The 85,599-nt window shown below is 69.5% G+C and carries 67 protein-coding genes (1 of these 67 running past the window's edge); 22 read left to right on the plus strand and 45 right to left on the minus strand.

Annotation, left to right across the window (positions count from 1 at the left end):
* The 11 genes from JC881_RS24215 to phnD (JC881_RS24265) form a co-directional block, all read right to left on the minus strand.
* Positions 1 to 1,187, minus strand: the 5' portion of a protein-coding gene (locus JC881_RS24215) for a caspase family protein (RefSeq protein ID WP_233102005.1). 820 nt of this gene lie to the left of the window's left edge; 1,187 of the gene's 2,007 nt are visible here — the first part of the coding sequence; it begins with the start codon at positions 1,185 to 1,187; its stop codon lies beyond the left edge, outside the window.
* The gene (locus tag JC881_RS24220; RefSeq protein ID WP_198788269.1) at positions 1,184 to 2,344 is read right to left on the minus strand and encodes a hypothetical protein; all 1,161 of its coding nucleotides are present in this window, start codon (positions 2,342 to 2,344) and stop codon (positions 1,184 to 1,186) included. Before JC881_RS24220 ends, JC881_RS24215 begins: the two co-directional genes overlap by 4 nt.
* A gap of 28 nt (positions 2,345 to 2,372) precedes the next feature.
* On the minus strand, positions 2,373 to 3,122 hold the full coding sequence (locus JC881_RS24225; RefSeq protein ID WP_198788270.1) for a hypothetical protein: 750 nt from the start codon (positions 3,120 to 3,122) through the stop codon (positions 2,373 to 2,375).
* Positions 3,123 to 3,151: 29 nt separating this feature from the next.
* On the minus strand, positions 3,152 to 4,738 hold the full coding sequence (mltA, locus tag JC881_RS24230) for a murein transglycosylase A (RefSeq protein ID WP_198788271.1): 1,587 nt from the start codon (positions 4,736 to 4,738) through the stop codon (positions 3,152 to 3,154).
* A 57-nt stretch (positions 4,739 to 4,795) separates the two neighbouring features.
* Positions 4,796 to 6,733, minus strand: coding sequence for a protein kinase domain-containing protein (locus tag JC881_RS24235; protein WP_198788272.1), 1,938 nt, complete (start codon positions 6,731 to 6,733; stop codon positions 4,796 to 4,798).
* An 81-nt stretch (positions 6,734 to 6,814) separates the two neighbouring features.
* Positions 6,815 to 7,450 carry a type VI secretion system-associated protein TagF gene (gene tagF / locus JC881_RS24240; protein ID WP_198788273.1) on the minus strand — a complete coding sequence of 212 codons (636 nt, stop codon included), beginning with the start codon at positions 7,448 to 7,450 and terminating at the stop codon, positions 6,815 to 6,817.
* Positions 7,447 to 11,046, minus strand: coding sequence for a type VI secretion system membrane subunit TssM (gene tssM / locus JC881_RS24245; protein ID WP_198788274.1), 3,600 nt, complete (start codon positions 11,044 to 11,046; stop codon positions 7,447 to 7,449). The genes tagF and tssM overlap by 4 nt, the downstream gene beginning before the upstream one ends.
* A complete protein-coding gene (locus JC881_RS24250; RefSeq protein ID WP_198788275.1) occupies positions 11,043 to 12,407 on the minus strand; it encodes a DotU family type VI secretion system protein in 1,365 nt (454 codons plus the stop codon). Before JC881_RS24250 ends, tssM begins: the two co-directional genes overlap by 4 nt.
* 142 nt (positions 12,408 to 12,549) lie before the next feature.
* Positions 12,550 to 13,881, minus strand: coding sequence for a type VI secretion system baseplate subunit TssK (gene tssK / locus JC881_RS24255; protein WP_198788276.1), 1,332 nt, complete (start codon positions 13,879 to 13,881; stop codon positions 12,550 to 12,552).
* A gap of 177 nt (positions 13,882 to 14,058) precedes the next feature.
* Positions 14,059 to 15,096: a phosphate/phosphite/phosphonate ABC transporter substrate-binding protein gene (phnD, locus tag JC881_RS24260; protein WP_198788277.1), complete on the minus strand. Its 1,038-nt coding sequence runs from the start codon at positions 15,094 to 15,096 to the stop codon at positions 14,059 to 14,061.
* Between the two features lie 133 nt (positions 15,097 to 15,229).
* Positions 15,230 to 16,288, minus strand: a complete 1,059-nt coding sequence (gene phnD, locus JC881_RS24265; protein WP_198788278.1) for a phosphate/phosphite/phosphonate ABC transporter substrate-binding protein — start codon at positions 16,286 to 16,288, stop codon at positions 15,230 to 15,232.
* 163 nt (positions 16,289 to 16,451) lie between these two features.
* Here phnD (JC881_RS24265) and JC881_RS24270 point away from each other — a divergent pair, with 163 nt between their 5' ends.
* From JC881_RS24270 to JC881_RS24280, 3 genes are all read left to right on the plus strand, one after another.
* On the plus strand, positions 16,452 to 18,344 hold the full coding sequence (locus JC881_RS24270; protein WP_198788279.1) for an ATP-binding response regulator: 1,893 nt from the start codon (positions 16,452 to 16,454) through the stop codon (positions 18,342 to 18,344).
* Positions 18,345 to 18,495: 151 nt separating this feature from the next.
* Entirely contained in the window at positions 18,496 to 19,581 is a 1,086-nt protein-coding gene (locus JC881_RS24275) for an ABC transporter substrate binding protein (protein WP_198788280.1), read from the plus strand.
* Entirely contained in the window at positions 19,578 to 21,533 is a 1,956-nt protein-coding gene (locus JC881_RS24280; protein ID WP_198788281.1) for a hybrid sensor histidine kinase/response regulator, read from the plus strand. Before JC881_RS24275 ends, JC881_RS24280 begins: the two co-directional genes overlap by 4 nt.
* 111 nt (positions 21,534 to 21,644) lie before the next feature.
* Here the strand turns inward: JC881_RS24280 and JC881_RS24285 are convergent, their stop codons facing one another.
* Entirely contained in the window at positions 21,645 to 22,634 is a 990-nt protein-coding gene (locus JC881_RS24285) for a GlxA family transcriptional regulator (protein ID WP_198788282.1), read from the minus strand.
* Positions 22,635 to 22,729: 95 nt separating this feature from the next.
* Here JC881_RS24285 and JC881_RS24290 point away from each other — a divergent pair, with 95 nt between their 5' ends.
* Positions 22,730 to 23,362 carry a cysteine hydrolase family protein gene (locus JC881_RS24290; protein ID WP_198788283.1) on the plus strand — a complete coding sequence of 211 codons (633 nt, stop codon included), beginning with the start codon at positions 22,730 to 22,732 and terminating at the stop codon, positions 23,360 to 23,362.
* 280 nt (positions 23,363 to 23,642) lie between these two features.
* On the opposite strand, the gene JC881_RS24295 is transcribed toward JC881_RS24290, so the two are convergent.
* From JC881_RS24295 to JC881_RS24320, 6 genes are all read right to left on the minus strand, one after another.
* Positions 23,643 to 29,051, minus strand: a complete 5,409-nt coding sequence (locus JC881_RS24295; RefSeq protein ID WP_198788284.1) for a two-partner secretion domain-containing protein — start codon at positions 29,049 to 29,051, stop codon at positions 23,643 to 23,645.
* Between the two features lie 2 nt (positions 29,052 to 29,053).
* Entirely contained in the window at positions 29,054 to 30,829 is a 1,776-nt protein-coding gene (locus JC881_RS24300; protein WP_233102006.1) for a ShlB/FhaC/HecB family hemolysin secretion/activation protein, read from the minus strand.
* 15 nt (positions 30,830 to 30,844) lie between these two features.
* Positions 30,845 to 32,884 carry a CHAT domain-containing protein gene (locus JC881_RS24305; protein ID WP_332875282.1) on the minus strand — a complete coding sequence of 680 codons (2,040 nt, stop codon included), beginning with the start codon at positions 32,882 to 32,884 and terminating at the stop codon, positions 30,845 to 30,847.
* Between the two features lie 312 nt (positions 32,885 to 33,196).
* Positions 33,197 to 36,070, minus strand: coding sequence for an ExeM/NucH family extracellular endonuclease (locus JC881_RS24310; RefSeq protein ID WP_198788287.1), 2,874 nt, complete (start codon positions 36,068 to 36,070; stop codon positions 33,197 to 33,199).
* Between the two features lie 199 nt (positions 36,071 to 36,269).
* The gene (katE, locus tag JC881_RS24315; RefSeq protein WP_198788288.1) at positions 36,270 to 38,456 is read right to left on the minus strand and encodes a catalase HPII; all 2,187 of its coding nucleotides are present in this window, start codon (positions 38,454 to 38,456) and stop codon (positions 36,270 to 36,272) included.
* A gap of 63 nt (positions 38,457 to 38,519) precedes the next feature.
* The gene (locus JC881_RS24320; RefSeq protein ID WP_198788289.1) at positions 38,520 to 38,669 is read right to left on the minus strand and encodes a hypothetical protein; all 150 of its coding nucleotides are present in this window, start codon (positions 38,667 to 38,669) and stop codon (positions 38,520 to 38,522) included.
* Positions 38,670 to 38,961: 292 nt separating this feature from the next.
* Between JC881_RS24320 and JC881_RS24325 the strand changes: the two genes are divergently transcribed.
* The gene (locus JC881_RS24325; protein ID WP_198788290.1) at positions 38,962 to 39,780 is read left to right on the plus strand and encodes a transglutaminase-like domain-containing protein; all 819 of its coding nucleotides are present in this window, start codon (positions 38,962 to 38,964) and stop codon (positions 39,778 to 39,780) included.
* A gap of 27 nt (positions 39,781 to 39,807) precedes the next feature.
* Here JC881_RS24325 and ligD read toward each other — a convergent pair whose 3' ends face one another.
* The 3 genes from ligD to JC881_RS24340 all read right to left on the minus strand — a co-directional run bounded on the left by ligD (position 39,808) and on the right by JC881_RS24340 (position 43,472).
* Positions 39,808 to 41,403, minus strand: coding sequence for a non-homologous end-joining DNA ligase (ligD, locus tag JC881_RS24330; protein WP_198788291.1), 1,596 nt, complete (start codon positions 41,401 to 41,403; stop codon positions 39,808 to 39,810).
* 12 nt (positions 41,404 to 41,415) lie between these two features.
* The gene (gene ku / locus JC881_RS24335) at positions 41,416 to 42,399 is read right to left on the minus strand and encodes a non-homologous end joining protein Ku (protein WP_198788292.1); all 984 of its coding nucleotides are present in this window, start codon (positions 42,397 to 42,399) and stop codon (positions 41,416 to 41,418) included.
* A gap of 65 nt (positions 42,400 to 42,464) precedes the next feature.
* Entirely contained in the window at positions 42,465 to 43,472 is a 1,008-nt protein-coding gene (locus tag JC881_RS24340) for a succinylglutamate desuccinylase/aspartoacylase family protein (RefSeq protein ID WP_198788293.1), read from the minus strand.
* Between the two features lie 154 nt (positions 43,473 to 43,626).
* Here JC881_RS24340 and JC881_RS24345 point away from each other — a divergent pair, with 154 nt between their 5' ends.
* Positions 43,627 to 43,899, plus strand: coding sequence for a hypothetical protein (locus JC881_RS24345; protein WP_198788294.1), 273 nt, complete (start codon positions 43,627 to 43,629; stop codon positions 43,897 to 43,899).
* Here the strand turns inward: JC881_RS24345 and rpe are convergent.
* Entirely contained in the window at positions 43,889 to 44,581 is a 693-nt protein-coding gene (rpe, locus tag JC881_RS24350) for a ribulose-phosphate 3-epimerase (RefSeq protein ID WP_198788295.1), read from the minus strand. The two genes, JC881_RS24345 and rpe, sit on opposite strands and share 11 nt — an antisense overlap.
* 109 nt (positions 44,582 to 44,690) lie before the next feature.
* Here rpe and JC881_RS24355 point away from each other — a divergent pair, with 109 nt between their 5' ends.
* The 5 genes from JC881_RS24355 to JC881_RS24375 are packed head-to-tail and all read left to right on the plus strand — an operon-like array spanning position 44,691 to position 50,119.
* The gene (locus JC881_RS24355; protein ID WP_198788296.1) at positions 44,691 to 45,185 is read left to right on the plus strand and encodes a surface-adhesin E family protein; all 495 of its coding nucleotides are present in this window, start codon (positions 44,691 to 44,693) and stop codon (positions 45,183 to 45,185) included.
* Between the two features lie 46 nt (positions 45,186 to 45,231).
* Positions 45,232 to 45,627: a Co2+/Mg2+ efflux protein ApaG gene (apaG, locus tag JC881_RS24360; RefSeq protein WP_101490148.1), complete on the plus strand. Its 396-nt coding sequence runs from the start codon at positions 45,232 to 45,234 to the stop codon at positions 45,625 to 45,627.
* A gap of 30 nt (positions 45,628 to 45,657) precedes the next feature.
* Complete coding sequence (locus tag JC881_RS24365; protein ID WP_198788297.1) at positions 45,658 to 47,640, plus strand: site-specific recombinase; 1,983 nt, start codon at positions 45,658 to 45,660, stop codon at positions 47,638 to 47,640.
* Positions 47,637 to 48,908 carry a cation:proton antiporter gene (locus JC881_RS24370; protein ID WP_198788298.1) on the plus strand — a complete coding sequence of 424 codons (1,272 nt, stop codon included), beginning with the start codon at positions 47,637 to 47,639 and terminating at the stop codon, positions 48,906 to 48,908. Before JC881_RS24365 ends, JC881_RS24370 begins: the two co-directional genes overlap by 4 nt.
* The gene (locus JC881_RS24375; protein ID WP_198788299.1) at positions 48,905 to 50,119 is read left to right on the plus strand and encodes a YbdK family carboxylate-amine ligase; all 1,215 of its coding nucleotides are present in this window, start codon (positions 48,905 to 48,907) and stop codon (positions 50,117 to 50,119) included. The genes JC881_RS24370 and JC881_RS24375 overlap by 4 nt, the downstream gene beginning before the upstream one ends.
* A 38-nt stretch (positions 50,120 to 50,157) precedes the next feature.
* Here the strand turns inward: JC881_RS24375 and JC881_RS24380 are convergent, their stop codons facing one another.
* Complete coding sequence (locus tag JC881_RS24380) at positions 50,158 to 50,394, minus strand: hypothetical protein (RefSeq protein ID WP_198788300.1); 237 nt, start codon at positions 50,392 to 50,394, stop codon at positions 50,158 to 50,160.
* A 125-nt stretch (positions 50,395 to 50,519) separates the two neighbouring features.
* Here JC881_RS24380 and thiL point away from each other — a divergent pair, with 125 nt between their 5' ends.
* Complete coding sequence (gene thiL / locus JC881_RS24385) at positions 50,520 to 51,479, plus strand: thiamine-phosphate kinase (protein ID WP_198788301.1); 960 nt, start codon at positions 50,520 to 50,522, stop codon at positions 51,477 to 51,479.
* Here the strand turns inward: thiL and JC881_RS24390 are convergent, their stop codons facing one another.
* Both JC881_RS24390 and JC881_RS24395 read right to left on the minus strand, forming a co-directional pair.
* Positions 51,480 to 52,190, minus strand: a complete 711-nt coding sequence (locus JC881_RS24390; RefSeq protein ID WP_198788302.1) for a DUF3053 domain-containing protein — start codon at positions 52,188 to 52,190, stop codon at positions 51,480 to 51,482.
* A 37-nt stretch (positions 52,191 to 52,227) separates the two neighbouring features.
* A complete protein-coding gene (locus JC881_RS24395; protein WP_198788303.1) occupies positions 52,228 to 53,136 on the minus strand; it encodes a LysR family transcriptional regulator in 909 nt (302 codons plus the stop codon).
* 102 nt (positions 53,137 to 53,238) lie between these two features.
* On the opposite strand from JC881_RS24395, the gene JC881_RS24400 reads away from it, so the two are divergent.
* Positions 53,239 to 54,246 (plus strand): Bug family tripartite tricarboxylate transporter substrate binding protein, encoded by a 1,008-nt coding sequence (locus JC881_RS24400; protein WP_198788304.1) that lies wholly within the window; start codon positions 53,239 to 53,241, stop codon positions 54,244 to 54,246.
* 37 nt (positions 54,247 to 54,283) lie between these two features.
* A complete protein-coding gene (locus JC881_RS24405; RefSeq protein ID WP_198788305.1) occupies positions 54,284 to 55,990 on the plus strand; it encodes an FAD-dependent oxidoreductase in 1,707 nt (568 codons plus the stop codon).
* Between the two features lie 7 nt (positions 55,991 to 55,997).
* On the opposite strand, the gene JC881_RS24410 is transcribed toward JC881_RS24405, so the two are convergent.
* Entirely contained in the window at positions 55,998 to 57,419 is a 1,422-nt protein-coding gene (locus tag JC881_RS24410; RefSeq protein WP_198788330.1) for an MFS transporter, read from the minus strand.
* A gap of 277 nt (positions 57,420 to 57,696) precedes the next feature.
* Between JC881_RS24410 and JC881_RS24415 the strand changes: the two genes are divergently transcribed.
* Together JC881_RS24415 and JC881_RS24420 are read left to right on the plus strand one after the other, a co-directional pair.
* Positions 57,697 to 58,224 (plus strand): phosphatidylglycerophosphatase A family protein, encoded by a 528-nt coding sequence (locus JC881_RS24415; protein ID WP_198788306.1) that lies wholly within the window; start codon positions 57,697 to 57,699, stop codon positions 58,222 to 58,224.
* A gap of 7 nt (positions 58,225 to 58,231) precedes the next feature.
* A complete protein-coding gene (locus JC881_RS24420; RefSeq protein ID WP_198788307.1) occupies positions 58,232 to 58,750 on the plus strand; it encodes a CinA family protein in 519 nt (172 codons plus the stop codon).
* Between the two features lie 15 nt (positions 58,751 to 58,765).
* Here the strand turns inward: JC881_RS24420 and JC881_RS24425 are convergent, their stop codons facing one another.
* Positions 58,766 to 59,950: an Acg family FMN-binding oxidoreductase gene (locus tag JC881_RS24425; RefSeq protein ID WP_233102008.1), complete on the minus strand. Its 1,185-nt coding sequence runs from the start codon at positions 59,948 to 59,950 to the stop codon at positions 58,766 to 58,768.
* Positions 59,951 to 59,985: 35 nt separating this feature from the next.
* On the opposite strand from JC881_RS24425, the gene JC881_RS24430 reads away from it, so the two are divergent.
* Genes JC881_RS24430 through JC881_RS24440 form a run of 3 tightly spaced genes read left to right on the plus strand, consistent with a single transcriptional unit; the run spans position 59,986 to position 60,939 of the window.
* Positions 59,986 to 60,108: a hypothetical protein gene (locus JC881_RS24430; RefSeq protein WP_332875283.1), complete on the plus strand. Its 123-nt coding sequence runs from the start codon at positions 59,986 to 59,988 to the stop codon at positions 60,106 to 60,108.
* 25 nt (positions 60,109 to 60,133) lie between these two features.
* Positions 60,134 to 60,631, plus strand: a complete 498-nt coding sequence (locus tag JC881_RS24435; protein WP_198788309.1) for a nuclear transport factor 2 family protein — start codon at positions 60,134 to 60,136, stop codon at positions 60,629 to 60,631.
* Entirely contained in the window at positions 60,628 to 60,939 is a 312-nt protein-coding gene (locus JC881_RS24440; RefSeq protein WP_198788310.1) for a GNAT family N-acetyltransferase, read from the plus strand. Before JC881_RS24435 ends, JC881_RS24440 begins: the two co-directional genes overlap by 4 nt.
* Here JC881_RS24440 and JC881_RS24445 read toward each other — a convergent pair.
* Together JC881_RS24445 and JC881_RS24450 are read right to left on the minus strand one after the other, a co-directional pair.
* Complete coding sequence (locus JC881_RS24445; RefSeq protein WP_443083372.1) at positions 60,929 to 62,119, minus strand: MFS transporter; 1,191 nt, start codon at positions 62,117 to 62,119, stop codon at positions 60,929 to 60,931. The two genes, JC881_RS24440 and JC881_RS24445, sit on opposite strands and share 11 nt — an antisense overlap.
* 327 nt (positions 62,120 to 62,446) lie before the next feature.
* Positions 62,447 to 63,229 (minus strand): UPF0149 family protein, encoded by a 783-nt coding sequence (locus JC881_RS24450; RefSeq protein WP_198788312.1) that lies wholly within the window; start codon positions 63,227 to 63,229, stop codon positions 62,447 to 62,449.
* Positions 63,230 to 63,285: 56 nt separating this feature from the next.
* Here JC881_RS24450 and JC881_RS24455 point away from each other — a divergent pair, with 56 nt between their 5' ends.
* The gene (locus tag JC881_RS24455; RefSeq protein WP_198788313.1) at positions 63,286 to 64,983 is read left to right on the plus strand and encodes an FMN-binding glutamate synthase family protein; all 1,698 of its coding nucleotides are present in this window, start codon (positions 63,286 to 63,288) and stop codon (positions 64,981 to 64,983) included.
* A complete protein-coding gene (locus tag JC881_RS24460; RefSeq protein WP_198788314.1) occupies positions 64,980 to 65,879 on the plus strand; it encodes a hypothetical protein in 900 nt (299 codons plus the stop codon). Before JC881_RS24455 ends, JC881_RS24460 begins: the two co-directional genes overlap by 4 nt.
* A gap of 7 nt (positions 65,880 to 65,886) precedes the next feature.
* Here JC881_RS24460 and JC881_RS24465 read toward each other — a convergent pair whose 3' ends face one another.
* The 15 genes from JC881_RS24465 to JC881_RS24535 all read right to left on the minus strand — a co-directional run bounded on the left by JC881_RS24465 (position 65,887) and on the right by JC881_RS24535 (position 81,973).
* Positions 65,887 to 68,172, minus strand: a complete 2,286-nt coding sequence (locus tag JC881_RS24465) for a spermidine synthase (protein ID WP_198788315.1) — start codon at positions 68,170 to 68,172, stop codon at positions 65,887 to 65,889.
* A 20-nt stretch (positions 68,173 to 68,192) separates the two neighbouring features.
* A complete protein-coding gene (locus tag JC881_RS24470) occupies positions 68,193 to 69,401 on the minus strand; it encodes a TadE/TadG family type IV pilus assembly protein (protein ID WP_198788316.1) in 1,209 nt (402 codons plus the stop codon).
* A 22-nt stretch (positions 69,402 to 69,423) separates the two neighbouring features.
* Positions 69,424 to 69,765 (minus strand): DUF192 domain-containing protein, encoded by a 342-nt coding sequence (locus tag JC881_RS24475; protein ID WP_198788317.1) that lies wholly within the window; start codon positions 69,763 to 69,765, stop codon positions 69,424 to 69,426.
* 34 nt (positions 69,766 to 69,799) lie between these two features.
* Positions 69,800 to 70,690, minus strand: a complete 891-nt coding sequence (locus tag JC881_RS24480) for a type II secretion system F family protein (protein ID WP_198788318.1) — start codon at positions 70,688 to 70,690, stop codon at positions 69,800 to 69,802.
* Between the two features lie 15 nt (positions 70,691 to 70,705).
* Positions 70,706 to 71,563, minus strand: coding sequence for a type II secretion system F family protein (locus JC881_RS24485; RefSeq protein ID WP_093436872.1), 858 nt, complete (start codon positions 71,561 to 71,563; stop codon positions 70,706 to 70,708).
* Positions 71,560 to 73,203 carry an ATPase, T2SS/T4P/T4SS family gene (locus tag JC881_RS24490; protein ID WP_198788319.1) on the minus strand — a complete coding sequence of 548 codons (1,644 nt, stop codon included), beginning with the start codon at positions 73,201 to 73,203 and terminating at the stop codon, positions 71,560 to 71,562. The genes JC881_RS24485 and JC881_RS24490 overlap by 4 nt, the downstream gene beginning before the upstream one ends.
* 30 nt (positions 73,204 to 73,233) lie before the next feature.
* On the minus strand, positions 73,234 to 74,856 hold the full coding sequence (locus JC881_RS24495; protein ID WP_198788320.1) for a type II and III secretion system protein family protein: 1,623 nt from the start codon (positions 74,854 to 74,856) through the stop codon (positions 73,234 to 73,236).
* A 65-nt stretch (positions 74,857 to 74,921) separates the two neighbouring features.
* Positions 74,922 to 75,881 carry a Flp pilus assembly protein CpaB gene (cpaB, locus tag JC881_RS24500; RefSeq protein WP_198788321.1) on the minus strand — a complete coding sequence of 320 codons (960 nt, stop codon included), beginning with the start codon at positions 75,879 to 75,881 and terminating at the stop codon, positions 74,922 to 74,924.
* A gap of 6 nt (positions 75,882 to 75,887) precedes the next feature.
* Positions 75,888 to 76,115 (minus strand): hypothetical protein, encoded by a 228-nt coding sequence (locus JC881_RS24505; RefSeq protein WP_233102010.1) that lies wholly within the window; start codon positions 76,113 to 76,115, stop codon positions 75,888 to 75,890.
* Positions 76,112 to 76,834, minus strand: a complete 723-nt coding sequence (locus JC881_RS24510) for a hypothetical protein (protein WP_198788322.1) — start codon at positions 76,832 to 76,834, stop codon at positions 76,112 to 76,114. The genes JC881_RS24505 and JC881_RS24510 overlap by 4 nt, the downstream gene beginning before the upstream one ends.
* A complete protein-coding gene (locus JC881_RS24515; RefSeq protein ID WP_198788323.1) occupies positions 76,834 to 77,829 on the minus strand; it encodes a hypothetical protein in 996 nt (331 codons plus the stop codon). Before JC881_RS24515 ends, JC881_RS24510 begins: the two co-directional genes overlap by 1 nt.
* Positions 77,830 to 77,845: 16 nt before the next feature.
* Entirely contained in the window at positions 77,846 to 79,753 is a 1,908-nt protein-coding gene (locus JC881_RS24520; protein WP_198788324.1) for a Tad domain-containing protein, read from the minus strand.
* A gap of 57 nt (positions 79,754 to 79,810) precedes the next feature.
* Positions 79,811 to 80,116 carry a pilus assembly protein gene (locus JC881_RS24525; RefSeq protein WP_198788325.1) on the minus strand — a complete coding sequence of 102 codons (306 nt, stop codon included), beginning with the start codon at positions 80,114 to 80,116 and terminating at the stop codon, positions 79,811 to 79,813.
* Positions 80,117 to 80,249: 133 nt separating this feature from the next.
* Positions 80,250 to 81,188: an AraC family transcriptional regulator gene (locus JC881_RS24530; protein WP_198788326.1), complete on the minus strand. Its 939-nt coding sequence runs from the start codon at positions 81,186 to 81,188 to the stop codon at positions 80,250 to 80,252.
* Between the two features lie 353 nt (positions 81,189 to 81,541).
* A complete protein-coding gene (locus JC881_RS24535) occupies positions 81,542 to 81,973 on the minus strand; it encodes a putative toxin-antitoxin system toxin component, PIN family (protein ID WP_198788327.1) in 432 nt (143 codons plus the stop codon).
* A 114-nt stretch (positions 81,974 to 82,087) separates the two neighbouring features.
* Here JC881_RS24535 and JC881_RS24540 point away from each other — a divergent pair, with 114 nt between their 5' ends.
* Entirely contained in the window at positions 82,088 to 82,513 is a 426-nt protein-coding gene (locus tag JC881_RS24540; protein WP_198788328.1) for a surface-adhesin E family protein, read from the plus strand.
* On the opposite strand, the gene JC881_RS24545 is transcribed toward JC881_RS24540, so the two are convergent.
* Positions 82,514 to 85,282 (minus strand): C1 family peptidase, encoded by a 2,769-nt coding sequence (locus JC881_RS24545; RefSeq protein WP_233102011.1) that lies wholly within the window; start codon positions 85,280 to 85,282, stop codon positions 82,514 to 82,516.
* Positions 85,283 to 85,599 lie beyond the last annotated feature (317 nt).

Below are 85,599 nucleotides of genomic sequence, written 5' to 3' on the forward strand. Positions count from 1 at the left end.
AACGCGGGCGGCACGGCCATGCGCGCCTTGTCGGCGAAGGCCTGCGTGAGCGTGCCTTCGGCGCTGCGCACGGTGCCGTCGTCCATCGTGGCCAGCACGCGCAGCGGCTGCTGTGCCACCAGGCCGTCGAGCTGGCCGGCCTGCAGCGTGAGCGTGTCGCCCGAGCGTTGCGCGCGCCACACGGGCCGCGTCGACACGGCCTGCGCGCGGTTCGCGAAGATCGGCGCGTCGAGGTTGCCCTCCGCTACCGGCGAGGGCAGTTCGCGCGTGGGAAAGCGCTGTGCCAGTTCGTCGATCACCGGCGGATAGACGGCCAGCACGCCGTCGAACAAATCGCGCCACGTGGCCGGCTTGCGCGAAAGCGCCTCGACCACAGCCCAGGTCAGGAGGCCCTGCGGGCGCGCGTTGCGGTTCTTGCGCGGCAGGCGCAGCTCGGGGGTGATCTGGTGGCTTTCCGAGGCGAAGAGCGCGACGTAGCGGGCGCGCGGCACGGGGTCGGTCACGGTGGGACGCGTCATGACCGCGCGCGCCGCGGGGCCGGGCGCGCCGGTCAGCTGCGCGGTGCGCAGACCCCGCCAGCGCACCTGGTCGTCGGGCGGTCCTTCGGCGATGGCCGGTGCATCGGTCGTGCTGCGCGTCATCGAGTTCGCCGAGCAGGTGTCGAAGACCGAGGCGACGAACACGTTGCGCGCGAGGAAGGCTTGAATCCAGGCGTCGAAATCGGCATCGCGCAGGTCGCCGGTCAACGCGTTGTCGGCGCCGAGCGTGCCGCGCACGTCGCGCGCGAGGAAGTTCTCGGAGAGGCCGTCGGGCTCCTGGTAGCGCTTGTTGCTGTCGCGCAGGCGCGTGCCGTGGCCGGAGAAATAAAGCAGCACGAAATCGCCGCTCTTCGATTGCGCGAGCAGCCGGCCGAGTGCTTCGTGGATGGCCTGCGATTCGGGCAGCACGGAGCCGCTCACGCCATCGGCGAGCACGGTGATGTCGGCGGGCGCGAAGCCCTGCTTGAGCAGCGCGTCGCGCATCAGCATCACGTCGTTGCGCGGCGCTTGGAGCCAGAGGGCCTGCGGCTGGTTGACGAGTTCGGAGACGCCGACGAGCAGCGCGCGTTGGACTGCGAAGGCGGTGCCGCCGGATGCAAGAAGCATCAGCGCCAGCAGCACCCGCAGGCAACGCGCGGCGCGGGTCATGGCCGCTCCGAGGCCGGCCCGGCCGATTCGACCAGCGGCGAGGCCGCGAGCAGCGACAGCCCGCCGACCGGATCTTCCACATGCAACCGCCACACGCCGTTCGTGCCCGGCCCGCCGACCACTTCGGCCGACATGCTGCGCAGCAGGCGGTCGGCCTCGTCGATGCGCACGCCGTCCTTCCAGCGCACGACCAGGTTGGCACGCGCTGCCGCGCTCGCATCGGGCGCCGTGGGCACGTTGCGAAAGCGCACGTCGTCCTCTTGCGATCCGCGCCCACCGAGCAGGCCGACGTTCTGCACGACGACGCACAGGGCGAGCACCGCGAACGCGGGCCGCATCCATCCATCGGCGCCGAACCAGCGGCGGATGCTGCCCCACCAGCCGCCTTCGGGCCGCGCCTGCGGCCGGGCGCGCGGGGACGCGGGCGAAGTGGGCGCCGCCTTGGCCGACTGCGTCGGCGCCGAGCCCAGCTGCAGGCCGACGGTGCGGTACAGCGCCTGGTAATCGGCGCGCGGGTCCTGCGCGCCGAGCGGCGTTCCGGAAAGCACCGAGAACACGCCGCCCACGGTGCGCAGCGCGATGCGGCCGGGCTCGGGCGCGATGGCCAGCGCCTTCTGCGCGGCCCACTCGTCGTGCACCGCGCGGATCGCCGCGAGCCGCGTGGCCGAGACCTCGCCGAGCACGCGCGCGCACAGCTGCGGGCTGGGCTCGAGCGTCAGCACGTTCCAGGCCTGGACGAGCCCGAAGGCCGGCTCGAAAGGTTCGTCGTCGGGCTCGAGCAGCACGTCGAAGGCACCGGCCCAGTCGGCCTCGCCCGCGGCCATCCAGCCCTGCCAGACGTCGCCCTGGATGCAGCGGTCCAGCAGCACGCCGAGCAATCGCCCGTCGTGCAGCACGCTGACGAGGCGGCCCGGCGCCCAGCGTGCGGTGAAGGCGCGCTGGGCGACAGCCTCGCGGCGCCGGGCCAATTCGGTGAGAGGGAGCAGCAGGTCGTGCAGCGCGGGCGTCGCCACCGGTGCAGCGTGCGGCGTGGTGGGGGGCGCGGCCCCCGGCATGGCCACCGTGGCCACGCCCGCGGACACGTCGGGCACGGCGACGGCGCCGGTTTCGAACGCGTTGCGGATCACGCTGAGCGGGGGCCAGAGTTCGGTGTTCATGGCGGTCTGTTCCTGAATGGCTATGTCTTCAGGCATAAGACGCTTCAGCACCGAGGATTTTGAAAACCTGCAGGATCGCTGCCATGTTTTCCGCCTCGATGGCGATGCCCAGGGTCTGCTGGAGCCAGCCGCCCAGCCGGGTCTTGGCGTAGTCGGCGGTGAGGCCCTCGCGCTTGTGCACCAGGCCCAGGCGCCCCGCGCGGTAGTGGTACGAGGCGATGGCATGGCGCGAGGCGATGCCCGAGAGCCCGCCCTCGGCTTCCTTGCCGAAGCCCTCGCACAGGAGGATGCGCTCGGGCTCGGGCAGTTCGGCGATGAAGGCGCGCGCGGCCAGCTGCACGGCTTGCGCGCTCAGGCCGTGTTCGGCCAGGCACCCGTCCAGGTCGTCGCCGGCGCCGATCTCGTCCTCGAGCTGCGCCTCGGTGATCTGGTCGCCGATGGAGAGCTTGCGGCGGAACGAGCTCGCACGCGTGCAGTCGATCAGGTAGCGCCGGAAATACGCGCACAAGGCGAAGGCGGTCGAGGGCGCGCTGTGGCTCGCGCGTTCGTCCGCTTCATCGGGATCGGCATCGAGCCGCAGCACCTTCACATAGATGAACTGCGCGACGAGCTCCTTGCGCCCCTCGCCCAGCACCTGCAGTTCGGGCGGATTGCAGGCCACGAGCGCATCGCCCACGATGCGGTACATGGTGCCCATGTCGTTCGAGGACAGCGTCTGCCTGCGCCGCCAGAGGCGGACGAGTTCAGTGCTTTCCGCGGACGACAGTGTTTCCTGCATGAAGGGACAAGCGTTAGGCCAAGGCCGGATCAGTCATCCACGCAGACACCTTCGCTCGGCACCAGGCACTGCGCCAGGCCCGCGCCCACCGGCCCGCCGCGCGTGCGGATCGCCGACGACACCGCGGCCTGCGCGACGGCGAGGCCGCGCGGTAGAAGAATCCACAGCTGGCCGCGCTCCTTCATGCGGCGCGCGTTGGTCGCGGCCGCCTGGCCGTTGCCGAAGAAATAGTCGGCGCGCACCGCACCGCGGATCGCGCCGCCGGTGTCCTGCGCGATGGTCAGGCGCTGCATCGGTGCGCCGCTGCCGGGCGTGCGGGTCGAGACGAACACCGGGTAGCCCAGCGGCGTGCTGCGCGGATCGACCGCGATCGAGCGCCCCGCCGACAGCGGCACGCCGAAGGCGCCGACCGGCCCGCCCACGGGCGAGGTCGATTCCTTGAAGAACACATAGCTCGGGTCCTTGATGCCCGAGCCGGTCACCGCGCCGGCCGTGCGGCGCCCCGGCACCACGACCGCGCCGCTGGCGGTGGGCCGCGCGAGCGTGAAGCCGCGCGTGCGGATGACGCTGCTGTCCACGCTGCCGACATCGTCGTCGTCGCCATCGTCCAGCTGCAGCTCGATCGACGAGCCGCGCACCTTCACCGCGCTGCGCGGCTTGCCGTTGGCGGCCTGCGCGATCGTCGGGCGGAACGGCTGGCCGTTCTGCTCGGCGTAGGCCACGCGAATGGTGTCGCCGTTGGCCAGCTTGATGCGGCCCGAGCCCTGGATCTGCATCTCGTAGAGCGCGGTGGCGCTGCTCACGAAGGCCAGCACCTTGGCGTTGGGCGCGCCCTTGGTCTCGATCTCTTCGCGGGTGTAGTACGGCAGCAGCTGCTTGCCCTCGATGCGCATGCGCACCTTGCGGTCCAGCGTGTCGCGGGTGATCGCCGAGAGGTCCAGCGCATAGAGGCCGGGCGCGCCCATGTCGCGCGTGCTCAGGCCCGTTTGCACCACCACGTTGCGGCCCTCGACCTTCGCGGCCACCGTGCCGCTGCCGGCCGGGAGTTTGCGCGCGTCGGCGAACAGCATGTCTTCGGGCTGGCCGTACACGGGGTAGATGAACGGCGCGCCGTAGGTGCGGCTGCCCGCGATCTCGGGCTCGAAGTAGCCGGTGACCACGCCGTCGGGCTTGCGGTCGTCGTCGCGGATCTGGTAGGCCGAGAACTCGCTCTCGAAGAAGCTGCGGATGGCGTTGCGGTTCTTGCCATCGACCTTGGCGGCGCGGTCGCACACCTCTTTCCACTCGGCGCCGCGGCCGGTGAGCACCTTGCAGCTACCGAGGAACGCGGGCCAGGTCTCGGAGAAATCGTCGCGCGACCAGCCCGGCATCGCATCGAAGCTCACCGAGGTGTAGGTGGCCAGCTGGGTCGAGAAGGTGCGCGCCTGACCGGCCACGCTCGCGCCGGTGGAGGCCGGGCGCGAACTGGTGCCGGCCGCGGTCGTGTCGGTGGCGGCCGTGGTGGCGGAGGTCGCGGCCGGTGGCGTGTTGGCGCAGCCTGCCAGCGATGCGACGGCCGCGAAGGCGGCCCAGCGAAGCAGCGTGGTGGTCAAGCGTGGCGACTGTGAGGTATGCATGAAAGTCTCCTTGTCCGGAAAAAGCGGCCCATCGCAGGGCCAACGCTCTACAGACGATTACTTCTCGACGATTTTGAAATTCGCGACGCCATAGACGTCGTTGCATGGAGCGCCTGGCGCGCAGGTCGGCTTGCCCAGCAGCGGCGACGCACCGGTGCCGCGCGTGGCTTCGAGCGCCGAGAGCACCGGCAGCGGGAACTGCGGAAACACGCCGTCGTTCTGCACGCCGGAAGCACTGAAGTCGCGCTCGTGCTCGCTCACGAGCACCGCGAACTGGTTGGTGCCGGCGGGGCCGCCCGCGTCCATCGGCCACGAGGCGCGCGGCAGCGCGAGCGCGCTGTTGGCGGTGATCTTGTTGTACTTGTCCAGCAGGTTCGGGAACAGGAGGAACATCTCGCCGCCGCTGGACAGAAGGAACACGTAGACGAAGCCGTCGCGCTTGCTGCGGACCTCGAAGGCGAGCTTGTCCTTGCCGATGTTGACCTCGGGCTTCTTCGCGGTGGCCGTGACCTCGAAGCCGGGCGCGGCGCCCGCCGCGAGCGACTGCAGCGATTCGAGCGGCGTGCGCGGCGCCGGAGGGGGCGGTGGCGGTGGAGGCGGTGGCGGTGGTGCGGTCGTCACCTTGATGTCCTGCTGCGGCGGTGGCGGCGCGGTCGTGATGTCGGTCGCCTTGCCCTTGCCGCCGGCCACGTCGTCGCCCGTGGCCGCGGTGCGGCCCTGGTACCACCACCAGCCGCCGCCGGCGATGGCCGCGACGACGGCGATCGAGGCAATGGCCGCAACCGCTTTGCCCTTGCCCGCGCCGCTGTTGCCGCTGCCGGGTGCGGGCGCTGGCGGAGGTGCCTTCTTGCCGCCGATGACCGTGGCCGCATTCGCATTCGAGTTGCTGTTGTTGCCGCCCGTGCGCGCGCCCGAAGGCGGCTGCGTGCGCGGTGTCGGCGCGATGCTGTGGCCGACTTCCAGGTCGAGTGCCGCGCGCAGCTCGGCCATCGACTGCGGCCGCTGCTCGGGCCGCACGCCCAGGCCCGCGTCGATCGCCTGCAGCAGCTTCAGGCTGTAGCGCTGGCGCAGGATGTCGTTGCCCGCGAGCGGCACGTAGCTGTCGGACAAAAGGCGCGCCACCGACGGCGGCGGCGCGCGGCCGCACACGGCCACGTGCATCACGGCCGCGAGCGCGTAGACGTCGGTCCAGGCGCCCTGCGACATGTCGGGCATCTCGGCGTATTGCTCGATGGGCGCATAGCCGGGTTTGAGGATGACGGTGATCGCCTGCGTCTTGTCGGTGATCACGCGGCGCGCGGCGCCGAAGTCGAGCACCACCGGTCGGCCCGAGCCTTCGAGCAGGATGATGTTGTCGGGCGCGATGTCGCGGTGGTAGCAGTTGGCGTTGTGCATCACGCCCAATGCCTGGGTCACGCCGTCCATGATGCGGATGAGCCATGACTCGTCGACGCCCGCGGGGATGGCGACCAACGCTTCCCTGAGCGTGTCGCCCCGGTAGAAGGGCATCACCATGTACGTGGTGCCGCGCTCCTGCCAGAACCTGTAGACCTTCAGGAGCGAGGGGTGGTCGAACTGGGCGAGGAGGCGCGCTTCGTTGATGAAGCTGCGCATGCCCAGGTCGAAGGTTTCGCGGTGGCGCTCCGAGAGGGGGACGACGGTGCCGTCGTTCTGCCTTGTCGAGAGAGACGTTGGCAGGTACTCCTTGACGGCCACGACGCGTTCCAGGTCGTGGTCCCAGGCTTCGTAGACGACGCCGAAGCCGCCCTGGCCGATGACGCGGGTGATCTCGAATTCTGCGAGGCGGCTGCCTACGGGGAGGAGGCCGGCTTCGTGCGTGCTCGATGCCGGGTTGGTGACGGGGACGTTCGACAGGCTTGTCACGCCGGCGCTGATGACGGTTGCGGCGGTGTCGCCGCCAGTCACCGGCTGCGGAGCCTGGCGGGAGACGACTCTTGTGCGGTCGTCTTCCGGTGGGGGGGCGTTGTCAGTCATCGACCTGCTCCTGCGAGGTGAACGACTTTTTGAATTTGCTTTCCGAGGCCGGGTCTCGGGAAAGAAAAGAAAGCAAGGCCTTCATTCCCCACCCCCAAGAAACAAAGCCTCGAACTGCGCATCCCGAGGCAACCCGGTAGCCAACATCCGAACCCCGCCCTCAACAGCCGGATCACCCAGCCACAACGAAGCCCCCGCCGCAGGCATCTCCAGCGACTCGACACCAACGACACCCTCACCGGCAGCGGCCACGAACAGCCGCCCCAGAACCGCATCGAACCTGAGCGCATCCAGATCCCCATCCAGCCCTTCAAGCGCAGCCTGAATCCCCAATGCCCACCAGTGCAGCGCCGCACCCAGCGCCTCCCCCTGGAGCACATCCGAAACATCCCCCAGCTCGACAGCAAGAGTGAACGGAAAGTACCGCCCCACGCCATCGACGGAAGGCATCAACACCCCGATCCATGCGCGCTCGCCGGCCACCTGCGGCCCGAGCGCAAAGCACCAGATCGGCGCCTCGAGGTAGTAGGTGGTCCAGTCCGCATGCCGATCCCGCAGCCGCGCAAGTCCGCGCTGCAGCCACTGGTCCCACACCGCGCGAAACGACTCCGGCAACCGCCGATGCGCAAAGTCCCCCATCCCCGGCAACTTGCCGAACCATCCCGGCAACTCGGCCGAAGCGAAGAGAGAAGAAGGAGAAGAGGCAGCCAGGCTCACAACCCCTCCGGACAGGAAAACTCCCGCAGCTCGCGCAAGCGGATCGGATGCTGCACGCTGTTGGTCGTCACCTCGAAGCGCGTCTTGCGCGCGCCGATCTGGAAGGTGATGAAGAACTTCTCCGGCGCATCGCCCGCTTCGAGCTGCCCGTCGTCGAGCGCACGGAACAGTGCCCACGGCCCGTCGACCGCCGAGCCGGAGCTGCCCGTGGTCGAGGGCGGGCTCACCTGGATGCGCACCTGGTTGCTGCCCTTGGGGCCGGGCCACTGCACGGCCATCGGTACCACGGGGCCGTGCGCGTACTTCACGAGCTGGCCATCGACGTCCAGGATGAACTGGGTGATGCCCGCGTCCATCTCCACCGGCTTGAAATCGAGCCGCATCGAGGGGCCGCGGCCGCCGGCGCGGAAGAAGATGTCCTTGATGCGCGCGGCGCGCTCGAACTGCGCGAGCGCCTGCGTGGTGATCGCGCCGCGCTCGGCCACGGGCTTGTAGCGCCACGGGCGCGTGCTGGTATCGACCAATGCAGCCAGGCGCTTCTGGAAGAACTCGTCCATCAGGCCGCCGGCGCCGAACATCTGGCCGAAATCCTCGGGCAGCACGTCGCGCTTGCTGGTGGGCGAGAAGGGGTAGCGGCCCGCAATCGCGCGCGTGCAGAACTCGGTGACCGGGCGCAGGTCCTGGCTCAGGTTGCCGCGCTCGGCCACCTGCGCCTGCGCGGCGCCCGACTGGCTCAGGTTCTCGACCATCGAGCGCACCGGCTCGGGCAGTCGGCCCGCGTCGGCCTTGAGCTTGCCGGCCACGTCGCCGGGCGGCGGCGAGGTGCGGCCCTTCACGGCCGTATCGACGGCGTTGAGGTACACGTACACCTCGTTGAAGAGCTTCAATGCATCGTCGATCGGCGCGGGCTGGCCGGGTGCCGCGGCGCTGACGAGGCGGCGCAGCGGCTCGAAGCGGTCGTCCACGATGCTCTCGATGCGCTTGCCGCTCGCGACCGGCTTGTTGGGGTCGCCGCCGAAGAGGTCTTCCAGGCCCTTGCGGGTGCTGGCGACGGTGGCGGTGGCCTTGCTCACTACGTCCTTGGGCTGGTCGGCAGGAATCAGGGTGGTTTCCTTCACCACGGCGCGCAGGAAGTTCGCGAGCGGCGAGCTCACGCCCGAGAGGATGCGCGCGGCCTCGATGTTCTTCTCCAGGCCCGTCGCGCGGATGAGGCGCACGTCGCCGAGCAGCGCCTCCCACTGCTTCACGTATTCGGCGAGGTAGAGGCGTCGCACGCGGTCGGTCAGCGCGCCGAGCGCGGCCACGTCGCGCAGGCGGTCGGCGGCGCCCTTGTCCTGGCCGAGCACCCACGGGTCTTCGGCGGCGAGCAGGCCGGTGAGCACCGTCACTTCGTTCTGGAAGCGCTTGTGATAACCGTCGTAGGTGAACATGCCCGGCACGCCTTCGGTCAGCGGCTTGCCGCTGATGCGCTCGAACACGAGCGGCGCGGAAGGGCCGGCGGCTGTCGCCACGCTGAAGCCCGGAATGTCCTTGGTCGCGCGCTGGCGCTTGAGGCGGCTGAACACGCGCTGCTCCAGCGGGTAGCTCGCGAGCACGGCGCGCACGCTGCGCACGAGGTTCTCGTCCATCTTGAGCGGCGAGCGCGGCGGGCCCTGCGCGATGAGCACATCGAGCTGGTCTTCGAGTGCCATGCGCTGGTCTTCGGGGATGCCGCGGTCGAGGTTCCGCGCCCAGTCGAGCGTGATCCAGGCCTTGAGCGCATCGGGGTCGAAGTGCTCGGGCTGGTAGAGCATCAGATAGCTCTTGAGCGCCTCGTACGTGTATTCGAGGTTGTCCTTCTGCGCGGTGCGCAGCTGGTCCTCGATGCGCTTGGCGATCTGCGGCAGGAACACGTCGTTGAGCGCGCGCTGGTGCGCCAGGCGCGCGGCGGCGTCGAGCTTGTCGCCCTGGTAGAGACCCAGCGTCATGCTCAACGGCTCGTCGCCCTGGCGGTTTTCGGGGGTCTTCCAGATGTCGCGCACGCCCTGCATCACGGGCGCCACCTCGACCAGGTTCTGCAGTTGCACCGGCAGGTTGGCCAAGGTCTTCTGCGCGGGCTCGGCGCGGGCCTCCACCGACTTGAGGTAATTCATGTTCTGCCAGGTGCTGTAGCCCCAGCCCGCGATGAGGCCGACGGTGACCAGCGTCATCGCGGCCACGCCCGTCATGCGCAGCAGGTGGCGGCGGCGCTCCAGCTTCACGTCGGCGCCGGCCAGGCGCTGCTCGGGAAACACCACGTCGCGCAGGAGCGAGGTGAGGAAGTAGCTGCGCCCGCTCGATTTCTGCGGCGCGAGCATCGCGCGCTCGATGCCGAAGCTGCGCGAGAGGCTGCCCATCACGCGATCGATGGGACTCCCCTCCTGCGTGCCGCTGGTGAAGTACACGCCCCGCACCCACGGCGGCTGCGCGAAGCGCGAGCCCGTGAACACCTGGTCCAGCAGGTCCGACAGCAGCGAGCCGATGGAGCCGAACTGCGCGGGAAAGCCGAAGATCGCCGCGCGGCGCGTGCCGTCGGTCTCGCGCTGCATGCGCGGAATGAGGCCGTCGTTCACGCGGTTGTGCAGCAGCGCGAACTCGCGGTGGAAGGCGGTGGAGAGGCCCTTCTCCTCGGTCTGCACGTTCTCGTCGGCCGGCAGCGTGAAGCCGAAGACCTGCGCGCGCTGCTCCTTGCCCAGGTCGTCGAAGTAGTCGGTGAAGCCGTAGAGCAAATCGCTCTTGGTGACGAGCACGTACACCGGAAGGCGCGTGGTGAGTTTCGAATCGAGCTCGAGCAGGCGCGCGCGGATCGATGCGGCCAGTTGCGTGCGCTGCTCGGGGCCCTGGCTCAACAGATCGGCCACGCTCACCGTGAGGAACACGCCGTTGAGCGGCCGGCGCGGGCGCGCTTTCTTCAACAGGCCGAGGAAGCCTTCCCACGCGCTCTTGTCTTCGGATTGGTGGCTGTCCTGCGTGGTGTAGCGGCCGGCGGTGTCGATGAGCACGGCCTCGTCGGTGAACCACCAGTCGCAGTTGCGCGTGCCGCCCACGCCGCGGATCGCGCCGGGGCCGAACTTCTCGGCGAGCGGGAACGAAAGGCCCGAGTTCACGAGCGCCGTCGTCTTGCCCGCACCGGGCGCGCCGATGAACACGTACCAAGGCAGGTCATACAGGTAGCTGCCGCCCGAGATCGACATCCAGTCGCGCCAGCCGGGCTTCTTGCCGGCGGCGTGCAGGCGCATCTGCTTCAACGTGGCGACGGCTTCGCTGAAGCGCGTGTCCAGGATCTTCTGTTCGCCGTTGACCGGTGCATCGGTCTTGGCGGCCGGCGCCTTCATGAGGCCGTCGGTCAGGTGCTGGCTCGCACGGCGCGCGCGCCAGCGCCGCCACAGCATGCGCAGCACCACGATGAGCACGATGGCGCCGATGAGAATCCAGCGCGCCGTTTCGCTCTCCAGCGGCGCGAGCGAGCCGATCTTCACCAGCGGGCCGATCCACCAGATCAGGAGGCCGATGATGAGCAGCGCGAGCAGCGTCAGCAGCAGCGGGCTGAACAGGAAGCCGAAGATTTTCTTGATCATTTCGTCGCTCCTGGAACGGGAGCAGCCGCAGCCGGTGCCGCCGGTGCGGCGGAGGCGACGCGCTCGGGCTCGGTCAGCAGCACGATGTCCACGCGGCGGTTGCGCGCGCGGTTGGAGGGCGTGTCGTTGGCGGCCACGGGCTCGGCGTCGGCCTTGCCATCGGAGCGCATGCGCGCAGGATCGACCAGCGTGGTGAGCGCGCCCTTGACCGCATCGGCGCGCGCAGCCGAGAGGTGCCAGTTCGACGGATAGCGCAGCGAGCGGATCGGCTGGTTGTCGGAGTGGCCGGTGATGAGCACGTCGCCCTTCACCTCGGCCAGCGCCTGCCCGATGCGGCGCAGCACCGGCAGCGACGCGGCCATCGGCTCGGCGCTGCCGGAGCTGAAGAACGAATCGCCGCGCAGCCGCACCACGCTGCGGTCGGCCTCGTCGGTCACGGTGACCAGGCCCTGCTTGACCTCGGGCTCGAGGAAGCGCGCGAGCCGCGGCGTCTTGGCCGGCGGCGCGGGCGGCGCGATCTGGATGTTGGGCACGCGAAGGCCCGACACGGCCGCGTAGGTGGTGTCGGAGCGCTTGTTCAACAGGATCTGCATGCCCACCCACGCGAGCGCGAGCAGGAAAGCGAAACCTGCCGCGAACACCCACAGCGGCAGCGATTCGCGCAGGCGCACCGTGCCCGCGCCCTGGCCGCGCCAGTGCGGCGAGAGTTCGGGTTCGAGCTGCGGGCGGTCCTTGGCGATCAGGTCGGCCAGGCGCTGGCGCACCGAGTCGAGTTGCGCGCGGCCGTTGTCGACCACGCGGTAGCGGCCCTCGAAGCCGAGCGCGAGCACGCTGTAGATGAGCTCCAGCAGCTGGCGGTGCGTGGGCACGTCCTGCGCGAGCTTGGCCAGCAGCTGGAACACCTTCTCGCCGCCCCAGGTCTCGTTGTGAAATTGCACCAGCAGGCTCTGCTTGTTCCAGCCGGCCTGCACGCCCCAGGGCGTGTTGGCCACGGCCTCGTCCAGCGCGGTGCACAGCACATAGCGCGCGGCGAGCACCGATTCGTTGCTCACGCCCGCGCGGCGCGCGCTCGCGTCGAACTGGTTCACCGCGTCGGCGGTGGAGGCGCGCAGCGCCGGCACGTTGGGCGGCTGCGCGAGGTTGCGCAGCTTGCCGATCAGCACCAGCAGCTTGCCCGCCGCCGACACCAGCGGATTGAGCAGGCCGATGTCGCCGACCTCGGCCGCGGGCGTCGGATCGGCGCCGCCGAAGAACGGCGCGGGCGCCGCGGCCTGCGGCGTGCCGGCCGGCGTGCGCGGCTTGGGCTTGATGACCGTGCGCTCCGACTCGAAGGCGGCGAAGGGGTCGGGAGGTGTGCTCATGGGGTTACCTCGGGCCGTCCATGCGGCAACGGCCACTTGGGCAGCAACAGAGCCGTTCGGGCTGAGCTTGTCGAAGCCTTGCACGCCGCGCCCAGCCCTTCGACAAGCTCAGGGCGAACGGAGTAGGAGGTGGCTTGCGGCTTCATGAACGAATGGCCCAGAACGCGAGATCGAGGCCGGGGAAGTCGCCGGCAATGTGCATCGCGATGCCGCCGGATTGCTCGAGCTGGCGCCACAGGTCGCTGTTGCGCGTTTCGAGTTCGAAGTAGTTGGCGCCCGTGTGGAACGGAATCTGGCGCGGCGCGACCGGCATCGGCGTGAGCGTGACGCCCGGCAATGCGAGGTTCACGAGATCGCGGATGCGCTCGACCGGGCCGATCTTCACCTGCGTGGGGAAGCGCGCGCGCAGCGCCTCGCTGGGCATGTTGGCGTTCACTGCCAGCACGAAAGTCGCCTTGCGCTGCAACTCCACGTCCGTGACCATCGCCACGCGCACGCCGTGCTTGCGGTCGTGCAGCTCGATGCGGATGGCCGACTGCTCGAACACCATCGAGAGGCTGCGGCGCAGGTCGTCCATCACCGGACGGAAGCTCAGCGCGAGGTCGTCGTGCACATAGGGGCCGAAGCGCGCCACGCGGCGCGAATCGCGAAAGCTGGAGAGGTCGCCGGCCAGGCCGAGCGCATGTTCGAAGAAGTGCTGCGGATGCAGCATCGCGCTCTTGGCGAGGTGCGCAAAGATGGCCTCGTTGCGGTTCACCGCCTGCAGCAGCATGAAGTCGGCGATCTCGGCCACACCGCCGGTGCCGCCCTGCGTCATGCGGCCCGCGAGCGCCTCGCCGCGCTGGCGCAGGAGCCCCAGCAGCTCGTCGAGCCAGGCGCGGATGACCGCGTGGCCGGCCACGTCGAGCAGCGGCGGCAGCATGCCGCGGTCCAGCTGCACCTGGTTGTCGGTGCGGCGCTCGACCACGCGGGCGACGCCCATGGTGGTCCAGGCGTCGGTGGCTTCGCCGGCGCGCATGAGGCGCGTGTGCAGCTGGCCCAGCTGCAGCATGGCGGTGCGCTCGCCGGCGGTGTTGGAGTCGGGCACCTCGGACTCGAGCACGCGGTGGCGCACCAGCTCTTCATAGTCTTCGGCATCGGCCTCGCGGGCTCCCGCGCGGCGCAGCGGCAGCGCGAGCACCACGGCCTCGTCGCGCATGGAAGAAGGAATGTCGATCGGTTCGGGCAGCGGATCGACCGCCGGCATGTCGAACACCGTGCCGTCGCCGAAGATGCCGACCGCGCGCACCAGCGCCAGCTTGCCCAGCGTGAGCGCCGCCTGGTCGATCTCCAGTTCGGCAAAGCCCCAGGCGTAGGGCGCGGTCGAACGCAAGAGCACATGCCTCGCATGATCGGCATGACGCTCGCTCTGCTGCAGGTGCTGAGGCTGCAACAGCATCCCCTCGCTCCAGACCACTTTTGTTCGCCAACTCATCCGCACTCCGTCAACGGCAAGGGTTGCCAGAAAGAAACACGAAGTTTCCGGCGCGGCGGGCGGCGGGCAAATCCGCCTAATGGCCTAGACGAAGGGGTTTGGAGCTACGGCGAAGGGACTAGGCGCTGAGGCGCCGTCGTGCGGCCGGCGCGCCGGCGCCTTGGTGCGGCCGGTGCCTCAGCGGCCGCCGGCGCGCAGCGTCTCGACCTGCTCGGCGTAGGCCTTTTCGATGCGTTGCAGCCGCTGCGCGCGCGCCGCCTCGTTCACCCACGCGGCGGCCATGGCGCGTTGCTTGCCCAGCTGGTATTCGAGCCGCGCCTCGGACAGCAGCGCGCTGTCGTCCACCGCGACGTAGCCGTAGGTGGCGCGCAGGTTCTTGAGCACTTCGCGCTCGGCGTCGGCGCGCGGCCCCTTGCCTTGCCCGTAGGTGACCAGGAAGTTCTGCAGCTTCGCCTGGAACTCGGGCGGGTAGTTGCGCCGCACCACCATCGGCGCGCCAGGCGGCGGCTCGGACGCCCAGATGACCTGCAGCCGCTCGGCCTCGATCGGGAACTGCTGGCGAAAGCGTTCGAAGTCGGTGGTGTTGTTGGTGGCCACGTCGGCATCGCCGTTGGCCACGGCCAGCGCGGTGGCCTGGTGGGTGCCGATGAATTCGCTGCGAAAGCGCGTCTCCATCTCGATGTTGTTGGGCAGGAAGAGCTGGCTCTGCGGCACGACGAAGCCGGTGACCGAGCGGCTGTCGCCGCGCGCGAGGCGCCAGCCCTCGGGCTGCGCGAGCATGCCTTCCAGGGTGTTGAGCGGACCGCTCTTGCGGGCCAGCAGCACCGCGCGGTGCTCTGGCATGCCGGGGCGCCGCGCGATCTGCGCCACCACCTTCATGCGCCGCTGCATCACCGCATCGAGCGCCATCCTGGCCGAGAGGAAGGCCATGTCGATCTCGTCGCGGCCGATGGCGCGGTCCAGTTCTTCGTACGACGGCACCGAATAGGCATTGACCGGGATGCCGAGCGAGCGGCTCATGTCGGCCATGAACGGCGTCCACAGGGCCCGCGATTCGACGGTGCCGCCCAGCGGCAGCACGCCGAAGCGGATGGCCTGCAGCGACGGGGCGGATTTCTCGTGCGTGACCTGCGCCATGGCCGGCGATGGCAAGAGCAGCACGGCGGCTGCGGCGAGCGTTGCGGTCAGCAGCAGATGCTTGAGTACGGGGAACATGTCGCGACTTGGGGCTATGGGGGACGCTGCGGTTCGATCAACGCTCACCGCACACCACGATCGCGCTCCGAACAAGGCGCATCACACAACACGACGCACGGAAAAGCAAGGCACCTCGCAGCGGCACCTCACCTCAAGGTGTCACATCCTTGAGCACGCTGACCTGCTCCGCATAGCCGCTCTCGATGCGCTGCAGCCGGGCCTGCCGCGCGGCGTCGTTCACCCACTGCGCCGTCACGGCGTTCTGCCTGGCCAATTGATAGGCCAGCTTGGCGGCAGGCTGCAGCGAGCTGTTGTCGGCGGCCACGAAGCCGGCCAGGTCGTGCAGCGACTTGAGCACCACGCGCTCGGCGTCGCCGCGCGCGCCCTTGCCGCGGCCGTAGGCGGTGAGAAAGGCCTGCACGCGGGTGCGCAGCTCGGCCGGGTACTCGCGCCGCACCACGATCTGCGCGTGCGGAATGAGCTCCGACTCCCACAACACCTGCAGCCGCTGCGCTTCAGCCGGAAAGCGCAGCCTGAAGCGCTCGAAGTCGGCCGAGTTGTTGGTGGCCACGTCGGCCTCGCTGTTGGCCACGGCCAGCGCGTTGGTCTGGTGGGTGCCCACGACCTCGCTCAGGAAGCGCGTCTCCATCGCGATGTGGTTCGGCAGGAAGAGCTGCAGCTGCGGCACGATGAAGCCCGACACCGACTGCTTCTCGCCGCGCGCGATCCGCCAGCGGTCGGGCTGGTCCAAAAGGCTCTTCAGCGTATTGAGGGGCGGCGTCTTGCGCGCGAGCAGCAGCGCGCGGTAGCCGGGCAGGCCGTCGTGCCGCACGACCTGCGCCACCACCTTCATGCGGCGCTGGGTCACGGCGTCCAGCGCCATCTTTCCGGAGAGAAAGGCCATGTCGACCTCGTCGCGCTGGATGGCCTGCTCCAGCGCCTCGTACGAATTGACCGAGAGCACGCTCACCGGGCGGGCGATGGCGCGGCTCAGTTCGGCCAGCAGCGGGTCCCAGTCGCTGCGCGACTCGAAGGCGCCGCCCAGCGGCAGGATGCCGAAGCGCACGGGGGCGGCGTCAGACGGCGCGGACGGGGCGGCCTGGGCGGCGGCCGTCAGAGGCAGGCCGACAAAAAACGCCAGGGCCGCGGCCCGGAACGCAGCAGGAAAAACGGCGGCAAAAACGGCGGGAAAGCGCAGGGAAACCAGCATTTTGGGAGCCGAAAGGCGTAGGGCCGCTGCGGACCAGCGGGTCTAACATGGGCGAATCGGACGCCATTAAATAGCAAATACAAGTTAATTTCGTGATGTTTTTCCTGTCTTCCATGTTCGCCGCCGCGCCCATAAGCTCGCGCCCCATGGGTTCAATGCATCGATGAACTGGAACTTCCGCGTCCTGCGCAAGCTTGCGCGCCTCACCTTCGCCCAGCAGCTGATCCTCCTGGCGCTGGTGCCGGCGACCGCGGCCACGCTGACGGCGATCGCCGTGCTCACGCGCCAGCACCTGGGCAACCTCACCGAGCTGATGCGCGCCAATGCGCAGACGGTGGCGCTGCAGGTGGCCACGGTGGCGCAGGCGCCGCTCTCTCGCATGGACAAGCGCGCGCTGCAGCGCACGGCCCAGTCGGGCACCTACCAGCCGCACGTGCAGCAGGTGCAGATCTGGACCGAGGACGGCGAGATCGTCGCCAACTCCGAAACCGTCGACCGCGCGCGTGGCGAGGGCCTGCAGGTGGTGGTGCCGATCGTGGCCGACGACGGGCGGCACAACGGCAAGGTGATGGTCGAGATCGGCCTGTCGGCGGTGCAGAACGCCCGGCGCTCGGTGTGGCTCAACGTGGCGGTGGTGCTCGGGTTCAGCCTGGTGGGCGTGGGGCTGGCCGGCTGGTGGGCGGCGCGGCGCATCAGCGAGCCGATCCGCGCGCTGGGCAAGGCGGTCGACCGCCTGGGCGCGGGCGAGGACGCGAGCGTGGCCATCGAGGGCACGCTGGAGGTGCAGCACCTGCAGCTGGGCTTCAACCAGGCGGCGCGCGCGCTGGCCGAAAGCCGCCGGCTGCTGCAAAGCCGCGTCAACGAGGCCACCTCCGAACTCGCGCGCAAGAACGCGCTGCTCGAGGTGGCCAGCCAGGCCAAGACGCGCCTCCTGGCCGCCGCCAGCCACGACCTGCGCCAGCCGCTGCATGCGCTCACGCTCTTCTCCGACGGGCTGGCCAACGGCGAGACCGATCCGGTCAAGCTGCAGCGCATCGGCCACATCCGCGAATGCGTGGAGTCGCTCGACCGGCTCTTCTCGGAACTGCTCAATCTCTCGCAGCTCGATGCGGGCGTGCTGCAGCCGCAGTGGGCCGACTTTCCGCTGGACCGGCTGTTCGACGAGATCAGCCGCAACTTCCGATCGGTGGCCGAGCAGCAGGGCCTCCGGCTCGTGGCGCGCAAGACCGAGCTGTGGGTGCGCTGCGACTACGTGATGCTCTCGCGCATCCTCAACAACCTGGTGTCGAACTCGCTGCGCCACACCATCGAAGGCGGCGTTTTGATTGGCGCGCGGCGCCGCGGCAAGGGCGTGCGCATCGACGTGGTGGACACCGGCGTGGGCATCGCCGCGCACCACCAGACGCGGGTGTTCGAGGAGTTCTACCAGGTGGAGCCCACCGGCCGCCAGTCGGCCCGCGGCGCGCGCGGCATGGGCCTCGGGCTGGCCACCGTGCAGCGGCTGGCCGAGCTGCTGAACACGCGCGTGGAGCTCAGCTCCCGGTTGCACAAGGGCACCTGCGTGCGGGTGCTGGTGCGCTCGGCGCCGGCCGCGCTGCCGGCGCCCGTGCCCTCGCCCGTAGTGGCCGGCATCGAGGACGAGGAGGCGAGCCTGGCGAACCTGCGCATCCTGGTGATCGACGACGAGCGCACCATTCTCGAAGGGCTGATCGTGGTGCTGGCCAACTGGGGCGCGGAGGTGATGGCCGCGCAGACCCGCGCCGAGGCGCTCGCGCTGGCCGACACCTGGGAGCAGCCGCCCGACGTGGTGGTGAGCGACCTGCTGCTGCAGGGCGGCGACAACGGGCTGGACGTGATCGCGGCGCTGGAGCGCCACCCGCGCGGCATCGGCGCCGGCACGGCGCGCCTTCTGGTGACCGGCGAGACCAAGCCCGATCGCCTGCGCGAAGTGGCGAGCGCCGGCATCACCGTGCTCTACAAGCCGGTCTCGCCGCGCGTGCTGCGCCAGGCGATCCAGGCCCAGCGCGCCGCCGCATTGCTCCACACCGACGCATAGACCATCGGACATAGACCGTGCGGCCGCCGCGCCGTGCAGTTCGTCACGCTGGCACGGGGTCGCGGCGGCTGACATAGCCCCTCCGCCTTATCGCGCGAAGCGGGCCCCGTCCTTACATTGGGTCATGCACCCTCGCTGCAGAAGCAGTCACATGTCCGTCGCCGCGCCACATCCCTCCACCCCCTTCCGCGGAAGGCTGAACGGCGCTGCGCGCGCGGTGCTGGCCTTCGGGCTGACCGTGGGCGTGGCGATCGGTCTCATGGGCCTGTCCACGGGCAGCCGCGCCGCGGCGGCCGCCAGCCTCACGGTGCTCATGAGCGACGACAACGCGGCGCATTCGGAATTCGTGCAGCAGCTGCGCGCGAGCCAGGAGCCCGGCAGCCGCTTCGAGCTGGTGCGCCTGTCGCCGACCGGGGAGATGCCCCAGACCATCGAGACGGCAGGCGCCGACACCGAACCGCGCGCCAATGCGGGCGTGCGCACGCGCAGCATGCGCCCCACGGCCGCCGACGCGAACGTCACCATGGCCGTGGGGGTCGCGGCCGCGCGCGCCGCCGTCGAGCGGCCGGGCCAGGAGCCGCTGGTGCTCGCGATGCTGAGCCGCCTCGACTACGAGACCTTGAAGGCCGCCAGCCCCGCCTTCAGGCGCAGCGACCGCCGCGTGGGCGTGCTGCTGCGGGACCCTGCCATGGCCGACCAGCTCGCGCTCATCGGCGCGGTGCTGCCGCAGAAGCACCGCATCGGCGTGGTCGCCACGCCCGAGTCGGAGCCGCTGGTGCGCGAACTGCAGCGCGCCGCGCAGGGCGCCAATCCGGCGTGGGACGTGCGCGTCGAATACGCGCCCGATGCCAAGTCGCTCGCCGCAGCGCTGCGCACCGTGGTGCCGATGAGCGACGCGCTGATGGTGCTGCCCGACCTCATCGGCGACAACCAGGCGGCCACGCTCTCGGTGCTGCGCGCGGGCGCGGGCGCGGGCCTGCCGGTGTTCGGTGCGAGCGAGGGCCTCGTGCGCTCGGGCGGTCTCGCGGCCGCGGTCTCGACGCCCTCGCAACTCGCGCAGCAGGCGCGCCTGCTCGGCCAGAAGGTGGCCAGCGCAGGCAACGCCAGCAACAACAGCCCGCTGGTGGAGGCGGCCACGCCCGCCACCGTGCGCGTCAACGCCACCGTGGCACGCGGACTCGGCCTGCGTCTGCCGGAGGAACGGGAACTGACCGACCGGCTCGCGGCCCCGCGATGAGCGCCGCGGACTCCCCGCAAGCACCGGCGCCGCCCGGCGATGGCGCGGCGCCGCCGCGCGCCGCGACCGCGCTGGTGGTGCGCGGCAACCTGCAGCGCGACCTGTTCCGCCTGGGCGTGGTGCCCTGCGCGGCGGTGGCGCTCGCCCTCACCGGCTGGTTCACCCACAACCGGCTGCAGACGCTGGAGGCCCAGTTCGACGCCGAAGGCCAGGCCGTGGCGCGCCAGGTGGCGGCCATGAGCGACCTGAGCCTCTATGCGGGCGACGTGCCGGCGCTGCAGAACGTGGCCAACGCGGCGCTGCGGGGCGGCCAGGTGATGCGCGTGGAGATCAGCAACAGCGCGGGCGTGTACGTCACGGCCGGGCCCAAGACCGAATCGCTCGCGCAGCTGCGCATGTTCACCTCGCCGGTCACGCTGCGCGAAGCCTCGCGCGCCAGCGCCTTCGCGCCCGCCGGCTCCACCGCCGCGGGCGAGACGCCCATCGGCCTGGTGCAGACCTTTCGCGACACCACCGCCTATGCGCGCGAGCGCAGCCGCTCGCTCATCGCGGGCATCGGCATCGCGCTGGTGGCGCTGCTGGCGGCGTGGGCCTCGGTGCGCCACATGGCGCGCACGGTGGCGCGGCCGCTCCGGCGCGTCTCGCGCACCGTCGCCGCGCTGGAGGCGGGCCACTTCGACATGCGCTGCGAGGTGGTCGAAGGCGGCACCAGCGGCACCCACGAGCTGGCCGTTCTTGCGCACGACATCGACCGCCTCGCCGAACGCCTGCAGCACAACCGCCAGGTGAGCGAGGAGCGCGTGCGCGAAGCCACCGCCGTCGCGCTGCAGCGCATGGCCGAGGCCGAGCAGGCCGCGCTCTCGCGCGCGCGCTTTCTCGCGGCCGCGAGCCACGACCTGCGCCAGCCGTTGCATGCGATGGGCCTCTTCATCGACGGCCTGCTGCCCACCGCCACCGCCGCGCAGCGCCCCGCCGTGCTGCGGCTGCAGGAGAGCACCGAGTTCATGGGCGTGCTGCTGGACGACCTCCTGGAGATCTCGCGGCTCGACGCGCAGGTGCTCACGCCGGCCATCACCCGCATCTCGTTGGCCGCCCTCTTCGACCAGCTCGATGCGCAACATGCCGCCGCCGCCATCGAGGCGCGCGTGCGGCTGCGCTGGAGCGACCGGGGCCTGGCGGTGCGCACCGACGCGGCGATGCTGCAGCGCATCGTCAACAACCTGGTGGCCAACGCGCTGCGCCATGCGCCCGAAGGCGGCACCGTGCTGGTGGCCGCGCGGCGCAGCGCGGCCGGTGTGCGCATCGAGGTGCGCGACAACGGGGTGGGCATCGCACCGATCCACCAGGGCCGGATCTTCGAGGAGTTCTACCAGGTGGCGAACACCGAGCGCGACCGGCGCCGGGGCTTCGGCCTGGGTCTTGCGATCTGCGCGCGCATCGCTACGCTGCTGGGCACGCGCATCACCGTGCGCTCGGCGCTGCAGGCCGGCAGCACCTTCGCCTTCACGCTGCCCGCGGCGCGCGCCGCCGACGTCGTGCTGCCCGAGCCCGCGCCCGTGGTGCTCGCGCCGCTCGCGGGCCTGCGCTGCCTGGTGGTGGACGACGACCCCGCCATCCTCGACGGCAGCCGCGCGCTGCTGGCGCAATGGGGCTGCGAGGTCGAATGCGTCACCACCGGCGCCGAGGCCATCGCGCGACTGGGCACCGGCGACATCCACTTCGACGCGGTGCTGTGCGACCTGCAGCTGGCCGGCGAAGGCGACGGCGTGGACGTGATCGAAGCCGCCAAGCGCCTGCAGCCCGACGCGCTCGCGGTACTGGTCTCGGGCGCCACCGGGCCCGAGGTGCTGCAGCGGCTGCGGCATGGTGGGGTGATGCTGTTGACCAAGCCGGTGCCGCCGGCGAAGTTGCGGGCGTTGCTCACGACGCGGCGCCACGCGCCGGTAGCCTGAAGTTCAGGCCGCGCTCGCGAAGGCAATCCCCCACAGGTCCGTTCACGCTGAGCTTGTCGAAGCGCCGCGCGAGGCTTCGACAAGCTCAGCCCGAACGGTGGTGGTGGTGCCTCAAGCCGCTTCTTCTGCGCGCGAGAACTGCCTGCGATACACCGTCGGCGACACCTTGAACGCCGAGGTGAAGTGCTTGCGCAGCGACACCGCCGAGCCGAAGCCCGCGCCGGTTGCGATGCGCTCGACCGGATGGTTCGTGGTCTCCAGGAGGCGCTGGGCCAGTGCGAGGCGCTGGTTCTGGATCCACTGCCCTACCGTCGTGCCCGTCGATTCGCGAAAGCGCCGCGTGAAGGTGCGGCGGCTCATCAACGCGCGGCGCGCGAGCGTGTCCAGCTCGTGCGGCACATCGAGATGTTTGCCCAGCCATTCGAGCAGCGGCGCGAGCCGGTCGCGCTCGGCCGTCGCGGGCATGGGCTGCTGGATGTACTGCGCCTGCCCGCCCTGCCGGTGCGGCGCCACCACCATGCGCCGCGCGGCGCGGTTCGCCGTCTCGGCGCCGTAGCGCACGCGCAGGAGGTGCAGGCAGCAATCGATGCCCGCGGCCGTGCCGGCGGAGGTGAGCACGTCGCCATCGTCGACATACAGCACCTCGGGCTGCAGCTTCACCTTCGGGTACTGCCTGGCGAACGCGGCGGCGAGGTTCCAGTGCGTGGTGGCCGGCCGGCCATCGAGCAGCCCCGCCTCGGCCAGCACGAAGGCGCCGAGACACAGGCCCACGATGGTCGCGCCGCGCCGGTGCGCGGCCTGCAGCGCGCGGATCAACGCGGGCGGCGCGGGCCGGCCGTCGTCGCGCCACGAAGGCACCACCACGATCTGCGCGCGGCGGAGCACCTGAAGCCCGTGCGGCACCACGAGCGCGAAGCCCGCGTTGGTCTGCAGCGCGCCCGGCTCCGGCGCGCACACGCGCATGCGAAAACGGGGCGCGCCGGTGTCGGTGCGGTCTTCACCGAACACCATGCAGGGCACGGACAGGTGAAAGGGGCTGATGCCGTCGAAGGCCACAATGGCAATGGTCTCGGCGATGGTTTCCGCTGCTGGATGGCGCATGGCCCGATCTTATCGATGAATGGCTATCGGGCCACTTTCGGCAAGCCGCCGGAAGGCGAACAATCGAGCCCATACCCACCGAGAAGGAGCCAGACATGAGCAACACCCCCACCCCGCGCCGCGCCCTCGTTGTGATCGACGTGCAGAACGAATACTTCGAAGGCGGGGGCCTCCCGATCGAGTACCCGCCCATCCTGGACACGCTGCCCAACGTGACCAAGGCCATGGACGCCGCCCATGCCGCCGGCGTGCCGGTCGTCGTGGTCCGCCACCACGCCCCCAAGGGCGCGCCGGTGTTCCAGGCCGACACCCACAACGGCCAACTGCACCCCGAGGTCGCGAACCGCCCGCGCGACCACCTGGTCACCAAGACCTTCCCGAGCGTGTTCACCGGCACCGACTTCGCCGACTGGCTCGCCCGCCACGAGATCGACACGCTGAGCGTGGCCGGCTACATGACGCAGAACTGCGATGCATCGACGGTGTTCGAGGCGATGCACCGCGGCCTGAACGTGGAGTTCCTCGTGGACGCGAGCGGCGCGCTGCCGTACGAAAACGCCGCAGGCAAGGTGACCGCGGAAGAAATCCACCGCGTCTTCAGCGTCGTGTTCCACAGCAACTTTGCGGCCGTGACGACGACCGCCGCGTGGATCACCGCGATGCAGGAAGGCCAGGTCATCGCGAAGGACAACGTGGTCATGTCCAACCGCCGCGCGCGAGGGGTCTGAGCGGTCGGGGCGGCGCTCGCGCCGACGGTGGGCCCTGTTTCGCGAATGTCCCCCGGCTTCGCCTCCTCCTTGATTTCGCGAAACAGGGCCCACCGCCAGCGCGAGCGCTTACAGAGTGGTCGTTGATCGGCCGTTCACGAAGAGCGTGCCCAAGTGCGCAGGGCATCGGGTGCTCCCCGCAGCGAAATCAAGGAGGAGGCCGCAGGCCGGGGGACATTCGCGGAGGGGAGCACCCGGTGGCCTGCGCACGCGCCCTGAAAACCAGAGCGCTCGAACAAGCTCAGAAGTCCGCACACCCGTTGCGCTTCTCCGTATCCACACAGCTCGAAAGATTCGGCCGCGACCGAACGCGCGACCATTCGCGCGCCAGGATGTCGCCGCCCTGCGATGCGCGATCCCCTTCGAGCGCCCCGGTCGCGAAGCACATCGGCGGCGGCCCCATGTTGCGGTCGTACAGCCAGGTGGACGGCAGCTCGCGCAGCACGTCCGGCCGCGGCAAGTTCGGAATCGTGGACACCTGCAGCGTGCCCGGCACCACGTTCACCGCATACCCTTCGGCCGACGTGAAGCTGCCGTTGATCGGATAGCTCCCCGGCAGGCTCGCCGCGTTGGCCGTCGTGCCGGCGGCGCCGTTGAAGCCCGCGCCCGTGTCGCCCAGGATCAGCCCGCCGATGAAGTAGCTGAAGAACGGATTCGCCGCGCCGAACGGCCGGCTCGCATTGTTGATGAACACCGTGGCCACCGGCTGCTGCGCATAGATGAAGTGGTTGTCGCCCGGCGACACGCTCACCGCGCAGAGCCCCGAGTACGCGCAGTGGTACAGGTTGGGCAAGAGGCCCGAGCCGCGCAGCCCGCCGCGGTTCTCGCCGATCCAGGTGTCGGCCCACACGCGCCACGGCGCGCCGCCGATCGTGTAGCCGCCCAGGTTCTGGAAGCGCGAGGCCGCCACGAGATCGGCGCCGCTGCCGCTGCTCACATTCGCGCCCAGCAGCAAGTCGCCCGAGAGCGTGCGCACGAACACCGTGTCGGCCGCCATCGAGGTGGCCGACGCGACCTGCGGCGCATTGCCCGCGGCGTCGTAGCCGGTGACCGAGACCGAACCGAGTTGCACCGTATCGACATCGACATACCGGAACGCACCTGCCGCGCCACCGCCGACGGTGTCCGCACTCACGTTGTTCGCCGCCGTGTCGAGCAGCACGCTGCCGCCGGTGGAGCGCGCCATCAACGTGCCGGCCGTGATCGGCGCCGCGGCCGTCTGCGTGATGTTGCCGCGCGAGAGCAGGCCGATCTTCGAGGCCGTGAGCGCGCCACCCAGGTTGATGTTTCCGCCCCCTTCGTTCTGCAGCGTCAGCGCCGAAGGCAATGCGAGCGGCCCGACGACGTTGATGTCCGCCGCATGCGCGTTGCTGCCCGCCACGATGGTGGGCGCATCGAGCCGCGTGAACTCGGCCGCCGACACCGCGAAGCCGTTGGCCGCCGTGCCGCCCAGCGTGATCGCGTTGCCCGTGCGGTCGAGCGCGTTGCCCGCCGCGTCCACGCCGCCGGGGCGCAGGTTCAGCACATTGCCCGCGCGCACCGTGCCGTCGATCGCGAGCGCATCGACCGAGCCATCGTTGCTCGCGCGCAGCACCACGTTGTTGTTGCCGTCCACGCGCGCGCCGGTGGCGATGGCCACGCCCGTGCCGTTGGCGCCCGATTCGCCCGCGATGTCGATGCTGCCCACGCCCAGCGTGGTGACCAGCGTGTTGGCCGCCAGCAGCACGCCGCCCGAAGTGGCGCTCGCGGGGCCCGCGGTCACCAGGCCGCGCACGGCGATGTTCCCGTCCACGCTGCGCACCTGCGTGTTGGCCAGGTTGACGGCCTGCACCGAGATCGGTCCCGTGCTCGGGTCGGTCACGCCGCGGGCGGTGCCCACGATCGAGATGTCGCCGCTGGTGGTGAGGATCTGGTTGGCCGGCCCGGTCGCGCTCATGCGCACGCCCGCGCCGCCGGGCGTGATGCCGGTGATCGACACGTCGCCCGTGCTGCTCTGGATGGTGATGTTGCTCAGGTCGATGGTCGCGTTGAAGCCCGAGAACGTCGGCGCTGCGCGCTTGCCGGTGATCTGCACGAAGCCGCCGGCGCCGGCATCGCCCAGCGCGGTGGTGCGCGTGTCGATGGTCGTGTTGGTCAGCTGGATGGCCGTGGTGCCCGAGGTGGGACCGGTGTCGGCATTCATCGTGACGTTGCCGCCGTTGGTGAGGATCTGCCCGGTGAAGAAGATGCCGGTGGAAAAGCCCCCGCCCTGGCCATTGGCGTTGAAGACGACGTCCATCGGTCCGGTGGTGGAGCGGATGATGGTCGGCACATAGGTGCACGGAAAGCTCGGGCAGCTCTGGCCGATGGCGTTCGCCGCATCCAGCTGAAAGGTGAGCGCCGTCGCGCCGACGGTGCGCTCGATGACCACGCCGCTGTCGAAGGTGATGTTGCCCGGGTCCGTGCCGCCGGTGCCGGTGGTGATCGTCACGCTGGAGCCCTTGTCCAGCGCCGCGTTGATGTCGCCGTCCTGGATGGTGGACGTCGCCATCGGATCGAACGGATTGCCGGTGAGGCTGCCCGCGGCCGTGCCGTGCGCGATGGTCACGTTGAACGGATCGATCAGCCAGGAGCCCGCGCTGCCCACGGGCGCCGAGGCATCGACGCGAACGCCGGTCAGGTCGAAGTGCGAGCCCGAGGTCTCGATGAAGCCGCCGTTGCCGCCCGCTGCGCCGCCGCGCGCCGAGAGGGTGCCGAACGCGCGCAGCGCGCCGCCCGCGACCACCTTCACGCTGCCGCCGTTGCCGCTCTGCGCAGCGTCGGCCTGCAGGCGGGTGGCACTGCCCACGGCGATGGCGCCGGTGGCCGCGATGTCGATGCTGCCGCCGCCGGTGGCGCCGCTGGCATCGAGCCGCGCGAGCACGACATCGCCGTCTCCGAAGTCGACGCCGTCGACCACCACATTGCGCCCGCGCACCGAGATGCTGCCGCCCTTGCCGGTGCTGCTCGCCACCGAGATCAGCGCGTCGGTCGGCGGCGCGGCGTTGGCCGGTGGCGCCGCATCGAGCGCGCTGAAGTCCGAGAACGAGTTCACGCGCAGCGAGACGTCGGTGCCCTGCGCGTCGATGGCCACGGTGCCGCCGTCGGCGCGCAGCGCATTGGGCTGCCCGGTGTCGGTGCTCACCTGCACGCCCCAGGCCGAACTGCCGTCCGGCGTGATGACGATGGCGCCGCCGGTGTCCAGGTTGGCGGTGAAGCCTTCGCCGCCCGCCTTGCCGGTGATGTCGATGCGCCGGCCGTTGCCGGCCGTGACGTTGCCGCCGATGAACACGCCGCTCGAACTGCCCGCGAAACGGTTGGCGCCGGCGAAGGCCGTGCTCTGGCGCATCGCGTCGAGGTTGCCGCCCGTGCCCGTGATGCGCACGTCGCCGCCTGCAAGGACGCTGGCGTTGCTGCTGATGTCCACCCCGGTCTGGCTGAAGATGCTGCCCACCGGCATGTCGGTGGTCCAGTCGGTGCCGCGCCCGGTCAGCGTCACGTCGCCGCCGGTCGCGGCGACGGTGCTGCCGTAGCCCACGTTCACGCCGTTCCCGCCGACGCCGCCCACGCCATCGACGCTCACCGTGCCGGTGCCGTCGGCCTTCACCGTGCTGTACCAGAGCGCGACGCCCTCGCTCGACGAGAAGCGCGGGTTGCCGCCGTCGTCCGTCGCCACCCACGAGCGCCCCTGCCCGCGCAGGCTGACGATGCCGCCGGCGTTGGTGGCCAGCGTGCTTTCGCTCAGGTAAACGCCGGCGATCCATTGCTCGTCGGAATGCGACGAGGAGCCGCCCACCGCGCGGCCGTTGATCGCATCGCCCTGGCCGAAGAAGCGGATGTTGCCGCCGTTGGCGTCGATGGTCGCGCCCGTGAGGCGGATCGCGCCCGCGTAGTCGGCGCCGAAGTTCGGATCGCCGCCGCTCACGGAAATTTGCGCGGGGTCCGCCGCGCGGGCCGCGATGGCGCCGGTCGAGTCGGCGTTGAAGTCCACGTGGAGCGCGCCCTGCTTGGACACGATCGAGGAGCCGTTGTCCATGCGGATGTTGCCGGCGGAATCCACCCGCAGCGTGGCGGTGCCGCCTTCCTGCTTGACCACCTGCACGCCCTCGCCGAACAGCACGCCGCGCTGGTCGCCGATCGCGCCGCTCGCCAGCGTCACGTCGGTGCCGCGGCCGAGCGCGTTGCCAACGCTGCCCGCATGCACGCGCGCGCCGGGCTCCAGGTCCGGAAAGGCCGGGTCGAACGCGGCGATGTCGGCCGCGTTGGCCACCTCGAGGCTGCCCGTCGGGGTGTCGATGCGCCAGCTGCCGTTGCCGCCACCATTGGCGCCGCCGCCCGCATCGACGCGCGCATCGCCGATCCGAAGGCCATCGGCCTTCGTGGTGATCGCGCCGCCCTTGCCGCTGCCCGCGCCGCGCGCACTCAGTTCGCCGAACACCTGCGCGTGCGATTCGCGCGCCGGGGCGGCCAGGCCGTCCGCGAGGACCTGGCCCGTTGCCGTGCCCACGTCGATGGTGCCGCCCGCGCCTTCGCCGGTCGCGCTGGCGCGCAGTGCCGAGCCGGACGAGAGCGCCACGTCGTAGCCGCGCACCGTGACCGTGCCGCCGCCTGCCTGCCCGCTCGCATCGAGCAGCGCCGGCGGGCCTTCGGTCGTGGCCTCCAGCTTGACCTGCCCCGCCGCGATGCGGATGGTGCCGCCGCGCTCGCCGGCCGCGGCGCCGGTGGCGTCGAGCGTGCCGCCGGTCATCGCGACCTGGTTGTCCCGTCCGCCGCCGAGGAATATCTCGCCGTTGCGCGTGCCGATGCTGCGCGCGCGCACCGTGCCGGTCTGGTTGACCACCAGCTCGCCCACGGTGACGGAACTGCCCACGAGCGCCACGCGCCCGCCGTCGGCCTGGATCGTGCCGCTGTTGCCCACGGCCGCGCTGGTGGCCATGGCGTCGGGCGCGATCACGAGGTTGGTGAGGCCGTCGCCCACGAGGTCCAGCGTGATCTTGCGGCCCGAGGCCAGCGCGACCGTGCCGTTGTCGGCGGTGATGGTGCCGGTGCTGCCGTTGCCCACCGCCGCGCCCATCAGCACCACCTCGCCACCGCCTGTCGCGGTGATGTTGCCGAGGTTGCGCACCGCGGCCGAGTTGGCATCGGCGCGCTCGAAGGTGAGCTTGGTGGCGCCGTCCATGAAGCTCTTGTCGCTGGTCGTGAGCGCCAGCGTGGAGGCGATGAGGCCGCCCACGTTCACCGTCGCGCCTTGGCTGAACATCACGCCGTTGGGGTTGACCAAGATGACGCGCCCGTTGGCGTTGAGCTGGCCCGCGATGGTCGAGAGTTCGTTGCCGGTCACGCGGTTCAGCAGCACGCTGCTCGCGTTGGGCTGCGCGATGTTGACGACGCCGCCCGCGCCGATGGAGAAGGTCTGCCAGTTGGCGATGCCGCGCGCGAGCGGCTGGTTGATGTTCATCACGGCGCCGCTCTGCGTCATCGTGACGCCGCCGGCGATGGGGAGAAAGCCCGTGGGCAGCACTTGCGCGATGGCCGGCGAGAGGCCCGCGCACAGGAGCGAGATCGCCAGCGGCCGCAGCTTGAGGCCGCGATGCTGGGCAGACCGTTGGCGGGAGAGGTTGCGTTGCTTCATGGTCAGAACGCCTTGATGAGCTGCACGTAGAGGCGCGGATTGCGCCCACCGCCGTCGGTCTGCGCCGGCGGCGTGCCGGCGCGCCAGGCGAGCGTGGCGTTGATCGAGAAATTGCCCGGCCGCGACCAGCTCACCCCCACGCCGTAGCCGCGCAGGCTGTGGCTGTTGGCGCCGTCCAGGACCGTGGGGTTGCGCACGATCTTTCCGTGGGCCGCGTCGTAGAAGAGGAACGGCGTGAGCTCTTCGTTGAGCGACCAGCGCCACTCGACCGTGCCGATCACGCCCTGGTCCACCAGCAGTTCGCCCGAGGGGTATGCGCGCACCGCGCGCGCGCCGCCGAGCGCGAGCTTCTCGGAGCCATCGAGGTTCTTGCTGGCCCACTGGCCGCCCACCGACAGGTACAGCGAATGGCGCGGCATGATGGCCTGCAGCCGCGAGAGCTGGAAGCTCAGCTTGGTGAAGCCGCCTTCGGTGTCGTGGCCGCCCAGGCTCTGGTCGGCCAGGCGGCTTTCCGGATCGCGGATCGAAAGATTGCCGTGGTAGAGCGTTCCGGAACTGGCCCAGTAGCCGCCGCCGAACACCTCGTCGCGGCGCTCCCAGGTCCAGCCCACGCTCAGGCCGTTCACGCGCTTGCGCGAATTGGTGTTCGCGATGCCGACCTCGTCGGTCAGGTCCTTGATGTCGGCGCCCAGGCGCAAGAAAAGGTTCTGCTGGCGCTGGCGGATCAGCGGGTAGTTGAGCGAGAAATCGAGCACGTTGGCACGGCCGCGCGCCTCGTAATCGGCGAACTGGCCGCCCAGCTCGTAGTTCACGCGCGCCAGGCCCACGCCCGCGCGCAGGCCGCTGGTGCCGATGGGCGCCTCGTAGGCGATGCGTCCGAACTGCAGGTCGTTGCTGTCGGACACCATCAGGCGCATGTCCAGGTTGTCGCCGATGCCGAACGGGCTCAGCCAGCGCGCGGTGCCGCCCACGCGATAGCGCCCCGATTCCTTGGTGCCGTGGTTGTCGGCCTCGGCCGTGAAGGCCCAGCGCGGCGCGGCGGCCACTTCGACCGAGAGGTCGGTGGTGCCGGGCGACGTGCCTTCCTGCAGGCCCGACGACACCTTGACGCCGGGCTGGTCCGACAGGAGCAGCATCGAGCGCTCGTAGCTCTGCGCGCTCACGGCTTCGCCCGGCTGCAGTGGCGCGAGAAAGCCGCGCACGCGCGCTTCGCTGAGCGGCGCATCGGGCGCGACGACCACGTCGACCTTGCCCAGGCGCCCTTCGATCACGCTGATCTCCACGATGCCGTCGCGCACCGTCTGCACCGGCACGATGGCCTGCGCGAGAAAGTAGCCGCGCTCCTTGTAGCGCGCGGTGATCGCCTGCGCGAGCCCTTCGAGATCGCCGAGCGTGACGTCGCGGCCGATGTAGGGCGCGGTGATCGACTGCAGCTCTTCGTTGCTCAGCGCCTTCACGCCGTTGAGGCGCAGGTCGTTGAGCCTGAACGTCGTGCCGGCGGGGCGCGGCGGTGCCGGCAGGCTTTGCGGCGCGACGGCGCCGGTCGCTTGCGCGAGCGGGCGGTCGCAGGTGCCACACGGGTCCTTGGTGGGGAGCAGTTCGGTGGCGTCGCCCGCATCGTTGGCCGTGGTGGCTTGCGGTTCGGCCTGCGCCTGTTCTTCGGCATGCGTGCGATCGGCCGCCATGAAAAGCATGGCCGACACCAGCGCGCCGGTGGCCCAGGCGACGGGACGCAGCGCGTTGCGCGGCGCAAGGGCGATGGAGCGTGTTCGGTTCATGGCGTTGCGCATGCTTCAGCTCCCTACAGTCAGGCGCCAGTTGCCGATCAGGTTGAACGGCGCCCAGAAGAAGGGATGCGACATCTTGGGGTCCTTCAGCACGGCCAGTTGCCCGGCCTGCATGGCTTTCTGCAGGTCACGGCCCTTGGAGAGTTCGCCGTAGAGCGTGCTCATGAGCACCGCGGTCGCGTCGTCCGACACGGGCCAGAGCGAGGCGATCAGGCTGGAGCTGCCCGCCGAGAGGAACGAGCGCGTGAAGCCCAGCACCTCGTCGCCCTGCGCGATGCGCCCGAGCCCCGATTCGCAGGCCGAGAGCGTGACCAGCGCGGTGCCGTCCATCGGCATGCCCAGGATCTCGTGCGCCTCGAGGAAGTTCTGCTTGCCGCCTTCGTTGGCCAGCAGGATGCGCGAGTACAGCGGATCGACCGCATCGGCCTCGGCGTGCGCGGCCACGTGCATCAGCGGCGAGCGCGCGGCCACCTCGCGGAACTGCGTCTTGGTGGCGGCCGCGCCCATGTACACGGTGTTGCGCGGGAAGAGTTGCGCGAGCTGCTTCACTTCGGTTTCGGCGCCGGGCAGGTCGTACTTGTCCTCGATGCGCGGATTGCCGAAGGCCACCAGCGAGGCGTTCACGCGCGGCGTGCGTTGCGCCAGCTGCACCGCGATGCTCATCGACGGCGCGACGGACACCGGGTGCGTCTCGATCACGTAGCGGCCATCCAGGCGCAGCGCCTGGAACGGCAGGTAGTGCAGCGGACCGTGCGGCACGATGATCAGGCGCTGTCCCGGCGCGAGGCCGAGCGGCCCGAGCAGCGCGGCGCCGAGCTTGTCGGCGTTGGTGATGGCGGTGCGGCGTCCGCGCACGATGGAGTTGCGGAAGGTCTCGACCAGCTCGTTGAGCTCCTCGCGCTTGACGGCGACGGTCTTTTCCTGGATCGCGCTCGGGCTCACGACCCACACCACCAGCCGGTCGGGCAGCGAATGGAACTGCACCACGCGCTCGTCGGCCGCCAGCGTGCGCTGCAGCGTGGCGAGATCGACGGTGCTGGTGGCCTGCTCGCTGATCTTGGCGCGCCCGCGCACCGCATCGAGCAGCGCGCGCGAGCGGCTGTGCTCGCTCACCTCGAACGCGGCGCGCGCGTCGCCCGCATCGCTGTAGACCGAGACGCCGCGCTCGAACACCGATTGCAGGTCCGAGAACAGGCCCATCTTGAATTCTTCGCTGCGGAACTTGGCGCGCACCTTGTCCACGCCGCCCAGCGCCTGGCCCACGGCCTCGGCCGCGGCCTGCTTCTGGCCGAGCGCGATCTCGCTGCGCGCCACGCCGTCCCAGGCCCAGAGGCGGTAGTACTCGGTGTCGGCGCCGACCTGGCGCGCGGTGAGCGCGCGGTACATGTCGCGCGCCTCGGCCGGCTTGTTCTCGGCCAGCAGCAGGCGGGCGCGGGTGCGATCGAGCTGCGCGGTGAGCGGTGCGTCCTTGGGCGGCGCCATGGTGCCGAGCACTTCGCGCGCCCGCGCGGCCTCGCCCGCTTCGATGAGCGCGTTGACCAGCGAGGCCTGCACCAGCGGCGCGTAGCGCGGCGAGCTGTTGGCCAGTGCCTCGTCGTAGCTGATGACGGCGCCCGAGAAATCGCCGCGGCGCGTGCGCACGTCGCCGATCACCTTCTGCACGGGGCCCACGACCAGCTTGGGGTCGCGCGCCGGGTGCTTGAGCGCCTCGCGGGCGAACTCCTCGGCCTTCTCGAGCTGGCCGGAGTAGCTGTAGACGATGGCCAGGTCGCGGTTGGCCATGGCCATGAGGTTCGGATCGCGCGTGGCGTTGGCCAGGTGCAGCGCCTTGCTCGCGGCGCGGATGCTCTGGCGGAACTCGCCGGCCTCGGCCAGCGCGACGGCCTGGCTGCAGTACTGGTAGCCCGAGAGCTTGACCGCGTCCTGCCCGTAGAGCACGGAACCCTCGCTGGTCAGCGCCAGCAAGGTGTCGGTGTCCGCCAGCCTTGCCTGCTCGGCCTTGCTGGCCGCGGCCTCGGCGTCAGGCGCCTGTGGCTGCGCCGACACAGAAGGGCCGTACGCCAGCAGAAGCAGGCCGGCCAGACCGAGTGCGCTTGCGAAACCCGCACGCGCACGTGCAGGGCGCTCCCATCCCCAACTTGAAAACCACGCCATTGGACCCCCGCACGCGGCCGGTGCACCTGCCCTGTTGCTGCAGATGCTCGACGCCGCGGAAGTGCGCGCCGTTCAGGCCTCGTGGGGAAAGTCTAGGAGGGGGTACCTCGCGCGCCTATTCGCAATACGGTCTAGCGCAAAAGGACTAAGTCATGAAAACGAAACCGGCCCTCGGGCCGGTTTCGCAGGTTCTTCACCGTGGGCTCAATTCACCGTGTGTGCGCCGAGGCCTGCCGATGTGTCGATGGGAAAGCTGTCCCACTCCACCGACGGATCGAAGGCCAGGCCCGGGTTGCGGTCGCCGGCCTTGATGGCGGGCTTGCGGCGCAGCGTCTGGTTCAGCGTGCTGACGCCGCCGACGCCGGTCCATTCGGTGCCGGGGTCGGTGCCGACCTGGCCGATGCGGTCGATGACCACGCCCGACTTCTCCAGCGTCAGCGCGTCGTCGCCGTTGAAGTTGACGACGCTGCTGTTGATGACCGTGCCCGGTGGCTTGAAGGCGGCCGTGGCGGCATTGTTCGCGAGCACCAGCACGCCGCCGGCCGCGAGGGAGCCGGTCAACGGCGCGCTGCTGCCCGGCGCGGCCGCGCCGTTGGAATACAGGTTCAGCGTGTACAGGCTCAGGTCCACGGCGGCCGCGGTCGGGTTGTAGATCTCCAGCGCCTTGTTGGTCGCCGAGCCTTCCACGTACTCGCTGAAGAAGAGGTCCGGCGCGCCCGGCGGCGTGACCACCACCACGGTGCTCACATTCACGCTGCCCGTTTGCGTGGCGGTCTGGCCCGCGGAGTTGGTGAGCGTGACCACGACGCTGAAGGTGCCTGCGGCCGCATAGGTGTGCGTGACCGTGCCGGTGCCCGGCGCCGTGGTGGCGGGGGTGCCGTCGCCCCAGTCGACGCTCAGCGACGTGAGGGTGGTCGCGCCACCGGGCGAGGCCTGCGAGATGTTCACGCTGTAGGTCTCGCCGACCTTCACGGCCGCCGGGATCGACGCGGTGACGATGGGTTGCACCGCGGCCGCATCGGCCGCGAGCGTGAGGCCGACCAGCACCGGGTCATGGTCCGACGCGCGGAACGGCGTGGGCGCGAAGCGGTCGTCGGTGGTGAAGTCGGTGTTGTAGTCCAGCGCGGTGGGCTCGTCGGAGTTGATGTGCCAGACGCTCACGCCCGTGACCTGCGTCTTGAGCGAGGCCGAGGCGTAAGAATGGTCCAGCGCGCCGGTCTCGCCGCCGAAGACGTAGGTGTAGCGGTCGTTGGCGGGCATGCGCTTGAGCAGGCTCTCGTTGCCGGCGGCTTCCAATTGCTGGGTCGGGTCTTCCAGCAGGTAGCTGTTGAAGTCGCCCATCATCAGCACGTCGTTCTCCACCTGCGGCGCGCCCATGAGCTTGAGCTTGGCGACGAAGCTGTTGAGCGCCTTCGCCTGCTCGATGCGCGCCAGGTTGAAGCAGCCCTGGCCCAGGTCGATGTCGCCCGTGGCGGGGCAGCTGCCCTTGCTCTTGAAGTGGTTCACCACGAACCAGAAGCCGCCGTTGTTGCCCACGGTGCTGAAGCGCTGGGCCAGCGGCGGCCGGCCGCTCGCGGCGGTGTAGTTGGCCAGGTCCGCGCCCGTCGGCAGCACCACGTTGCCCACGCGCTGCACCTTCGCGGGCTTGTAGAGGATGTCCACCTTGATGGCATCGGTGCCGAACACGCCGCTGTGCACCGCGGCATAGGTGTTCGCGCCGACCTTGGCGTTGAGCGCGGCCAGGAGGTCGTCGGTCGCCACGTCGGTGTTCTGGATCTCCATGAGCCCGACCACGTCGGCATCGAGCCCCGCGATGGCGGCCACGATCTTGGCCTGCTGGCGCTGGAACTCATTGAGGTTGTTGGCGCCGCGGCAGTTGCCCGCGGCGGCGGGGCCGTTGCCGAACGAGCAGCCCTGGCCGGTCTGGCCCGAGGCGGTTTCGCCGTTGAGGAACGTGGTGAAGTAGTTCAGCACGTTGAAGCTCGCCACCTTGAGCGTGCCGCTCACCACCGGTGCGGTGGGCTGGCGCGCATTGGCCTCCACGAACACCGGCGCCACCGTCGGCTGGATGCGGTAGGCGCCGAAGTTGTGGCTCAGGATGCCGGTGACCTTCTGCGTCGTGTCGCCCATGCGGCGCGTGCCGTCGGTGCCGGGCGCGCTCAGGTAGGGAATGGGGTTCGGGTTCTGCGGCGAGGCGCCGTCGTCCAGCACGATGCGCGAGAGCAGGTTCTGCGCATGCGTGGCCGATGCGTTGCCGTTGGTGGCGTTGAACTGGCGCCCGTTGAGCGACAGCACCATCTGGCCATAGCGGCCGAGCTCGAAGAGCTCGGTCACGGCCAGCGGCTGCGCGATCTCCACCAGCATGCCTTCGTAGCGCTCCAGCGTGGACTCATCGGCCACCGGCAGCGTGATCTTCGTGGGCGCGATGACGACGCCGCTGCCGCAGACGCTGATGGCCAGCGGATCGCCGCCGGTGCCCGCGATCTGCGTGATGGCGTCGGGCTTGGCGCCGGCGCCGGCGGTCTGTCCGAACTCGGTCACCGCGCCCGAGACCTGGACGTAGTCGCCCACGGCCACGCGGGTGGCGGCGCCCGGCGCGTAGATGAAGATGCCTTCGGAGGTCGCCGGGTCGGCGTCGGGCACCAGCTGCTGCACGAAGAAGCCGTTGAGCTTCACGACGGTGGTGCCGGTGTTCTGGAAATCGCCGACGACCACGCCGCGCACGGTCACGGCCTGCGACGCCAGGGGGCTCAGGTCGCCCGTGCCCTGGATGGCCGAGATGGCCGTGAGCGGCGCGCTGGCCGGCACGGCGGCCGAGCAGGTGGGCGGGGTGACCGGCGGCGTCACGGGCGGTGTGACGGGCGGTTCTTCCGGCGGGGTTCCGGGTGGCGTTTCCGGCGGTGTCGTGGGAGGCGTTGTCGGGGGCGTCGTCGGCGGCGCATTGCCCGAGGACGGAGGGATCAGCGGAAAGGAGGCACCGCCCCCGCTGCCGCCGCCGCCGCAGGCGGTCAGCACGAGCGCCAGGGTCAGCGCCAGGAATTTGAGTTGCCGGATGGGCCTCGATGCCGGATGCGTCATGTGGGAACTTCTTGAAGGAGATAAGAAACAGCGGGCGCGCAGCGGCTGTTTCTATGTTCCTTGTGTGTCACCCCCGAGTAACCCCGATTTCACTTGGGTGACTGCGCGCACGCGGCGCTGCGCCGCCGGCACATGACGGCGCAGCGGCGTGGACGAAAACGGTATGAGCTGAAGGTGCGCGAGACGCGCTCGGGGGCCCTTAAGCGGGCACGGCGTCGACGTTCGCGCGGTCCCAGTGGCGATGCTTGGCGATCGCCGCGATGAAATCATGCGCGATCTGCGTGGCCGCGGTGCTGTCGCCCAGGTTGGTGACCGGCGTGGCCGCCACGACCACGCCCGCGGGCGCATCGCTGTCCGCGCCGATGCCCAGCGAAGCGAGCAGCTTCACGCCCTCGCCCACCGTGCAGATGGCCTTGCTGTGCTTGTAGGCCTCCAGCACGAAGTGCACCGCGTCGCCCATGCCGGCCATCGCGGCCGCGCTGTCGGCGCCGGCCGGAACCAGCACCGCATCGAACATCACCGAGGGCGTGTTCGTGAACGTCATGTCCACATCGATCTGGCGCTTCGATGCACTGGCCACGGTGCCCAGGCGCGGGCCGACGATCTTGCATTGCGCGCCGGCTTGCTCCAGCGCATCGCGGATCGGCTTGAGCGACGCGGAATCGACACCGTCGGCCACCAGGATCGCGACCTTGCGCGTGCGGATCGAGCCGTCGCCGGTGTCGGCCATGCTGAGCGCTGGCGACTCGTCGATGGGCAGCGCGATGCGGTGATCGCGAAAGCCCGCGCGGCCCGCCGCCGCCTTGGCATCGGGCTCGCCGATGCCCAGCGGCTCGGCCACGCGGCGCGCGAGCTTCTCGTCCACGTGCGCGAGGTTGTCCACCATGCGCTGGCGGATCGCCGGCACCTCCAGCTTGGAAAGCTCGAAGCGGAAGGCCGCGATGATGTGCTCCTTCTCGGCCGCGCTCTGGCTGTTGAAGAACAGGCGCGCCTGCGTGAAGTGGTCGTCGAACGAGGGGCTGCGCCGGCGCACCTTGGGCGCGTCGATCTCCTCGGGGAACGACTGGAAGCCATTGCTGCCGCCATCGACGCGAAACTCCGTGCCGCTGCCCAGCGTGTTGGGCTCGTAGGCCACCTGGCCGCGCGCGATGGTCTGGCGGTGCATGCCGTCGCGCTGGAAGTTGTGGAACGGGCACACGGCCTTGTTGATCGGCAGCTCGTGGAAGTTGGCGCCGCCCAGCCGCGAGATCTGCGTGTCGGTGTACGAGAAGAGGCGCCCCTGCAGGAGCGGGTCGTTGCTGAAGTCGATGCCTGGCACCACGTGGCCCGGGTGGAAGGCCACCTGCTCGGTCTCGGCGAAGAAGTTGTCGGGGTTGCGGTTGAGCACCAGCTTGCCGATCTTCTGCACGGGCACCATTTCCTCGGGGATGAGCTTGGTGGGGTCCAGCAGGTCGAAGCCCAGCGAATGCTCCTTGTCGGCCGGCACGATCTGCACGCCCAGCTCCCATTCGGGGAAGTCGCCGTTCTCGATGGCTTCCCAGAGGTCGCGGCGGTGGAAGTCCGCGTCCTTGCCGGCGATCTTCTGCGCCTCGTCCCACACCAGGCCGTGAATGCCCAGCTTGGGCTTCCAGTGGAACTTCACGAAGTGGCTCTCGCCGCGCGCATTGACGAAGCGGAAGGTGTGCACGCCGAAGCCTTCCATCATCCGGTAGCTGCGCGGAATGGCACGGTCGCTCATCGCCCACATCAGCATGTGCGTGCTCTCGGGCATGAGCGAGGCGAAGTCCCAGAAGGTGTCGTGCGCGCTCGCGGCCTGCGGCATCGCGTGGTGCGGCTCGGGCTTGACCGCGTGGATGAGGTCGGGGAACTTCATCGCGTCCTGGATGAAGAACACCGGGATGTTGTTGCCCACCAGGTCGTAGTTGCCTTCGCGGGTGTAGAACTTGACGGCGAAGCCGCGCACGTCGCGCACCGTATCGGCCGATCCGCGTTCGCCGGCCACGGTCGAGAAGCGCACGAAAACGGGCGTCTTCACGTCCGGGTCCTGCAAGAAGTCGGCCGAGGTGAACTGCGACATCGACTTGTAGACCTGGAAATAGCCATGCGCCGCCGAGCCGCGCGCATGCACGGCGCGCTCGGGAATGCGCTCGTGGTCGAAGTGCGTGATCTTCTCGCGGAGGATGAAGTCTTCCAGGAGCGTGGGTCCGCGCACGCCCGCCTTCAGCGAGTTGTGGTTGTCCGGGATCTGCAGGCCTTGGTTGGTCGTCAGGTGCGCGGGATGCTCGGTGGTGAAGCCGTCCAACTGCAGCTGCTTGGCGTTGCGGCCGTCACCGGACTTGGCGGTAGGGGCGCGGCGACCTGCGGCGGCTTTGTTCTGTGGCGTCATCGGGGACCTGGGATCTTTCATGGACAGGAGAGAAGGAGAGAGCGAGAGAGAGGGGCGCGGGCGTCAGCCCATTTCGTTGTTGTCGAGAAACATGTCCAGCACGTTCACCACGGCGACCAGGCAGATGCAGCCCGCGACCGCGGCAACGGCCCACACGAGGATTTCGTCGCCCAGCGAACCGCCGAGCGAGCTGAACAGCGATGAAAGCTCCATGATTTCCCTCCAAGGAATATCCGAATGACAGAGACCTGCAAGGTTAGGTTTTGAACCGACTGTTACCCGTAGTGGCCCCCCTCCCTCGGATGTGGGAGATCGTGCGCCCCGGCGGTAGGAGCGCGACTACAGCGCATCGCGGCGGACTACGACGCTTCGCGGGTTGTGGCCGCGCGGGGTTTTGCACGCCGTCGCATAGCATGGGGCGAAGACGGCACCGATCGTGCTTGTCGTCTTCTTTGTGCCTCGCGCACCGGCGCATTCACCGGCTCACCAGGGAAGAAACAATCCAATGCAGATCCGGATCGGCTACGACATCGAAATCGGCGTCACCGCGCCCACGGCATTGATCTACATGCTGCAGGTGCACCCCTCGCGCGCCGGCGACATCCAGGGCAGCGAGAACATCACGATCAGCCCGCCGCTGGTCACCGACCACTACCGCGACAGCTTCGACAACCAGTGCGCGCGCGTGCACGTGCCGCTGGGTGTGAGCAGTGTGCGGCTGCGCAACCAGGCCACCGTGTTCGACACCGGCGCGCCCGACCCGGTCGATCTGGGCGCCATCGAGCACGCCGCCGCCGACCTGCCGGTGGCCACCCTGCCCTTCGTGCTGCCCAGCCGCTACTGCGAGGTCGACAGCGAGCTGCTGGCATTCGCCTGGGCCAATTTCCTGGCGGTGCCGCCGGGCTGGGGCCGCGTGCAGGCGATCTGCGACTTCGTGCACGGGCACCTGCGCTTCGACTACCAGAACGCGCGCGCCACGCGCACCGCGCTCGAAGGCTATCGCGAACGCACGGGCGTGTGCCGCGACTTCGCGCACCTGGCGATCACCCTGTGCCGCTGCATGAACATTCCGGCGCGCTACGTGACCGGCTACCTCGGCGACATCGGCATTCCGCCGGTGCGCTACCCGATGGACTTCAGCGCGTGGTTCGAGGTGTACCTGGGCGACCGCTGGCACACCTTCGACGCGCGCCACAACACGCCGCGCATCGGCCGCATCGTGATGGCGCGCGGCCGCGACGCGGCCGACGTGCCGATCACGATGGTGTTCGGGGCGAACACGCTGCAGCGCTTCGAGGTGACGACCGAGGAAGTGCTGCAGTAGGCCGAGGGCTTCTCCGGGCGGCTACAGCTACATGTAGCCCAGCATCTTCATCGCGGCCGCGAGGCCCGTGCGGCTGCGCTCCATCGCCTCCCACGGCGTGTTGCCGACGGCGATGCGCTCGGCGATGTTCGCGACCGTCCATTGCGCGGCGCCCGTGAGCTCGGGCAGTTCGTCCCAGTCCACGGGCACCGAGACGCCCAGCCCCGGGCGCGACCGCGCGGACCATGCACTCACCGTGGTCGCGCCGAAGCCGTTGCGCAGGTAGTCGGCAAAAATCTTGCCCACCCGGTTGCGCGGCCCGCTCTTGGCCACGAAGCGCTCGGGGAGGATGCGCGACAGGTGCTGCACGATCGCCTGCGAGAAGCCCTTGACCTCGTCCCAGCCGTGCCGGCGCCTGAGCGGCACCACCACGTGCAGGCCCTTGCCGCCGCTGGTCTTGAGGAAACTGGGCAGGCCGAGCTCGTCGAGCAGGGTCTTCACCAGCAGCGCGGCCTCCTGCATCTGCGCCCATTCGACGCCCTCGCCCGGGTCCAGGTCGAAGGTCATGCGGTCGGGCCGGTCGAGCGCGCGCGAGGTGCCGTTCCAGGTGTGCAGCTCGATCACGTTCATCTGCGCAGCGCCCAGGAGGCCGGCGGCGGTGTCGATCTGCAGCAGCGGATCGTGCCCCGGGTCCAGCGCCGGATCGAGCAGGCGCACGCCGGGGATCTCGCGGTTCTGCACATGCTTCTGGAAAAAGAGCTCGCCGCCCACGCCGTCGGGCGCGCGCACCAGCGCCACCGGCCGCCCGCGCAGGTGCGGCAGCATCTGCGTGGCGACCGCGGCGTAATAGGCGGCCAGTTGGCCCTTGGTGATGCCGCTGTGCGCATCGATGACGCGTTCGGCGTGGGTGATCTTCTGCTTCTGGGCCATGGGCAGTGCCGTTTCCTTCTTCGTGGATGCGGATTCCGGAGTCGTGGCTTTCTTTCGCGCGAGTTTCTTCGCGGGTGCCCTGGCCGCCGTTGTTTCTGCTTTCTTGGGCGGGCTGCCGATCTCGTCCACGCCGCGGCCGGTCAGCACGCTCGCGGGCTGTTTCTCGAGCACGTCGTAGTCGGCCAGATCGCGCGCCTGGTCGTCGCGCTCCTTGATGAGCAGCCAGGGCTCATGCTTCTCGTCGCCCTTGCCGCGCATGCGCACCAGCGTCCAGTGGCCCTTGAGCTTTTCGCCGCGCAGCTCGAACTTGAGCTTGCCGGCCGCGAGCGCCTTGCGCGCGTCGCCATCGCCGTTCCCCTCGGGCAGCCAGTCGCCGCGGTCCCAGACGATGACGGTGCCCGCGCCGTACTGCCTGGGCGGAATGGTGCCCTCGAAATCCGCATACGAAATCGGATGGTCTTCCACGTGCACCGCCATGCGCTTGACCGCCGGGTCGAGGCAGGGGCCCTTGGGCACGGCCCAGCTCTTCAACGTGCCGTCGAGTTCGAGGCGGAAGTCGTAGTGCAGGTGGCTCGCGTGGTGCTTCTGGATGACGAAGGACAGCACGCCCTTGCCCGCGCGCCCGCCCTCCCTGGGCTCCGGCGTGCGAGAGAAATCGCGCTTGCCGTGATAGCGCGAGAGCGCTTTGCGCGCGGTCGATGCGGTGGTGCCCATGGCCGGTGCGCCTCAGGCCGCACGGCGGGCGCGGGGCTTCGCCTTCGCGGTGGTCTTCGAGGCGGCTTTCGCGGCGGGCTTGCGTTTCTTCGCGGGAGGCCGGGCGCGGAGTGCGGGTTCTTCGTCCTCGTCGTCGTCATCCTGAACGGGCGCGGCCTTCCTGGCGCCGCCCTTGCCGCGCAGGCTGCGCTGCAGCAGCTCGGTCAGGTCGATGATCTTGGCGCCACGGCCTTCGGAGGCGCCTTCCTCGGGCTCGGGCTGCGTCACCGTCTCGGTCTGGCCCGCCTTCACCTTGCGTTCGACCAGGCGCAGGATCTCGTCCTTGAACTCGTCCTTGAATTCGTCGGGCGCCCATTCGGCGCTCATGTCCTCGACCAGCTCCTGGGCCATCTTCAATTCGCGCTCGGTCAGGCCCGCCTTCTTCGCGTCTTCCTCGGGCAGCGGCAGGTCGTCCCAGGGGCGGATGTCGGCGCCCCAGCGCAGCAGGTTCAGCACCAGGCCCGGACCCACGGGCACCAGAGCCGCCAGGTGCTGCTTGGTCTGGATCACGACGCGGGCCACGCCCACGCGGCCGCTGCGCTGCAGGGTCTCGCGCAGCAGCGCATAGACCTTCGCGCCGCGGTTGATCGGCGCCACGTAGTAGGGCCGTTCCAGATAAACGAACGGAATGCCGTTGGCCGGAACGAAGGCCTCGATCTCGATGGTCTGCGTGGTCTTGGGATAGGCCGCCGCGATCTCCTTGTCGCTGAGCACCACGTACTCGCCGGCTTCGTACTCGATGCCCTTGACGATGTTCTCGCGCGCGATTTCCTTGCCGGTCTTCTTGTTGATGCGCTTGTAGCCGACCGGGTCCATCGAGCGCTTGTCGAGCCAGTCGAAGTCGATGCCGTGGTTCGTGGTGGCCGAGTAGAGCGCCACCGGGATGTGGACCAGGCCGAAGCTGATCGCGCCCTTCCACAGGACGCGCGGCGCGGGGGCTTTTGTCGAGACGGGCATGGGCACACTCCTTCAGGCTGGAAATGTGTGCCGCGGCCGCGGCCGGGCGGTGTAGGAACGCGGCGTCAGGCCGTGCCGGCCACCGGCCCGAGCACGCGCTCGCTCGGGCGCGCGAAGTAGAACCACTCGGCGCCCGGCAGCGCCAGGGCGTTGGGGAACACGATGAAGCCGTCGTCGGGCGCGCTCAGCAGCGTGCCGTCGTGGCGCATGCCGATCGGCTCGCCGCGCCGCACCTCGTCGAAGGTGGCCCAGTCGCGCACGAAGCTGTCTTCTTCATGCAGGCGGTCGGTGACGCTGGCCAGGCGCAGCAGCCTGGGCTGCGCCGACGCGGCGGGCAGGCCCGCCGGCAGCGGCGCCATGCCCAGCAGCGCGAGCGTGCGGCGGATGGCGCGCCAGGCCACCTCGGGCGCCTCGGGGTCCTGGTGCTGGCCGCATTCGAGCGTGACGCCGTAGCCGCCGCAACTGCGGATGTATTCGTTGGTGCCGCGGCCGAAGTCGAGCGCGGCCTCGTCGACCGGCGCACCGCCCGCACCGCCCGCGCGCTGGGCGAGGCCCGCGGCGTAGATGTCGAGCCAGCCTTCCACCACGATGGGCGTGCCGATGTGCAGCGCGAGCTGGCCCTCTTCGTACGAGCGCGCAAAGGGTTCCAGCGTGCCGGCGTTGTCGCGCGGGCCGATCATCGCGAAGGCCTCGCCCTCGCTCTGGAAGGAGTGCAGGTCCAGCAGCACGTCATGGCGCGCGATGACGGGCGCCAGGCGGTTGGTGATGCGGGCTTCGTAGTCGGCGGGCGCCTCGGTCGGGCGGAACAGGCGGTTGAGGTTGCGCTCGCCCTCGCGCTGCAGGCGCCGGCGAGCGAGCGGATTGGCCACGGGCACCAGCGTGAGCTCGCCGCGCTGCAGCTGCAGCGTGCCGGCATCGAACTCGGCCAGGATGCGCGCGATGCCCGCGGTGCCGCAGGTCTCGTCGCCGTGCACGCCGCCGACCACGAGCAGGCGCGGACCGGGGTGCAGCGAAGCGAAGGTGTGGATGCGCAGGCTGTCGGTCGCCACGCCGGCAAAAGGATCGGAAGACATGCGGGGATTATTGCGGAGGCCCTTCACCGGAGGCAAAGCCGCTATGGCTTTCATAGCGCCGAGCGGCCACCTACAGGGCCTGCCTTGCATGTCCTACCGCGTGGGCCGCCCCATCGGCGCAGGCTGGGCCTCAACGCCACGAAGGAGCCATCGCATGACCCAAGCCAAGTCCACCAAGACCCCGCCCACCGACCCGAAGGACGCGACGAAGGACGCGGGCGGCGGCAAGACCAAGGTCGAGCAGGGCGGCGAAGCGGCGCCGCGCCTGCCGCACGAGCGCGACCAGTCGTCCGACAGCCAGCAGACCCCGGACGGCCAGCCCACCAAGGTGGGCCGCCAGGCCCACGAAGACGTGGAGCGCGGCGTGGTCGACACCGACCGCGGCCCGGTGACCGACCGCGTCTACAACGACAAGGTCAAGCGCTGATGCCGGCCAGCTGCTGGCGCATGTCGCCGATCACCGCGCCGTAGTCCTTGGCGTTGAAGATCGCGCTGCCGGCCACGAAGGTGTCGGCACCGGCCGAGGCTACGCGCGCGATGTTGTCCACCTTGATCCCGCCGTCCACTTCGAGGCGGATGTCGCGCCCGCTTTGCTCGATGCGCTTGCGCGCGAGTTCGATCTTGCGCAGGGCCGAATCGATGAAGCTCTGGCCGCCGAAGCCGGGGTTCACGCTCATGATGAGGATGAGGTCGATGTCGTCGATCGCCCAGTCCAGGGCTTCGAGCCCCAGCCCCGGGTTGAACACCAGTCCGGCCTTGCAGCCCGCGGCCTTGATGGCCTGGATGCTGCGGTGCACGTGGGGCGATGCGTCGGGGTGGAAGCTGATGTAGTCGGCGCCCGCTTGCGCGAAAGAGGCCGCCAGGGCGTCGACCGGGTGGATCATGAGGTGCACGTCGATCGGCACCGGCGTGCCATCGGCCGTCTTGGCGTAGGGCTTGAGCGCCTGGCAGATCATCGGGCCGAAGGTCAGGTTCGGCACGTAATGGTTGTCCATCACGTCGAAGTGGATCCAGTCGGCGCCGGCGGCGATCACGTCGGTCAGCTCCTGGCCGAGGTGGGCGAAGTCTGCGGAGAGGATGGAGGGGGCGATGCGGAACGGGGTGCTCATGCCTGCAATTGTCGCTCCGGTGCCGCGCTTCCAGCCTTTGGGGGTTTCCTGCCTGCCGATACATTCGGGCATCGCGCGCCACCCGGCGCCGGCTTTCACATGGCATCGAATGACCACCCTTGCGACTTCACAACGGCGCGCCGCCGGCCTCTCTGTTCTCGCCCGTCTCGCCCTTTTCGCTCTCCTCGGGATGGCCTGCGCGGTTGTCGCCACGCCCGCCGCGGCCCAGGAATGGAAGACGGCTGGGAACCCCAAGGCCGGGACGTTCTTCGAGCCGGCCAGCGTGGCCGCCAAGGAGGGCGCGGTCTACGCGAAGATCATGTTCGACGACACCCGGGCCAAGCGCTTCGAAGGCAAGCCCTACCTCTCGGATGTGCGCTACACCCGCTTCGACTGCGAGCGCCGGACGGTGGCGGACCAGAAGATCACCAAGTACGAAAGCGCGCAGGGCCGCGGCGCCGTGGTGGGTGAAATGGTCCGCACGCATGCGGAAGCCGCCGCTGCCATGAAGCCCATCGAGCCGGGGACGCAGGGCGATGCGCTGGCGCAGGCGATCTGCGGGCAACTGGCCCAGGCCCGGTCCCCGGCCCAGCCCGGCAAGTAAGCACCATCTCCCGGCGGCCCGAAGCCCGCCAGTTACCATCCGCCCCATGTCACACAGCCCCTTCAGCGTCCAGGTCGAGCCGCGCTACCTGGCCGACCAGTCCTCCCCGAAGGACAACGTCTACACCTTCTCCTACACGATCACCATCACCAACGTGGGCACGGTGGGGGCGCAGCTGATCGCGCGCCACTGGCTCATCAACGACGCGTCGGGCCATCCGCAGGAAGTCAAGGGCCTGGGCGTGATCGGCCAGCAGCCGCTGCTGGCGCCCGGCGAATCGTTCCGCTACACGAGCGGCTGCCGGCTGCAGGCCGCGAGCGGCACGATGCATGGCAGCTTCTTCGTGGTGACCGAGGAAGGGGAGCGCTTCGACGTGCCGGTTCCCATGTTCGTGCTCGAAGCCGACATCGGGGGCGCCCCGGTCTCTCGCGTGCTGCACTAGGCACGCCCCTTTCCTCTCCCCCCGCTCCCCATGGCTGCCGCATCGCGCGACTTGCAGGGGCTGCTTGCCGGCCTCGACCCCACGGCCGATGTGGCGCAGCGCCACATCTGGCTCATCAACCTCTTCGACTGGCTGCGCGGCGACCGCGCCTCGCCCCAGGCGGCGATCGGCCGCGTCTCTTTGCTGCTGGACGCCGTCGAGGCGCGCCCCGAGCTGCGCGAGCGCATGCGCGCCTGGTGGCGCGTGTTCACGCAGTCGGTCGACCTCACCACGCTGCTGGCCGACTACGGCTTCGCGCCGCGCACCGCGTTCGTGAGCGAACTGAGCGAGCGCCTGCGCCGCAAGATCCTGCCCGGCACGCCCGAGACCACCGATGCGTCGGACCTGTTCCGCATGGTGCTGCCCGGCGTGTTCGATGCGGGCTGGATCGCGCTGCTCGACGAAGCGCAGCTCGCTCGCATCGGCGCGCTGCTGGCCGATGCGACGGTGGACGCAGACGGCTCGCCGCGCTGGCGCCACACCGTGATGGACGCGGTCACTTATTGCGGCAGCCAGGTGGTGGCGGCCGGTTTCTCGCCCGAGCTGCGCCTGCGCATCAGCGCCGAGCACCACGAGGCGCGTCCTTTCCACGCGCTGATGGCCGACCTGGACGAGCTGCGCGAGCAGATGTTCGAGCAGCCTGCGGGCGCCGAGAGCGACGAGGCCCTGCAGGCGGCCTTCGTGGCCTTTCGCGACCGGCTCGATGCCTGCCGCGCCAGCGCCTCGTCGGTCTACACGCACCTGGAGGACAACGGCATCTCGGTGGGCCTGGTGTTCCGGCTGCGCCAGTTGCGCGAGCGCGTGCTGCGCATCCGCGAACTGCTCGACTGCCTGATGTCGCCGGTGTCCGCGCCCAGCGTGGCGCGGCTCATCGGCAAGCTGGTGCTCGCGGGCGGCGAGCGCAACAGCATCCGCGCGCTCGTGGCCTCGAACTCCTCGATGCTCGCGGCCAAGGTGACCGAGCGCAGCGCCGAGACCGGCGAGCACTACATCACCCGCGACCGCGCGAGCTACCTGCAGATGGTGAAGAAGGCCGCGGGCGGCGGCGCGTTCACGGCGCTGACGGTGCTCCTGAAGTTCGGCATCTACGCGCTGGCGCTGTCGGCCTTCTGGGCGGGCCTGGCCTCGGGCCTGATGTATGCGGCGAGCTTCGTCGCGATCCAGCTCCTGCACCTGACGCTGGCCACCAAGCAGCCCGCGATGACGGCGCCGGCGCTCGCGGCGCGGCTGCGCGACATCAAGGCGGACGGGGCGGTGGACGATTTCGTCGACGAGGTGGCCAATCTCGTGCGCTCGCAGGTGGCCGCGGTGCTGGGCAACGTGCTGTTGGTGGTGCCAGCGACGGTCGCCCTCGCGCTCCTCGTGCAATACGCGCTCGGGCAGCCGCTGCTGGATGCCGCGCATGCGGCTGCCACGCTGAATTCGCTCTCGCTGGCGGGGCCGACCGCGCTTTTCGCGGCAATCACCGGCATCCTGCTGTTTTCGGCCAGCATCGTCGCCGGTTGGACAGAAAACGCCTTTGTCCTGCATCGCCTGGACTCCGCCATGCGTTACAACCCACGCATCGGCGCCTTTCTGGGTGCCGCCCGGGCTCGCCGCTGGGCCACCTTCATGCGCACACACATCTCAGGCTTCGCCTCCAACATCTCGCTGGGACTCATGCTGGGCCTCCTGCCCGCGTTCGCGGGTTTCTTCGGGCTCGGGCTGGATGTGCGCCACGTGACACTCTCGGCCGGGCAGATCGCCGCGGCCGCGGCGTCCACGGGCCTGTCGGTGCTGCAGCAGCCCGCCCTCTGGTGGGCGGTGGCGGCGATTCCGGTGATCGGCGCGCTCAATGTGAGCGTGAGTTTCTATTTCGCTTTCCGTCTCGCGCTGCGTGCGCACAGCGTGAGCCTCGGTGACCGCGCCCGCATCCGCAGCGCCACCTGGGCGCGCTGGCGCAGCCGGCCTGTGAGCTTCTTTTTACCTGCATGAATTTGACGAGCTTCATCAACGATCTGCTGGGCTTCTGGTCCGAATGGGTGCGCCCCTCGGCCGGCCTGCCCACCGTGCTGTGGTCGCTGCTGCTGGCAGCAGCCGCCGCCTCCGGCCACCTGGTGCGACGCTACCTGGGGCTGCCCAAGGTGATCGGCTATTCGCTGGTCGGCGCGGTCGTCGGCTTTGCCGGCTTCGAGGGCGCGATCTGGCCGCTGCGCGGCATCAGCCTCTTCCTCCTGGAGTTGGGCGTGGCCGTGGTGCTGTTCGAGGCGGGCGGCCGGCTGCCGCTGCGCTGGTTCCGCCACAACCCGATGGTGCTGGTGCAGAGCCTGCTGGAAGCCACGCTGACCTACTTCGGCGTGTATTGGGTGCTCACGCTGCTGGGCCTGCCCGAGCCGGTGGCCAACCCGATCGCGCTGATGGCCATCGTCGCCTCGCCGGCGGTGCTCAGCCGCGTGATCATCGACACCCGCGCCGCGGGCCCCGTCACCGAGCGCGCGATGACACTGGCCACGCTCAACACCTTCTATGCGCTCGCGCTCGGCTATGCGCAGGCCGGCCTCATCGAACGCGCGCCGCAGACCATGCTGCAAAAGCTCTACCCGGTCGCGGTGGTGCTGGGCCTGTCGTTCGTGGTCGGCGCGATCATGGCGCTGGCCCTTCGCACCGCGCTGCGCGTGATGAGCCCGACGAGCGAGAACACCTCGATCCTGCTCTTGGCGATCATCGCGGCCGGCGCGGCGCTCACCGCGCACATCGGCGGCTCGGCGCCGCTCGCGGCGCTGATCGGCGGCGTGCTGCTCAAAACGCTCAACCCCAAGCCCTGGGCCTGGCAGCGGCAGCTGGGTACGGCGGCTTCGCTGCTCACCATGCTGATGTTCGTGCTGGTGTCCATCGTGGCGGCGCAGGCCGACTGGACCTTGCCGGTGGCCAGCGTGGTGCTGGCCGTGATCGGCGTGCGCATGGTCGCCAAGATTTCGGGCGTGGCCATTGCCAACCCCGGCAGCGGCGCGAGCTGGAAGCAGGCCTTCTGGGTCGGGTGCGCGATGTCGCCGCTGTCATCGATCGCCCTCCTGATCGCATCGAATTTCGCCACCGCCTCGCCGCTGCTGGGCACCATGATCACGCAGGTGGCCCTGCCCTCGATCCTCTTGATGGAGGTGGTGGGCGCCGTGCTCGCCACCGTGGCCATCCATGCGGTGGGCGAGAGTTCGGTGCCCTGGGCGCCCCAGGCCTTCAGCACCACCGAGGACACGCAGCGATGAGCACCGCTCTCCCCAACTCCACCGCCATCGATCCCGACAGCGACGACGTGCGCTCGGCCCCGCTGCCCAGCGACCCCGAGAGCCGCGCGGTCAAGCTCGAACCGTTCAACAAGTCCGAGGCGCTCTCACTGGGTGTGGAGCTCGAGCTGCAGCTCGTGAACACGCACGACTACGACCTGGCGCCCTACGCCGAGGACATGCTGCGCCTGATGGCGCAGACGCCGCTGCCGGGCAGCGTGGTGCCCGAGATGACCTCGAGCATGATCGAGATCTCCACCGACATCTGCCACTCGGCGGCCGACGTGATCAAGCAGCTCTCGCCGATCCGCGAGGCGCTCATCAGGAACGCCGACAAGCTCAACATCGCGGTGGTCGGCGGCGGCACGCATGCCTTCCAGCAATGGCACGAGCGGCGCATCTACGACAAGCCGCGCTTTCGCGAGCTCTCGGAGCTGTACGGCTACCTCTCCAAGCAGTTCACCATCTTCGGCCAGCATGTGCACATCGGCTGCCCCGATGCGGACGCGGCCTTGCTGATGCTGCACCGCATGTCGCGCTACATCCCGCACTTCATCGCGCTGTCGGCTTCGTCGCCGTTCGTGCAGGGGCAGGACACGCAGTTCGACTCGGCGCGCCTGAACTCGGTGTTCGCGTTCCCGCTCTCGGGCCGCGCGCCGTTCACGCTGAGCTGGAAGGAATTCGAGGCGTATTTCGAGCGCATGACCCGCACCGGCGTCGTGCGCAGCATGAAGGACTTCTATTGGGACATCCGCCCCAAGCCCGAGTTCGGCACCATCGAGATCCGCGTGTTCGACACGCCCCTCACGGTGGAGCGCGCCGCCGCGCTCGCGGGCTACGTGCAGTCGCTCGCCGCCTGGTTCCTGCAGGAGCAGCCCTTCGAGCCGACGGAGGACGACTACCTCGTCTACACCTACAACCGCTTCCAGGCCTGCCGCTTCGGGCTGGATGCGGTGTACGTCGACCCGGCCAGCGGCCAGCACATGCCGCTGCGCGAGCACATCCTCATGACGATGACCCAGCTCGAATGGCACAGCGAGGCGCTCAACGCCACGCAGGCGCTGGGCGAACTGCGCACCAGCGTGGAGGCCAACCGCAACGACGCGCGATGGTTGCGGGAGAAGCAGGGGAAGGAACGGTTGCTGGCGGAGGTGGTGCGGCAGGCGGCGTTGAGGTTCCGCGGCGCGGCCTGAGCGGCCGCCATTCGCTGGCTGCCGCAGCCCACCTCACCTCACGAAGCGAGCGTGGCGCCGACAATGAACAGGGCAATGCCCAGATACCAGCCGCGCATCAGCCAGACCCCGACCTTGTGCCGCCTCGCATAGACGTACACGTAGAGCGGCACGAAAAGGCAAAGAAGACCTTTGCCCGGATTCCCCGTGAAAGCATGCAGAGCGATGCCGGCCTGCGCTGCAAACGCGACGGCAAGACCCGAAAGCAGCAAGACTGAGCCAAGCGTTGGCGCCATTGGATTTCCCCCTCTTTTCGCCCGACTCTAGCCGCAGCGCGCGAGATCCGGCGAACCTGCGAGGCGGTTCGTGGCGAAATCGATGCGTCCATCACTGGCCCACGCACCCCTTATGCTCCACCCCCATGGGTGAATTCGACCTGATCACACGCTATTTCAAACGCCCCGCCAAGCGCTCCCCGCTGGGCGTGGGCGACGACTGCGCATTGCTTGCGCCCGCGCCGGGCATGCAGCTGGCGGTGTCCTCCGACATGCTGGTCGAGGGGCGGCACTTTCTCTCGACCGTCGAACCCGCACGGCTGGGCCACAAGGCGCTGGCGGTGAACCTCAGCGACCTCGCGGCCTGCGGCGCGAAGCCGCTGGCCTTCACGCTCGCGCTCGCGTTGCCGGGCATCGACGAGCACTGGCTCGAAGGCTTCTCGCGCGGCCTCTTCGCGCTCGCGGACGAACACGGCTGCGAACTCGTGGGCGGCGACACCACGCGCGGCCCGCTCAACATCTGCATCACGGTCTTCGGCGAAGTGCCCGCCGGCGCGGCGCTGCTGCGCTCGGGCGCGCGGGCCGGCGACGACATCTGGGTCAGCGGCACGCTGGGCGATGCGCGGCTGGCGCTCGAGGTGTTCCGCGGCACGATCGCGTTGCCTGCTGACGCGTTCGCACAGGCCCGCATGCGCATGGAGCAACCCACGCCGCGCGTGGCGCTGGGGCAGGCATTGCGCGGCATCGCCTCGTCGGCGGTGGATGTGAGCGATGGGCTGGTGGGCGACCTGGGCCACATCCTCGGATCGAGCCAGGTCGGTGCCACGCTCGATGTGGATGCGGCCGTCGGGACGGTTGCGGCCGCCGGCACGACGGGCCTGAGCACCGAGACGCTGCGCACCTGCGCGCTCTCAGGCGGCGACGATTACGAGCTCGTGTTCACCGCGCCGCCCTCGGCGCGCGCGGCGGTCGAGCAGGCCGGCAAGGACAGCGCCACGCGCGTGACGCGCATCGGCCGCATCGAGGCCGAAGCGGGCCTGCGCATCGTGGACGCGGGCGGCGCGCCGGTGGCGCAGCGCTTCGGCTCGTTCGACCACTTCGTCTGATCAGCTCCCGCGCACCATCGCCTGCATCTTGCGCTGGGCCGCATTGATCGCTGCCGACTGGCCATTGAGGTTCTGCAGCATCTTGTTGAGCTCGGCCTGCACGGCCGGATCGGTCACGGTGACCGACGCGCCGGAGATCTGGATCTTCGACTTGTTCTGCTGCAGGAAATCGCCCACGGCCAGTGCGCCGTCGAACGTGGTGTCCAGTGCGGGGAACACCTCCTTGAAGGTGGCGGCCGGCGCCGAGACGGTCTTCTCGTAGGCCTTGTCGTAGACCTGCTTCAGGTCATCGGGTTGCTTCAGTTGCGCGCGTGCGGCATCGGCCTTGGCCAGCTGCTGGTCGAGCGCGGTGCGCAGGCCCGCCAGGCCCTCCTTGGCGGCCTTCAGGTCGTCGCGGCGCGTGGCCAGGTCGCCGATGGAGCGCAGCGCGCCCTTGGCCATGACGTCGCCCATCGGCTGGCTCACCGACTTGTTCATGCCTTCGTTGAAATCGGTGATCACCGCGTAGTGCTTGGCGTAGTCGCCGAACGATGTCTTCTGCTCTTCGCTGGGCGAGGGCACGCGAAGGCCGGGCTTGTCGAGCACGCGGGTCTGCAGGAATTCGATGAAGGCGGTGCGCTGCTCGGCCTCCTTGTTGCCGCAGGCCGCGAGCGCGAGACTGAAGGCCAGGACGAGCGACAGGGCGCCCATGCGTTGAATGAAAGCTCTCATGGGACGGGCCCTCCCCGATTTTGTGTGGATCTAAAAATTATAGAGAGCGCTTGATGGCATCGATCAGCGCGCGCGCCGCGACCGACAGCGAATGGCCGCGCTTGGTGACCACCGAGATGTCGCGCGAGACGCGCGGCGCGCTGAGCACCTTGATCACCAGCGGCGGATCGTTCGCATCGCGCGCGAAGGCCGAGGGCATGATCGATGCGCCCATGCCGCTGGCCGTCATCCAGAGCGCCGTGGAGAGAAAGGACACCTCGTTCACCACGTCCAGCGCCACGCCCGCGTCCGCCGCGGTGCCGTCGATCAGCGGGCGCACGCCGTAGCCGGGGCGCACGGTGATGACGGGGTGGCCGCCCAGGTCGGTCCAGCGCACCACGCGCGCCTTGGCCAGCGGATGGTCGTTCCGGCACACGAGCGCCAGGTGGTCGCGCATGAGCCGCTGCACCTCGACCTCGGCGCCGGGCCGCTCGGGGGTGCCGATGCCGAAGTCCACGTGCTCGCCCAGGATGCGCGAGATGAACTGGTCGGGCGCGCAGTCGTTGACCATCACGCGAACTTTCGGGTGCTCTTCGCTGAAGCTGCGGATCGCCGCGGGCAAGAGAAAGGTGGCGAGCGTGGGCGTGATGGCCAGCGAGACGCGCCCCCGCTCGAGCGTGGTCAGCTCGCGAAAGCCGATGGAGAGCGAATCGACGTCGCGCAGGATGCGCTCCGCGGTGGCGAGCATTTCGTCGGCCGCCGCGGTCGGCTTGAGCGAACGCGTGGTGCGGTCGAACAGGCGCGTGCCCAGCCCTTCCTCGAGCTGGCGGATCAGCATGCTCACCGCCGACTGGGTGACGAACAGCCTTTGCGCGGCCGCGCTGAGCTTGCGCAGCTGGTGCACCGCGAGGAACGCGCGCAGCTGGCGAATCGTCGGGCTGAACGTAGGACTGAAGTTTTCATTCATAAGGAGAACTGATATTTGATACGAAATTTCTCGATTTACGAATGAATTTCCGCAGCGTTCAATCGCTCGAAACCAAGTAAAAGAAACAATCAAGGAGTCCGAATGACAGCACCGATCGCCCGCCAGGCGCCCAAGCTTCGCAGGCAATTGTTGCTGGCCACGGCCTGCACCCTCCTGGGCACCGCCGCCCTGGCGCAAGCGCCCAACGCCGATTTCCCCACCCACCCGATCCGCATGGTGGTGACCTTTCCGCCCGGCGGCAGCGCGGACGCCGTGGTGCGCATGCTGGTGCCCCGGCTGAACGAGAAGCTGGGCCAGCAGATGGTGGTGGACAACCGCCCCGGCGCCGGCGGCAACGTGGGCCTCTCGCTGGTGGCCAAGGCGCCGGCCGACGGCTACACGCTCGGCCTGGGCGCGGCCGGCGCGCTCACCGCCAACGTGAGCCTCTATGCGCAGATGCCCTTCGACCCGGTGAAGGACTTCAAGCCGGTCGGCATGGTGGCCGCCACGCCGTTCGTGATCGTCGGGCATCCCTCGGTGCCCGCGCGCACGCTGCCCGAACTGATTGCGCTGGCCAAAGCCAAGCCGGGCACGCTCTCGATCGGCCACGGCGGCAACGGCACGGCGATGCACCTGTCGACCGCGCTCTTCGCGCAGATGGCCGACGTGAAACTCATCGAAGTGCCCTACCGCGGCTCGGGCCCGGCGGCGCTCGATGCGCTCGCGGGGCAGGTGCAGCTGGCCCTGGTGGACCTGCCCGCGTCGCTGCAGCAGATCAAGGCCGGCAAGCTGATCGCCTTCGCGGTGACCAGCGCGCAGCGCGTGCCGATGCTGCCCGACGTGCCCACCGTGGCCGAGGCGGGCCTGCCGGGCTACGACTCGACCGGCTGGTTCGGCGTGGTGGCGCCGGCCGGCACGCCCGCACCCATCGTGGCGCGGCTCAACGCGGAGATCAACGCCGCGCTCGGCGACGAACAGATCAAGGCCGCGATGCGCAACCTCGGCGCGGAGCCCGCACCGAGCTCGACCGAGGCCTTCGAGGCCTACATCCGCAGCGAAACGAAGAAGTGGGCCAAGGTGATCCAGGTCGCCAACATCCGGCTCGACTGACAAAACCGAAGACAGAGACAACAGGCAAGAAGGCACCATGAGCGACACGACATTGAAGGCGGACGTTCTCATCGTCGGCGCGGGCCCCGTGGGCCTCACGCTCGCCATGGACCTGGCGTCGCGCGGCGTCTCGGTGATCATCTGCGAGACGCGCCGCTTCGCCGAGCCGCCGAACGTGAAGTGCAACCACGTGGCCTCGCGCACCATGGAGCAGTTCCGGCGCCTGGGCGTCGCGCAGAAGCTGCGCGATGCGGGGCTGCCCGCGGACTATCCCAACGACGTGGTGTTCCGCACCACGGTGACGGGCGCCGAACTCACGCGCATTCCCATCCCGTGCCGGCGCGACCGCTACACCGAGACCGAGGGCCCCGACGCGTGGTGGCCCACGCCCGAGCCGCCGCACCGCATCAACCAGATCTACCTGGAGCCCATCCTGCTCAAGCACACGGCGGCGCTGCCGGGCGTGCAGCTGCTCAACCGCACGCAGTTCGCGGGCTTCACGCAGGACAAGGACGGTGTGACCGCCATCGCCACCGAGATGGACGGCGGCGTCACGCGCAGCATCCGCTGCCGCTACATGGTCGGCTGCGACGGCGGCAGCTCGGCGGTACGCAAGCAGATCGGCGCCAAGCTCGAAGGCACGGCGGTCATCCAGCGCGTGCAGTCCACCTTCATCCGCGCGCCGCAGCTGCGCGCCATGATTCCCGGCAAGCCCGCGTGGTCGTATTACGCGATGAACCCGCGCCGCTGCGGCACGATGTTCGCCATCGACGGGCACGAGACCTGGCTGGTGCACAACCACCTGAACGCCGAAGAGCCCGAGTTCGATTCGGTCGACCGCGACCAGGCGCTGCGCGACATCCTGGGCGTCGGGCCCGACTTCACTTATGAAGTCATCAGCAAGGAAGACTGGATCGGCCGGCGCCTGGTGGCCAACCGTTTCCGCGAAGGCCGCGTGTTCCTTGCGGGCGATGCGGCGCACCTGTGGGTGCCGTACGCGGGCTACGGCATGAACGCGGGCATCGCCGATGCGCTGAACCTCTCGTGGCTGCTGGGTGCCTGCGTGCAGGGCTGGGGCGACGAGTCGATGCTGGACGCCTACGAGGCCGAGCGCCAGCCGATCACCGAGCAGGTGTCGAACTTCGCGATGGACCATGCGCAGAAGATGATCCGCGCACGCCGCGCCGTGCCGCAGAACATCGAGGCGCCCGGCCCCGAGGGCGAGGCGCTGCGCGCGGACATCGGCAGCGAGGCCTACGCGCTCAACGTGCAGCAGTTCTGCTGCGCGGGGCTCAATTTCGGCTACTTCTACACGGGCTCGCCGATCATCATCGCGGACGGCGAGCACACGGCGCCCCCTTATTCGATGGGCGACTTCACGCCGTCCACCGTGCCCGGCTGCCGCGCGCCGCACTTCTGGCTGGCCGACGGCCGCTCGCTGTACGACGCGTTCGGCCCGGGCTACACGCTGCTGCGCTTCGACCGCAGCGTGGACGTGCGGCCGCTGGAGCGCGCCGCGCAGACCTACAACATGCCGCTCACGGTGCTGGACATCGAGACCGCCGAAGTGCCCAAGGCCTACGCCCATCGCCTGGTGCTGTGCCGCGCGGACCAGCACGTCGCCTGGCGCGGCGCGCACCTGCCCTTCGAGGTGTACGACCTGGTGGCCATCCTGCGCGGCGATGCCAAGCGGGTGCGCGAGCGCAAGCGGGCGCTGGCGTGGGAAGGCGTCGCCGCGGCCTGAGCGTTGCCTAGCGGCGTGCCGCGACCACGCGGTACGCCAGCCACACGGCCAGCGCAGGGGCGAGCGCAAAGCTCGCGAACAGCCACGCCGCGGCCGACTGCGCACCCTCGACGCCGCCCGGCAGCGTGAGCCCCGCCGCATTGGCCACCAGCCCCGCCACCGCCGCGCCCACGGCCATGCCATAGAGCTGGATCGTCGTGATCGAGGCGGAGGCCAGCCCTTCTTCGCCCTTGGGCGCCAGCGACAGCACGCGCGTCACCAGGTGCGGCCAGCCGATGCCCACGCCCAGGCCGACGATGGCGAGCGCCAGGGCGACCAGCACGGTCTCGTTGACCGCCCCCAGATACCCCGGGAACGGCAGCAGCAGCGCGAGCGCCACGAGCCCCAGCGTGCAGGCCACGGGACCGGCGCGCAGCATGCGGTCGGCGCCTGCGCCGCTGCGCCCCGACGAGAGCAGCGAGCCCGCGCTCCAGCCGCCGGCCATCGCGGCCGTCAGATACCCCGCCGCAAGCGGCGAATGGCCGTGCAGCAACTGCAGGAAGTACGGCACGAAGATCTCGGTGGTGGTGCCGACCAGCAGCAGCGCGACGCTCGCATAGATGGCGCCCAGCGGCGCGCTCAACGCGTAGGCGCCGGTCGGCAGCAGCCGCACCGTGGCGCGGCGATCCACGCGCGTGGCGACGACGCCGATGGCCAGGCCCAGCACCACGCCCACCGCCTGCCAGGCGAGGTCGGACAGCAGCCCGCTCGCCGCGATCACCAGCACCGAGGCGGCCAGCAAGCCGATCTGCAATGCCGGAATGCGCGGCAGGGTCGCCGGACGCGCATGCCGCACGCCGGCGCCGGGCCGCAACTGCACCACCACCAGCAGCGCCTGCGCCGCGGCCACCGGCAGCAGGAACCAGAACGCCCAGCGCCAGTGCCCCGATTGCGCGAACAGCCCGCCCACCGCCGGCCCGCACAGCGTGGCGACGCCCCACATGCCCGACACCAGCGCCACCGCGCGCGGCCAGAGGCGCGGCGCGAACACCAGTTGGATCAGCGCATAGCTCAACGCCGCGAGCATGCCGCCGCCCAGCCCCTGCACCGTGCGGCCGGCGAGCATCCAATGCATCGCCGGCGCGAGGGCGCAGCCCATCGAACCGGCGGTGAACACGGCCAGCGCCGCCAGGCACGCGCCGCGCGGGCCGAGCATCGCGAGGAGGCGCACCGAGAGCGTCGCCCCGAGGATCGAGCCCACCACGAAGAGCGTGGTGCTCCATGCGTACCAATCGAGCCCGCCGATTTCGCGCACCACCGAAGGCAGCACGGTGGTCACGATGTGCACGTTGACCGCGTGCAACGCGACGCCGCCGGTGAGCGCCAGCGCGCGCCAGCCATTGCGGCCGGTAAAGAGTTCGCCCCACCCGGCCGTGGCCGGCGGCGAGATCGGGGAAGGCGCGGAAGGATCGGAGGAAGAGGAAGAGGAAGAGGAAGAGGAAGAGGAAGAGGAAGAGGAAGAGGAAGAAGAAGCGGCGGCAGGCGGCATGGCGGACCCGAAAGACTGGAAGGAGCCCGGATACTAGGCGCCCCCATTCAATTAAACAAGTTATTGCTTTGATAAATAAAATCCACCGTCCGAGGAGTCCGGCGCCCGGATGCGCGACACTTCGGGCCTGATGCAAGCCGCTTCTCCTTCTTCCTCCCACGCCCCACTGTCCGGCGCCATGCCGCAACCTTCCATCCGCCGCCCCACCCTGCGCTTTCTGTTCGGGCACCCCGCGCACGCCATCGCGCTGGGCTTCGGCTCGGGCCTGCCGCGTTTCGCGCCCGGCACCGTGGGCACGCTGTGGGCCTGGGTCGCCTTCGCGGTGATGCAGCTGTGGTTCACGCCGGCCACCATCGGCTGGATCATCCTGGCGTCGCTGCCCATCGGCTGGTGGGCCTGCACGGTGACGGCGCGCGACATGAACCTGGCCGACCCCGGCGCCATCGTGTGGGACGAGGTCGTCGCCTTCTGGATCGTGCTCTGGCTGGTCACGCCGGCCGGGCTCTTTGCGCAGGCGATCGCCTTCGGCCTCTTCCGTTTCTTCGATGCCGCCAAGCCCGGCCCGGTGGCTTGGGCCGATGGGCTTTTCAAGCAGCGCGACGCCGCACAGGTACGCTGGTGGCGCGCGGGCTTCGGCATCATCCTGGACGACCTCGTGGCGGCCTTCTGCACGCTCTTGGTCATTGCGCTCTGGCGCGCATGGTGAACCTCTGATGGATTCTTCTTCGACCCTGTTGCCGCTCTCCGAGCAGGACACGCCCGCGCTGGTCGCCGCGGTGGCTCAGCGGCTGCTGAAAAAAGGCTGGCTGCTCTCGACCGCCGAGAGCTGCACCGGCGGCCTGATCGCCGCGGCCTGCACCGAGCTGGCCGGCTCCAGCGCGTGGTTCGAGCGCGGCTTCATCACGTACTCCAACGCGGCCAAGACCGAGCTGCTGGGCGTCGATGCGGCATCGATCGATGCCCACGGCGCGGTCAGCGAGCCGGTCGCGCGCGCCATGGCCGTGGGCGCCATCGCGCGCTCGGCCCCGTCGCGCGCGGCCATCGCGGTGACCGGCATCGCCGGCCCCACGGGCGGCACGCCCGAGAAGCCGGTCGGCACGGTGTGGTTCGGCTGGTCGGTCGACGGGCAGCTGCGCACCGAGCGCCGCCGCTTCGACGGCGACCGCGCCACGGTGCGCGCGGCCACGGTGCACTACGCGCTGCAGACGCTGGTGGAACTGCTGGGCGACTGAGCCCGGCGCCGGCCTTCAGGCCATCATGAAATCACCGATGGCGCGGCGCGGCGCGGCCTGCACCGGCGCCATCGGATAGCCGAGGCGACACATCATCTGCAGCGTCGGGCTGCGCGCATTGCGCGGGGGCTCGGCGCCCAGCAGCAGGTCGTGCGCCGCGGCGTGGTGCGGCGCCATCTCGGCGAATTCCTCCAGCGGCTGGCTCATCGGGTGCAGGCCCACGCCGAGCTCGGTGGCGCGCAGTTGCTGGCGCACATAGGCGCGGCCCGCGGCGACCTGGTCGGTGCGGCTGTTGCCGCGCGTGCTGAGCCAGACGAAGCCCATGGCTGTGTGGGCCTGGTCCTCGAACACCTGGAGGGTCTCCTTGAACGACTCGCTGTCTTCCGGCGCGGGCACGTTACGGTCGAACTGCCCGAACGCGATCGCCAGGCGCAGCGCCGGGTCGTTGCGCGAGAAGCCGTCGCGGTGTTCCAGGATCTCCTGCGGCCCGACGCGCAGCATCCGCAGGTTTTCCAGCGCGGTGCCGGGCGTGACGATCTCCACGCGCGCGGCCGCCGCGCAGAGCTTGCGCAGCACCCGCACGCGGGGCATGTCGACCGTGCCGTCGGCCCGCACCACGCCGCCCACGGGCGCGATGGCGGTGAGCCCCTGGAGCATGTCGGCCGACACCGGCCGGCCCATGTCGAAACGCTGTTTCGGCGTGCGGCGCCTGAGCACCTGCGCGAAGAGCGGATCGGGCGCGCCGCCACCCGACAGCCGCAGCCGCGCCACCGGAATGTGCGGCCATTGCCGCGGCTCGCTCGGCAGTTCGCCCTGCGGCCACAGCTGCACGCTGGCCAGGATGCCCTGCTGCGCGAGCGCCATCCCCAGGAGTTCGATGAAGGCGCCGTGGCCGATGAGGGCCTGCCGCCCGTAGGGGTCGGTCTCGGGCAGCAGCCGCTCGCGGTCGCAGTAGAGAACGATGGCATCGGGCTCGCGCAGGTCCACCAACCACGGCTGGCAGTTGTACGCGGTCGGTGCGGTGACCGCATAGGCCACGGCGCGCCTGCGCGGATCGGGCTCGTTGCCGGGCCCGTTCCATATCTCGAGCGCGGCCGCCGGAATGTCGGAGTGAAGCCACCAGGTTGCCAGAGCAACCGCGCCTGCCGCCACCACAACACCGCCTCCCAGCAGCCGGACAAAGTTTCTTCTTTCATCCATTGCCGGCATTATCGAAAGGCGCCATTCAATTCACAATGCGTCAACGTTTGATCCCCTCGCTGCCGGTTTGGCTCGCGGTGCACCGCGAGATCCGAACAGACCGGCGCATCCGCGCCGTCTATGATTTCCGCGCGCGCGACGTCCCGGTGTCGATCTGACTTCCCCAAAACTCCAAGAGGCCTCATGACAGCAGCCACCAATGCCCAGACCATCGAGCGCTTCTACAGCGCGTTCGCCCGGCTCGACGCCGCCACCATGGAGGCCTGCTACGCGCCCGATGCGGTGTTCGACGACGAGGCCTTTTCCCTGCGCGGGCGGCGCGAGGTGGGCGGCATGTGGCGCATGCTGACCACCGCCACCAAGGCCAAGGGCGCGGACGTGTGGCGCATGAGCTTTCGCGACGTGAAGGCCGACGACACCACGGGCAGCGCCCATTGGGACGCGCACTACCGCTTCAGCGCCACGGGCCGGCTGGTGGACAACAGCATCGACGCGCGCTTCACCTTCACGCCCGAGGGGCTGATCGCCACGCACCGCGATACGTTTCCGTTCTGGACCTGGTCGCGCCAGGCGCTCGGCACGCCGGGCCTCCTGCTGGGCTGGACGCCGATGCTGCGCAAGAAGGTGCGCGCCACGGCGGCCGGCAATCTTTCCAAATTTCTTTCGAGCCAACCCTCATGAGCAACGACATCGTCTTCACTTCCAACGAAGCGGCCCACCGCTACGAAGCCACCATCGACGGCCAGCTCGCGGGCTACGCCGAATACAACCTGCTGACCGACGCGATCATGTTCACGCACACCGAGGTGCTGCCTGAATTCGAAGGCAAGGGCGTCGGTTCGGGCATCGCCAGGCACGTGCTGGGCGAGGCGCGCGCGAAGGGGCTGCATGTGATTCCGGTGTGCCAGTTCATCGCGGGGTACATCCGCAAGCACCGCGAATACGCCGACCTCGTGCGGCCGGATATCCAGCGCGCCTTCAAGATCTGACGGTCATCACGGCCTTCGGCGCGGGCAGCCACGCGAAGGCCGCGATGCCCAGCACCAGCAAGGTGGCGATGGTGCCTAGCACGGCCGTGAGCGGATCGCCGCCATGCGCCGCAGCGATGGAAGCCGCGACGCCGGTGCCCCACTGCATCAGCGCAACGCCCAGGAACATCGCCATCGTGAAGACGGCCATCGCGCGCCCGGTGAGCGTCACGGGATACGCCACGCGCACGTCGGCGTACTGCCACACGATGAAGCCCGAGAGCACGCCGATCAGCACCATGCCGAAGATGTCGAGCCACGCCGAGTGCAGCACGGCGATGAGCGCGAAGAGCGCGGCGTAGACCAGCCCGCAGATCACGATCCAGCGGCGGCGCGCGGCGCCGTCGCGATCCAGCCGCCCGAAGAGCGGCGCACCGACGAGCGAGATCACCGACACCGCGAGCGCGACGTTGCCGCTCTGCACGAGCGAGTAGCCGTGGCGCTCCATCATCAGCGGCCCGAGCCACAGGCCCCGCAGCGAAATGAACGCGGCATACGTGACCGCGCCGAGCACCATGATGCCCAGCGTGTGCGGCATCGCGAAGAGGGCACCGAACTGGCGGATCGCCTGGGGAATCGACTCCTTCACCTGCGGCACGGCCGAGGCGGGCTCATGCACCCAGTACCAGATCGCGAGCCACGCGAGCGCCGCGGCAACGGCCAGCACGAGGAAGCCCGCGCGCCACGAATACGCCTCGACCAGCCACGCGAGCGGCGTGCCGGTCGCCAGCATGCCGATGCCGCCGATGGCCAGCACCATGCCCGAGACGGTGGCGAAGCGCGCCGCCGGAAAGTGCCGCGCGATGAACACGGTGCACACCAGAAAGGCCGGCGCGCAGCCCACGCCGATCAGCGCCTGCCCCGCGACCAGCACGAGATAAGTGGACGCCACCGCCGAGAGCAGCGCGCCGGCGATGGCGATCGGAAAGGCCACGAGCACCGTGCGGCGCACGCCGTGCAGGTCGATGCCGATGCCCATGAAGAGCTGCATTGCGCCAAACGCGAAATGAAAAGCCCCCGAGAAGATCCCGAGGGCCTGGGCGGAGAGCTTGAAATCCGTCTGCAGCGGGCTCGCCATGATGGCGCCGACTGTGCGGAAAGCCTGGCTGAGTGCGACGCCTGCGCACAGGGCGAGGACCATGACCCAGGCGGCGCGGGGTGTCAGGGGCTCTGCTGCGGGGGTCATTGGGGGCGCTCTTGTTCAGGGCGCGTGCACAGGCCACCGGGTACTCCCCTCCGCGAATGTCCCCCGGCTTCGCCTCCTCCTTGATTTCGCTGCGGGGAGCACCCGATGCCCTGCGCACACAGGGCGCTGTCGTTGTGCTGGCCGATCAACGACCGCACTGCATGACGAGCACGCCGATGGGGTGCCTTGCGCAGCGAAATAAAGGAGGAGGCCGAAGGCCGGGGGACATTCGCGGAGCAAGGCACCCCGTCGGCGGGATCGCGCCCTGAACGGAGCCCCCAGTCACTCACCGTGGCACTTCTTGTACTTCTTGCCGCTGCCGCAGGGGCAAGGATCGTTGCGACCGGGCGTCGCTTCCTTGCGGATCGTCTCGACCTTCGGCCCCAGGCTCTTCCAGAGCTGGCGCAGGTCGTACACCGCCCAGATGGCGGCGCCGAAGTCGTCCAGCCGCTGCTGGCTCACGCTGGGCGGCGCGTCGTCGCTGTACATCGAGAGCGTGGGCTTGGCGGTGTCGTCTTCGGTCAGCGCGACGATGTTGTCGAGCGCGTCGTCCAGCATCTGCGCAGCGTCCTTGTCGCGCGGGGTGGCCCAGTCCTCGGGCCAGTTCTCGACCGCGTACATGAAGCCGAGCGCCCAGACTTGCGCGAACGAGGGAATCTCCTCGCCGGCCACTTCGGCGCGCTCTTCCTCGGGCAGCGAGGCGATGGCGCCGCGGGTGTCGAGCACCTCGGGCTGCCAGCTGCGCTCGTCGTCCAGTGTCTCGACGGGGGCGTCCAGGCCCTCTTCGATCTCGCGCCAGCGGCGCTTCCAGTTCCAGACGAATTCCATGTGCTGGGCGGCAACGAAGCTGTCGCCCAGCAGCACGGGCCAGTATTCGGTGGGCGCGATGGGCCGGCGGGTGCAGATCAGCGCGGCCATGAAGCCCTCGCAGAACTCCCACTGGGGGATTTCCTCGTCGTGCTCGCGCATGGCGTCCAGCGCGGTGTCCAGGGCATCGAAATCGTCGGGGCCGAGGGGTTCCTGGGCGGGGGCGGGGGGAGAAGAGGTGTCGGGAGAAGTCGTCATGGCAGGTTCGGGGCAGCCCTCTATGATGCAGCAGGCTCCCGGAGTCATCTATTTCTATGCCCACGATTATTCCGTTTCCGGCGCGCTACAGCGCCTTTGCCTTGTGCGTGGTCGGCCTGGTCGCCTGCCTGGCCTTCGGGCTGGTGTCGCCGCACCTCTGGCTCGCCTGGACCGGCGTCGTGGTCTTCGCGGTACTCACAGGTACCGGCATCCACGACCTGCGGCAGCCGCGCCACGCGATCCTGCGCAACTACCCGGTCATCGGCCACCTGCGCTTTCTGCTCGAATTCATCCGCCCCGAGATGCGGCAGTACTTCATCGAGAGCGACTCCGAAGCGGCGCCCTTCTCGCGCGCGCAGCGCTCGCTGGTCTACCAGCGCGCCAAGGGCGAGCCGGACAACCGCCCCTTCGGCACGCAGCTGAACGTGACCATCGCGGGCTACGAGTGGATCAACCACTCGATGCAGCCGACCAAGCTTGCGAACCACGACTTCCGCATCGTGATCGGCGGCACGCCGCAGCCGGTCGGCGCGAACCCCGCACAGGTCTGCACGCAGCCGTACAACGCCAGCGTGTTCAATATCTCGGCAATGAGCTTCGGCGCGCTGTCGGCCAACGCGATCCTCGCGCTCAACCAGGGCGCCAAGATGGGCGGCTTCGCGCACGACACCGGCGAGGGCTCGATCTCGCAGCACCACCGGGTGCACGGCGGCGACCTGATCTGGGAAATCGGCTCGGGCTACTTCGGCTGCCGCAACGACGACGGCACCTTCAATGCCGAGCGCTTCACCGCCAATGCGCGCGACCCGCAGGTGAAGATGATCGAGATCAAGCTGAGCCAGGGCGCCAAGCCCGGCCACGGCGGCGTGCTGCCCGCCCCCAAGGTCACGCCCGAGATCGCGGCCGCGCGCGGCGTGCCGGTGGGCGTGGACTGCATCTCGCCCTCCTCGCACAGCGCGTTCTCCACGCCGACCGAGATGATGCATTTCGTCGCGAAGCTGCGCGAGCTCTCGGGCGGCAAGCCGACGGGCTTCAAGTTTTGCCTCGGCCATCCGTGGGAATGGTTCGGCATCGTCAAGGCGATGCAGGCCACGGGCATCACGCCCGACTTCATCGTGGTGGACGGCGCCGAGGGCGGCACGGGCGCGGCGCCGGTGGAGTTCAGCGACCACGTGGGCGCGCCCCTGCAAGAGGGCTTGCTCCTCGTGCACAACACGCTCATCGGCGTGAACCTGCGCCACCGCATCAAGATCGGCTGCGCGGCCAAGGTGATCACCGCCTTCGACGTGGCCCGCATGATGGCGCTGGGCGCCGACTGGTGCAACGCGGCGCGCGGTTTCATGATGGCGCTGGGCTGCATCCAGGCGCAGAGCTGCCACACCGGCCACTGCCCCACGGGCGTGACCACGCAGGACCCGCTGCGCCAACAGGCGCTGGTGGTGCCGACCAAGGCCGACCGGGTGCGCAACTTCCACCGCAGCACGCTGCATGCGCTGCAGGAGCTGGTGCAGGCCGCGGGGCTGGACCATCCGCAGCAGATCACCGCCCACCACATCGTGCGCCGCATCTCCGACACCGAGGTGCGCCTCCTGAGCAACCTGGTGATGCAGGTGCAGCCGGGCGCGCTGCTCGGGCCGCTCGATGCGCAGCACAATGTCTTCCGTACCTACTGGCCGCTGGCCAGTGCCGAGAGTTTCCAGCCTGTGACGCAGGGGCCCTATGGCCTCGTCCCGGGCTTTGCAATGGCCGCATGAACCCACTGAGACGAGGCGCTTCGACGCGCCTGCACAGCGCGAAAGGCGCGGCTTCGGCGCCGGCGCCGCTCGACGCGCTGCCCACGCCCCCGTCGCCCGGCGACTACGCCGAGTTCCTTCGCCTCACGCTTCCGAAGCAGGAGAAGAACGTGGCGAGCCACCGCCTGGGCAGCGAGCGCGTGTGGCTCAAGAAGGCCGGGCCGCGCCACGGCAAGTGGGGCTACCGCGTGATGGCGGCGGTCGCGCGCATGGCGCGGCTGGACATCATCAAGCCGGTGCCCAACCCCGGCGGCGAAGCCGCCATCGCCACTGAAGCGCGGCGCCTGAAGCAGCTCGCGGCCGCGGGCCTGCGCGTGCCGACGGTGCTGGCGCAGCAGCCCGATGGCCTGCTCATTTCCGACCTCGGCGAAAGCGGCCGTGCCACCGTCGTGCTGCAAGAGCGCCTGGACCAGGCCGCTGCGGCAGGCCCCGCCGCGCTGCTCGCCGTGTGGCGCGAAGGTCTCGCCGCCATCGCGGCCGTGCACGTGCGCGGCCAGCACCTGAGCCAGGCCTTCGACCGCAACCTCGTGCAGTGCCCCGACGGCGTGATCGGCTACATCGATTTCGAGGACGACCCCGCCGAGGTCATGACGCTGGCCGAATGCCAGGCGCGCGACTGGCTCAGCTACCTGCACTCCACGGCCATGATGCTCGAGGCCGCCGCGCCGCAGGCCGCCGGCCAGCACTGGCACGCGGCGCTCGCCACGGTGAACGAAGAGGTGCGCGAGCGCATCGCCAATGCGGCGCGGCGCATGAAGTGGGCGCGCAAGCTGCCCGCCAGCCGCCGCTGGGGCCGCGACACGCAGCGCGTGCGCGCGGTGGCGCGGCTGCTCGGGCGCTGGCACGACCCCGCCTGAGGTCTTTTCAGGGCTTGACCGTCCAGCGCAGTGCGCCCAGCAAGTTGCTGTGGTCATCGGTCCATGTCTTGACGCCCGCGTCATCGATGGCCTCGCCGCGCTCGCGCACGACGGCATCCTGCAGGAAGCGTGCGTCGTTCGTCAGCAGCACGTACTCCGAGGAGTGCTCCAGCGTGGCATTGCCGGGCGCGGGCTCGAAGTGCACGCGCAGCGCCTGCATGCCCGCGTCCTCGGCCAGGCGCTTGACCACCGGCGCGAGCAGCAGGTGCCGGTTGCTGATGTGAAAGGCGATCACGCCCGTGGGCAGCAGGTGCTGGCGGTACAGCGCCAGCGCCTCGCGCGTCATCAGGTGCATCGGGATCGCATCGCCCGAGAAGGCATCGACCACGATCGCGTCCAAGCGCTGCGAGCCGTGCGCATCGAGCTCCTGCTGCATCAGGAGGCGCGCATCGCCCTGCGCCACCTCGATGGTCGCCGGCGAGTCGGCGAGGTAGGTGAAATGCGAGCGCGCGGCCTCTGTCACGCGCGGGTTGATCTCGTAGAAACGGTAGGTGTCGCCGCTGCGCCCGAAGGCCGCGAGCGTGCCCACGCCCAGGCCGATCACACCCACGCGCTGCGTCTGGCTGCGGTTCGTGAGCAGCGCCAATCCGGCGCCCGACTTCGGCCCGTAGTAGGTGCTCGGCAGACGCCGCTGCACCGCGCCCTGCAGCTGCTCGCCGTGCGAGATCACGCCGTGCATCAGCCGGCGCGACGCGGTGAGGCCACCCGGAATGCCGAACTGCTCCACGCGCAGCGCGCCGTAGAAATTGCGCACGCGCAGCACCGTGCGGTTGTCGGCCTCGAGCACGCTCGCGATCGAGAGCCAGGCCACGGCGCCCGCCGCCAGCGCACCCGCCAGGCCCGCGCCCGCCGCCCATGAACGCGCGCGCCATGCGCCGTAGGCCGCGGCGAAGCAGGCGAGCGCGGCGACCGATGCGTGAAAGACGTTGTTGGACACCGAGACCGCGTCCATCCGCAGGAACGCCGCGAACCCCACCACGACGGCGAGCGCGAAGGCGAACCACACCCACTGCTGGCGCCCGCGCACGAGCCACAGCATGATCAATCCGGGCGCCGCCAGGCTCGCGGGCAGCTCCCAGTAGCCATTGAAGAAATGCGGCGCGACCACGCCCGCGAAGATGCCGCCCACCGCGCCGCCCAATGCCAGCAGCAGGTAGAAACGCGTGAGCCGCGCGGGTCCGGGCCGCGCGCGTGCGAGCTCGCCGTTGGCGAACATGCAGATCGCGAAGAGCCCCGCGCAGTACAGGCCGATGGCCGCGGCGATCGGGAGCGACCGCTGCGGCGTGTTCAGGTACCAGCCCATCACCGGCGTGAGCACCACCACCGCGGGCCAGAAGAGCCGGCGCCGGTACCAGAAGTCGCTGTCGAAACACAGCACGAAGCTCAAGAGGTACAGCGCGAGCGGCACGATCCACAGCATCGGCACCGAGGCGATGTCCTGCGTGATGAAGGCCGACACCGCCAGCAGCGCGACCGTGCCGAGCGCGGCCAGCACCAGCCACAGCAGTTGCTCGGACCACGACAGGGGCGCTGGCGACGCAGCGCTTGCGACCGCTTCCGCACCAGTCTGCGTGGGTCGCGCCTTGCCGACGGCCACCACCGACACGATCGCCAGCACCGCGAACAGCCCGAAGCCCACCGACCACGCCACGGCCTGCGCGCGCAGCGCGAACACCGGCTCCAGCACGAAGGGATACACGACAAGCGCCGCCAACGCCGCAAGGTTCGACAGCGCGAACAGCCGGTAGACCTTCGCCTGCCGCGGCGCATCGCCCGCATGCAGCCGCGCGACCCAGCTCTGCACCAGCGGCCCGGTGGTGCACACCGCGAGATACGGCAGCCCGATGGTGGCCGCCAGCACCGCGAGCACGCCGGCCGACGGGTCGCCCTGCCCCGTCGGCTTCCACGCCGCATCGGGAATCACCGGCAGCATCGCGCAGGCCGCAAGCAAGAGGAGCGCATGCACGACGGCCTGCATGCGCAGCGGCCGGCGCGAGAGCCAGTCGGCGTAGAAGTACCCCAGGAGCAGCACCACCTGGAAGAACACCAGGCACAGCGTCCACACCGCGGCCGAGCCGCCGAACCACGGCAGGATCTGCCGCGCGATCAGCGGCTGGACCAGGAACAGCAGGAAGGCCGAGACGAAGATGGTCGATGCGCAGAGCGCCAGTGCGCCGGCGCCGCGCGGCGCTTCCGATGCGCCCACATCGTGCGCAACATGCGCAACAGGCATTGCGTCCGCGGCCTCGCGCATCAGGGCGCTGTGCCCGGGTTCGGCACCTTGTCCAGCTGCCCCTTGACCGAGGCGTCCCAGATGGCCGGGCAGAAGGAATTGCCGTCACCCACCTTGTCGGCCAGCGCGTCGACACCGCGGGCCAGCAGCTGCGAGGCCCACTCGGTGCTGTTGTTGCGCACGAAAGCAAAGATGTTGGTCATGGCGTCCTGCGGCTTCTCCAGCACGTTGATGCCCGTATTGTTGCTCCACGCCGGGTCCCACTGCAGGTCGATGCTGCGGTCGCTCTTGGGTCCGAACGAATAGAACGGGTGCCAGTACATCGGCGACTCCATGCCCACCACGCCGTCGGCGGCGAGCGGAATCTTGCCGTTGGCGATGTAGTACGCATCCAGCTGGTTGAGGCGGAAATCGGTGCCCGGCGCGGTGGCGCCATCGACCGACATGAGCTTGAACCACGCCTCGCCCACGAACTGGTAGCCCTTGAGCGCGGTGAGGATGATCTTGTTGGCCACCGGAATCCCCAGGCGATAGCCGTAGTGCACGCGCAGGTGCAGCACGCTCGACTCGCCCAGCGTCTTGTTCGACACATTGCCGCGCAGTTCCGCATCGGGCGGCAGCGGATCGCCGATGCCCACGGTGGTGCTCATGGCCTTGGCCTTGAAGTCGTAGGGCAGGGGCTTGCGGTAACGCATGGTGTCGTTGGGGATCTGCATGATCCAGCGGTTCTCGCCGAAGTTCTCGATGAACGCCCAGTCGATGAAGGTGGTCTGCGTGGGGTTCAGGTACTCGATGCAGGCCGACTCGATCAGGTCGGTGTTGGTGTCGATCCAGCCCTTGAACATGCCGCCCACGCTGGCGTCCCGCACGTTCAGCGGCATCATCCCCTTGACCAGCCCCTGCCACACGCTGCCGCGCGTGAGCGCGTTGGTGGTGAGCTCCAGCGCCGCGCTGTTGAGCGTGGACAGGCCCGGCGTGGTCGAGTTGCCGATGCGAAAGATGAAGGGCAGCGGCATGCCGTTGTTGAGCGACCCCGCGCGCGCCGCTTCGTGCGCGGCGTACTCCAGCGTGAGGCGCGCGCGGTAGATGAGGCCGAACTGCACCACGCACATCACGAACAGGATCAGCACCGGCAGCGCGATCATGGTCTCGGTCATGGAAACGCCGCGCTGGCTGCGCCGGGGCCACGCAAGGCGGCGCTTCTGGTTTTGCTCAAGAGTGGAATGCATTGCTGTTCTCCTCTGTGTGTGGTTACCAGCCCGACAACTTCAACCCCGGACGCAGCGCGAGCCGCCGCGCTTGGCCCGCGGCCAGCTCGAGCACGTTGGACGCGCCCAGGCACATCGCCATGCGCATCGGGCGCAGGCTCTCGACCACGCGCGCGATGCCGCCGTGCCGGTCGAGAAAGACGACGTCGATCGGATAGCGCATGCCCACCGTGTGCACCGAGCTGCAGCGCATGATCAGGAGGCCCTCGCTCGCGGCCAGGCGCGGACGGCCGAGCAGCCCGCGCGTGCGGTCCCAGCCGCGTTCGGCCACGCGCACGGGACCGAAGGGCTGGGCCTGGGGAGAGCGGAGGGAGACGATGCGCATCGGCGATTCAAATGTGTTGTTGAGTGGGCGGATTTCAGTGGTTCTGGGTTTCGAGGAACTGCATCACCAGCGGGAAGAAAATGATGATGAAGGTCACCGGGAAGATGAAGATCACCAACGGCCCGATCATCTTCACGGGCGCCTCCATCGCGAGCTTCTCGGCCATCTGGAAGCGCTCGGTGCGGCGCTGGTCCGAAATGGCCGAGAGCGTGTCGGCCAGGCTCGCGCCCAGCGATTCGGCCTGCGTGAGGTTCGACACCAGGCTCTTGATGTGCTTGTTGTCGAGGCGATCGGCCAGCGCGTTGAGCGCGTCCATGCGGCTCGCGCCGGTGCGCATCTCGCGCATCATCCGGTCGAACTCCTGGCCGAGCGCGCCGCCGGGGCCCTTCTGCACCGCCTGCGCGATCGCGCCCGTCAAGCTCAGGCCCGCCTGGCAGCACAGCGTGATCATGTCCAGGTAGCCGGGCAGCGTGCGCAGGATGTCTTTTTCGCGGCGCTTGCGGCGGTCGCGCATCCACATCACCGGGTAGAGCCACCCCGTCACGCACGATGCCAGCGTGACCCAGATCTTGGTGCCCGCCATCGCATCGAGCAGGCCCGCGGTCCACAGGCCGAGCGCGGCCACCACGAGCATCGAGACGCACTGCACCGCGATGAACTCCTCGGCCTTGAGCACGAACTCCAGGCCCGCGAGCTGCAACTGGCGCTTTCGCTTGACCAGCATCGAGGTGGGCGCGATCTCCGAGACATGGAACTGCAGGATGTTCACCACCGGCCACACCAGCCGCAGCATGCGCGGCAGCGGGTCCATGTGGGTGCGCTCCGAAGGCCGGGCCTTGCGGATCAGCGAGATCATGTAGAGCAGCAGGATCACCCCCGTGGTCGCGCACAGGAAGATGATGGCCAGGAGGATCAGCGAGCGCATGGCAATCCCGGATCTTCAGATGTCGATCGCCACGATCTTGCGGATCATCGCGTAGCCCAGCATCAGCATGATGGCGATCACCGTCAGCACGACCCAGCCGATCGTCGTGGAGAAGAGGAGCCCCATCGTCGGCTGCATCAGGTACAGCACGCCCATCAGCAGCAGCGGAAAGAGCGTCATCACCAGCCCCTGGATGCGGCCCTGCGCGGTGAGCGCCTTGATGCGCCCTTCCAGAATGGCCTTCCGGCGCAGCGTCTCGGCCAGCACCTGCAGCGGCTCCGAGAGATTGCCGCCCACTTCCTTGGAGACGCGCAGCGCCACCACCACCAGCACGAAGTCGGGAATGCCCAGGCGCTGCGACATCTTCTGGATCGCATCGTCGAAGCTCACGCCCAGGCGCTGCTCCTTGAGCACCAGACCGAACTCCTGGCCGAGCGGTCCCACCTGGTCGCGCACCAGCACCTGGATGGCCACCGAAAGCGCGCTGCCCGCGCGCAGCGCGCTGGCAATGAAGAGCAACGCATCGGGCAGCTCCGATTCGATCTGCTGGCGGCGCTTCTTGCGCTGCCATGCGAACCAGCGCGCGGGCAGGAGATACAGCACCACCGCCGCCACCACGCCGCCGATCAGGTTGCCCGAGATGAGCCAGCCGATCGCACCGCACAGCGCCACCAGGAACGCATGGCCCGAGGCGAATGCCACCGCGTGTTGTGCCTGGAACTCCGACAGGTTCAGCGTGCGGCGGCCGCTCGCCTGCAGCTTGGACATCATCTTGCCCACCAGTTCCGGCGAGCGCTGCAAGAGCAGGTAGCCGCACAGCGTGATGAAGCCCATGCCGCAGAGCACGGAGGCCAGGAGGATCATTCCCTTCATGGCACGGTCTCCCCGAAGAGGTATTCCAGGTCCAGCTTCAGGCCGTGCTCCTGCAGGCGCGTGAAGAACTCGGGCACGGTGCCCGCAGCCGTGAAGTGGCCGACGGTCTTGAACGTCTCGTCCACACCGGTCTTGCGAAAGGCATACACGTCCTGCATCTGGATCGTGCCGTCGGCGAAGCCCGTGATCTCGGTGATCTGCGTGACCTTGCGGCTGCCGCACGGAAAGCGCGTGAGCTGCACGATCAGGTCCACGGCCGAGGCGATCTGCTCGCGGATCGCCGCCACCGGGATGTTCATGCCCGCCATGGTCACCAGCACCTCCAGCCGCGACATCGCATCGCGCGGCGAGTTGCTGTGCAGCGTGGTGAGCGAGCCGTCGTGGCCGGTGTTCATGGCCTGCAGCATGTCCAGCGCCTCGCCGCCGCGGCACTCGCCCACCACGATGCGGTCGGGCCGCATCCGCAGCGAGTTGCGCACCAGGTCGCGAATCGCGATGGCGCCCTTGCCTTCGATGTTGGCCGGCCGCGATTCGAGCGACACCAGGTTGGGCTGCCCGAGCGAAAGCTCGGCCGCGTCCTCGATGGTCACGATGCGCTCGTTGGACGGAATGAAGTTCGACACCATGTTCAGGAGCGTCGTCTTGCCGGTGCCCGTGCCGCCCGAGACGATGATGTTGAGCTTCTCCTCCACCGCGATGCGCATGAAGTCCACCATCTGCGCGGTGATGGAGCCGGTGCGGATCATCCCCTCGTGGCCCATGCGGTTCTTCGGGAACTTCCGGATCGTGACGCTGGGCCCGCGCAGCGCGAGCGGCGGAATGATCGCGTTCACGCGCGAGCCGTCTTTCAGGCGCGCGTCCACCATCGGCGAGCTCTCGTCGATGCGCCGGCCCAGCGGCGTCACGATGCGCTCGATGGCCCCGAGCACCGCGATGTTGCTGGTGAAGGCGACGTTGGTGCGCTCCAGCCGCCCCGCGCGCTCGATCCAGATCTCGTCGAAGCGGTTGACCATCACTTCGGTCACGCTCTCGTCTTTCAGCAGCACCTCCAGCGGGCCGAGGCCGATGGCTTCGTCCAGCAGCTGCTGGCTCAGCAGCGCCCGGTCCAGTTCGGGCGGCATGTCGCGCGTGTCGCGGATGATCTCGGCGATCAGCGCGCGGATGTTCGAGCGCAGCTCCTCGTCCTTCATCTGCGCGGTGTCGATGCGGCGGTTGTCCAGTTGCTGGAGCAGCGTGCGGTGCAGCGAGCGGCGCCATTGCAGGAGCGGGTCCTCGATGGCGAGCGCCGCCTCGGCGTACTGCGCGGCCTCGGCCGCTTCCTGCGGATCGACGCCCGCGGGCTTGAGCGCCATATCGATCGACACCACCAGCGTGTGGCCGCCGATGATGATTTCCTCGCCGCCCTTCATCGGGCCGAAGCGCGTCACGCGGTTGCCGTCGACCCAGGTGCCGAAGAGGCTGCCCAGGTCCTGCACGAACACCTCCTCGTCGTGCAGCACGAACTGGGCGTGCAGCTTGGCGACGTTCCAGCCCGAGAGCACGATGTGGTTGCCGGCATCCTTGCCGACCTGGAGTTCCGCGACGTCGATCGGGACCTCGCGCACGACCTGCTGCGGGGAATTGACGAAGACCTTGTGCATGGTGGCGGGGTTCTCGGGTCTTGGGGATCGTCAGGGAGCGACGGGTTGGCCGGGCGTGCCGGCGGGAATGCCGCCGATGTCCGCGGCGGCGGGCGGCGGACGCGAACCGTACGGGTCCGACTTGTCCTCGGTCAGCGTGCCGAAGTTGCTTCCCACGTCCTGCTCGAGCTGGCGCGAGCGCTCGATGCGCGAGCGGCTGTCCGCCGGGACGACCACGCGCGGCGTGATGAACACCACCACTTCCTGTTCCTTGTCGGTGTCGTTGTCGGCACGGAAGGCGCGCCCGATGATCGGCGCCTTGCGCAGGCCCGGCACGCCGTCGCTGGAGCGCGTCGATTCGCGGCTCAAGAGGCCCGACAGCACGATGGTCTCGCCGGCCTTCACGTTGAACTCGGTGTCGGTGCGCCGGATCAGGAGACCCGGAATGCCCTGCACCGCCACACTGCGGTCGATGCTGCTCACCTCGGTGAGGATGCTGCCCGACACGTTGCCCTCGCCGTCGGCGATGGGCTTGATGTTCAGCCGCACGCCGTAGGGCTTGAACTCCACCGAGCCCGCGCCCTGCGTGCTGAGCGCGGGCAGCGGGATCTCGCCGCCGGCCAGGAACTTGGCCTCGCCGCCGCTGCGGGTCGAGAGGTTGGGCGAAGCGAGCAAAAAGGCATTGCCGCGCTGCACCAGCAGGTTGATGCGCGAGGTGAGGCTCAGGCCGATGCCGAAGTACGCCTCGGGCATGCGCCGGTTCTGGCCCAGCAGCGCCGTGCCCTGCGGCGTGGACGTGTTGAAGGCCGAGCCGTCGGGCAGGATGCGGTAGCTGCCGCTGGAGGCGATGTCCGAGAACAGGCCGAAGTTGAAGCCGTCGCCCGAGCTCTGCCAGCGCACGCCCAGGTCATCGAGCGCGGTCTTGCTGAATTCGACGATGCGCACCTGGATGTCCACCATGCGGTCCACGCGGATGCGGTCGGCCGTGGCCAGCGACACCACGGCCGGCGCATAGAGAGTGGCCACCGTGTTCAGGCGCTCGACGGCGGCCGGGTCCAGGCTGTTGCCGTCCATGATGATGCGCTCGCCGATGCGGCGGATGTTCACGCCCGAGATGCCGCGCGTGATCTCGCGCAGCTCGTCGGCGATGCGGTCCAGGTCCACCACGTTCACGCGCACCTTGAGCTTGCGCACGGTGCCGTTCTTGTCCCAGACATGCAGCGTGCTGTCGCCCGCGTCCTGCGCGGTGATGAGCATGTTCGCGCCGTCCAGCACGCGGGCCTCCAGCACCTTGCCGTTGCCGATGGCCACGCGCGAGACGCCCGGCATCTTGACCAGCACCATCTGCCCGACATAGAGCGTGAGCGCCTCCGGCAGCCGTTGCATCACGGTGGCGCGCGCGGCGATGCGCTGCAGTTCGGCCTCGGTGATGGCGGCCGGCGGTGGCGGCGCGGGCGGGCGGATGCCCGGCGAAGTCTCGGCCGGGCGGGATGTCGCCGGCCCGCCCGGCGAGGCGAACGCCGGCGGGGACATCGACGCGCCCGCAGGCACGGGTGCCACGGTGCCCAGCGGCACGGGCGATGCCGCCGGCGCGCCGGGGTACGGACCCTGCGCCTCGGCCTGGAAAACAAGACACAGCGCCGTCGCTGCCAAGGTGCATCGCTTGAGGTTCATCGAACTTTTCTGGAGATCAGTAAAACGGGTGCGCCCCGCGGGGCAACGTTCGGGGCGGCAGGACTTCAGCGCGGCAACGCGCCGCCGGTGGGCAGCGCGGCACCCAGGCCGGGCGCGGGCGGCGCGCCGCGGCTGCCGGTGCCGCCGACGATGTATTCGACGCTCGGGCCCGAGGGTCCGCTGGCCACGGCCATCGCATGCGAGCGCTGCGGCCTGAAGCCGGCCACGATGGCGTCCAGGTCGACCGCGTCGACGCCGCTGGTCATGGTGGCGCGGTCTTCGGGGTTGCGCAGCGTGGCGATGATCTTTCCGAGGCGCTGCGCCAGGATGAGCTTCTGCGCGTCCTGCGGCTGGATCGCCACGGTGACGGTGGAGTAGCGCTGCTGCGCGTAGGGGTCGGTGTCGGCCGACACGTCGGAGCGCTTTCGCATCGCGGCGAACTGCTCCGAGGTGATCTGGCCGGTGGCGCGCACCTCCACGTCCTGCAGCAGCGGAATCACCACCGAGGGATCGTTGGCCGCGGATTTCTCGACCACGTACATGAAGTCGATGCGGTCGCCCGCGCGCAGCATGCCCGAGATGGAGCTGATCTCGTCCACCGGAATGGTGATGGCGCGCACGCCCTGCTCGATCTCCTGCGCGAACACCTTGCGCGGCGCCGAGAAGAACGACGCGAGCAGCGGCTTGCCGGCGGCCACCGGCACCGAGAGCTGGCGGCCCGAGAACTGCGCGAAGGTCTCGGGCGTGAGCGCGTCGTTGTGCACGTACTCGTTGGGCACCGAGCGCTTGGCCACCATGCCCGGCAGCACGGTGGTGCCGTCGGCCAGCGGCTGGCGCGCCACGACCACGTCGCGGCGCTGGCTGTCGGCGTCTTTCTCCAGGCTCGCGGCGATTTCGCGCTCGCTGGCCCGAAGGTAGTACCAGCCCAGGCCCGCGGCCAGGAGACCCAGCATCAGGGCACCGATCAGGGGGGACAGCCGTTTGACGCTTTGCTTGAACTTGAGGAGTCCCGGAGATGATTTCATGCCTGGCTACAAAGGATAGGAAAGGGTGTACGAGTAGGTCGACCAGGCGTCGCGGAAGGCCTTGATGAGCAGCCCGATCACCGAGCGGTCGGCGCCCGGGAAGGTGGCGAACAGCATCACGGCCAGGATGCCGGCGACGATCACGTATTCGGCGATGACCTGGCCGCGCTGGGCGCGGCGGGAAGAAGAACGATGAGAACGATGGCGGCGTGCACGCATGTCGGTCGCGCTCATTCCGGCGTGGTCTGGCTGGCCACGATGAAGTAGCCGTCGTCGCGCTTGGAGATGGTCACCACCATCTCCTCGCTGTTGCGACGGAACACCAGCGCCGAGCGCGTGCCGCCATCGACGGTGCGGTCCTGCTGCAGCGACCAGCCCAGGCGGATCATCTGTTCGCGCAGGTAGAGCGCGTTGGTCTCCACGCTCACGTTGTTGGTGATGACGATGGTGCGGTTGCGCTGGCCTTCGTCGTAGGAGAGCGTGTCCGAGACCACCTGCGAGCCGGCCGGGCGCGGGAAGCCCTTGCCGATGCGCTCGGCGCGCTCGCGCAGCGCCTGCTCGCTCTGGACCTCGTCGTACATCACCGCCGCCACCAGCCGGCCCGCGGTGCCTTCGGGCCGCGCGCGCAATTGCACCGTGACCTGGTACAGGCCGAAGCGCGCACCGAGCACGCGCATCGGGCCGACATTGCTCACGCCGTAGCCGGCCTTGTCGGCCAGCCACTTTTCGTAGAAGCGCGAGACGACCTCCATCGGGTCCTTGGACTCGATGCCGCGGATCTGCATGGGGATGGTGTTCTGCTCGATGTACTCGGCGATCCAGAAGGTCTTGGCGCTCGCGGGCGACGGAATCGCGGGCCAGTCGCGCTGCGGCGGCGCCGCTGCGGCCGCACCGCACAGGCACAGCCACGCGGCGGCGAGCATCCATCGCAGGAACGGCGCGGGCAGGCTCATCAGGGCAGCGTGTTGACCACGGGGGTCGGCGGGAAGGCGCGGTAGTAGCGGAAATGGTCCTTCACGCTGCCGCCGTTCGCCTCGCCGTCGCCGCCGGTCTCGCCGGTCGCTTCGGGCGGGATGCGCTCGAAGCGGTCCAGCGGCGTCTTCTCCAGCGCGTCGCCCGGCGTGAAGCCCATGGTGAGGTTGTTCATGTCGAAGGCCGGAAAGATCTGCTTGATCTGGTAGGCCGTCTGGTGCATGCCGCCGCGCAGCTGCTGGTAGAAGGCGCCGTCCAGGAGCTTCATCGGCACCAAGCCCTGGATCTTGGATTCCTCGCGGTTCGTGCCGCCGGCGTTCCAGGCCTCGGTGAGCATGGTGACCTGCTCGCTCATGTCCAGCGCGGGAACGTCCTTGAACTTGGTGTAGGTCTGGCTCACCTTCACCTCGTGGCGCAGGTACCCGCTGCTCACCATCTGGAACTTGCCCAGCGGCCCGGTGATGGCGTTGGCGCCGAGCGCGGCCTGAGCCACCCGGATGCCGTCGAACACCACGTCGCTCGCATTGAGCAGCGACGGCATGGGCGCGGCCGTGCTCGATGCGGTGACCGCCGTGGTGCGCTGGTCGATGGCCGGCAGCATCGGCTCGAACTCGGCGATGTCGGCGGCGTGGATGGAGATGCCGGGCGCCGAGCGGTCGCGAAAGATGTGGCGGCGCAGGTCGCGGGTGACCTCCGCATCGGTCTTCTTGATGGCACCCGAGGCGCCCTTGGCTTCCGCGGCGGTGATGCCTTGTTCTTCCGGCATCCACACGGTGCGCTGCCAGGCCACCAGCTTGGCGGCGGCCACGGTCTGCATGCGCTTGGTGCCGTACTCGGCGATGGCCGGAATCGCGGCCAGCGTGACGGCCGCGAAGCTCACGACGAGCAGGGTCTCGACCATCGCGTGGCCAGTGGAAGTGGCGGCAGCGCTCGCGTGCGCCAGGCGTCCGGACAGGCGTCGATGCGGGCGGGTCATGCGCGGGCTTTCTTCATCAGTTGCCGTTGTCTTCGTCGGCCGAGCCGCCGACGGCCGTGCCGCCCATGGCGATGGCGCGCGCCCACAGCGAGGGCTCCACGTTGTGCACGTGCCAGTAGGGGCTGAAGAGGCTGCGGTGCTCGATGTAGCCGCCGGCGAAGCCCACGTTGTACTTGCCGATCGTCGCGGGATCGGCCACCGCGTTGTCGCGGCGCGCCCAGCGGTCCTGCGGCCGGCGGAAGTACACCTGCGAGGTCGACAGCGCCTTGATCTCGCGGCCCTGGAAGTTGTCGCGCAGGCCCGCGCGGCCGTCGGCCGCGGAGTTGCCGAAGCCGGCGACCTCGCCCGTGCGCACCTTGTCGCCGCCCTTTTGCACCACCAGCGTGAAGGCCGGGCCCTTGTCGGTGTTCTTGCCCCACTTGAGCGGGTTGGCGCCCTTGAAGCCGTTTTCCGCGAGCCAGTTGTCCGACTCGTTGGCCACCATCGGCGGGTGGTCCTTGATCTCGGTGAAGCGGGGCATCGCCCAGCTCTTGGTGACCAGGCCGATGTCGGTGCGCGGGCTGTAGTGCAGCTTGGCGTTGAACACCAGCACCGCCAGCGGGGCCACCAGGATCTCGCCGTTGCTGTCGCGCGCGGCCCGCTCGAAGGATTCGCGCTCCATGTACGCGGTGTCGCCGATCTCGCCGTTCAGGCCGCCGTAGGTGCGCCCCTCGCGGGCGTAGCTGCGCAGCGTCAGGCGCTGGCCTTCCCAGCTCTTCATGTAGTTGGGCCCGCCCGCGGCGGCGGCGCCCGCGCCCAGGCCGAAGCGGCCGCGCAGGATGTCGTCCCAGCCGCCGATGAGGTCGGTGTAGAGCACCCCGATGGGCAGCTTGATCTCGATCGAATCGGCCGACTGCCAGCGGATGCGCCCGGTCTCGTCGCCCACGGGAGCTTCGGTAGCGACCAGCTCGGTGCCGCCCTTCCATTCGAGCAGGCCGCCCATCATGTCGCCGGTGATGTCGCTGAAACCCGGCGGCGAGGTCGGGCTGCTGGAAATCATGCCCTGCAGGGCGCCGGACATGCCCGAGGCGACCCAGCCGAGCACGTTGGGCAGGAAGCGGCGGTTCTTGGTCCAGTCGTCGCGCGTGGCCTGCGCGGCGTGCGCGAAACGCAGCACCTCGTTGAACTCGTCGTCGTCGAACGAAAGGCTGCCCGACTGGTGGTAGGTCCTGAGATACGTGCCCACGTCGGCCACGAACTTGATGACGAAGATCGCGGTCTCGGCCGCCGGCACCGAGGCGTCGGGGTCGTTCGAATTGACCACGTCCTTCACCAGCTGCGGCAACTGCGCCGTGGTGCCCACGAGCATCGCGACCTGGCTGGCCGAGATGCCCTGGTTGAACGCGCGAAGGATGTCGGCGCCGATCTGCAGCGGCTTGGCCGAGGGTTCCACGAAACCGGCGATGCGGTCGGCCGTGCGCTGCAGGCGGTTGGCCTTGGCGATGTTGCCCAGGTACTGGAAGAAGTAGATCCAGCCCACGACGGGGATGCGGCTTCTCTCCAGGTTGCGGATGCCCTTCATGGCCTCGGCCACGACCAGGCCCTCCTGGATGTTGGCCGCGCTCGTGATGAGCATGGCCATGGAGGTCTGCGCGCTCGCCAGCGTCGCGATGCTGGCCTCGTTGGCCGCCATCGCGCGGTTGGTGTAGGCCATGTAGTTGAGCGCGCGCGCCGTGAGCACGTTCGCGCTGTAGGTCGCCGCGTCGGCCGTGTTCTGCAGCTTCATCTTCTCGCGCGCTGCGGTGGCCGTGTTGTAGACCACCAGCACGCTCAGGAAGATGATCGGCAGCATCGCCACCAGGTACACGATCGCCTGGCCCGACTGGCGCCGGCGCGCGGACGCGCCGGCAGGGGCCAGGGGGAGCGAGGCGGCGGCTGGGGGCATCGCGCGATGTCGGTCAGGCCGTCAAAACATCAAGGCGTCAAGACGTCGGAAAGCGCCTTACTTCGTGGCGTCCGCACCGCCCTTGGTGTACGTGCTCATGTTCATGTTGACCTGGGCGTTGGTCGATGCCTTGCCAGCGGCGGTCTGCGCGTTCGTGACTTCGGTGGCGCCCGACTGGCCGCCCACTTCCTTGGCCATGCCGGCCACCTGGTTGCGCATGGTCTGGCCGAAGAAGCTGAACACGGCGATCGCGGCGATGGCGATCAGTCCCAGGATCACGAGGTACTCGGTCATGCCTTGGCCGCGGATCTTGATCTTCGAGGCAATTTGGCTGCTCAACTGGGTCAGACGATGGATTTGCATGGGAGAAGTTCCTGAAAGGTGGCTGAAAGAACAGGCGGATCGTAGGGACGCTTTCGTCGCGTGTTCGATACAGTTTTTGCGAATCCCGATACAAATTAACATTCCTCAAACAGTCGCAAATCAGGCGAATTCTTTAGTTCTCCAAACTGCCCGCGCCTTCGAAACGCAGCTGGCTTTGCCTGCGAAATTCGGTCGGCGTCACGCCCTTGATCTCGAGAAAACGGCGGTTGAAATTCGAGACGTTGTTGAAGCCGACCTCGTAACAAATCGAGGTGACGTAGCGCTCGCTCTGCATCAGCAGGAGGCACGCCTTGTTCACCCGCACCTCGTTCACGTAGCCGAGAAAACTGTGGCCCGTCGCGCGCCGGAAGAGCCGGCTGAAGCGCCCCGCGTTCATGCCGAGCTCGGCGGCAATGTCGGCCGCGCTGTGGTCCTTGGCGGGGTCGTTGGCGATGCGCGTGACCACGTCGTCGATGGCCTCGATGCCGTGGTCGCCGTCGGTCTGCATGCCCGAGAGGAGCCGGTAATCGGTGCACACCGCCAGGTCGGCCAGGAAATCGCAGAACAGGCTGAAGCGCTTCAAGCCCCGCGCGCCCTTCACGCGGTGCCAGTGCGCCTCGGCACTGGCGGCCATGCCGAAGAACTCGATGCCGTAGCGCGCGCGCTCCAGCATGCGCACCGCCTCCTGCAGTTCGGGAATGCGCTCGGCCGCCTCGAAGATCGGGTCGTGCAGGAACTGGATCACCAGGTCGCGCTGCGGCACGCCTTCGGGCGGCAGGTCCAGCGAGATCCAGTTGTGCGGCAGCTTGGGGCCGCACAGCACGAGGTGCCCCGGCTCGAACGCGCCGATCCAGTCGCCCACGAAGGCCTGGCCCGAGGTGGCGACGATCAGGTGCAGCTCGTACTCCTCGTGGCAATGCCAGCGCGCCAGAGGCGTGGGAAAGCCGTGCTCCAGGCAGCGCACCAGTCCCACCTCGGTCGATGGCTCGTAGCCCAGGTCGGGCGAACGGGCACGCTCGACCTCGAGTTCGGGGAGCAACTGGCGCGGCGATCGTTGGCTGGAGCTCGTCATGACTTTCTGTTGGACTGACAGGAAACAACACGCCCGCCATCTTGGGGCGCACGGGCGACACGGCAACGAATTGGCGATCTTCGGGGGCGAACATGTCCGCGGGCGCACTGGCAGGCAGCGGCAAGCGCAGGGATCGGGTTCGCGCCGCGGACGATATGGTTTGGCCCTTGCAATTGCCAGACCCTATGCGAACTACGAAGATTCGTATGCGCGCACGGCAAGCGCCAAATTAGCGCCGCCGGTGCTGTCTAGACAGCGGGTTTTTACGGTGGCGCGCCAGTGCGGCATGCGCTTGCAACAGGGGCAATGGGTCACCTGTCTAGACGACCTGCCCGACGCTGCATTTCATCGCTTCAAGCCGCGGCCAGCACCGTCATCACGGCCACGCCCTGCAATGCCAAACGTTTGCGCATGGTCAGCACCGCCTGGTCCTTGCTGATGAGCAGCGCGCGCTGCGCCACCGCCAGGTCGATGAAGACCTGGTCGTCCGGGTCCTTGCACACGCAGGGCGCGCGCGGCGGCATGTCGGCCACGAGGTGCGCGCGGGCGTCGAAAGCCGCCAGCACGCTGGCTGCGTCCATCTGCCGCTGGGCCAGCCGGCGCACGATCAGCGGATAGCCGAGCACCCGCGCGAGCTCGGTGCGCATGGGCGCGGTGGCGATCCAGCGCAGCGTGCCGGCCGCGAGCGCCGCGGCCAGCGGCACGCAGTCGGGGTTGTCGAACACGAACAGGTCGAGCGCGATGTTGGTGTCGATGACGACGAGGCCGGATTCTGGAAGGGTCATGGCGGCGTGGAGATGACCGCCGATGTTGCACCATGTGCGCCCCCGGTCAGCCGCAGGTCGGGCGCAACGCCCCACAATGCTGCGGCGCGCACCACGCCCTCCTCGCCTTCCTCCATGAAACGCCTCTCGCTGCTCTGCCTCGCCCTCCTCGCCTGCGCGGTCGCGCAGGCCGAATGGCTGACCCTGAGCGGCACGCCCGGCGATGCGGCCGCGAGCTACGTGCAGGTCGATCCGACCCGCATCGAAGTCGACGGCGCGCGCCGCGGCGTGACCCTGCGCATGAGCCTGGCGGAAGACGTCACCGGCAAGGACGGTTTCAAGCTGCGCTCGTTCGAGGCCCGGGCCAGCGTCGACTGCGAGGCGCGCACCGCGCGCTACGTGAGCGCCACCTACTTCAGCCTGCCCAACTTCGTCGGCGAGCCCGTGGCCGTCAAGCATTTCGAGGACGACGACGTGCGCCCCCTGACGCTGCCCGGCGCCCCGCCCGAGCTGGCCGCGCGCACCGTCAACGCCGCCTGCAGCGTCGGCAGCAGCAAATAGTCAGAACCCGCGCAGGTCGTCCACCGGCAGCGCGAGGGCCGCGCCGGTGATGCGCTCCAGCGTGCGGCCGATGACGCCGATGTCGTTGTCGAAGCCGCCGTGCCCCGCCGTCTCCAGCACCGGCTTGCCGTTGGCGTCGAGCGCGACCTGGATGCGGTCGTCCTTCACCCGCTGGGTGCGCCGGTCCAGCTTCGCGGCCTTGGCCGAGTTGCGCCAGACCGAGAGCGCCTCGCCGGTGTCGGACGAACCGTCCCACCCCGAATAGGCCTCGTCGTTCACCCGGTCGAGGCCGAGGATCGGCGTGTGCAGGTCGGCCTCCAGCGCATTCGAGACGAGGTACAGCAGCGACTTGCGGTAGACCTTGCCGACGTTGTCGTCGGACTCGATCTTTTCCGAGAGCACATCCAGGTGCAGGCGCTCCATCACCGCCGCGTTGCTCGCGTAGTGGCGGTTCGCGAAGGCGACGGTGCAGGCCGGCGCATAGAGGTTCACCGAGGCGAGCCGCTCGCCGAGGCCGCCGTCGCGCCCGGCGCGCTTGCGCGCGCTCAATGCGCTCAGCAGGTGGCCGATGGCGATCGAGCCCGCCGAATGGCCGACCAGGTGCAGCTCGAACTGGTCGCTCCAGTTGGAGGCCAGCGCCTGGAGCGCGTCCAGCAGCAGGTCGCCGCCGCGGCGGTCGGCGAACGCGAGCTCGGCGTTCTCCTTCATCTCGCTCCAGATCGGGCGCGCGAGCGGGCGGCCGATGCCTTTCTCGATCAGGAGATCGGTCTTGTCGGTGATGCGCTCGCCCACGCCGCCGCCCGCGGGCAGCGAAGGCAGCTTGCCCGCGATGATTCCGCCGATCGATTCGAAGAGCCCCGTCTTCCACACCAGGAACAGCGGATAGCAGCCGTTGCCCACGAAGTAGCGCCCCATGGCGCAGGCGCGCTCGATGGCCTTGTCTTCGTTGTTGAGGCCGCCGTGCACGTAGAGCACCAGGCGCTTGCGCGGCGAGGGCTGGCGGCGGAACCAGTCGTCGGGCAGCACGCAGGCCTGCTGCTGGAGCTTGCGCGGCTGCTCGTCCTCGGTGAGGTAGCGGCTCACGCGGCCGTCGTTGCCCAGCACCACGCTGTGCTGGTAGGCCAGGCCCGTGTCCCACCACTTGTTGCGGTCCGCGGCCGATGCGCTGCCGCGCGCCTCGGTGGCGGCGGCGCCGTTCACCGCGAGCCGGCCGGCCACCACGCCCGGCACACCGAGCGAGACCACCCAGGCGTCCATCGCATGCGCGAGCCAGTCGAGGTAGCCGATCACCGCGAAGCCGCCCGCGCCCCAGCGATTGCCCCACGAGTTCTGCAGGATGAAGCCCTGCGCGTTGAAGCCGATCAGCGCGAAGGCATGGCCGCCTTCTTCGGAGCGCCGGCCGTCGAACGGAATGAGCGGAAGGTCGGCATGCGTCTTCGGTGTCCTGGAGAGCTTCACCGCGTTCCAGCCCGCGTGCGTGAAAGACGAGACGAACACCGCGCGGTGCTGCGCGATCGCGGCCTGCATGTCGGTGATCGACGAGGTCTCGATGCGGTAGTACACGCCCAGGGTGACGTTCGCCGCGCGCGCGGCGAAGCCGTAGGTCGCGGCGCTCGACTTCTCGCTCGAATAGGGCCAGTCGGGCTCCAGGCACACGCCGTTGTTGAACCAGCCCTTGAGCGCGCCGCGGCAGCTCGAGCCTTCGTAGTTCTCGCCCTCGTACTCGTCGTGCCGGCGCGCCAGCGTGTAGAGCATGCGCGGGCTCACCGACTCCATCTTCGCGGGCGTGTGCGCCTTCACCCAGCGCAGGTAGTTGACGACGCAGCTCAGGCCGAAGCCGGTGCACGCGCCCTCCTGGCCCTGGTCGAGGATGAGCCCGGCCTTGTCGTAGGCGGGCAGGTACTTGCGCATCTCCTCCACCGGCGGGTACTCGTCGGGCAGGCTGATCGCGGCGGGCTGGTAGAGGCGATCGCGCAGATCCGCGGCGTCCTTGCGGGTGCGCAGGTCGGTGGTACGGCGCGCGGGGGCCTTCGGCTTGGCCGCCGCTGCTGCGCCTGCACGCGCTACCGCGGGCACATCGCTCCACACCGTCTTCGCGCGCTCGAACACGTCGCGAAAACGATCCAGGCCGTGCGCGCCGCCGTTGACCAGCCGGCGCGCTTCGCGCAGGCCGTCGCGCCCACCCACGCCGTCGTTGCGGATCGCGTCGCGAAACTTCACCGCCTTGTCGGCCAGGAACAGCGCGAGCAGCACCGCCGCGATCTCCGGCGCATTCGCGCGATCGGGCGTCGCCTCGAGCGGCAGGCCCACGCGCTGGCCGTAGCGCCGGTAGTTGTCCTTGCCTGTCAGCTGCACGAAGCCCCGGCCGCGGTAACGCTCGCCATCGCCGGGCTGGCCGTTGCCCAGGTCCGTGCGCGTGTCGTAGAGGCTGAAGGGCGCGCCGCCGGGTGGCGTGTTGAACTTGGAGATGCCTTCGGAAATGGGCACGAAGCCCTCGGTCTCGGCGCGGATGGTGCCCAGCGCGCCGAGGATCATCGGCCGGTCGGTGAGCTTCGCGACGCCGAGCGCGGCCTCGATATAGGGCAGATAGCGCGCGATGTTCGCGGCCTTGGTGGCGGGGAACAATTTGCTCACGTGCGCCACGTCGAGCACCAGTTCGAACGCGCGTTTGTCCAGCGCGATGAGCCCGAGCAGCACTTGGCACGCGCGGCCCGACGACGCCATCACCGATGAGCCCGACGCCGGCCTGCCATCGGCGGATGGCGGCATCGAAGTCGTCGTCGATCGGTGTGCCGGATCTGGCGAGCGACGCGAACAGGTCCGCGTCGCTGCCGAGTGCTTTTGCGAGGGCCTTGCGCAGGCGTTCGACGTCTTCGCCGACGCTGCCTTTGCTCATCAGGATGTCCATGCGCTTCCCCTTCATGCGGGCCGTGACGGGCCGCGGGACGCATGGTGAAACTCGCGAGGGGGCGCGTCTATTTGTCTAAATGACTAGGCCAAGTGTTGCGCTGGGCTGATTCATTCGGGGCGTGTGCACAGGCCACCGGGTACTCCCCTCCGCGAATGTCCCCCGGGCTTCGCCCTCC

It is taken from the genome of Variovorax sp. IB41 (assembly GCF_016405905.1).
Taxonomy (GTDB): domain Bacteria; phylum Pseudomonadota; class Gammaproteobacteria; order Burkholderiales; family Burkholderiaceae_C; genus Variovorax.

Coding starts and splice junctions, on each gene's coding strand:
- JC881_RS24280 (WP_198788281.1), top strand. CDS start 19,578: ATGAGCGCCGCGGACTCCCCGCAAGCACCGGCGCCGCCCGGCGATGGC.
- JC881_RS24540 (WP_198788328.1), top strand. CDS start 82,088: ATGAAACGCCTCTCGCTGCTCTGCCTCGCCCTCCTCGCCTGCGCGGTC.
- JC881_RS24220 (WP_198788269.1), bottom strand. CDS start 2,344: ATGAACACCGAACTCTGGCCCCCGCTCAGCGTGATCCGCAACGCGTTC.
- JC881_RS24310 (WP_198788287.1), bottom strand. CDS start 36,070: ATGACGCATCCGGCATCGAGGCCCATCCGGCAACTCAAATTCCTGGCG.
- JC881_RS24275 (WP_198788280.1), top strand. CDS start 18,496: ATGTCCGTCGCCGCGCCACATCCCTCCACCCCCTTCCGCGGAAGGCTG.
- JC881_RS24300 (WP_233102006.1), bottom strand. CDS start 30,829: ATGAACCGAACACGCTCCATCGCCCTTGCGCCGCGCAACGCGCTGCGT.
- JC881_RS24465 (WP_198788315.1), bottom strand. CDS start 68,172: ATGCCTGTTGCGCATGTTGCGCACGATGTGGGCGCATCGGAAGCGCCG.
- JC881_RS24460 (WP_198788314.1), top strand. CDS start 64,980: ATGAACCCACTGAGACGAGGCGCTTCGACGCGCCTGCACAGCGCGAAA.
- phnD (WP_198788278.1), bottom strand. CDS start 16,288: ATGCTGGTTTCCCTGCGCTTTCCCGCCGTTTTTGCCGCCGTTTTTCCT.
- JC881_RS24325 (WP_198788290.1), top strand. CDS start 38,962: ATGCAGATCCGGATCGGCTACGACATCGAAATCGGCGTCACCGCGCCC.
- JC881_RS24420 (WP_198788307.1), top strand. CDS start 58,232: ATGGATTCTTCTTCGACCCTGTTGCCGCTCTCCGAGCAGGACACGCCC.
- JC881_RS24475 (WP_198788317.1), bottom strand. CDS start 69,765: ATGCGCATCGTCTCCCTCCGCTCTCCCCAGGCCCAGCCCTTCGGTCCC.
- JC881_RS24520 (WP_198788324.1), bottom strand. CDS start 79,753: ATGCCCCCAGCCGCCGCCTCGCTCCCCCTGGCCCCTGCCGGCGCGTCC.
- JC881_RS24250 (WP_198788275.1), bottom strand. CDS start 12,407: ATGAGCACACCTCCCGACCCCTTCGCCGCCTTCGAGTCGGAGCGCACG.
- JC881_RS24545 (WP_233102011.1), bottom strand. CDS start 85,282: ATGCCGCCATCCGCCGATGGCAGGCCGGCGTCGGGCTCATCGGTGATG.
- JC881_RS24525 (WP_198788325.1), bottom strand. CDS start 80,116: ATGCAAATCCATCGTCTGACCCAGTTGAGCAGCCAAATTGCCTCGAAG.
- mltA (WP_198788271.1), bottom strand. CDS start 4,738: ATGCATACCTCACAGTCGCCACGCTTGACCACCACGCTGCTTCGCTGG.
- JC881_RS24345 (WP_198788294.1), top strand. CDS start 43,627: ATGACCCAAGCCAAGTCCACCAAGACCCCGCCCACCGACCCGAAGGAC.
- JC881_RS24395 (WP_198788303.1), bottom strand. CDS start 53,136: ATGAATGAAAACTTCAGTCCTACGTTCAGCCCGACGATTCGCCAGCTG.
- JC881_RS24470 (WP_198788316.1), bottom strand. CDS start 69,401: ATGCATTCCACTCTTGAGCAAAACCAGAAGCGCCGCCTTGCGTGGCCC.
- JC881_RS24320 (WP_198788289.1), bottom strand. CDS start 38,669: ATGGAGCTTTCATCGCTGTTCAGCTCGCTCGGCGGTTCGCTGGGCGAC.
- JC881_RS24510 (WP_198788322.1), bottom strand. CDS start 76,834: ATGAGCCTGCCCGCGCCGTTCCTGCGATGGATGCTCGCCGCCGCGTGG.
- JC881_RS24530 (WP_198788326.1), bottom strand. CDS start 81,188: ATGACGAGCTCCAGCCAACGATCGCCGCGCCAGTTGCTCCCCGAACTC.
- JC881_RS24445 (WP_443083372.1), bottom strand. CDS start 62,119: ATGGTCCTCGCCCTGTGCGCAGGCGTCGCACTCAGCCAGGCTTTCCGC.
- ku (WP_198788292.1), bottom strand. CDS start 42,399: ATGCCCGTCTCGACAAAAGCCCCCGCGCCGCGCGTCCTGTGGAAGGGC.
- JC881_RS24295 (WP_198788284.1), bottom strand. CDS start 29,051: ATGAAGCAACGCAACCTCTCCCGCCAACGGTCTGCCCAGCATCGCGGC.
- JC881_RS24415 (WP_198788306.1), top strand. CDS start 57,697: ATGCCGCAACCTTCCATCCGCCGCCCCACCCTGCGCTTTCTGTTCGGG.
- JC881_RS24425 (WP_233102008.1), bottom strand. CDS start 59,950: ATGGATGAAAGAAGAAACTTTGTCCGGCTGCTGGGAGGCGGTGTTGTG.
- phnD (WP_198788277.1), bottom strand. CDS start 15,096: ATGTTCCCCGTACTCAAGCATCTGCTGCTGACCGCAACGCTCGCCGCA.
- JC881_RS24225 (WP_198788270.1), bottom strand. CDS start 3,122: ATGCAGGAAACACTGTCGTCCGCGGAAAGCACTGAACTCGTCCGCCTC.
- JC881_RS24440 (WP_198788310.1), top strand. CDS start 60,628: ATGAGCAACGACATCGTCTTCACTTCCAACGAAGCGGCCCACCGCTAC.
- JC881_RS24355 (WP_198788296.1), top strand. CDS start 44,691: ATGACCACCCTTGCGACTTCACAACGGCGCGCCGCCGGCCTCTCTGTT.
- JC881_RS24290 (WP_198788283.1), top strand. CDS start 22,730: ATGAGCAACACCCCCACCCCGCGCCGCGCCCTCGTTGTGATCGACGTG.
- tssM (WP_198788274.1), bottom strand. CDS start 11,046: ATGATCAAGAAAATCTTCGGCTTCCTGTTCAGCCCGCTGCTGCTGACG.
- rpe (WP_198788295.1), bottom strand. CDS start 44,581: ATGAGCACCCCGTTCCGCATCGCCCCCTCCATCCTCTCCGCAGACTTC.
- JC881_RS24495 (WP_198788320.1), bottom strand. CDS start 74,856: ATGAACCTCAAGCGATGCACCTTGGCAGCGACGGCGCTGTGTCTTGTT.
- JC881_RS24405 (WP_198788305.1), top strand. CDS start 54,284: ATGAGCGACACGACATTGAAGGCGGACGTTCTCATCGTCGGCGCGGGC.
- ligD (WP_198788291.1), bottom strand. CDS start 41,403: ATGGGCACCACCGCATCGACCGCGCGCAAAGCGCTCTCGCGCTATCAC.
- JC881_RS24285 (WP_198788282.1), bottom strand. CDS start 22,634: ATGCGCCATCCAGCAGCGGAAACCATCGCCGAGACCATTGCCATTGTG.
- JC881_RS24485 (WP_093436872.1), bottom strand. CDS start 71,563: ATGAAGGGAATGATCCTCCTGGCCTCCGTGCTCTGCGGCATGGGCTTC.
- JC881_RS24340 (WP_198788293.1), bottom strand. CDS start 43,472: ATGTCTTCCGATCCTTTTGCCGGCGTGGCGACCGACAGCCTGCGCATC.
- apaG (WP_101490148.1), top strand. CDS start 45,232: ATGTCACACAGCCCCTTCAGCGTCCAGGTCGAGCCGCGCTACCTGGCC.
- JC881_RS24490 (WP_198788319.1), bottom strand. CDS start 73,203: ATGCACAAGGTCTTCGTCAATTCCCCGCAGCAGGTCGTGCGCGAGGTC.
- JC881_RS24430 (WP_332875283.1), top strand. CDS start 59,986: ATGCGTCAACGTTTGATCCCCTCGCTGCCGGTTTGGCTCGCGGTGCAC.
- JC881_RS24400 (WP_198788304.1), top strand. CDS start 53,239: ATGACAGCACCGATCGCCCGCCAGGCGCCCAAGCTTCGCAGGCAATTG.
- JC881_RS24375 (WP_198788299.1), top strand. CDS start 48,905: ATGAGCACCGCTCTCCCCAACTCCACCGCCATCGATCCCGACAGCGAC.
- cpaB (WP_198788321.1), bottom strand. CDS start 75,881: ATGAAATCATCTCCGGGACTCCTCAAGTTCAAGCAAAGCGTCAAACGG.
- JC881_RS24365 (WP_198788297.1), top strand. CDS start 45,658: ATGGCTGCCGCATCGCGCGACTTGCAGGGGCTGCTTGCCGGCCTCGAC.
- JC881_RS24450 (WP_198788312.1), bottom strand. CDS start 63,229: ATGACGACTTCTCCCGACACCTCTTCTCCCCCCGCCCCCGCCCAGGAA.
- JC881_RS24505 (WP_233102010.1), bottom strand. CDS start 76,115: ATGAGCGCGACCGACATGCGTGCACGCCGCCATCGTTCTCATCGTTCT.
- JC881_RS24435 (WP_198788309.1), top strand. CDS start 60,134: ATGACAGCAGCCACCAATGCCCAGACCATCGAGCGCTTCTACAGCGCG.
- JC881_RS24480 (WP_198788318.1), bottom strand. CDS start 70,690: ATGCGCTCGCTGATCCTCCTGGCCATCATCTTCCTGTGCGCGACCACG.
- JC881_RS24390 (WP_198788302.1), bottom strand. CDS start 52,190: ATGAGAGCTTTCATTCAACGCATGGGCGCCCTGTCGCTCGTCCTGGCC.
- JC881_RS24270 (WP_198788279.1), top strand. CDS start 16,452: ATGAACTGGAACTTCCGCGTCCTGCGCAAGCTTGCGCGCCTCACCTTC.
- JC881_RS24235 (WP_198788272.1), bottom strand. CDS start 6,733: ATGACTGACAACGCCCCCCCACCGGAAGACGACCGCACAAGAGTCGTC.
- thiL (WP_198788301.1), top strand. CDS start 50,520: ATGGGTGAATTCGACCTGATCACACGCTATTTCAAACGCCCCGCCAAG.
- JC881_RS24455 (WP_198788313.1), top strand. CDS start 63,286: ATGCCCACGATTATTCCGTTTCCGGCGCGCTACAGCGCCTTTGCCTTG.
- katE (WP_198788288.1), bottom strand. CDS start 38,456: ATGACGCCACAGAACAAAGCCGCCGCAGGTCGCCGCGCCCCTACCGCC.
- JC881_RS24380 (WP_198788300.1), bottom strand. CDS start 50,394: ATGGCGCCAACGCTTGGCTCAGTCTTGCTGCTTTCGGGTCTTGCCGTC.
- tssK (WP_198788276.1), bottom strand. CDS start 13,881: ATGAGTTGGCGAACAAAAGTGGTCTGGAGCGAGGGGATGCTGTTGCAG.
- JC881_RS24535 (WP_198788327.1), bottom strand. CDS start 81,973: ATGACCCTTCCAGAATCCGGCCTCGTCGTCATCGACACCAACATCGCG.
- JC881_RS24370 (WP_198788298.1), top strand. CDS start 47,637: ATGAATTTGACGAGCTTCATCAACGATCTGCTGGGCTTCTGGTCCGAA.
- JC881_RS24515 (WP_198788323.1), bottom strand. CDS start 77,829: ATGACCCGCCCGCATCGACGCCTGTCCGGACGCCTGGCGCACGCGAGC.